This window comes from Pseudomonas fluorescens (genome assembly GCF_902497785.1).
GTDB lineage: Bacteria > Pseudomonadota > Gammaproteobacteria > Pseudomonadales > Pseudomonadaceae > Aquipseudomonas > Aquipseudomonas fluorescens_BO.
The window spans coordinates 1-115,343 of record NZ_CABVHK010000001.1 but is presented as its reverse complement, the minus strand read 5'-3'; the positions used below and the strand labels follow the sequence as shown (position 1 = coordinate 115,343).

Below are 115,343 nucleotides of genomic sequence, written 5' to 3'. Positions count from 1 at the left end.
ACACTTTTCGATCTCCTGTGCGAGTACGACGCCATCCTCCATCGCCATACACGCCCCTTGTGCAAGGTATTGCAACATGGGATGCGCTGCATCGCCCAGAAGTGTGGTACGTCCCTGACTCCAGTTTTTCACGGGTTCACGATCGCACAATACCCACATCCGCCAGCTTTCAATTTTGGACAGGAGCGTTTGTACGGTGTCACACGTGCCGGCAAACCGACGGCGTAATTCTTCAGGGTCGCCCTCGGTGTTCCAACCCTCTACATAGCGGTCGCTGTGGAAGACTGCCACCAGGTTGAATAGTTTTCCACCTCGAAGCGGGTACTGGACCAGGTGGGACTTTGGCCCCCCCCAAAGAATCATCGAGTTGCGTCGAAACTCAAGCGGCACGTCCTCAATGGGCAACACCGCCCGGTACGCAATGTGCCCGGAGACCACAGGCGCACCGTCACCGACAATTTTCTCTCTGACTTTCGACCACAATCCATCTGCGCCAATCAGTGCGCAACCCCGAATGGTTTCACCTTGGTCAGTGGTCACGCATACGGACAGGCCATCATCTTCGTAGCCCACCACTTTTGTGGCGATCCTGAATTCGACATCAGCGGACTCGCGACACGCGGCCAGAAGAACCGAATGCAGGTCCGCACGATGCACCAAGGCGTAGGGATACTTGAAACGTTCCCGAAACGCTGCGCCTGTCGGGATGGTGGTAACCATCTCAGCGCTGACACTGTCCATGAAGATCAAATCATCGGGTAACACGGTCAGTTCGCGTACTTGATCAGCAACGCCGAGCGTCTCCAACACGCGAAAACCGTTAGGGCCCACCTGGATCCCCGCACCGACTTCGCGAAACTCTTCGGCCTGTTCGATCAAGAGCGTTTTGAAGCCCTTATGTGAGAGTGCCAGCGCTGCTGCCAGACCACCAATGCCCCCCCCAATGATTACAATTGGATCTTGTAGGCTCATGACGACACGACCTCGACAACAATTTCACCAATCCCTTCAATTCGTGCTTTGATCTGATCACCGTGAACAATGGGACCCACACCTTCGGGCGTTCCGGTGTACAACAAATCACCCGGCTCAAGTGTGTAATAGGTCGAGGCGAATTCGATCAGCTCTGCCACGTTCATGATCAAATCCCGAGTATTGGCGTGCTGGCGTTTCTCACCATTAACCTCCAGCAGCAACTCCAAGCCCTGTGGGTCGCTGAGCTCATCAGCCGTGACAAGCCATGGCCCCAACACCGAGTAAGTGTCCAACGATTTGCGCAAGCTTCGCTCTTCAGGCCCGCGGATCGTGATGTCCAGGCCAATGCTGTATCCGGCAACATAGGCCAGTGCGTCTTTCGCCTTCACATCCTTGGCACGCTTGCCAATAACAGCGACTAGCTCGATTTCGTGATCGGTACGGCGCTCTGGAAGATTAATCACAATCGGTTTACTGACACCGATCAGCGAGCTGGTAGCTTTCAGGAAGAGGCCCGTCTCCTGGATTTTTCGGACATTGGCACGTGTAAACGTCTCCGTGTCTGCGATGGCTTCATCAAGGTGAGCTTGATAGTTGACAGGCGCAGCCACAATTTTGCCTGGGTTACCGACGGGGCTAAGCAGCTCGACATCGCTTAACTTGAAGACCGCTGCGCTTCCCTTGGCAAGCGAGATTTCGGGGCGTAGCTCGGCCAGGTTAGCGATCAGCAGGTCATGGCGCGGAAACGGATAACGGGCAGGTGACAAAATACGCAGTGCTTGGGAAACGTCATAGACAATGTCGCCCTCAATCAGGCCCAAACGGTTATCGTTAAACAGACAAATTTTCATGGTTTTTCTCCTGGTGTAGTAGTTGCGCTCGGATTGATTTCGCTGCGCCAAAAACCGAGGTGTTCTTGCAACGGTCGATCGGAAAAGCTGAACAGTACGCATTGCTCGTCCGCCTCAAAACAACGCCATGCCCAACCCGGAACAACAAATACGTCGTCCTTGCAGGCTGTCCACGTTTGGTCACCGACCTGAACGCGCAGGCTGCCTTCAACCACGCAGCAAACAGCTCCGTCGGTTTCACGAAAGCTCGTGCCCTTGAACCCTGCTGGGAACATCTGCATAAAGGCACCCATCGAGCGAATCGGGGACAGCCCATTCGTTGGGTTGGTAAACATCAGTTTGAAACCGTTGCACGCGTCCCACTCATCGACGAGCGACAACTGTTCAAGCGCTGCACGCGTGCGCGAATAGGGGTAGTGAAAAAGTGGGCTGACGGGGCCGCCGTGGGTGTCGCCTACAGGTCTCAGGCCAGCGGCGAATCGCGCATTGGAGTCGCCTGTCGGGCGTGTCAGGGCCTGACGTAGATTCGGGTCATCAGCAGAGAAACCGGCGTTGAGCATTTGCACAACAGGCACATCCAGGCCGTCCAGCCACATCACAGGTTCCGTGCCCTGCGCACCATGGTCATGAAAAACGTTCGTGGGCGTGATGACAAAGTCACCCGGGTTCATTAGTACCTTTTCGCCATGCACCGTAGTGAACCCACCCTGGCCACTTAAAATCAGTCTTAGCGCAGACGCCGTATGGCGATGACTGGGGGCGACCTCCCCGGGCAGGATCATTTGAATACCCGCATAGAGGGATGACGTTATCTGCGACTTGCCCCGAAACTTAGGGTTTTCTAGGACAAGCACACGGCGCTCCGCATCTTCGGCGGAGATGACCTCACAGGCCATTTTCATATTTTGGCGAATGGTTTCGGCGCGCCAGATTACGGGGTCCGCCGTCTGCTTGGGCTCGCGCGGGGTAAGCCCGCGCAATACCTCCCAGAGGGGCGTCATGTTGTCATGGGCAATGTGATCTCTAAAGGCATTGTTACTCACAAATATCTCCTTACCTATCTATCGAACTTCGTTCAGCCGTGCATCGCTACGGTCTTGGTTTGCGGTCCGTGCGATGTGGCGACGGACGAGGGTCAGCGCGACAAAAAGAATCAACATCATGGCTGCTATAAAACCGAAGAACCGAGTGCCTGTGCTGGCAAGAATCCAGGGGCCGATGAAAGCGCTCAGCACCGCGCCCAGCCGTCCGAAAGCTGCGGGCAAACCGACGCCACTTGCACGCATTGAGGTAGGGAATATCTGCGCCGCCAGCACGAATAGGATTGCTTGTGTGCCCGGTACGCAGAGGCCGAGCAGCAGCAGGCTAACGGTGATGATAGGGAGCGAATTCGCAGCAGGTTGCAACGGCGTTACCATCAGCGCAGCGCAGCAGGCCAACGCCCCCGCCGCCATGCAGAGCATGGTTTTGCGCGAACCGAAGCGACTGAACAGCCAGCCGCCGCCCACCCCTCCAATCAGGCCACCGAGGCTGAACAACGCCATACTTGCGCTGGACATACTGACGCTGTAACCGGCCTCGACGAACAGGGAGGGGGACCAGGTAAACATGAGGTAGCTAGACAGAATCACGGTAAAGAAAGCGACCGCCAGAACCCGTGTGTCGCCGGCATATTCGCTGGCCATTAACGTTCGCACCGAAGCCTTCTTGACTGCAGCCGCTTCGCCGCTGTCCTCCAACGTGGTGGTCAATGACACCGCATGCCCCAGGTGGCGAATGATGTTCAGGCACGCTGCCGGCTTGATGCCGCGCGCCACCAGAAATCTCAGCGACTCTGGGACGCCAATGATCAGCGTCAGCGCGACGATCAACGGCGCACACCCCGCAATCACGAAAAAACTGCGCCAGCCAAGGGCAGGAAGAATTTGCGCCCCTAACAGGCCAACGACAATACCGCCAAAAGGCAACGCGCTCATCCCGATGGCGAGGGCAAGGCTGCGCCGGCGCAAAGGTGTGTACTCAGCCAGCATTGCCGTGACGTTAGGCATGGCTGCTCCCATGCCCAACGATGCAATCACTCGGCAGACGCCCAGAAAGACGATGTCATCGGCGAGCGCGCCCAATAACGTCATCAGGCCAAACGTTACGCTGGACGCGATGAGGGTCCATTTTCTGCCGATGCGGTCGCCCAACAGGCCCCCGAGGGCCGTCCCCAGTGCCATGGCCACGAAACTGAATCCAAGCACCGGTGCAAAGGCTGCGCGGCTGATACCCCATTCGGCTGAAATGGAGGACAGCGACAGGCTAAGCACCTGCGCGTCCACGCCATCGAACACCATGACGAGGGCGACCAAGAAGAGAATTCGCTTTTGATAGGACGTCCACTCTCCGTGATCGAGAATAGGGGCGATGTCGAGGACGGGGGACGATGGCTGCGCTAGCTGGCTCATGATGGAACCCTCACACCTTAAGGTGTTTTGTATTATTTGTTGTAATACGATAATTATGTTTTTTCCAAAAAGTGTCAACGCTTTTATCTTATGGCGCTATTTTTGTTTTTACTCACCTCGTGGTCGAGCTTGGCGGTAACATGCGGGCTCCGTCAAGCACACCTTTCTAAGGGGGCAGGGTTGATAAAGCAGCAGGTAACCGGCGCGTCAGCCATGCAAGTCTCAGGCGCAGAAGATCCCAAAGGCAGCTCCCAGGATCGCTTGATGCGCCTGCTCGAATTGTTCAGTGGAGACAGCAAATCTGATTGGTCTGTGGACGAAGCGGCGATCGAGTTAGGACTATCGGCGAGCCATACGTACCGTTACTTTCGAACCCTGTCGGGTGCCGGATACATCAGCGCCTTTACCCCGGGGCGCTACGTGCTGGGCCCAGCAATCATCGCGTTGGATAGAAAAATGCGGTTGGGTGATCCGATGATCCAGGCTGCAAGGTTGGTCATGGGTGACATGCTGAATGCGGCCCCCGCTGACAGCATCGCGATTTTATGCCGGTACTTCCAAGAGCACGTCATGTGCGTGCATGAGGAGTTCACCACCCGTTTCAAGCAAGACATCAGCTATGAGCGCGGCCTCCCAAGGCCCCTTTACCAAGGCGCAGCCTCAAAGGTCATCCTGGCGCACCTGCCATTGCGCCAGGTCAAACCCTACTACGAAGGCGTAACGGGCGAATTCGAGCGCTTTGGCCTTGGGGCCAATTGGGCGCAAGTCAAGCAGACACTGAGATCGCTGAGAAACGAGTCCGTAGTCATCACTTCAGGCGAATTGGGCAATAGCGCTGCGGGTATTTCAGCCGCCGTTTTTGACGATAAACGGGTGATCGGCAGCATCAGCATCGTGATACCCGTCGTCGATGCCTCCCCGGAAGTCAGAACACTGCTCGCGCCTATTGTTGCGAAGGCCGGGGCCGAGATGACGCAGAAAATGACGGTGTTGGCGTCTTCTGGATCATGAAATACACAACGCCGTCAGCTCTCTGGAAACAGCCAAGGCTCGGTGGCGCGTCGCTTGCTTTCGTATAAGCGCACGTCGTCGGCTTGAGCGAGCGTCAGGCTGATTTCATCGAGCCCCAACATCACGCATTTTTTGCGGAATGCATCGATCTCGAAACGGTAGATCACGCCCTCAGGCTGGGAAACGGTTTGGTCCGCTAGATTGATCTCAAGTTGCAACGCAGCATCACGGGCCGCGAGTGAGAACAGGTGATCCATTTCATCCTTGGTCAACACGATGGGCAGCACGCCGTTCTTAAGGCAGTTGCCATAAAAAATATCTGCGAAACTGGTGCTGAGCAGCGCTTTGAACCCGAAATCACGCAAGGCCCACGGCGCGTGCTCGCGGCTCGAACCACAACCGAAATTATCTCGGCACAGCAGGATTTGCGCTGACTTGAACCGGGGCTGGTTGAGCATGAACTGCTCGTTGAGCGGTCGTACCGAGCAGTCGTCCCCAGGTTGGCCTTGGTCTAGATAACGCCAGTTATCGAACAGGTAATCGCCATAGCCATATTTGCTGATCAATTTCATGAATTGCTTCGGCAAAATGGCGTCCGTGTCCACATTGATTCGATCAAGCGGCGCCGCTACTGCACAAAACTGCTTGAATGGTTTCACGGCCTTTCAACTCCTTATCTGGGCAGCGGTTATATCAACGAAATGTCCTGCCAGGGCCGCCGCTGCTGCAGTGACCGGGCTCACGAGGTGAGTTCTGCCACCCTGCCCCTGACGCCCCTCGAAATTGCGATTGGACGTAGATGCACAACGCTCCCCAGGGAGCAGCCGGTCCTCGTTCATTCCCAAGCACATCGAACAACCGGGCTCGCGCCATTCAAACCCAGCGTCGATGAATATCCTGTCCAAGCCCTCGGCTTCAGCCATGGCTTTGACCTGTCCTGATCCCGGCACCACCAATGCTTGTTTGATACGCGTGGATACTTTTTGACCGACTACAACCTGGGCAGCTGCCCGCAGGTCCTCGATGCGTGCATTGGTGCAGGAGCCTATGAAAATCTTGTCGAGTTCGATTGAAACGATGGCTGTGCCCGCTGTAATCCCCATATAGTCGAGCGCGCTGACCAAGGCCTGACGTTTAGCGGGGTCTACTTCGTCCGCGGGGTCGGGCACCTTTTCTAGAACATCGCACACCATTTGCGGAGAAGTTCCCCATGAAACTTGAGGGGCAACTTTTGCTGCATCCAGGTTCACCACCTGTTGGAAAATTGCCCCAGGGTCGCTGTGAAGCGTGCGCCAAAACGTAGCGGCGGCCTCCCAGCCTGCGTCTCGCGGCGCATGAGGTCGGCCGTGCAGGTAGGCCAGTGTGGTCTCGTCTACACCGATCAGCCCGACGCGAGCTCCGGCTTCGATTGCCATATTGCAAAGGGTCATCCGCGCTTCCATGGACATGCTACTGACCGTGCTGCCCGTGAACTCGATTGCATGACCGGTGGCCCCCGCAGTACCGATTTTGCGAATCAAGCTCAGGGCCAAGTCTTTTGCGGTCACGAACGGCTGCAATTCGCCGTCGATCTGAACCTTCATCGCCGCCATGGGTGAAACACGCAGGCACTGGGTGGCGAGAACGTGCTCGATCTCGGAAGTGCCGATGCCAAATGCCAAGGCCGCGAAAGCACCATGGGTACTGGTATGAGAGTCGCCACAGACGATGGTCATTCCCGGAAGACTGGCGCCAGATTCAGGCGCGATGACATGCAAAATGCCCTGCCTTTGATCACCCATTTTAAAGTGGCGCAGGTTCAGGTCATCGCAGTTACGCTCAAGCGTCTGAACCTGAATTTTCGCTACCGGATCCTGAATGCCCAGAGCCAAGTCCCTAGTCGGCACATTGTGGTCCGAGGTGGCGATGATCGTGCCGCTTCGCCAAGGGTTCAGCCCCGCTGCCGATAAACCTTCAAAAGCCTGGGGGCTGGTGACTTCATTGATCAACTGCAGATCGATGTAAAGCATCGCCGAACCGTCCGGGTCATGACGTACGACGTGCGTTTCCCAGAGTTTTTGCAGCAGCGTTTTGGGCACTGGAGGCTCCTCTTGTCAGATCGATCATTACGGACCTGCCTGGCCGGATTGTAGGCAAGCTTGCTCAGACAATATAGAGCGCTTTTATCGTAATGCGCTATTTTTGATTTTTAAAGAGTGGCAAAGTACTATGTGTTGTCCAACTGTACTGTTCAGATTTGTAAAATCTGAACAGCGAAAGCGCCCGCTTAAACGATTCCTGATCTCGGCTTTTGATAGCGATGTCTGATAGGCAGTGCGCTATCCCCCCTCAATACTCATCCGTTCAAGAGCGATCCGCAGTGGGTAAATATGACAACTAAAAGCTTTGACGTGCTGATTGTAGGAAGTGGTGCAGCCGGATGCGTGGTGGCCAGTTATCTGGCCGAGAACAGTCGGGCCAGCATTGCCGTGATCGAAGCCGGCGGCAAGGATTCCGACCCGCTGATCCATATTCCAGCCGGCTTCGGCACCATCCTGGCCAAGGATAAACACGTGTGGACCCATTCCACCGTCGCCCAGCATGGTACTGAGCGACGCTTTCGCTCCGGCAAGGTGTTGGGGGGAGGCACGTCGGTAAATGCCATGGCGTATGTGCGTGGCCAAAAACGCGACTTCGATGCGTGGGACGAAGCCACCGCAGGCGACGGGGACTGGAATCACGCCAGCATGTGGCGTGCCTTCATCGAGCAAGAAAAAAACGACACGTTCCATGATGAACATCATGGCACCCAAGGCAATCTGGCCGTGCAGCTGCCCAAAGGGATCAACGAACTGAACCAGTATTGCCTGAAGGCATTTCAGGAATACGGCCTGCCCTACAATCCGGATTACAACGGCGCCAGCCAGATCGGTGTGTCACCGGTGCAATCGAACATCGAGAACAGTCGCCGTTGCAGTGCCGTAGTCGCGCACCTGCGCCGTCATCTGGAGAGTGGCCGCGTCACCTTGCTGGCGAACACAACGGTCACTCGGGTGCTGATCGATAGCCACCGCGCGGTAGGGGTCGAAATACTCCAGGGCGGGACTACGCAGCAAATCCAGGGCAAGCAGGTCATACTCAGCGCCGGGGCGGTACACAGCCCGAAGATTCTCATGCATTCCGGCATAGGCCCCAAGACCCAGTTGCAGGAATTCGGCATTGAGGTGATGGTCGATTCCCCCGGCGTGGGCGAAAACCTACATGACCACCCTATCGTACCGCTCAGCGCCTATGTGAAAGGGAACTTGGGCTATCAAAGCGTTGCCCAGGGCCTTGGGACGCTGAAGGCAGGGATCCGCTACATCCTGACCAAAGACGGCCCGGCCGCAGGCAGCGGTATCGAGACGGTCAGCTATTGGGATCCCCTGAACTTACAGGGCGACCCTACCGTTCAGTGCTATCACGTACCAATCATTTCCAAAGACGGCTTGAGCCCTACCGGTACGCGCCCCGGCGTGACCTTCGAGTTAGTGGTGCTTCAGCCTAAAAGCCGCGGCTGGGTACGTTTGGCTGACGCTGACCCTACCTCTATGCCGCTGATCAACCCAAATTTCATCGGCCACGAATACGATTTGAAAGTGGCCGTTGAGTCGGTGAAAGCCATGCGCCATGTCCTGACTCAGGAATCGCTAGCGCCGGTGATCGACGAAGAGGTCTCACCGGGTCCCAGCGTGCAATCCGATGAGCAGATTGGCGAATGGGTCAAACGCGTCGCCACCACCATGTGGCACCCGGTCGGCACCTGTCGCATGGGCAAGGACGAAGGTGCCGTCGTTGATGGTCGCCTGCGTGTGAAAGGCGTGGAGCATCTGCGTGTCATCGATGCCTCGATCATGCCCAACATTACTAGCGGCAACACCAACGCGCCCACTCAGGCGCTGGCCCTGCACGCTGCCAAAATGCTCTGTGAAGATTACTTTCGCTGATCTGCGTGACGCTCATAAACATCCACTGAATTCGATAAGGTGACAACCCATGAACTATCCAAGCTCCGAGTCCATCGATGCAGTATTCGAGTCGCAGCGTGCCTATTTCGCCTCCCGCCAAACCCACCCCATCGAGTTTCGCAAACACAGCCTGGAGCGCCTGAAACAGGCAGTGCTCAATCACAAAGAGGCGCTGTACGTCGCACTGGACGAAGATTTAGGAAAACCCAAGGCCGATGTGGACCTCGCGGAGATCGGCGCAGTCCTCCACGAAATCGATTTCGCCCTCGCCCACCTTGACGAGTGGGCGACACCAGAAACGGTACCCACCGCAGACCTGATTGCGCCGTCCCAGTGCTATGTCACGCAAGAGCCCTTTGGCGTTACTTACATCATCGGGCCGTTTAACTACCCCGTAAACCTGACGCTGACGCCGCTGATAGGCGCAATCATTGGCGGCAACACTTGCATCCTTAAGCCCTCCGAAACCACCCCCAACACTTCACTGGTCCTCGAGAAAATCATTCAGGAAGCGTTCTCTCCCAACTACATAGCTGTGGTTCAGGGTGGACGCGATGAGAATACTCACCTGCTGAGCTTGCCGTTCGATTTCATCTTTTTCACGGGCAGCCCTAACGTCGGCAAGATAGTGATGCAGGCAGCCGCCGCGCACCTCACACCAGTGATCCTGGAACTAGGCGGCAAGTGCCCTTTGATTGCCCTGGCCGATGCCGATGTCGATCTGGTGGTGTCGCAGCTGATGTTTGGCAAGTTCATCAACAGCGGCCAGACCTGCATCGCACCGGATTACTTGTACGTCCACAGCAGCATCAAGGATGAACTGCTAACTCGCCTGACGCAGCGCATTCAGCAGGACCTGCCCGACATAGGTTCCACGGGAAAAGTCGTCACGAGCCAACAAGTATCGCGTCTTCAAAACTTGTTGAGCAAGAGCGCGGGCAAGGTGCTGGTCGGCGGCGATGCAGACCCAGAACGGCGCGTATTCAGCGCCACCGTGGTCGACCAAGTGCAATGGGACGATGCGCTGATGGCCGAAGAGCTGTTTGGGCCCATTTTGCCGGTGCTGACTTTTGATTCGGTGGATAATGCAGTCGATCTCATCAATCAACATCACTCCAAACCACTGGCCGTGTATGTGTTCACAGGCCACACAGCCAATGCCAACCCCGTCATCGACCACATTCAAGCCGGCGATGCTCAGGTCAACGGCGTGCTGGTGCACGCGTTTTCGCCATACCTGCCGTTCGGTGGGGTGGGCGGTTCAGGGATGGGCGAATATCACGGCCGATACAGCTACCTGGCATTTACCCACAAAAAGTCTGTACGGATAGTTGAGTCTGGCAAGCCGGTATAAATAAAACACCAACTCCGCGAACCTGAGGCAGGTCAACGGCAGGTATTCTTTGCAATCCTGCCTTGATCGCGCGACCACATAAACCGTGACGAGCTCAACATAAACAACTGCATGCACCTCAGTACCAACACTCCATAAGAATTCGTACTCACAACCCGGAGACAGCAATAACACCAAAGGCTAGCATTCTATTAACCCTTAATAAGACACCCCTATTAGCCTTCGGGAGATACATCATGTGGAACAATAGCAGCCCCTTTTTACAAGGTATTCGCCAACCCCTCTCCAACGAAATCATCGCCAATGAACTTCGCATAGAAGGTACTGTGCCGCCTGAACTTGAGGGCGTGCTTTTTCGAACCGGATCCAACCAGCGTTGGGAGCCTGCTCGCCCTGACCGATACCACTGGTTCGACGGAGATGGCATGGTTCATGGGTTTTATATCAGCAACGGCGCTGTCAACTACCGCAATAAATGGGTGCGCACCGAGGGTTTCAAGGAAGAAGAAGCAGCCGGTAGATCGCTCTACAACGGTATTTACGGGTCTTACGAAGTAGCTCAACCACAGCTTGAAAAGGGGCCGGCTGCCGTCAAGCAAGTAGCCAACGTCAATGTCGTGGAAATCGACGGACGCGTATTGGCTCTGCAAGAGGCGGGTAGACACTATTATGAACTTGACCGAAACACCCTGGAAACCATTGGTACCTTTGATTTCCACGGCGCAATTGATGCACTGGTTACCGCGCATATCCATACCGACGCCGCAAAAAATGAACTACTATTGTATACGGTCGAACCCGAAACCCGCCGATTCGTCTGTGCACTGGCTGACAAACAAGGGAACATCCTGAAACAGCACGTCGTTACACTTGACGCCCCCGCCTATATTCACGACTTCATGTTCACTGAAAATCATTTTGTCTTCTTCTTTGGGCCCATCAACTGGCGTCCAGAATCACCCGACCGAGTTCCTGCAGGCAAATCTGCGTGGACGTTTGACCCAAAGCAGAGCAATCGAACCCTGGTGGTCCATCGGCAGACCGGTGCAACTCAATGGTTCACCGATGAAGCTTACCAAACCACACACTTCGTCAACGCCTACGAGGAAGATGGCAAAATAATCGTCGACGGCTGCGTCAGTGACCTCCAGTTTGTCGATGATATAAAAGTCGAGAATTTCTTTCCGTTTCCTTTTCCTGACGCTGGACGCTCGCCGTTCACACCTCCCGCGCTGTACCGCTGGACCCTGGATCTCGATGCCGGTCAGATGACACGAGCACGGGTCGGAAATTTCTCCGTCGAATTTCCTAGGATCAATGAAAAACTCCTGGGTGCAAAACACCAATACGGCTACTTTGCCGGTGTACACCAGCCCAAAAGTGACAGCCACGATTTCAATTGCCTGATAAAGCACGATTTTATTTCAGGCAAAACCGAGTACCAAACACTGGAAGGTGACAGGGACGTGTCCCCTGCCGAGCCGATATTCGTGGCCAAACCCGATGCGGTGAGTGAAGACGATGGTTGGTTGCTGGTCGTCTGGTGGGATCCCCAGACAAACAAAAGCGAACTGGTGATCCACGACGCGAGCGACTTCACGGGCGCACCATTGGCACGGGTAAAGCTGGATCATCATATACCGCTGGGTTTTCATGGGAACTGGATCCCATAACCCACCGGTAGAGGTCTAGCCGAGCGTTCTGGCAACAGCAACGCACAACTGACTGCCCTGCAAATAACGTATCGCTGCAGGGCAGTCTTTGTATGAAGGAACGCCCCTTTCAAGGGGCATTCATGCCATACGATCAGTCCACTAAAACCCTGACCTTAAAACGGATAAGCGCGACGTTTGTGTTGCACCGAGTTCCAGTGATCGCTGGTCAGCTCCGCGATGATCCAATCGCTGTTGAATCGCCCGATACCACTGTTTTTCTCGCCGCCAAACATGTTGTTCGGATCATCATTGACCGAGATGTCGTTGATGTGAGTCATGCCGGCTCCAGCGCATGTGCCTCGTCACGCGCAGTGATGATCGGCGCTACAGGACAAAATTGCTCAGCCTGGGCCAAGTCACTCATGTTATCGACATTGACGAACACATGAGGCGGCAGTACCTACCCGTGTGCAGCGCCACCGAGCAACAACTCGATGCTTTCGGCTTTCGCCGCCTCGATCCGGGCCACTGCGCCCTCCAACTGGCGACGGTTGATCAGCGGGCCAATGACTGTATCTGCAAGGTCAGGATCGCCGACTTTCAACTGGCGAACGCGCTCGACAAACGCTTCGACGAAATCCTTTTGCAACGAGGCGTCGACGATAATCCGGTTACTGCTCATGCAGATTTGACCTTGGTGCAGGAAGCGCCCCACAACGGCGGCGTGCACCGCCAGATCGAGGTCCGCGTCATCAAGCACCACACACGGAGCATTCCCACCCAACTCCAACCCGACTCGCTTGAGCGTCGGGCCTGTGACTGCCAACGCGCCCAATGTGCCGCCCGACCCGAGTCGATCCCGTGAAGAAGATGAATTTTGGAATCGGGTGCAGGGTAAAGGCATCACCCAAATCAGCCACGTCTCCCACGACCACGTTCAAAACTCCCGGCGGAAAACCGGCCTCTTCGTAAATTTTCGCCAACAACAAACCACCGGTCACCGGCGTATCGTCGGCAGGCTTCACGACGACGGCGTTACCGAGTGCCAGCGCCGGTGCGATAGACCGATTGGAAAGGTGCATCGGCCAGTTCCAGGGACTGATAACCCCGACCACACCCAATGGTTTACGGTAAACGCGGCTTTCTTTGTCGGGGGTGTCGATTGGCAGAATGCGGCCGACGACTCTCGAAGGCATGGCCGCGGCCGTGATCATGGTCGAACGTACCGCTGACCACTCGATTTCGGCTTTGGTACGCGTGCTGCCTGACTCACGAATCAATCAGTCGACAATTTCTTCGTGCCTGGCTTCCAGTACGCTAACGGCGCGCATGAACAAGGCTGAGCGCTCATTAGGTAACGTCTGCGCCCATGCTTTCTGCGCGGTTGCTGCCGCCTGGTAGGCGTCGTCGAGGTCGCTAACATCACCCAGCGAAAGCTCGGTCAGCAGGGCGTTGTCATAAGGGTTGCGGTTCTCCAGGACCTTGCGCGTACTTCCGGAACGCCAGGCCCCGGCGATGTATTGGCCAGTAAAGTTTTGCCACGGTGTTGGGCGGTCAGACATGGGTGTTCTCCGGTTGATTCAAAGTAGGTCAGCGCCAGTATTCTTCTTGCTTGCCAGCCTGGAAGTCGCGAGGTTTTCCAATTGCTGGTGCAGTGCAAGGGTGTGATGTTCATCAGTTCGGTGGTGAGCGAAAAGCTGAGCAATCGCTGCGCATTCGAACGCAGCAATGAGCAGTGGAGAGGCCTTTTTTTCGAGGCTGATCAGACTTGTCAGAAGACCCCTGACTTGATCATAAATTCGTGCCTGAGCAGGTGGGGCAGGTGTATCCGAGATCTTCAGTGCGAGCCGCGCAATGCGCTTGCACAGGCGCTTGCGCTGGGAGCCTGGCGATGAAGGAACCAACCATCGGTAGGTCAGCACGGCAGTGAACACCCCGCCCAGAATTGCCAACATCTGCAACAGGGTATGTTCAAGGGAGGTGTCTACCTGCAATCCAGGTTGAGCGATTAACAAAAAGGTCATGTTCAGGTCGATGGCCAGTTTTGCTGTACCGGGCCGAGCCATGAGCAACGCTCCGATCATCAAAAACGGTGCGATAACCAAGGCCAGCTCCCACACCGTTCCCACTTCAGGTAACAGCCAAAAACGGCAGGTCACGCCAAGAACGGCTCCAGCGGTCGAGCCAACAAGTACGTCTTTTAACGCCGCACTGGCGTGGCTATGGCTGGAGAACAGCGAGGCGAACAACACGGCCGTCATGACCATCATTGGACCGTCTGACCAACCCAGGCCCCACCACATTGCGGTGGCGATGGACATCGCAATCAAGGGTCTGGAGCCCGCGAGGCATGTTGCGTGCCAGTCGCGCTGTTGAGTTGATTGCAACGCTTCCCTGCCTGGCGTTTCACAAGCATTCAACGCTGCAAAGACGCGTTGTAATTTTTCAACGAACAGCGTGCCTGCGGCAAGGTTTTCAGTGTTTTTGTGGACCTCATTGATCACCGCGAGCACCATTGCAGCTGCCGATTCAGGATGAGTTGCTACCAACAGGTCAGAGGGAAATCGGAGTTTTTCGCCAACATCGAAATGGCTACTTACGAGCAAATCGACAAGCGCGCCCAGCGTGTCGCGAGTGCGAAAGACCCGTAAACGCATTGTTCGAGAACCTGTAGCAATTTCATCCAGGCACAGATCAAGCGCCGCTAGTTCCTGCAACAGCGCACTAAAACTTTTGGCATCGTGTGCAGTGCCTGCCTGCAACCTTTTGAGGCTGTAGTGAACGCTGGCCACAATCAGCGCATCGAGTCGGTTGTACACGGATTCCAGGGACGCGGACTTGCCTGTAAACGTCCATGAAAAACAAGCTGAAGCCAACACGCCGATGACGGTGCAATAGATTCTGCCAAGGGCTAGGTCCACATCGAGCACGGGGTCTTGAATACCAAACAGCGCGACGATCGCTGCGGTGTAGCCTGCCAGCACAAAACCGTAATTTCGAAAATGTCGAAACAGGTTTCCATACCCGGCGCACGCTGCGATCCAGGCTGCCAGTACGAGCATTAGCCAGTGCTGCTGATCAAAGAACACCGTCAGCAAAAGTCCGCCTGCCATGGCTCCCACCACCGTACCGATCAGCCGCGCGCCGATGCGTTCGATCAAGAGGCCTCGCGTAGGTTGCGCCACCAGCCAGACTGTCATCGCAGCCCACCAAGGATGGTGCAGGTCCAGCATTTGAGCGATGACCAGCGCCAAGAGAGCTGCCGTGGTTGTGTGCAGACTGAAAATCAGTGCTGACCGAGAAGGCCACTGAAGCTCGGGCTGCATGCCAAAACGGCCTATCAAGCGACCGAATGATTGAGTGATCCACTTATTCATTTGATGAACTGACATCCGCAGCCTGATAAGGGAAACGCAGCCGCACGCGGCTCTCATTGCCATGGTGCATGCCGACGAGAAACCAAAATATCATATTTCCTGCTATTTAGGATTTTGGTTTATTTTATCTTTACAGGATTTTTGCTTCGTAATAGATTTAGCCTCAGTCAAGGGCACCTGCCTGCCCAGACAATAAAAACAATAAGAGGCCAGTTCATGCATACGCCTACACCCAGCAATATCCTCTGCGACGTCGTTGACGCCCTCCCTGTCAGCCGGTTGCAATGGGAGGGGCTCGCCCTCTGCGTACTGGTCGCAGTGCTAGACGGATTCGACACCCAGATCGTCGGTTTTCTGGTGACTGCCATGGCATCAACCTTGAACGTAACGCCCCAAGCCTTGGCACCGGTGTTCGCGGCGGGTTTATTTGGTTTGATGCTCGGCGCACTGCTACTGGCCCCTATGGCGGATCGCTTGGGGCGCAAGAGAATTCTGGTGTTGTCGATCCTGCTGTTCGGCACATTCGCGTTACTGACCGCTTTTGTTAACAACGTCTCGCAGTTGCTCGTCGTGCGCTTTCTGACCGGCATAGGCCTCGGCGGGGCAATTCCCAACCTGGTGGCGCTGATCTCTGAATACAGCCCGCGACGTTACTCGCGCAGTGCCGTGACGCTGCTGTTCTGTGGCATGCCACTGGGCGCCATGCTGGCTGGCTTGACGGTCGACCAACTGCTCGCTACCTGGGGGTGGGAAAACCTTTTCCTGATCGGTGGCGCGCTGCCGTTGCTGGTCGCCGGCGTTGTGGTGTGGCGGCTTCCAGAGTCGGTTGAGTTCCTCAGTCGCCAACCCGGCAGTCGTGCTGCCCTCAGCGCTATCATTAAACGGCTCGCACCCAACCTCGCAGAACTGCCCGCCAGTCTTGGCCAACTACGCCAACAGGCAACCTCCTCTACCTCCCTGAGTCGTCTTTTCACAGCCGGCATGTGGCGCCGCACCCTGCTGCTTTGGCTGCCGTATGCCATGAACTTGCTGATTTTGTACTTCATTATGAGCTGGATCCCGACGCTGTTAGTGGCAGCCCATGCACCGCTGAGCATGGGCATTCGCGCCATCATTCTCTTCAGCCTGGGAGGTGTGATCGGCTCGGTCGTACAAGGCTGGCTGATGAACCGCTGGGGGTCGGTCAACGTATTGACCATCGAATTCATGGGCTACCTGACAATCGTGCTGGCGCTCAGCCAATTGCCTGTTTCTATTTATTCGCTTTTCCCCGCAATGTTGTTGCTGGGCATTTTGGTGCAAGGCGCGCAGGCAGGTCTTAACGCTTTGGCCGCCGAGTTGTACCCACAGGAAATACGCTCCACAGGCATCGGCTGGGCACTTGGCGTCGGGCGAGTGGGTTCCATTACAGGGCCCGTTTGCGGCGGCTTGATGTTGGCAGCCGGCTGGGTTTTGACAGAGATCCTCAGCGCAGCGTTGGTTCCGGGAATCATCGCGCTGACGGCGATTACCTTGCTACGACTTGACCCCGCGAGCAAACAACAACCCACACCCTCACAGTCTGTTACACATCATTGATGCAACCAGAGGCATACCCATGAAAATCGCAAGCTTCGTTTACCAAAACCGTTCCACGTACGGCATTGTTAAAGGTGACCACGTCATTGACCTGGAATCACTCAAGTCTCACCTGGGTGCGGACCTCAAAGAAGCCATCGCGCGCAATCGACTGAGCGAACTGGGGGCTGATGCGCTGAAAGACCTGCCTCGCCTGGCATTGAGTGAAATCACCTTTTTGCCGGTCATTGCCAACCCAGGCAAAGTGCTCTGCATCGGGATCAACTACGCCACGCATGTGCGCGAGACTGGTCGGGACATGCCGACCTACCCGATGATTTTCACCCGCTTTGCCGACAGCCAGACCGCACACCTGCAGCCCATCGTTCGCCCAACCGTGTCCCACAAGCTTGACTTCGAAGGTGAACTGGCCGTGGTGATCGGCAAGACCGCTCGCCACGTCAAACCGGAGGACGCCTTGGACTACGTCGCCGGCTATGCCTGCTACAACGACGGCAGCGTACGTGACTGGCAGAAGCACACGATCCAGTTTGTTCCAGGGAAGAACTTCCCGGCCACCGGTGGATTCGGCCCATGGATGGTCACCAGCGATGAAATCGTCGACCCGCAGGACCTGGAACTGACGACTCGTTTGAACGGCGAAGTGATGCAACACACGCGCACCAGCGACATGATTTTCGATGTGCGCAAGTTGATCGAGTACTGCACCGCGTTCACTGAACTGGCCCCTGGAGACGTAATCGTCAGCGGCACCACCGGCGGCGTTGGTGCATTCCGCGAGCCACCAGTCTGGATGAAGCCGGGCGATATCGTCGAAATCGAAATCGAGCGCATTGGTATCCTGCGCAACAGTATTGTAGACGAGAGCTGACATGCAAAAACCGTTTGATTCCGAAGACACCACCGAGCACCTGGCAGACAGCAAAGGCTCCAGCCTGGAGCGGATGCTGCGAATTCTCGACCTGTTCACCGAGCACCATCCCATCTGGACGGTCGACGGGATGGGAAATGCGCTGGGGTTCACACGCTCCACTGCCTACCGTTATGTACGCGAACTGGCCGAGGCCAATTTGCTGTTTCAGGTGGAGGCCGGTCGCTATGCGCTGGGCGCGAGAATCATCACCTGGGATCGCCAACTGCGCGTCAGTGATCCGTTGGTACGCGCGGCGCACTCCCTGGAGTCGACCTTTCCGCAATGGGGTGCCGAGCAAGCCTGGTTGGTGTGTCGGCTGTTCAAGGATCAAGTGGTCTGTATCCATCAAACCGGCAACCTTTCCAACCAAGTGAGCTACTCGCGAGGATCGCCAAGACCTTTGTTCATGGGAGCGACCTCTAAAGCGATCCTCGCCAACATGGGCTCACGGCATCAAAGCCAACTGTTTCTGGAAAACCCGAGTGACATCGAGTCCAGCAACCTTGGCAAGACTTGGGAGGTGTTCCGGCGCTCGCTCCAACGCTTGCGCCGCCAGGGATATGTGCTGAGCACCAGCGAAGTCGATGCTGACGTCTTTGGCCTCGCGGCCCCCATATTCGATGGCGACGGCAAAGTGGTGGGCAGCATCAGCTGCGTGCGCCCGACCTCGCAACGCGATAGCGAACAGGATGAAGTGCAAGGCCAGCAAATCCTCGCCCTTGCCGACAATCTTTCACAACTCATGACCGCGCTGGCGCACAGACCAGAAGTACTGGACTGACCAGCCCGGCGGTCACCGAGGGAATAAAAATGACAACCCTTACACCCGTGAATACTGACGTACTGATTATCGGTGCCGGCCCGACAGGACTCACGTTGGCCAACCTCCTCGGACAGGCCGGCGTGCGTACGACCATTCTTGATCGTAAAGCCGGCACCGTGACTGAACCGCGTGCCGTTTCGATCGACGATGAGTCGCTGCGAACCATGCAGGCAGCCGGGCTGGATGAAGCCGTGTTGGCTGACGTCGTCAAAGGCTACGGCGTTCACTACTTCGACAAGCCAGGGGGACGTTGCTTTGGCAAGGTCGAACCTGTCGGCAAGCAATACGGCTACCCCAAACGCAATGCGTTCAGGCAACCCCTGTTCGAACGCACGCTGATGCAAGGTATGGAGCGTTTCCCTAGCCTGACTCCGCTTTTCTGCCATGAACTGATCAACTTCACACAGAACGCCTCAGGCGTTCTCGCTCGAATACAAAATGCGGCCGGTGACACGGTTGAGGTGCACGCCCAGTACATGGTTGCCTGTGATGGCGGCAGAAGCCCGGTTCGAAAACAACTGGGTATCGATATGGTGGGTTCCAGCTTCAAGTCCCGATGGTTGGTCGTGGATCTGGATCAGGACGATGACCCGTTCTGGCAGACTCGTGTGTATTGCGACGCGCAGCGACCTGTCGTAGAAGTGCCCGGCCCTCATCAGACACGTCGCTTCGAGTTCATGCTCAAAGACGACGAGACTGATGAGCAAATGCTCAGCGACGCTAGCCTTGGCAACTTGCTGCGGCCGTTCCGGGGTGAAAAAGCTTATTCGCTGGTGCGCAAAGTGGTCTACACCTTCCACGCCAGGGTTGCCTCTCGCTGGCAGGAAGGTCGTGTTTTTCTCGCCGGTGACGCTGCGCACCTGACCCCACCCTATGCGGGCCAAGGCATGAACAGTGGTGTGCGTGATGCGCATAACATCGCCTGGAAACTTGTGGCGGTACTCCGGGGACAAATGGCGAAAAGCGCCCTCGAGACCTATGAAAGCGAACGCCGCGATCATGCCTGGGCGCTGATCAAGCTGGCGCTGAATCTCGGGGTGGTCATGGCGCCGGCTTCAGCCTTGCGCGCCAAACTCATTACCAGCACCTTCCGCGTGATCGGGCTGATCCCGCCTCTGCGCGATTACTTTCTGCAAATGAAGTTTAAACCAAAGCCTCGTTTTACCCAGGGCCTGGTGTTATCCCAAGGTAAGGCCGGCAACCTGCGCGCCGGGACCATGCTGCCGCAGCCGACTCTTTTCGACTCTCACGGCTGCGCGCAACTGTTGGATGAGCACATCGGCCCGGGCTTTGCCTTGATTCAATATGGCGATCTGCGCAGCCAACGCATGGATCAACTGCAGCACCCGCTCTGGACCCACCTGGATGCCAAGCGCATCGTGATCATTCCACAAGACGCTCCGCTTCCGCCCCCTTTGGCGGGACTCACGATCGTACATGATCGCAACGGTGAGTTAAGCGCACTGTTTGCCGAGGCCAGCACCTTCCTGCTGCTACGTCCCGACCGCTATGTCGCCGCCATATTTGACCAGGCTCAGGAGTCAGAAACAGCTCTGGCTCTTCAGTCCTTGTTGGGCATTGCACAGGCTACGACAGTCGCCGTCGCGGCTGCCAATACCGCCCATTCCCCAGTTACTCTTTGATCGCGGAGTTTTCCATGACGACCCTCCAGACTTCGACCCCTGCTCAACTGTGCTACCTGCACCTGGCAAGCAAAGAACCTCAACGCCAGGTAGATTTTTATACGCGAATGATGGACATGCGCGCATCGCCACAAGCAGATGGCAGCCAGGTGATGCGGGGGCCGAAACGAGCGGCAATCATTTCGCCAGCCGACCATAGCGGCCTGCTGGCCGCTGCCTTCAACCTCCACTCCAACGCCAAACTGGAAGCGCTGCGTCAGAACCTGATTGAGCGTGAATGCCAGATGGATCCGGTGACCTCGCCTTTACTTGAGCCAGGCGCGTTTGCCATTCGGGATCCACAGGGTCGCCAGACAATATTCGGCGTAGTACTTCCCGATACAAGTGCTGAACTGCAAGGCATGCCGTCGAGGTTGCAGCACGTTGTGTTCCAAACCACCGAGCTTGAGACGATTATCGACTTTTACGTCAACACCGTTGGCTTCACCATTTCCGACAACGTGGTCGACCAGGAAACCGGCCAGCTCATGGTGTGTTTCCTGCGCTCCGACGACGAGCATCACTCCCTCGCCTTTTTCCGTGGGTCGAAGAATGAATGGGACCACCATTGTTACGAAACCAATGAGTGGAATGACATTCGTGATTGGGGCGACCGGTTTGCCAAGGAGCGCATCAGCATTTTCTTCGGCCCTGGCCGTCATGGTCCGGGCAACAATCTGTTTTTCATGGTGGTCGATGCCGATCGGAACCGACTGGAATTCTCGGCCGAACTTGAACTGGCGCCAGCAGACCGTGAAGCCGGCGTATGGCCGCAGAGTGAGCACACTCTTAACTCCTGGGGCCGCGCCTGGATGCGCACCTGATTTTGCAGGGAAGTCAATCCATTAAATTGATCGAGTCGCCTAAATGAACAACCAGAACGCACCCGCTCCATTTGCCATTCAAGGTCATCAATACATTAACGGCCGCTGGCAGCCAGGTCGCTCAACCAAACGCCTGGACAACCGCAACCCCTTCAACAACGAGTTGCTGTTGGACATGCCGCTCGCCTCGGTCGCCGATCTGGATGAAGCCTATCTGGCCGCCGAAAAGGCACAGCTGGAGTGGGCTGCGCTACACGCCGGCCAACGGGTTATGTTGCTTGAAAAGCTTGCCGTTATCGTTGCGCAGCGCAGTGAAGAAATTATCGACTGGCTCATCAAAGAGTCGGGCAGCACTCGAATCAAGGCTGGCATCGAGTGGCAAAGCACGCTGAACCTGGTCCGAGAATGCGCGAGCATGCCGATGCAAGTAGAGGGTCGGATCTTGACCAGCTACAAGCCCGGCGAACAGAGCTTTGTGTTCCGTGATCCACTTGGCGTTGTGGGGGTGATCAGCCCATGGAATTTTCCGCTTTATCTAAGCATGCGCTCCGTTATTCCGGCCTTGGCATTAGGTAATACCGTAGTGCTGAAACCTGCGAGTGATACCGCTGTCAGCGGCGGATTGTTGATCGCCTACCTACTGGAGGCGGCGGGCTTCCCTGCGGGCACCATCAACGTTGTTGTGGGCGCCGGATCGGAAATCGGTGACGCCTTCGTGGAACATCGAGTACCCAGGCTGATCTCGTTCACCGGTTCTACGGACGTGGGGCGCAATGTCGGGCGCATCGCCACGGGTGGCAAGCACATCAAACGCGTTGCTCTTGAACTCGGTGGTAACGCGCCACTGGTGGTGCTGAATGATGCCGACGTTGAAGTGGCAGCTCACGCAGCCGTGGTCGGCCGTTTCCTGCATCAAGGGCAGATATGCATGAGCGTCAACCGAGTGATTGTTGATCGCACCTTATACCCGGCGTTTGCAGAACTTGTGGTGGAGAGGGTCAGCAAGCTGAAAGTGGGTAACCCTAATGATGCGGACACCGTGATTGGGCCTGTCGTCAATCAATCGCAATTGAATGGCCTGTTACGCAAGATTGATCAGGCACACAGCGCTGGCCTGACTAAACTGTTCGGCGCTTCAGCCAACGGTCTGTTGCTCCCACCGCATGTTTTCGGCAACGTAAAAGCCGATGACGCCCTGGCGGTAGATGAAACATTTGGCCCACTGTTACCAATGCTCATAGCCGACGATGAAGCGCACGCCCTGCGACTTGCGAATGCCAGCGAGTATGGGTTGTCCAGTGCGGTATTCACCCAAGACATGGCGCGCGGGTTGCAGTTCGCTCGTGGCATCGTCGCCGGCATGACGCACATCAACGACATCACCGTCGATGACCAGCCAAACGCGCCCTTCGGAGGTGAAAAGAACTCCGGGCTCGGGCGTTTCAACGGTCATTATGCCGTCGATGAATTCACTCGCGCACACTGGGTGACCTGGCAGCCAGGTGGTCACCACTACCCTTTTTAATGCACCACGCAGTCAGCCCCTGTCGGGGCTGATTGTCATGCAGGGCAACAAGGTGAGTTGGCGTTACTCGTCGCCGCCCAAAGCCGCTACCTGAGCCTCTATGGACTTGATGCTTTGTTTGTCGGCTGCATTTTGCGGTGTAACGCCATCGCCCAAAGCGGCATGAAAAGGGCAACCGACAAATTTAGGATCATTCTTGTACGTTTCGACGTAATGCTCGGGGAATTGCTTGTCCAGCGCCTGGATGCCCTTTCGCACTTCGGCTTTATCTTCACTGGACATGTTCATCCGCTCTTCGATATAGGCTTCAGTCGGATCGTCGGCATTCATTTCCATCATGCCCATCATGTAGCCGGCCAGTTGCGGCAAAAGCTGGGCCGCGGCGGGGTCAGGGCGGTCGACCTGCATGGTGTCGAGCGTGGTGGTCAATGACATGGCGCGCAGTAACTGATGGCCAAACCAATGCAACTCCTTGGGGAAGAAGCGGAAGACAAACTGCTCATGAATCGCCGTGATAATGAGATTGCCACGTTCAAGCTTGGGTTTTGGAGCATTTTCGAAGGCTTCGCAAAATTCCACGAGCGCGTCGAAACTATCCGGGTAACCAGTGATCGGCTGATCGTTTTCAGCACGGAAGAGTTTGCACATGTCACGCCAGAACAAGTGCGCGGCAATCTTCTCGTTCTCGGAGAGGCCCGGGGCGCCCATCTTCAACTTCAGACGGTGCATTGTGATGGCGGTGAATGCACAGACGTACACGTAATCGTCATTATAAGAAAAGGCACCGGGATACTGCTTGGCCCAATGCGCATGAAGATTATTAATACCTTCAACCGACTTGATGGTGCGGCTGTCTTCAGGACCGTAGAACCACCACAGCGCATTGGCGCTGCCGGTCTGCTCTACACGCGAGGTGGACCGTGAAACGACTTTGCCACCGTCTTCACGCCAGACCGCTCTGGAGCCCCAATCGGTGACGACAAAATTAGGGAAGGTCAACGCGTAGATGAAGTTCTGCATGAAGTCGTTCAGCCCGTAGCTGTTCGATAAACGCCAGATTTCAATGTAATCCTTGCTTGGGTCGAGGCTTTGGATTTTGGCTTGAATCCACTTTTTAGGGGCAGACATGTAGATCCTCTCTTCGCTTGAGTGCACATAGTGAATACGAAAATAGAGGCCTCTGATCAGCGGCCTTCAGTCGTCAGACAGAAGCGCTCATGGCGCAACGTCTGGGTGCTCTCGATTTAAAAACACCACCACTTACGATAGGGCCTCGCCCCGGGCCAGTCTCCGGTCTGTCCATCCAAGCTCGACGGCGTTTTTGGTATTGCAGTATCACCGCGACGCTATACTGCAATCACAGTGCGCTGGATCCCCACGGGCGGCTGCGTGATGCGTACATAAATAATCATTACGACTCACAGGGAGTACCGTTTGACTACTGATCTCTATTCTCACCTGCAGCCAAAAGGCTCGGTCGAGGACGCTTTTTCCAAGGCGGTGATTGGTCAGCATCATCTGACCAATGCTGTGTTGAAGATGGGTGAAGGTGCGGTGGCCTGGGCGCTTGAGGAGGCCGCCAGTTCCCTCAAGCGCTTGCAGGACGAATTTCAAACGGTGCCTGACTTGCCGACGCCAGAGATACGCCTCAACCTTGAAACGCTCATCCTCGATATATTCATGAGTTCGTTATCGAGAAACAGTGAGCACTTTACGCTGAAATTGATCCCTTCAATGGCGCGACAAGCTGCACGTCGCGAAGTACCGTTCAGCAGCATCGTCAAAAACATGCGAGCCAACCAGACTATCTGGGTCAATCATTTTTTCACCGCGTCGGCGTCCAGGACTTTTGCACCCTCAACGGTTCAACGGTTAGTCACCAACGGTGCATGCGTGGTGGATGAAATCATCGAGCACTTTGTGCTGTGCTACCTGGACGAGCGTCAGGTGCTGATGGAAAGTCAAATCGCGAGACGCCGCGCCCTTGTGGAAAAGTTGATCGGCAATGCGGGCGCGCTTCAACCATTCGAGCTAAAGCAAATCAAAAAAGATCATGGCCTGGATCTTGAGCATTTCCATGTCGGTATCATTATTTCTGATCTCAACACCAAGCTCAGCTCAGACTTGGGTGAGTTACAACGCAATTTACAAGATGCAATCATCGGCGATACACCGCTGGTAGTTTCCTTCACTCAGCATTTGACATGGGCTTGGGTCAGTACACCGCGCGCCCCTACTCCGACCCAACTGAAACGACTTGAAGAAACACTGGGGCAATTAAGTGGAACTCAATGTGCACTGGGTGAACCAGCGAAGGGCCCTGCTGGGTTCAGGCGTACTCATCTTCAAGCCAGAGATGTCAGTAGCGTTGCAATCCTTTCCCCAATCAAAGGCGTCATGCGCTGGGCTGACCATGTCCTGACGATCCTGGTCGGTCAGGATCTTGAAAAGGCCGCGTGGTATGTCGACTCCGTGCTCGGACCTCTGGCAAACAAATCAGAGAAAGCCGGCGGCTACCGCCAAACACTCAGCGCTTACTTGCAGTCAGGCAACAGCTTGCTCCACGGTGCTGAAGCGCTAGGTATTCACCGCAACACGCTAGTGTATCGACTGCAACAGATAGAACTACTGCTGGGTTGTCCTATCAAGCAACGAGAGCTCGAAATACGCTGCGCCTTGCACCTGATCACCCAGTACGAGGGCCGTGTCCTCAAGCATGAAAGGGAATAGAAACAGGTAAACAGTGAGATTGATGTATCCCAGTCGATAGACCATCAACGCACGTTTCAAGCGCTCGAGGGCCGCCGTACTGCAATACCAAAACCAATCATTATTTTGGTTTTCCGGCCTAATGACTGCGCTCGGTACTTCTTCTAACTTGTAAGCCATCCGCAGGAAGCGCAATGACCATGCGCCCAGTGAGATGACAACAAAAATAAGAGGAAAACCCGATGACCCGCAAATGGATCGCCGCGCGTATTGATCAGCTCGACCCTGCTACCGACTATGACGAGATCTGGAAACTCTCTGCGGCTTATCGGCCAACCGACTTCATCATGAATCTTGTGTACGCCGTCACTTTCCCTCACTTCTTCGTAAGGGAACTGGACGCGTTGCCTCTCATTGACAACGGTGACGGGAAAATTCTAAAAAACTCATTCAGACGCTCCGATGACACATCCTGGAAGATGCAGGTTTGGTGGCATTACGGTTCACACCACGACAAGACCCGCGAAAACGTTGAGTCGATAAACAAAATACACTCCCACTACGCTCAGCGATTTGGCGAGAGCTTCAGCCGCAACGACACCTACGTCTACACGCTTTGCTATGAAGCAGCCGGCATGCATCGCCTGATGCAACGCGTAGGTATGGCGGGCATGAGCGAAAAAGAGAAGCTCGCCGCTGTTAAATACTGGCACCAGATGTCAACCATTTTTCGCAACGCCGGGACGGGCGAAGCGATTACAGGCTTCCCTGATTCCTTTGATGGAATCATGGCCTTCATGGATCGCTGGGAAAGTGAGGATGTTCCCAAACACGACATGGGCCCACCGGCGGCGCGAGCAATAATCCAACAGTTCGCCGATCGTTATTTTCCAAAGTTCTCACACTCTCTGGTATTTGCCTGGGTGATCAGTCTTTATCCCGATCATCTGATCCGCGCCTACGAACTCAAACGACCCTCACCGTTGGCCAGGAAAGCATTGCGTTTGTTTACTGCCGGTTTTCTGTGGATGGGGGAAAAGGTGATCCCTGATCCGAAGGACACCTTCACGGAACGCCGGCAAGTGGCGCATGCCGCCAAGCGCGCTGCGGGTGCATCTAAAACACCAGATCAGCAGAGCGAGCAGGCGAAAGTCGCGGGTTGCCCTTTCCATCGATTCAGAGCAAAGCCCTCAGCGTCTGATGCCGCGAGCCCAGGTACCACGCAAGCAAAAAAATAATGTGCCAAAAGCACATTGGTACCAGATTGCTTGATGCAAAAGCACTCTGGGAATTACCAAATAGCGCCAAAAAAAATAACAATAGAGCCAACAACGATGAACACAATAAAAAAAATTTGTCCAGCCTTGCTAGTCCTCGCCACTCTCTCGTCCCTAGAAACTGTAGCCGCCAACGGCCCTCCACCGCCTAGCGTTGGGGAGCCGAACGGGATCAATCTGGGAGGCACCAGTTTTTACGATGGATTTGCCGGCCTGCCCGGCTTTTCGTTCCAGCAATACTTGAAGTACACCAGCGCCAGTTCGATTCGAAATAACTCGGGTAAGGAAATCAAAGACTTTGATAACCCGAAGATCAATGTCACCAGCCTGATCAACCAACTCAGCTATTACTCGCCCAACACTATTGGCGCGGGCGCACACCTGGGCTGGAACATCATTGTGCCGATCGTTTCACTCGACGGTGACTTTGGTAGCAACGGTCCACAACTCAAGGACAACGCCACTGGAGTTGGCGACGTCACCACCGGCCCGCTGGTGCAGTTCGATCCTATTGTCGATGAGCATGGACGACCTATTTTCGTCCAGCGCCTGGCACTGGATGTGTTGTTACCCGTCGGTAAATACGATGAACACAAGGACCTCAACCAAGGATCTAACTTCTACTCGATCAATCCTTACTGGGCGGCGACCTGGATGCCCGCACCCCGCTGGGAAGTGAGCTGGCGCTTGCACTATCTGCAAAACTTTAAAAACAAGGACCCAGCCAGCAGTTCAGTGCAACTGTTCGAAGGTCAGCCTGTGCGTGATACCCAGGCAGGCAAAGCGGCATGGATTAACTTTACTGCCTCCTATGAAGTGATACCCAACGTCTCAGTTGGCCTCAATGGGTATTACTTCAAACAAATAAGTGATGATGAGGTCAATGGTCACCGCCTCGCCGACTCTCGCGAAAAAGTGCTTGGGATTGGCCCTGGGGTGTTCTGGAAAGTAGGCGATGGTGATGGTGTCTGGTTCAACACTTATCGTGAGACCGAAGTAGAGAACCGCGCACGCAACGACTACGTCGTGCAGGTACGTTACGCGCACACCTTTTGAGGTCAAGAGCATTATCCTCGATGTAGCGATACGTCGAGGTGGCGCTCAACTCTTCCCCGCCACGGACGCGTTGGCTTCCAAGTTAACCGTTCGTCGAAATAAATATTGGATATGGAAGTGGGTCGACAAATGGAAGGTGGGCCTCAACGAGCTGAACGGCAATCTGCAGGTAACTCCTACCGAGCACAATAGCCGTTCGTGTGTCTTTTGCGTTTGTCCGGCTGCACTGAAGATTAGCGCTACCGAGAACATATCCGTCGTTCACACCGAGATCGCCTATGACTTGTGCTACCTCAGTAATGCTTAATTCTACACAAATTTCAGATCCGCGTTTCGCCGATTATCTCGCCTACTCCGCAATGCCGCGAGTCGCATCAGGATGAAATTAACCCTGCATCGTTTCTGCTGAAAGACCACGCCAATAAAACGAGATCCATGATGCAATATTCGCTCGCAGGCAAAATGATGATGACGCTCACACTGGTCATGCTTTGCGTTTCACTCGCTGTCGCGACGCTCAACTATCAATTCACGTCTCGGGAGTTGAGCAGACAGCAACTCAGGCAAGCCACTACGTTACTTGAGCTTGCGGCACAATCCCTAAGCGAACCGCTCGCGAGTGGTAATCAGGCTCAGATCGAAAACTTGCTGAATGAACTGTTGCGCGCCCCCGATGTTAATGGACTAACGGTGCGCGATTCCCGTACGCAACGTTCAACTTCTGTCAGTCAGAAAAACGCGGCTAATGTCTCCTTCCGGCTCAACACACAGGTAATGCATCATGGTCAGGCGCTGGCTATGCTGGATATTGAGTTCAACAACCAGGCGCTGAGAACGACCCTGAAAACTGTATTACTGCAAAACTTGGCAGTCACCGCAGTTTTGTTGCTCGCTACCTTGGGGACTGTGTGGCTATTGACCCGGCGTCACATTCTGCGACCAGTCAAAGAGGTCAGCCTTTGCCTGGCGCAGATAGCACGAGGTGAAGCTGACTTGAGTAAACGCCTAGATGCCAGTTGCCCTGATGAAATTGGTGAGTTGGCTGGCAACTTCAACCTAGTGCTTGAACGGCTATCGAACCTGATTGCGGATGTCGGGCTCGTCTCTAGCGCTCTCGATCAGCATGCCGGTGAAATGGACATAACAACTGGTCACACCTCGCACGCTACCGCCCAGCAGGTTCAGCAGGTCGAATCCGTAGCCGCTTCCGTGCAGCAACTCGCTCGATCCGCCATCCAGGTTGCCAGACACGCCTCGAGCACTAGCGCACAAACACGCGAGTCGGCAGCCCATGTCTGCGAAGGGAACGCCATGATGGACGCCAGCCAGCAAATGGTCGAACGCCTGGGGACACAGATAGCCCATACCGCTCTGAAACTGGGTGACTTGATGCGAGACAGCGAGGGGATCGGTGCGATGGTGGTCACTATTCGCGGGATCGCCGAGCAGACCAACCTTCTCGCCCTGAACGCCGCCATCGAAGCCGCACGAGCCGGTGAGCAAGGACGAGGATTTGCCGTGGTCGCTGACGAAGTCCGTGCCCTGGCGCTAAAAACCCGCCAGTCGACCGAAGTCATTGAAAATATTGTCACCCAGTTACAGGGCGCAGCGCATCAGGCACGAGAAGCCATGGAGGGTTGCCAGAATGCGCTGCAGGATGCGGTGGGCACCTCACGGCAAGTCGGTGAGTTCCTGACGCGAATCAGCGAAAACATTCAGGGCATCAATGAAATGAACCAACACATTGCTTTGGCTGCTCAGGAGCAGAGTACTGTCGCGGAAACGGTGAACGAAAATATCATCACCATTCACCGACTGAGTGATGGAGTCTCCCACTATGTCAATGACCTGGCTGATGGAGCACGACTCCTGAATAAGCAAAGTCAGTTGCTGCACCACAGAATAAGCTCTTTCAAAGTCTAGCGATGCATAGGTTATTGGGAGAAGCACCGTGGTGCTGTGCGTCTAAATCGTCAATTGAAACAAGCGTAAGAACTCGATAACCAGAGTGCATTAGGTGCTTAATGCTCGGATCTCTCACGAAAAAAAGGATATCGATTTACCAACAAATAAAACCGAATCAAGGGACAGTTGCCGCACGGAAGCCCAGCTAGTAAAGGCCATAAAAACGTAGTTAGCGGATCTGCTCCCTCGAATATGAGGCTGCTCCTATGTATGAACCCGACAGCTACAACGTTTTTGCAAAAATTTTTTATCGGCCCATTGACGCAGCTATACGCTGGTGCAATCTCATGGCTCATGAAACCCAAATACTAGAATCGGCTTGGGACAGTCCTGCGCTCCTGTCAAAATACTTCCCCCAATGGCCGTGCCTACAGGCAAATACCGAAAAAATTATAGATGCCATTCGCCATGGCGACCTGGCCTATGGCTGCTTCGGCGTGTCGGTCACGATTGGCACGCCCATCGATTGCAGTCAGATAACTATCCGCCATACTGACCTCAGAGTTTGGATGGCGCGCTACTACCCTGACCAAAGACCAAGCTTTCTTTTCGAACAGTCCTTCAACCAACAAGGAGCTATCAGCCCTGGCACCTATCTGGCCTTACAAGCCGACCGAGATGCAATGCAATTGCGGATAAAAAATATAGAAGCGTCTTATCAACAACTACTCGATGAGCTTGAGGCAATGGGGTTGGAAAGAGAAAATATCCATCAGTTACTAAAGTCCAACAGTAAACTCAGTGACCGCAGTGAAATCGGCTACCTGAAAGTCATAGGGGCGTTGCTTGAACTAATCTTAGGACACTCGCCATCAGGTAAACCGCACTCAGTATTTGATAGTCAATCCTCCATCGTCAATTCCATCTCAGCTCATCGCAAAGACGATCCTGGCCTGAGCAAACGCACGCTGGATGCAAAGTTCGCCGCAGCCAATCGCATACTCAAAAAAGGTATCTGAGTGGAGCAATTGCACTGCAATACCTCTGATTGCAGTGCAATGACTCTCCCCCACTTCTGCTATTCAATTCAGGTCACTTCCCACCACGCGCCAATCGGCGCCAGGAGTGACCAGCATGTCCAGCCAATCCTTACCCATCGTTGAAGCACCTCAACTGCAGGTAGAACGCCACATCATGCGACGTGACGAGGTGGAGCGAAAAACCGGCTTCAAACGCGCGCACATCTACAACCTGATGAAGGAAGGTAAATTCCCTCAGGCTAAACGCATTGGATTGCGGGCAGTCGGTTGGGACTCGCTAGAAATCGAGCAGTGGGTCGTTGAACGCTTAGGCAAACAGGCCTGATGCCATGCGTGTGGTATCGGTGGTTTCCACCAAAGGCGGGGTGGGCAAAACCACAGTAGCCGCCAATCTCGGCGGCCTACTGGCTGACGCAGGCCTACGCGTCCTGCTACTGGATCTGGATAGCCAACCCACCCTCTCCAGCTATTACGCCTTGAGCCAGAAGGCTGATGTCGGTGCGTACGAGTTCATCGCACTCAACCTAGCTATGCCTGCCCAGATTATTTCCAGGACAGTGATTGCAGGGCTCGATCTGATCGTCTCCAACGACGATCAAGGTCGACTGAGTACCTTGCTGCTGCACGCCCCTGACGGGCGATTACGCCTACGCAATCTGCTCGACAACTTCCGCGCCCGTTACGACCTGCTTTTGATCGACACCCAAGGTGCGCGTAGCGTGCTGCTGGAGATGGCCATCCTGGCCTCCGACCTTGCCCTCTCTCCCATCACCCCGGAAATGCTCGCCGCCCGCGAACTGCAGCGTGGCACCTTGAAGCTACTCAGCGAACTCGAACCTTTCCGCCACCTGGGCATTCCACCCCCACCCTTACGACTGCTCCTGAACCAGGTGAATGCCATTCGAGTGGACACCCGGATGATCATCCGTGGCCTGCGCGAGACCTTCGCAGGGGCTAACAACATCTCGGTTCTAGACACCGCAATTCCGGAGCGAGTGGCGTACCTCAACGCCGCCTCCCTTGGCCTACCGGTCCACCGAGTCGAGACACGCCAGTCACGGGAACGACGCTCGCCATCCGCGATGGAAACCATGCAAGCGCTGGCCATCGAGTTGTTTCCGGAATGGCGCGAAGCGATTTCTAGGGTGGGCAGGTGCACGGAGGTTAAATGACACCATTCACCATGCCGGCACTTCTCGCCCAATCATTGTGTTTGCTCGACCTTATAGCCAACAGCGTTTGGCAAGGAGTCTTCTGATGTTGGATCAACTTCCCATCATCGCTCCACCATTCACTCGACCACACCACCCATCTGGCGATGAATACTGCACTGTCGTCTTTCGCCTGCAGGGTGGACGCTCGGCCATGGGTTGGCTCCTCGCAGAGCTTTCCAGACATTTCGAAGGTTCGGGGACTGCCAAGATCGTCAAGTTCGAGGTCGGTGACCATTTGCGTAACCGGCGTTAACTGAGGTTGTTCCGATGAAGAAGCTCAGTCAGGCGCAGATCACCGACAAGCTGCACCAGGACCACTTCCCTCGAGGTCCAGAACTGGAGCGGCTATCCGATCCACTTACTGACACGCCTATGCTGGTCACTCTGGAGCAGTTGCGGCCCTACGAACACAACCCTCGATTCATTCGTAATCCGCTGTATGACGATATCAAGGCTTCGATCCGTGAACGCGGGCTGGATCAACCACCGCCGATTACCCGTCGCCCGGGAGAAACCTATTTCATCATCCGCAACGGCGGTAATACGCGCTTGGCGATTCTCGGCGAGCTGTGGCAGGAAACTCGCGACGAGCGTTTCTTTCGGATTCACTGCCTGTTCCGACCTTGGAGCAATGAAACCAACGCCCTACTCGGCCATTTGGCGGAAAGCGATCTGCACGGCCAACTCACGTTCATCGAACGGGCTCTGGCGGTAGCCAAACTCAAAACCATGCTTGAATCGGATGGCCCACAGCTCTCACAACGGGAGCTGGCTCGACGTCTTGCCGCTGGGGGCTATCCGATTTCACAGTCGCACATCAGCCGGATGCTGGACACCCTCGAACACTTATTACCCGCCATTCCACAAACTCTGTATGCCGGGTTGGGTAAGCCTCAGATAGAGCGTCTGATCGGTCTACGTAGTCAGGCTGAGCGAATCTGGAACCGTTATCCAACTGCCACAGTTGCATTTGCAGAGTTCTGGCTGGAATCCATGGGTTACTTCGATTGCGATCCTGAATCCTTTGATCTTGAGAAGATCCAGGATGAATTACTCGAACGCATGAGCCGCTTGCTCGGACAGTCCTACCGTATGCTGGCCCTGGAGCTGAGCGATACCCAACGGGTCGTATCCACGCCTGGGGCTGTCACTACCAGGCCCTCAGAGAACATCTATTCGCCAAGCGAACATGAAGCCGCGGCAGAACCGCCCTCCTCCGACACTGAATCACAATCAACCCAGGTCGAGAGCAGGATAGAGTCAGTTTCAGAAGAACTGCTCGCAGAACCCGAAACAAATGTTTCACCAGCGGTCAATCCTCGATCACGCGTTCAACAGATTCGTGAGCAAATCGATCGCGAGATAGCCACCAAAGCGACGTCTCCAGTCGAAACCTGCCCAATCGACGACCTCTGGACGATCACACCAACGCTGGATACACCCGAACAACTGCGTTTAGCCATTGCCGGACTGGCGCGAGAAATGGCGGCCTATGCCGGATACCCCGAGAGCATCATCGGTCAGCCGCTTGGCTTGGGCTTCGCCCTGAACATCGAGCGAGTTGATCTTGCAGCGCCTCACGCAACCGGCGTTCACCTACTGCTCATGGCCCTGCTGCGCGCTCAAGACGACGTCAACTGGGAAGATCGTAAGCAACTGCCGTCAGCGCTGTTCGGCCAATTGTTGCTGGGGATCTATCAACTCCCGCTCACAAATCGTCCCGCCGTGGACGTGGGACTGGAGCGGCTGCCCGACAGGCTGTTAATCAAACTGTATCGCCTGATCCGCCTGGCCCGGCGTCTGATCGACTTAACGATTCCCCCTGAAGATAGCTCACCGAAGGAGCTGCCATGAACCTGTCCTTCAATGTGCTCAACCAGGCCATGCTGACCCAGATACTGCATGAGCTGCGCCAGGGTAACCTGCAGCGCTGCAAGGCACTCGGACTGGGTGAGGACGACATCTACCTGTTGCAATCCTTACCGCCCACTACGTTGTCGCGCCTGGCCCATGCAACCATCCCCTGGGTTGAGATCAAGATTGACTCGCCGGTGCTGCATCGGTTGATCGAGCAAGCCGAACGTGACGAGCAGAACGAGCGCTTGATCAACCGCGCGCTCAAGCTCGGCGCCAGCAGCACCATCATGTACCAATGCTTTGGCTTGGCGCATTCGGAAACCGCCCTGCGTCGACGTCTGCTCAAGATAGAAACCCGAAAAGGTCGCCCTCAGAATTTGAGCGAGGCGCAGGAGCATGCGCTCTGGCAGCGTTGGTGCCAACTACGCGCTCAGGACAGTACCGAGGACCAGCTCGACGCCATGATGATGCTGGCGGAGGAGCAACAAGTCAGCTTGACCATCGTCTGGCAACAAATCGACCAGTACAGCAACGGCACATGAACACAGCCCCTTCCAGTCGTTGGCAGCGTGTCCTGCAGCAATGCACCCAGCATCTGAGTGAACGCTGGCCCGTACGCCCTACCACTGAACAACCCTCCAACCAGGCCCTGCAAGCTGGCTTTCTATTCAGTGGCCAATCTCACGAAGTCGTGCCACGTCGGCTGCTGTTGGATAGTCGGTTGACGCCGTTGGAACGCAATGCCTGGCAGGTGTTTCGACTCATGCTGCAAGGCCAGGGCGTGGTCACGCCGCGCTATGAGGATTTGCAGCCTTACCTGTCGAGCGTGCCCTACGGTGCGTCAGCCTCCCGTGAAACCATTGCTCGGGTGTTGACGATGCTCAGGTTGACGCGCTGGCTCAGTTTGGTGAGTCGCGGACGCGATCAGCTCAGCGGACGTCTTCAAGGTTTTCTGTATGTTCTGCACGATGAGCCGTTAACCCCCGCCGAAGCCATGGAACTGGATCAGGATTACCTGGCGCTGGTCGGGCATGCCCTCGGTCATGCGACGAAGGCGGTGCGTATTGTCGCTCAGCACGTTGTGGAGGAAGTCCGCCAGGACACGAATATCGATCGTGATCGGTTACCGACGCGGCTCGACAGCTGGGGCGAACACTGGACGCAGCAAGGATTGGATCAGCCAGCCGTTGATGCCTTCCACGATTCCGAACGGGAGGAAGATCACCGCGTTCGGAATCGTGCAGGCCCTCGTTCGGATTCCGAACCGGGCCTGAACGTCAATGTTTCAGACACCGTTCGGAATCCGAACGCCGCCTGTACTGTATTAAAAGAAAGTATTTGTACAGTACCGCGCGCGACCGCAGCGGTGGATAACCTGCACTGGCCCGCTGCGCTGCACCTGAGCCCAAGCGAGCGTCAGGCCGTCGCCGTGGCGCTGAACAAACTCAAACCAGCGGATCGGCAGGCGGTGCTCAACGAAGCGGGAGCACGTTGTGCGGCCGGTGGAATCCGCAAGCCAGCGGCGTATCTGATGGGCCTGATCCAGCGCGCACTGAAAGGTGACTTTCGTCCTTGGGCAGGTCAGGCCGAACCTTCACCCATTGCAGAATCACCTCCACCCGCTCCCTCGCGGCCATCTCGACAACAGGGCGAACCCGCGTCTGCCCTCGCACAAGCGTGCCTGAATGAGCTGCGCCAACTGCGTGGCAAACGCGGTGGACCTCAGTAGATTTGATGCCAGTGGCATCAAATCCATGGTGTTCCACTCTACGAACACATCGGACCAAACTATGAAACTCTTAGGGAAAAGCCGGGACATCTCTTTCGATGAACGTAGACGTCAGTAGATTTGATGCCGGTGGCATCAAATCTACTGACGTCTCCATAATTAGCCCTCTTAAACCAAACCGAACAGACCGCATTCAGTTTTTTGGCTGTCCTTGACCCTCATCTGCCGCAACGTTTCCGTCCAAGCGAATGCGAGGACAACGCCGTGGCCGATCATTACCAACTCAACCTGGGTTCATTGCGCAGCAGCATCACCCTGACCCTGCACACTCACCACGCCGCCCGTATCTGGCAAGGGCGGACCGCACGCGAAGGCGTTCACTCGATCATGGGCATGGCCGGCTACATCAGTGTCACCAACCTGATCAAACAAACCGCGGCTCAGGACGATCCCTATGCCGACTGGGCCATCGTACAACTCGAAGAAAAACTGATGCAGGCCAAGGCTGGGATGCTGGAACTGACCCAACAGCTGGATCGGATCAGACAGGACCTGCCGACACAGATCGACATGGGCGACAACCTCAACATCCACCCCGTCACCTTGCCGTTGTACATCGGCAGCCAGCTGGGTTTTCTGGCGGTCTACCTGCTGACCGACTACGACACCCTGGTGCGTCGTACCCTATTGGCCCATCACACAGCCTTGATCGGCCGCGTCGACATGGAAGCCTGGATCGATGACGGCGCCCATCTGCTGCGCAGCCTGTTCGGCCAGGCGCAGCGCTATCGGCATTCTGGCGTCACCCGTGATGACATGGCAGCGAACAATGCCCGTGCTCTGGCGGCCATCGAGAAGATGGGTTTGCCCCCCATGGACATTCTTGAGGGTCATCGCCGCTCCCAGTTCGCGCCACCGATCATTCGTCGTGGTGCTGTGGCAGTGGATGACGCGGACGCATTGGCAGAGGAAGCGAGAGAGCCATCTGCGACGGTGGATGAGCCGGAGGACGAAGCATGAATCTCATGATCCCGGCTCAACCAATGCCCTTCGAAGCGTTAACACCGGATGCCTATCGACAGCTCGAACACGCTGCCTCCCTAAAAGGCCTTTTAAAACCTTTTAAGGGTAAGGGGGAGTTGGACCACCTGGCGCAGGTGGCGAGGGAAATCGAGGCGCAGTTATGTCACCTGATGGAAGCTGTTGTGCAGCAAGCCGGACAGCCCCCGTACTCACTGCTGGATATTCGATTGGTGCTGCAGAACACCAGCGCGGGCAGCACCTTTTTGCGTTGGCGAACCCGTGACTTCGCCCGCATGGGGGTTGCGGTCTGGGAACGCCAGGTCCGCAACAAGACCCAACCGCAGGCCGTACGCGAGGGGTTGCACCGTTTCGAATGCAACCGTATTGCACTGAACCTGCAGATGAGCGTGGTGCATTCGCTTTACCGCCAGGCCTCGACCTGCGCGATCAAAATGGCCAGTGCCGAACGGCTGCTGCGCCAGTTCACAACCGCAGCGGAGATATCACGATGAGTACTTTTTTCGTCGGCGAAGGCAACATCGGCAGTGCGCCAGAGTTCCAGGAATTCGCCTCAGGCAATGACGAGCCACGGCGTTTGCTACGGCTGAATGTGTACTTCGACAACCCCGTGCCACGCGAGGGCGGCTACGAAGATCGAGGCGGCTATTGGGCGCCGGTTGAGCTCTGGCACCGCGAGGCTGAACACTGGAGCACGCTGTACCAGAAAGGTATGCGTGTGCTGGTCGAGGGCCGCACGATACGAGATGAGTGGGAGGACAGCGAAGACAACGCGCGGGTGACCTTCAAGATCGAGGCCCGTCGAGTCGGCATCCTGCCTCATCGAGTGCACAGCGTGGTCATGCGGGAGCGATCCAATGACCCGACTGCAGCTGCAATCGGTCACGACGGGCGAGATCATCCTCCTGGATATCGCGGCCACTCCCGGCGATCAACCGCTGGAGCCCGTACGTATTCTCAAGAATGCTCAGGGGCAAGCTACCGAGGCTGAATCTAGCACCGTCCCTGTTCCAGAACGCACACCGATCCCGGTCGCTTTGACGCGCTACGCCGCGCAAAGCCTGTACGCGCCGCTGCGCACCGTGGAGTCCCTGCCCGGTGTACGCCGCGTCCCGCTCAAGCTGCGTACCGAACTGCCGACCCTGCTGCCGACCGAAAACGTGTCCAGCACACCCATCGCCGTCTGGCGACTCGGTGATTACTGGGTGACGGCGGTGAAATTGCGCAATCGTGGTTCAGAGACGGTGCAACTCGATCCACGTCGACTTCAGGCCAAGCTGTTCGCCGCGGCCTTCCAGCATGCTTTCCTCGGGCCTGTCGGCAGCGCTGAAGACACCACGATCGCCTACCTTGTCACCCGCGGTGCCGGCCTCGAGCAAGCCGTGCTGCTACCGCCCGTTGCGCGAGGTGCTGACGATGAAAGCTAACGCCTTGCTCAAATGGCTGGTACCGGCTGCGCTGCTGGGCGTGGTACTGATCATCCTGAAAACCTGGGTCCCGGGTGGCAGCACACCTTCTCCAGAGCACCCAGTTGATCAGGGCAATATTCAATTATCCGCCGAGCAAGCCAAGTCGCTCGGCATTGCGGGCGATACCCCACGCGACACGGTCGCCACCCTGGTCGGCCAGGTGAAGGCCATGCGCAGCGACATGCTCGGTTTGAAGAAACACAATGACTCACTGCAGACGGAAAACAACCGCCTACGCGAGCGGGAAAACAGTGTCGATTCGCGTATCCAGACCGCGCTTGGCAGTGTGACCCAGCAGGTCGACGAAGGCCGCCGCCAAGCCAACGAGGCCCGACTCAAAGCGGAACAAGACAGTCGTCAGGCTCGCGGCCTGCTCACGCAATTGCAGGATCAGTTGTCGGGGCTGACCGGCAAAGGCAAGGATATGCCAATCGGATTGGGGCTCGAGCCTGGCGACGGTGCTCAGTTTGACGGACAGCATCCTGCCAATGATGCGCTGCAGTGGATTGAACCCTCGGATGCTTCGGGCACCGACACCCGAGGCAAAACCAAGACCTCCTCCCTCGCATTGAGTCTGCCTACCGCCTTCAACTCACTGGAAGGCTTGAAAGACAATCCTATTGATCGCAGCCAGAAACAGCTACGTGCAGTCACCAAGGGTGAGCGTGACCTGACGCGATCCGTTGACCGAACCGAAGGGGCGAAGCCGGTCTACACCATCCCCGAAAACGCGACATTGATGGGCTCAGTCGCCATGACCGCGCTGATCGGCCGCGTCCCGGTGGACGGCACTGTGAATGATCCCTATCCCTTCAAAGTGCTGGTCGGCCCTGAGAACCTGACCGCCAACGGCATCGACCTGCCAGACGTCGCGGGTGCCGTAATGAGCGGCACCGCGTCCGGTGACTGGACCCTGTCTTGCGTACGTGGACAGGTCGAGTCAATCACCTTTGTGTTTACCGATGGCACCATCCGCACGGTACCTCAGCCGAAAGCAGTAGCCAGCCGCACTGCCTCCACCACCCAGAGCTCAAACACCGACAAGATCCGCGGCGGACTCGGTTACCTGTCCGATCCGTATGGCATTCCTTGCATCGCTGGCGAGCGCCGCTCGAACGCTCAGCAATACCTCGGCAGCCAGAGCCTGATCACTGCCGCCGGCGCCGGTGTCGCCGCCCTGCTCGGGGATGAGCGGAACAACAGCAGCGTGATCAGTTCAGGCGGCAGTACCCTCGGGGTCACCAGTAGCAGTGGCAACAGCGCGCTGAATTCAATTCTCAGCGGCGGGGTCAGCGACATCCGCGAGTGGGTCAACAAGCTGTATGGCGAAGCCTTTGCTGCCGTGTACGTGCCACCGGCAGCACAAGTCGCGCTGCACCTCGACCATGAGATCACCATCGACTACGAGCCCAAGGGCCGGAGCGTTCGCCATGAAAAAGACCATGCCTCCCTGCCTGACCTGGATTAGCGTGTTCTGCTGGGTCCTGGCGGGGTGCTCCACCGACAAGGAGACGCTTCTGCCCCATGGAGAGCAAACCATGCTGGACATCTGGAACGGCGCCGGTTCGCAAGGCACTCAGCAGCAACTGCTGGATGCTCGGCAGCAGTTACGCCGCCCGTTGGCTCAAGCAGATTTCTCCTTTTCTCTCCAGGAACCGTACACTCGCACAGCGGCGAACGAGATCCGCAACCTGTTCCCTCGCTTGCCCAATCCCGATCTGGTGCTATACGTGTATCCGCATCTGAGTGGTACCGAGCAGGCACCGATCCCAGGTTACTCGACCGTCTTTCCGTTCTACCAACGTGTGCAGTACGCATTACCTGGTGAACGTCAGGAAGACCTGTAGTGCGTAGCGGCGATTCGGGCAATCGCACTCCCACGTGGAAAGGCTGGCGCAATCCATTGCGCCCTCGCGCGACCTTGGCCGATGAGGCCGCACTCTATGCGCACAACCCCAGCTTCACCGATTACCTGCCTTGGGTCGAATACCTCGACACTGAGCAGTGTTTTCTACTGGATGACAATCGCTCGGTGGGTGCGGTGTTCGAGTTGCTGCCCATCGGCACCGAAGGGCGCGAACCCGATTGGCTGATGGCGGTCCGCGACGCCCTCGAAGACGCCCTGCAAGATAGCTTTGACGAGCTGGATCAAGCGCCTTGGGTGGCGCAGTTTTTCTGTCAAGACGACAACGACTTCACACCCTACCTGACCCAGCTCACCGATTATATTCAGAACAGCGCGCGAGGTACGGTCTTCACCGAGGCGTATTTGCAGCTCAGCCGCCGTCATCTGAAGGCCATCGCCAAGCCCGGTGGTCTGTTTGAGGATCAGGTGGTGACGCGCCTGCCCTGGCGCGGCAATAACCGACGGGTGCGTCTGGTGGTCTATCGCTGGCTTGAATCTGACGCTGAGGAGACGGGACTCACCCCGGTGCAATCCCTGCAACAGGCTTGCGAACGTATCCGTGCTTCGTTGCAGGCGTGCGGGGTGCACTCAACGCGAGTCGATGGCCGAGGTCTGTATGCCTGGTTATTGCCCTGGTTCAATCCGGCCCCCAGGCTCACTGATGAAGCGCCCGAAAATTTCTACCGCCGCGTGGCCTATCCGGAGTCGGGTGACGGTGAGTCGCTGGATCTGCCCTTCGATCATGACTTTGCCGAGCGGCTGTTCTTCAACGAACCGCGTTCGGATGTGCAGCACGGACTCTGGTTTTTCGACGATCAACCCCACCGGGTGATAGTGGTGGACAAACTGCGGCGGGCACCATCGATTGGTCAACTCACCGGCGAAACCCGCAAGGGTGACGCGGTGAATGCGCTGTTCGACCAGTTACCCGAAGGTACGGTGACGAGTCTGACCTTAATGGTCAAACCACAGGATGTACTCGAGGATCAGTTGAACCGCCTAGCTCGCAAAGCCATCGGTGAAAACCTGGCCTCGACCCAGACTCGTCAGGATGTCGAAGAGGCTCGCGCGATCATCGGCCGCCAGCACAAGCTGTACCGAGGAACCCTGGCGTTCTACGTACGCGGTCACGATGAACAGCAATTGCACCAGCGCTCGGTCAGCCTGGCCAACGCGCTGTTGGGCGCGGGGCTGCAACCGGTAAGTGAAGGCGATGAGGTCGCCGCCTGCAACAGCTACCTGCGTTGGTTACCGATGGCTTACAACCCGGCCCGCGACACGCGTAACTGGTACACCCGCCTGATGTTCGCCCAGCACCTAGCGAACCTGGTTCCGGTCTGGGGCCGCAGCACCGGCACCGGCCACCCGGGCATCACCCTGTTCAACCGCGGCGGCTCGCCATTGAGCTTCGACCCATTGTCACGCCTGGATCGGGCCATGAACGGTCATCTGCTGTTGTTCGGCCCCACCGGTGCCGGGAAGTCGGCGACCTTGGTCACCCTACTGATGCAGGTCATGGCCGTGTACCGCCCTCGCCTGTTTATCGTAGAGGCCGGCAACTCATTCGGCTTGCAGGGAGACTACTTCGCGACACAGGGCCTGTCGGTCAACAAGATCCAATTGAAACCTGGCGCCTCGGTCTGTCTCGCCCCGTTCGCCGATGCTTGGCGCCTGGTCGAGCAGCCGGATCAGGTGGCGAGTCTGTCGATCGATGAGCTGGACGATGAGGTGGTAACCAGTCACGAAGACCAGCGCGATGTTCTCGGCGAACTGGAAATCACTGCCCGCCTGATGATCACCGGCGGCGAGGCCAAAGAAGAGGCGCGCATGAGTCGAGCCGATCGCAGCTTGATCCGCGAGTGCATTCTCGATGCGGCGCAGACCTGCGTCGCGGCGGGTCGCCAGGTACTGACCCGCGACGTACGCGACGCCTTGCTGGGCATCGCCGCCGACCCGCACTTGCCGGAGAAACGTCGCGAGCGTGCCCAGGAAATGGGCGAGTCCATCGACCTATTTTGCCAGGGTTTCGAGGGTGAACTGTTCGATCGCGAAGGCACGCCTTGGCCCGAGAGCGATGTGACCATTGTCGACCTTGCCACTTACGCGCGCGAAGGCTACGAGGCACAGATGTCCATCAGCTACATCAGCTTGATGAACACCGTGAACAACCTCGCCGAGCGCGACCAGTACCTGGGCCGACCGATCATCATGGTCACCGACGAGGGTCATATCATCACCAAGAACCCGTTGCTGGCGCCGTTCGTGGTCAAGGGGACGAAGATGTGGCGCAAGCTCGGCGCTTGGTTCTGGCTGGCGACGCAGAACCTTGCTGATTTTCCCACGGCTGCGCAGACCATGCTCAACATGATCGAATGGTGGATTTGTTTGAATATGCCGCCCGCGGAAATCGAAGAAATCGCACGGTTCAAGAAGCTTTCACCTGCGCAGAAAGCCCTGTTGCTCTCCGCCAGCAAAGAGCCGGGGAAATACACCGAGGGAGTGGTGCTGTCGAAAAAGCTCGAGACGCTGTTTCGAGCCGTGCCACCCAGTCTTTACCTCGCTTTGGCCATGACAGAGCCCGAGGAAAAAGCCGAACGCTGGACACTGATGCAGGAGAATGGCTGTTCGGAGTTGGAAGCGGCTTACCGGGTAGCTGAACGGATCGATAGCGCACGAGGAATAGAGCCCATATAAGGGAGGTGTGGCGCTCCCAGCTTGGCCAATCCGGCAGCTAGCCGTTGGACACCTTTTCAACGTAGGCATCCATGAACCAGTCAGGGACCTCATCAACCTTGAACTCAAGGTCCGTCCCATCCGTAACTTCGGCCAGCAGCACCAGATCGGCACCGGAGTTATCGAAGATGTAGGCCCGGTCCGAAGCAGCAATAGCCACAGGCAGCAGGCTCAGGCAACGGCCGTAGCGCTGTACAATTTTTTCTGTGGGAACTGGGTGCCCACCTGCCGCGACACGGTTCCTGACCCTGTTGATATTGATGTCAGGGTCTTCAGTTGCCACAAAGTACAGGTAGGTTCGGTATCCAGACTCTCTTGCCTTGAGCATAAAAGCGATTTTGTCGTCGCTAGACATCACCGTTTCGAAGGTGAAAGACAGCTGGTCTTCGAGGAGCTTGTTCCGGATGAAGTCAGAGAGCACGGAGGCAAAATAGGAGTTCATCGCGACCGTCTGGAAATTCAGGCCGTTGCTGCTAAAGCCTATGTTGGTCGCCTCCTCATCGAGCCGGGCAGACCTGACCAGCCGATGCTCCCTAATGAAACCGAGGACCTCATCACCCTCAACTTCCAGTTGAAAATCACTGAACTCCAGACGACCGCTGTCTTTGGCAGCCTTCTCGATTTCATCCGGGTTAATGTAGATACCGATCAGGTGGGAAGGGATGGCACTCTTCATCGTGCTCTTGCCGGAGCCGTTGGGTCCAGCAAAGACCCTCAACCGAGGGACAGTCATGAGCAACGGCGCACCTTAATGACGCCACCCAGAGTCACTTTGTGCTTGGGCTTGGCCACCCGAATGACTTTGTGCTTACCGTCAGCAGTCGTTTCAACAAGCATGCCGTTCATGACTTCCATCACACTGCGGCCGGCAGCCAGGGCGTTGATATAGGCGGTATTGATGGCGCCTTCAGCCATGACCGGGATCTTATCCTCCAGTCGGCTCACCAGATCGTCACTCAACACTCGTTTGGCTTTCATATCGCGCTCCACGTTCTCAGAGCGTGCAGAATCTGCACTTAATCAGAATCTTAGCTACGTAAACCTGTTTGTAACAGGGCGAAAGCTACTTCTGTCAGCCTTCATTCTAGAGGAATGGCGTCTGGAACCATACCTTTCAAGAGATTTTCACGTTCGATGCATGACCGGTGGCATTTGAAGCAAGTGCCGCCCTTGGTGCAGCGCCCAAATAAGGGAAGCACAATCCCCCACCGAGTTGTTCAGCCGGTGGAAAAAACGCGCCAGCGAAGCGGCAATCGTTCTTAAACTGCATGGTCTGTGTCGATGCAGCCAGGTTGAGTGCAAACGGGCGATCAAGACGATGCAATCGCCCATAAGCAACAGGGTTACTGTGACACGCTCCGAAGCCGTTGCTGAATTCTCAACAGAAAACCGGCTTCGAAGGCATCTTGGCAGTCACCGACAGGAAAGGTCTTGCGCGTTTGCGCCAGTTCCCACCACAAAGGAATATCGGTCGTTGCCTCAAGCCAAGCCTGGGCACATTGCACACCACGCTCGATCATCGGCGAAAATTCGCTGCCCCAAGGTGTCAGAAGACTTGGGCAACCATCCGCCGCAGGAATTGAAATGTAGTTTTGGTCCATACACACCCTAAATTTCTGATTTATTGTTAGATGCTGGGCGCAGCTTCGAAAAGCGTAACGACACCAAATGAACGCTCGATACCAGGCATGAACACCAAATGGCCTAGTTGAATGCCAATGTAGACTATATCCCGTGGATTGAGAGTCCCTCAAGGCGCAATTTGCGCGCATGACTCAAGACTACGAACAACTTCGTCTGCAACTGGCGGAGAACATCCGCTGGATGCGGCGCGTAAAGAACCTTACCCAGGAGCAGCTGGCGCTCATGGCCGAGGTGGATCGCACCTACGTCAGCCAAATCGAACGATGCGCGGGCAACCCCTCGCTGTTGGTCCTGTGCAAACTCGCCAATATTTTCGAAATCACCACAGATCAACTACTTGTAGACGCCGATACCCTGCGCAGCTCCCTTCACGTCAAATAATAGACCCACGCCTCACAAATCCGATAGATCCGCCTTCATAATTCCCACTGACAGTCTTCAGTCCCTAACCGAACCTGCCCAGGCCATACACCGAGAGCCTGGATAATGCCTGTTGCCTGCTCGTCACTTCCGCCCACAAAACTAAGGCCCTTGGCGCTAAGCATTCTGCTGGCGTGCGGCCCAAGCATGGCGCTGGACACCGTCAGCATCACCTCCTCCGTGCTTTCGCCAAACTGTCTCGAATACAGGGTCGTCGGCATTTGTTTCTGGCTACTCTGCACGCCCTTCGGCTGCACAGTCAAAACCTCGACCAAGGTTCGTCATTTCATTCCTGAACTGGTCGTCTCGAGCTACGCCACCACCGGCAATAACCCCTGGACCGAGATGACCACCCTCTCCGCTCCCATCAGCGGTGCAGAAGGTGGCGGCAACCTGATCACGCCGAACGCCCGCCGCGACAACCTGCCTCGATTCAAGAACGTTGATGGCATCGGCCACCCCGGTGGCTGGGTCGCAACGCAATTGGCTTCGCAATCCGGCTATGCCTGCGCCAGCGGTGCAACTGCATTAATGCCTTACTACCTGAGTACCCTGGACTCACTGGCCTGGCGCCATGGCATCCCAGAAAGTTTCTACCCCGAATCGCTCATGCCGGGGATCCGTGAAATTGGTCGTCAGGTCTCGGGAAACATGTGGGGCAACGTTTATCCCCGGCAGGGCTTTCTGGTACAGCCCGACGATTTCAAGGCGGCCGCAGTCATGGCGCAACGCGCCGGCGATGTGATTACCCACAACTGGCAGCCGCATGTGTACTTACCACTCACGCCCGCCAAACGCGACGGCTACTGGCCGCCTGGCCCGATCGTTGAAAACGACGCTTCGACCCACAAATGGCAATTGCTCTACCCCCAGGTGCAGCCCACGTGCGCCATCTTCCCCAGCGATCCGGTACAGAGCGCGGATGGCGGCTACGCCTGGTCGCTGTGGCGTCCCTATAGCTGCTGCAAACGTGAGGGACAGACCTTCCTGTTCAGCATCGACTTCGAAGGAGGTGCTTCATGAGTCGGCTTCTCGCGCGGCCCTGGTTGGGCACGATGAGTCTGTTGCTCTGTGGACTGCTCGCCATTGCCACACATGCCTACGCCGCCGAGGGCGATTACCGTCTGGGTACTCAAGGTGAAGTACTCGACGACCGAGTGATGTACACCATTGGTGGCGGCTCGGCAGTCGGCTCACCGAGCTCGCTCTACCGACCCAGTGGTCTCGGTGTCGGCGGGTCATGGCGGGCGAACATGATGTGCGGAAACATGAGCCTCACCAACACCCTGCAAAACCAGCTGAACGGCGTCACCGAAGGTTTCCAGCAGATCATGGGCAGCATCGTGCAGAACGCGACCCAAGCCGTGATGTCGCTGCCGGCGTTGATCATCCAACGCGCCAACCCCGGCCTCTATGAGTTGTTGAGCAACGGGGTGAACCGTCTACGGCTAGCAGGACCAAAGGGTTCGCATCCAGGTACTGCTCAAACGAGCTCTCTTCAGCGAAAATGATCTTCACCCCAGGGCAGGAGACTTTGTAGCTGTCGTTCAGTAACCGTATCGTGATGTCAGGAAGCTGACACTCCGTGCCATCTGCTGCTATGGCGATGACAGGCACTTCTAGTGTCAGATCGTCGGTCCGCTGAGGCTTGCCAAGCTCGACATCAAGCAGGTTGAAGATCTCACCATTGAGCGCCAGCGAAATTTTCTGCTCGTTTTCGATCGCAATGGGCTCAGGCCAATCAGCATAGAAGAGTCCAGTTGGCCAGGCTCCCTCAATCTTCTCCGAGCGAATCACATCCTTGAGCACTTCAGAAGGGTTGATCGTGGCATCGTTGAGTTTCTGCGAGGCACGTTTGCACCACTCAATCCAGTAAATGATGCTGGAAGAGTTCATCTCCCAGATTTTCCCCTTGTGAGAGCAGCCAACGGTGGTGCGCTGTCCATCTTCGTAGCCCGTCGCGAAGATGTTGGACTTCTTCGCCGTGCCGTTCTCGATTTCACTGATGACGGTATTGATGTCGCGCCCGACGTGCATCGTGAATCTCAGATCCTTGCGTGTCCTGGACAGCCCTACGTTCTGCAGCTTCATGAGCTTGATGTCGTGCAGAGTTCGGAATGTAGGCTCGCCGTTGATTCGCCTGGCATCTTTTGCAATCAAATTCAAAAACCGCGTCGCTTGCGACTCATCACCGGAGGAGTGAATGAATAGCGTCTTGTCGGGCGCGTGGTAGTACGCTAGGTAGAGAATCCAGTTGGTGTCAACGATCGCTGATGTCTGAGCCCATCCGACGGGAGATTCTCGTCGCGTCACCATGATGATGGTGTCTGAATCGTCGTTGATAGAAAGGAACTGCAGCGGTTCTTTCTTCTGCGAGAAGTGGTTGGCTTTCTCTGGCCGCCACTGGTCGCGCTCCACATGGTAGGCGATCGCACTGATTTTGGGGTTGGGGTTCAACCCGAAAATGTCCTCGGAGTCAGCATCATCTGGGAACTGCTCAGTGAATGTCTCCTTCTCGACCTCGCGGGCGATCTTGTCATGGCTCACGTCTCGAATCACGGCGCTCCAATCAGCACTTTCCTTGTAAAGCACCGACATCTGGTAATCGACTTTCTGGTTGGCGATGTTCGAGACGAATTTGGCATCACCTAGCGTGTCATCAACCCGGGTTAGACGACCGATGAACTGTAAGGTGACGGCCGGACTGCGATGCTGGTCGTGAATAGCCGCGATTTTCAACTCAGGCAGGTCAAAGCCTTCGCCCAGCATGTCCACGCAGACGATGATCTTGTATTTCTTCTCGACAATTTCACCCAGCAGTTTGACCCGATTCGGCACCTTGCTGTGGATGAGAATGGGTGAGAGGTCTTCATGCTTTTTGTAGAGTTCAAACAGGGATTCAGCCCGTTTTTGAGATCGTGCACGTACCATCAGTAGGTGGTTGAAGCCTTGTTCTCGATCGCCTCGTAACAACTCTACCGCCTTATCAGCAACCACTTGGTCAGCCAGTTCCAGGTTGTATTCGCGCACCGGGTGAAATTCGATCGCTTTGAAGTAGCCATCGATCTGCGCATCCTTCAACGGGTAGTTGTAGATAATTTTGCCTTCAAGAGGCTGGTTGTCCTCCCTGAAAGGCGTAGCAGTAAACTGCAGGCATGGCTTCTCTTTGAACGCGGTTTTCACCCTGCCCCACGTCATGGCGGCCACATGATGCGTTTCATCGATGATCAGGTGGCTGCAGAGCTCAGCTAAGGCTTGAAGGGACTCTGTGTCGAATCGCTGCAATGCTTGCGGGGTAGCGACAATTACATTCGCCTCGGCAAGCTGTTGCACATCTTCAGCCGACATTCCTGAGCCGATCGCCCTCACCACAGGGTTAAGTGCTGTGGCAGAAACAGCACCGATCTCCCGAAGTTTTTTCAGCCCGAGGCATTTTTCGACAAGCTGGGAGCGCAAGGCATCTGACGGGACGAGTACCAATGTCCTTGCCAACCGCCCTGCGATAAGCAAACCAAGCATGGTATCGGTCTTGCCGGTACCCGTTGGCATCACGATCGTTGCGGTCGTGGCCGGAGACATCACCAGGTGGCCCAGTGAAGCGTATAGGGCGGCAAGCTGAGGCTTACGCAAGCCTGGCGTATTGGTTTCCCGGACTGCCAGGTTGAAATTGAAGAGGTGTTGCTGCCAGCTTTGATAGACGTCTAAGTACTTCCCTGTAGCATCGGCCATTGCATTCACCACATTGAATGTGAAAATCAGCGCTGATTAGTCAGTGGCCACATGCTATCAGTGAACATCATCTTAGGTGTACCCTGAAAAGCAGCGCTCAAACCCGCCACCCGCTCTGCCTTCATCAACCGAAGATCGAGGCCAAAAAGTCTAATCTGCGATGGAGGTACACCGAAAGCCATCCGAATCCATCCTGGTCCCTGTCAGAAATCGCCATTCGCGATCGCTCGTACACCCGGTGCGAATGGGGGCATAGCGAATTTTTTCGACCTGTAACTCCCGCTCTAGAGCCTAGTCAAAATGTTCTTTGGAGAGAACGACCTTGACTGTATTTACAGACTTAGGGATTACCACGCTTTGCGGCGCGACTCTGCATCAACCGCAACCGCTCTCCAAATCGGCAACCCTTTAACAAGCGTCTTCGCGCCTTCAGGCTCTTGTACTGATACGACCTGCCCGGGGAAACGAGAGTCGAACGCCTCTCAAGTGGCATATCTACCGAGATCCAAGATATCCGTGGGAGTAAATGTGGGAGTATTTTTTAGACATGAAAAAGCCCAACCTTTTCAGATTGGGCTAAGTCATTGAAAAATATGGTCGGGACGGAGTGATTCGAACACTCGACCCCTAGCACCCCATGCTAGTGCGCTACCGGACTGCGCTACGCCCCGACTAGGCGTGAATCTCGTTCCTCTTCTCGAAGAACGCTCAAGAATATATCGCAAGCTTTTGAAAACTGGAAGTATTCAAAAGCATGTTTTTATTTCTTGAGCACCACCAGCACGTCTTCCAATTCGGCAATCATCTGGCGAATCATCTGCTTGTATTGAGTGGTATCGTCTTTGGCCTCATCGCCGGACAAGCGCAAGCGTGCGCCGCCGATGGTGAAACCTTGATCGTAAAGAAGCGCGCGGATCTGCCGGATCATCAGCACGTCCTGTCGCTGATAATACCGGCGGTTTCCGCGTCGTTTGACGGGGTTGAGTTGAGGAAACTCCTGCTCCCAATAGCGCAGCACGTGCGGTTTTACGGCACACAGCTCGCTGACTTCACCAATGGTGAAGTAGCGTTTGCCTGGGATGACGGGTAGCTCGTCGTTATGACTTGGTTCCAGCATAAGCCTCAACTCGGGCCTTCAACTTCTGCCCTGGACGAAAGGTGACCACACGGCGAGCCGTGATCGGGATTTCTTCACCCGTTTTCGGATTGCGGCCAGGCCGCTGGCGTTTGTCCCGAAGGTCGAAATTGCCGAAACCGGACAATTTGACTTGTTCGTTGTCTTCGAGAGCGTGCCTGATTTCTTCAAAAAACAGTTCGACCAATTCCTTGGCCTCCCGTTTATTCAGGCCCAGCTCTTCATACAGACGTTCCGCCATTTCAGCTTTCGTCAGAGCCCCCATACGTCACTTCCTTAACGTGGCGTTCAACCTTTGTTCGAGCGAGGTGAGGATGTTTTGCGTCGTGGTATTCACCTCATCGTCATTAAGAGTGCGCGATGGATGCTGCCAGGTCAAGCCAACTGCAAGGCTTTTTCTATGCGGATCAATACCTTTACCCTGATACACGTCAAATAGCCTGAGGTCTGTCAGCCATTCGCCTGCATTTTCACGGATTACGTCCAATACGGCACTGGCTGCAACACTGGTATCGGCGATCAGGGCCAGGTCACGCCGCACTTCAGGAAAGCGCGATAACTCCTGGAATTTCGGCATTTTACCCAACGCCACTTCGGCCAGAACCAGCTCGAAAACAAAGACCGGACGGTCGAGACCGAGAGTTTTCGACAATTCAGGGTGGATTGCGCCAACGAAGCCTACCAGTCGACCTTCACGCTCAATGCGCGCGGTTTGGCCTGGATGCAACGCAGGGTGTTTGCCCGGCACGAAAGTGAACGAGTCCAGTGCACCGGCAAAGCCCAGCACCGCTTCCACATCGGCTTTGACGTCGAAGAAATCCACGACATCGCGACCTTGCGCCCAGCCTTCCGGCAAGCGGCTGCCGCAAACAACACCGGCCAGCATCGGCTCTTGCTTCAGGCCTTCCAGTTGACCGACGAAACGCAGGCCACTTTCGAACAGACGAACACGATCCTGCTGACGGTTCAGGTTGTGCTGAAGCGACTTGACCAGACCTGGCCACAGCGACGAGCGCATGGCGGCCATGTCGTTCGAGATCGGGTTGGCCAGGAGCAGTGGCTCTACACCCGGATTAAACAACTCGAATTGTTTCGGATCGATGAAGCTGTAGGTAATCGCTTCCTGATAGCCACGAGCTACCAGCAGGCGACGCAACTCGGGCAGATCGCTGCGCGCTTCAGCCTTGGCTTGCGGCGCCAGGCGGGCTTGCGGATAACGAACCGGCAGACGGTTGTAGCCATACAGACGAGCCAGCTCTTCGATCAGGTCAACTTCGAGACTGATGTCGAAGCGATGGCTTGGCACTTCAACGCGCCACTGCCCTGCCCCATCGGCAGCAATCTTCAGACCCAGGCCGCTGAGCAGACGCTCGACTTCGGCCGAATCCATCTCCATGCCCAGCATCTGCGTGATGCGTTGCGCGCGCAGAGTAACCGGCGCAATCGAAGGCAGGTGCTGTTCGCTGACGGTTTCGATGATCGGGCCAGCTTCGCCGCCAGTGATTTCCAGCAGCAGGCCAGTGGCGCGCTCCATGGCTTCACGGGCCAGCTGCCAATCCACGCCACGCTCGTAGCGGTGCGAGGCGTCGGTGTGCAGGCCGTAGGAACGGGCCTTGCCAGCAACGGCAATCTGATCGAAGAACGCGCTTTCCAGAAAAATGTCGCGAGTGGTCGCGGTGTTGACGCCGCTGTGCTCGCCGCCCATGACGCCGGCAATTGCCAGAGCGCGGGTATGGTCGGCAATCACCAGCGTATCGCTACGCAGGCTGACTTCCTGGCCGTCGAGCAGTACCAGCTTCTCGCCTTCTTCGGCCATGCGCACACGGATGCCGCCATTGATTTCGGCGAGATCGAACGCATGCAGCGGCTGACCCAGTTCCAGCATCACGTAGTTGGTGATGTCGACGGCAGCGTCGATGCTGCGCACATCAGCACGACGCAGACGCTCGACCATCCACAACGGAGTCGCTTTGGACAGGTCAACGTTACGGATCACACGACCCAGATAACGCGGGCAAGCGGCAGGCGCCAGCACCTCAACCGAGCGCACTTCATCGTGCACGGCTTGTACCGCAGGCACCACCGGGCGGGTTACCTCAGCGGCATACAGCGCGCCGACTTCACGGGCCAGACCGGCCAGGGACAGGCAGTCGCCGCGGTTCGGGGTCAGGTCGACCTCAATGCTGGCATCGTCCAGGCCCAGGTATTCACGAATGTCCTGACCCACCGGCGCATCGGCCGGCAACTCCATGAGGCCGTCGTTGCCTTCGCCCACTTGCAGCTCGGCTTGCGAGCACAGCATGCCGTTGGACTCGACGCCACGCAGCTTGGCTTTCTTGATTTTGAAGTCGCCCGGCAATTCGGCACCGATCATGGCGAACGGGATCTTCAGGCCCGGGCGCACGTTTGGCGCACCGCACACGACCTGGAAAGTCTCCGAGCCATTGCTGACTTGGCACACGCGGAGTTTGTCGGCATCCGGATGCTGCTGGGTGCTCAGCACCTCGCCAACGATCACACCGGTGAATTCGCCGGCGGCCAGCGTAACGCTATCGACCTCAAGACCAGCCATCGACAGACGAGCAACCAGCTCGTCTCGACTTACCTGCGGGCTAACCCAGCCACGCAGCCATTGTTCACTGAATTTCATCCTGCTCTCCTAAGAATTCGTTACGACTAGCGAAATTGCGCGAGGAACCGCAAGTCGTTGTCGAAGAACAGACGCAAGTCGTTCACGCCGTAACGCAGCATGGCCAGACGCTCAACGCCCATGCCGAAGGCAAAGCCCGAAAACTCTTCCGGGTCGATACCGGACATGCGCAGCACGTTCGGGTGAACCATGCCGCAGCCCATGACTTCCAGCCAGCCAGTCTGTTTGCAGACACGGCAGCCTTTACCGCTGCACATCACGCATTCCATGTCGACTTCGGCGGATGGCTCGGTGAACGGGAAGTACGAAGGGCGGAAACGCACGGCCAGTTCTTTTTCGAAGAACACCCGCAGGAACTCTTCGATGGTGCCTTTCAGGTCGGCGAAATTGATGTCGCGATCAACCAGCAGGCCTTCGACCTGGTGGAACATCGGCGAGTGAGTAATATCCGAATCGCTCCGGTACACACGGCCAGGGCAGACGATGCGGATCGGCGGCTGTGTCGATTCCATGGTGCGGACCTGTACCGGCGAGGTATGGGTGCGCAACAGCATGTTGGCATTGAAATAGAAGGTGTCATGCATCGACCGGGCCGGGTGGTGGCCTGGGATGTTGAGTGCTTCAAAGTTGTGGTAATCGTCTTCAACCTCAGGGCCTTCGGCAATGCCGTAGCCGATGTGAGTGAAGAACTGTTCGATGCGTTCCAGAGTACGAGTAACCGGATGCAGGCCACCCGAGGTCTGGCCACGGCCAGGCAGGGTCACGTCAATGGACTCGGCAGACAGTTTGGCGGCCAGGTCGGCCTCTTCAAACAGTGCCTTGCGGGCATTGAGAACCTCTGTGACACGCTCCTTGGCAACGTTGATCAGCGCACCGACTTGCGGACGCTCTTCTGCCGGCAAATTCCCCAGGGTCTTCATCACCTGAGTCAATTCACCCTTTTTGCCAAGGTAGTGAACCCGGATTTGCTCCAGGGCATTGATATCTTCAGCGCTTTGCACAGCCTCTAGTGCTTGAGAGACGAGCGCATCCAGGTTTTCCATGTACAGACTCCAGATACAAAATAGGGGAAGAGCTTGAAGGCTCTTCCCCTATTTATGACGTTTAACACCTGGCCCCACAGAGGTGAGGCCGGGTGACTGTCGGGGGTACTTAAGCCAAGGTGGCTTTAGCTTTCTCGACAATCGCAGCAAACGCCGCTTTTTCGTTCACTGCCAGATCAGCCAGAACCTTACGGTCGATCTCGATGGACGCTTTTTTCAGGCCGGCAATGAAACGGCTGTAGGACAGACCGTTGATACGTGCACCAGCGTTGATACGAGCGATCCACAGAGCGCGGAACTGACGTTTTTTCTGACGACGGTCACGGTAGGCGTATTGGCCTGCCTTGATTACCGCTTGCTTGGCAACACGGAATACGCGCGAGCGAGCGCCGTAGTAGCCTTTAGCAAGTTTCAGAATTTTTTTGTGACGTTTACGGGCAATGACGCCACGCTTTACACGAGCCATGAGTTACTTCCTCTATTCTTGACTAAAATTAACGAAGGCGCAGCATGCGCTCGACTTTTGCCACGTCAGACGGATGCAGCAAGCTGCTACCGCGCAGTTGACGCTTACGCTTGGTCGACATTTTAGTCAGGATGTGGCTCTTGAAAGCGTGCTTGTGCTTGATACCGTTAGCAGTTTTCAGAAACCGCTTAGCAGCACCACTTTTCGTTTTCATTTTTGGCATGTTCGGATACTCCGCATTCAGTTGATAAACATAATCAGAAGGCCTGCCGTGCCCTGATGATTACTTCTTCTTTTTCGGGGCGATGACCATGATCAGCTGGCGTCCTTCCATCTTAGGATGCTGTTCGACCGAACCGTACTCGAGCAAGTCACCTTCAACTCGCTTGAGGAGTTCCATCCCCAGCTCCTGGTGGGCCATCTCACGGCCGCGGAATCGCAAGGATACCTTGGCCCTGTCCCCATCACTCAGGAAACGTACCAGGTTGCGCAGTTTTACCTGGTAATCCCCTTCCTCCGTCCCTGGACGAAACTTGATTTCTTTAACTTGAATCTGCTTCTGGTTTTTCTTGGCCGCGGCAACCTGCTTCTTCTTCTCGAAGATCGATTTGCCGTAGTCCATCAGTTTGCAAACAGGGGGTACTGCATCGGCGGAAATTTCCACCAGATCCAGTTTGGCCTCTTCAGCCTTAAGAAGCGCGTCTTCAATTGACACAATCCCAAGCTGTTCACCTTCAGCCCCAATTAACCGAACCTCGCGTGCCGAGATATTCTCGTTGATCGGGGCTTTCGGTGCAGCTCGTTTATCTTGTCTCATTTCACGCTTAATAGTAATTACTCCGAATCTGGGCGACCACGCCGGGAAACCGCTTGCGCGAGAAACTCAGCGAACTGGGCGACGGGCATCGAGCCCAGGTCAGCACCTTCACGAGTACGCACAGCGACAGTCTGCATCTCGACTTCCCGATCTCCGATAACCAAGAGATAAGGAACCTTGAGCAAAGTATGCTCGCGGATTTTAAAGCCGATCTTTTCATTTCTCAAGTCAGACTTGGCACGAAATCCGCTTTCGTTGAGAGTTTTTTCAACCTCGGCAGCGAAATCGGCCTGTTTGTCTGTGATGTTCATGATCACTGCCTGGGTCGGAGCCAGCCACGCAGGGAATGCCCCTTCGTAGTGCTCGATCAGGATTCCGACGAAACGTTCGAAGGATCCGAGGATCGCCCGGTGCAACATTACCGGGTGCTTGCGACTGTTATCTTCGGAGACGTATTCGGCTCCCAGACGGACAGGCAGGTTAAAATCGAGCTGCAGGGTACCACACTGCCAGACGCGACCAAGGCAATCTTTCAGCGAGAACTCGATCTTCGGACCGTAAAAGGCACCCTCGCCCGGCTGCAAATCATACGGCAGGCCAGCGCTGTCAAGGGCTGCAGCCAATGCTGCTTCGGCGCGATCCCACAGCTCGTCGGAACCGACGCGTTTTTCCGGACGAGTGGACAGCTTCATCTCGACGTCTTTGAAGCCGAAGTCGGCGTAGACGTCCATGGTCAGCTTGATGAACGCAGCGGATTCCGCCTGCATCTGCTCTTCGGTGCAGAAGATGTGGGCGTCGTCCTGAGTGAAAGCACGCACACGCATGATGCCGTGCAACGCACCCGATGGCTCGTTGCGGTGGCAGGCACCGAATTCGGCCAGGCGCATCGGCAACTCGCGGTAGCTCTTCAGGCCTTGGTTGAACACTTGCACGTGGCAAGGGCAGTTCATCGGCTTGATGGCGTAATCGCGGTTTTCCGACTGGGTGGTGAACATGTTGTCGGCGTAGTTGGCCCAGTGCCCGGATTTCTCCCACAGGCTGCGGTCAACGACTTGTGGAGTTTTGATCTCCAGGTAACCGTTGTCGCGCTGAACCTTGCGCATGTACTGCTCGAGCACCTGGTACAGCGTCCAGCCGTTCGGGTGCCAGAACACCATGCCTGGCGATTCTTCCTGGGTGTGGAACAGGCCCAGACGCTTGCCGATCTTGCGGTGATCGCGCTTTTCAGCTTCTTCGATGCGCTGGATGTAAGCCGCCAGCTGCTTCTTGTCGGCCCATGCGGTGCCATAAACGCGCTGCAATTGCTCGTTCTTGGCATCGCCACGCCAGTAGGCGCCGGACAACTTGGTCAGCTTGAAGGATTTCAGGAAACGGGTGTTCGGCACGTGCGGGCCGCGGCACATGTCGACGTATTCTTCGTGATAGTACAGGCCCATGGCCTGCTCGTTCGGCATGTCCTCGACCAGGCGCAGCTTGTAGTCTTCACCGCGGGCCTTGAACACTTCGATCACTTCGGCGCGCGGAGTGACTTTCTTGATCACGTCGTAATCTTTTTCGATCAGCTGCTGCATGCGCTGTTCGATGGCGGCCAGGTCGTCCGGAGTAAAAGGACGCTCGAAGGCGATGTCGTAATAGAAGCCTTCGTCGATGACCGGCCCGATGACCATTTTAGCGGTCGGGTACAACTGTTTGACTGCGTGGCCGACCAGGTGGGCGCAAGAGTGGCGAATGATCTCCAGCCCCTCTTCATCCTTTGGCGTAATGATTTGCAGCGTGGAATCGCTGTCGATGACGTCGCTGGCGTCAACCAGCTTGCCATTGACCTTGCCGGCCACGGTGGCCTTGGCCAGACCGGCACCAATGGATGCGGCGACCTCGGCTACGGAAACCGGGTGATCGAATGTACGTTGACTGCCGTCGGGAAGAGTAATAGTTGGCATGGCGCCTCCTCTCCTAGTGGTGACCCCTACCAAAGGTCACGTGGGTTGGGATGAGCCAGTACAAGATCCGGTCCAGGCCATTCAATAACGAACGCCTGCCTTACAGCGGCAGGAGCCTTGCGGCCAACCGGAAAACCGAACCAGAGTGACTGGGATTCAAATCAGGGTTATTCGAGCATCTGCCGCGCCCGGACTGAAGGACCGTGGAGCTTGCAAATACCCGAGCGGGGCATGCTAGCACAGATGAACGGTCGACGCGGGCCAAGGTTTTCCGCTGGGGCAGAACGGCGATTTTTATGACAGAGTGCTGAACTAGAACACCGTTTCACCCCTCAGATAAAAAGACATTGACCCACAAGGAGCATCTCAGCATGCGTCTGAATCGTTTATTCGCAATCGTCGCCCCCATCGTCCTGCTGCTGCCATTGGCGGCCCATGCCGACTGGCCGAAAGGTGAACGCGAAAAGTACATGGCTCAGTGCACCCAGGCAGCTACTCCGCAAATTGGCGCTGCGGCGGCAAAAGCTCACTGCGCTTGCGGCGCCGATGCGATCAAGTCATACCCGGCCGCCGACATTCAGTCATTGATGGACAACACCGCCAGCGATGCGATGAAGCAAAAAGCACTGACCCAGATTTCAGCGTGCAAGGCCGATAACAAGGCGAAAAAATAAGCCCGAAAGGAGACTTTGAAGGCCCCTAAAGCCGGTGAAAAGCCCTCGAAAAGCGCTTTTTCGTACAAATTATGCAGGTTTTACAGGTTTTTTTATCGTCTTTACTTTCAGCTGAAAGCCTTGTAAACCGGGGCTTTCAGCTACATCAAGCAACAAAGAAAGCGCGTCTGTAGGGCAAACAGCACGTCCGGGGGGCTCCCAAAGCGAACATTTCGACTATGATACCCCGGTGTGCCCAGTTGGCCTGAGCAGCACAGTACTGAAAAAATATATGTTTCTTGGAGATACACCATGTCTAATCGCCAAACCGGCACCGTTAAGTGGTTCAACGATGAAAAAGGCTTCGGCTTCATCACTCCTCAAGGTGGCGGTGACGACCTGTTCGTACACTTCAAAGCTATCGAAAGCGACGGTTTCAAAAGCCTGAAAGAAGGCCAGACCGTTTCCTTCGTGGCTGAGAAAGGCCAAAAGGGTATGCAAGCTGCACAAGTCCGCGCTGAGTAATTTTCAGCCGCACTAAAAAAACCCCGTCCATGTGACGGGGTTTTTTATGGGTGAAGCAAAAGCCCGACGCGATCAGCCGCAGTTGATGCGCGTGATCACCAGGTTGTTGTCGGTATTCAGGTTCAGCCGATCGGAGCGGTACTCCAGGGTCACCATATCGTTTGGCTTGAGGATACGGGCATTCTGCGCGCCTGCGCGAATGCGCGCCTGTTCCAGCAGTTCAGGTGAAGCCTTTTTGCCAATGGTGAATTCGGCTGCCTTTGCTTCGCAACGGCTGTGACCCGTATCAGTCGTCGTGACAGGGTCTGTTGCCGACTCGGTAGATGGCGTGCTGCAACCCGCCAGCAGGCCAGCGGCCAACAAAGTACCCAATGACGCGAGCTTCCAAGGCATGAAGCCTCCTTCTTTCAATAGATGAGCTGAGATCGTGCGACCGCCAATCTGGCGTTTGGTTTCACTGACAGTGCCAGCATCCTGCCCCCGATCCGGACAAGTGGCGAGTTTGCCTGAGCGTCCCTTGTCGTCCATCCCTCAATCGTGACTGAATATGAACAGCCTTCAATAGACGTCGATGTAGTCGAACGGCGGATTCGGCCAGTTCTGCTTCAACGCATTGAAAATCTGCGTAACCCAGACCTCATCGCTGGCCTTGATTCGCCCGACATAACCAGACCCTTTGGCCCACGTCTCCAGTCGAAACAACAGTCCGCCAATATCAGTGCCGCCCACGACGCCCGATGAAATATAGGCGATGCCGGCTTTCGTCACCCGCAATTGAGTATGTTCATCATCGCTGGCGGACGCGAGCAGCAGGCGCACCGACTCCAGGGTCAAGCCGTCAGGAGTGTTCAAATCGATCTGCACAGCGCGGTCCTTGAAGATTCATCAAAGGCCAAGTGTCGCATAGCCCTCCTCTCATGCCTAAGTCGGAGTGCCAAACGCAGCGCAAAATGGTTAACTCAACAACCAGACTTTCCCGAATTCACGAGCGCCATCATGACCACCGTAAGCATCGACGCCGACATCAAAGCCAAATGGCCGCAAGGTCATAGCTCCTATAGCCCGGGCAGCCCGGAAGAGTTGGCGATCATTGGTATCGATCTTTTGGTCAAGGAACTGGGGACTGAAGCGGCACAATCCTTTATCGCCCAGGTGTTCGAGAAGTACCCGACCGACTACAAAGGTGCGCACTACAACGAAAGGGAGTGAAACCCGCAGGCTCGCACCTGCGGGTTTGAAGTTTATTTCAGACGAGCCAGGCGCTCGGTCAGCAGGTCGAAGAAACCTTGGGCGTCGCCGCTTTCCACCCAGAAAGCATTTTTCGGCGCTTTTAGTCCGTCATACCAGTCGACGATGGTTTGACCGAAGGTCGGGCCTTCGCGACTGTCAACGACCACGTTGACCGACCGACCGGTGAAAAGCTCCGGTTTGAGCAGGTAGGCAATTACCGTAGCGTCATGCACCGGGCCACCCGCAAGACCATAGTGCTCCATGTCACCCTTGACGTATTCGTTAAGAATATCGCCCACCAGTTTGCTGGCGTTGTTGTTCAACGCCGCGATCTGCTTCAGGCGTGCTTCGCTGGTCAAGACCTTGTGCGTGACGTCCAGCGGCAGATACGTCAGCTTGACCCCACTTTTAAGCACCACTTCAGCAGCCTGCGGGTCGGCAAACAGGTTGAATTCAGCCACCGGAGTGATGTTGCCTCCGTTGAAGTGCGCGCCGCCCATGATCACCACTTCCTTGATGCCCTGAACGATTTCAGGCTCCTGGATCAACGCCAGCGCCAGGTTGGTTTGTGGACCGAGCATGGCGATGGTGATGCTGTGGGGTTTGGCAGTTTTCAACGTGTCGATCAGGTAGTTGACCGCGCCACCTTCCGCCAGACCTTTCTTCGGCTCATGCACGGTGACGCCCGACAGGCCTTCCTTGCCGTGAATGTTCTCGGCATAAATCGGTGTGCGCATCAGCGGTTTCGGCGCACCGGCGTAAACCGGCACCTCTTCGCGCCCTGCCCACTCGCGCGCCAGTCGCGCATTTCGCGACGTCTTGTCCAGGCGCACATTGCCGGCGACGGTGGTCAATGCGCGAATGTTCAGTTCCTCCGGTGAGGCCAGGGCAAACAGCAAGGCCACCACGTCGTCGGCACCCGGGTCGGTGTCGATGATCAAGTCGATCTTTTCCGCCGCCTGGGCGCTTGTTGCGGTAATCAGGGACAAAAGCAGCAGACTCCGGAGCAGATGGTGCAGTTTCTGAGCATAGCGGTGCATAGCGCACTCCTTGTGCGTGGGAAATCAGAAAAACAATGGCAAGTTAGAACGTTACTCCCGCCACCAGCACGATGTTGCAGTACGGCTGACATTCGCCTGTACGAACAATCGCCCGCGCTTGACGGCTCAGGACTTTAAACTGGTCATGACTGAGCAGCTCACGCAGACCCAGCGCGCCTGCGGTATTCAGCTCATCCAGAGTAGCCAGCGCCGACGGTTGCTTGTCCAGGATCTCCTGGGCCAACACGTGGCTTTCGACCTGCATTTCGCTGAGCACAACCTTCAGGGTGCTGATGAAATCCGGAATGCCGTGAGTCAGGGCCAGATCGATCAATTCGACCCCCGGCGGTACCGGTAGACCGGCATCGCCAATTACGACCCTGTCGCCATGCCCGAGAGAAGCGATCAGTCGCGATAATGCGACGTTGAGCAAAGGTGTTTTCTTCATGGTGTTTTAAAAGCCTGTACATCGGACAAATCGGGAATCGAGGGTTGCGCCCCTGCTCGGGTCACTGACAGAGCGGCGGCGACCTGACCGAAACGGATCGCTTCACTCTCGCTTTTACCAACAGCCAGTGCGGCAGCGAAACCGCCTACAAAAGTGTCGCCAGCGGCCGTGGTATCCACCGCCTTTACCTTCGGCGCCGGGAAATGCTCGAAGCTTTTGCCATTGGCAAAGAGTGAGCCCTGGGCACCGAGGGTGATGATCACCTTGCCGGCACCCATGGCGATCAACCGGGCCGCTGCGGTTTCCGCAGTCGCCAGCGAGTCCACCGGCAAACCGCTCAGGGCCGCCGCTTCGCTCTCGTTGGGGATCAGGTAATCGATGGCGGCGTACCAGTCAGCAGGCAGTGGCCGACTGGCTGGCGCAGGGTTGAGAATCACGGTTTTGCCCAGCTCCCGGCCGCGCTTGAGCGCGTGCCCGACTGTGGCATCCGGCACTTCCAGCTGACAGATGATGACATCCGCCGCCTGCAACACTGCATCAAAACGATCAATCACTTCTGGCGTCAGCGCGCCGTTGGCCCCGGCAACGATCACAATCGCGTTCTGGCTATTGTCATCGACGACGATCAACGCCACACCGCTGGCACCGTCGACCGTACTGACTGCCTGACAATCGATCCGGTCAGCTAACAGTGCCCCGCGCAATTCTTCGCCATAGGCATCGCTGCCCACGCAACCGACCATCGCCACCTGCGCACCCAAACGGGCCGCGGCAACCGCCTGGTTGGCGCCCTTGCCACCGGACACCGTGGCAAACGACTCGCCGATCAGCGTTTCACCGCCACGGGGCAACCGTGAAGCCCGAGTAACCAGGTCCATGTTCAAGCTGCCAATTACCACTACTTTTGCTGACATACATGACTACTCATCAATTCTGTTTCAGTGGTGCTTTGAATTAGCGGTTTCAACGAAATTGGGCGAACACACCGGCCAGCGGCGCAGTCGATTCGCGCAGGACAATGCTCGGCGTCACGATCCGTTGATCGGTGGCCATGTCCGGGGTGGCGATCCTGCGCAACAGCACTCCGGCCGCCATTTCACCCAGCTGCAGGATCGACTGGCCCACGGTAGTGAGCGCCGGGTAGACATAACGGCTCATCTGGATATCGTCGAAGCCGATCACCGACAGCTCGCTTGGCACACGAATATGGCGCTCGGCGGCGGCGCGCAGCACACCGATGCCGATCATGTCGTTGCCGGCGAAAATGGCGCTGGGCGGATTTTTTTCCAGCAGGATCGCAGCGGCGCTGTAACCGCCGGTGCTGGTGAAATCGCTTTCCAGCATACGTTCGCCAGGCACTTCGACCCCCGCCTCTTTGAGCGCGCGGCAAAACCCCGCCAGACGCATCTGCGCCACGCTAGTGCTGGCCGGGCCGCCAATAGTGGCGATGTCCCGGTGCCCCAATTCCAGCAGGTGCCGCGTTGCCAGATAAGCACCGTACTCGTGATCGATGCGCACCAGGTCGGCATTCACGCCATCCAGCCCACGGTCGACGATGACCATTGGCGTGCGCACACCCGCCAGGCCTTCTGCCAGCCCCGCATCACCACCGGCGGACGCCACAATCAGCCCGTCGACGCGCTTTTCCAGCAACACGCGCAAATAGCTGCGTTGCTTGTCCGGGTTGTCGTCGGAATTGCAGAGAATCACGCAATAGCCATTACGCTCGCAGTAATCCTCGATGCCGCGCGCCAGTTCGGCGAAGTACGGGTTGAGGCTGTTAGGCACCAGCAGGCCGATGGTCGCGGTGGTTTTGGCTTTCAACGAACGGGCCACCGCGCTGGGTACATAGTCGAGGCTTTTGATCGCGGCCTCGACCTTGACCCGCACCTCCTCGCTGACCGGCCGGGTCTTGTTCACCACATGGGAAACCGTGGTGTAGGAAATGCCCGCGAGCGCCGCTACATCCTTGATTGTCGCCATGACTCAGGTCCGCCGGCTTGCGCGCTGACTGCGATAGGTATCGAGCACCACCGCCACCACGATGACCGCGCCGGTGATGATGCGCTTGGTCGGCTCGGTCGCACCGATCTGCGCCAGACCGGCGGCCAACACCGAAATGATCAGGACGCCGAAAAAGGTGCTGATGACCGAACCACGCCCGCCCATCAGGCTCGTTCCGCCGATCACTACCGCTGCGATCACTTGCAGCTCCAGGCCAGAACCGGCATTCGGGTCCGCCGCTTCCAGACGCGAAATCTGAAACAGCGCGGCGATCCCCGCGAGCAATCCCATCAGACTGAAGACCAGGATCTTGTAGGGTTTTGGATTGATCCCCGCCAGGCGTACGGCTTCTTCGTTGGTGCCAATGCCGATCAGGTAGCGGCCAAACACCGTGCGGGTCAACACAGCCTGGGCAATGATAATGATCAGCAAGGCAATGATGAACGACGGCGAGATACCGAAGGCAATCGGGTTGGACAGCCAGGCGAAGGCATCACCGATGTACGCCGTGCGCGAACCGGTCATTTGGTACGCCACGCCGCGGGCCATTTCCAATACGCCAAGGGACACGATGAACGACGGAATCCGCCAGGCCACGGTGATCGAACCGGTGAGGGTTCCGGCCAGTGCCGCTGCCGCCATGCCGAGCAATGCGGCCGGCAGAACGCTCCAGCCCCAGCCGAGAATCGCCACACTGACCGTAGACGCGGCGAGTGCCAGCACCGAACCCACCGACAGGTCTATGCCGCCGATGATCAACACGAACGTCATGCCGACCGCCAGCACCATCAAGTCCGGTATCTGGTTGGCCAGGGTGCTGAACGTGTCATAAGACAGAAAATGGCTGCTCAACACCGAGAACAGCGCGACCATCGCCAGCAAGGCACCGGCCAGGCCCAGATAGGTGCCGAGGCCGTAAAAATTGCCGCTGCGTTTTCCGGCCGACGTTGCAGTATTCATGGAAGATCCCTAGGCGCTGCTTCGTTGAGCAACGCATCACGTTTTTGGTAGCCGGCAAAAGCGGCGGCAAGCAAGTCATCCTGGGTCCAGCTGTCGCGCTCGAATGTCTCGATCAGACGCCCCGCCGACAGCACGCCGATCCGGTCGCAGATCAGCATCAATTCACGCAGGTCGCTGGACACTACCACCAGCGCCTTGCCCTGACGGGTCAGTTGACCGAGCAGTGCATAGATGTCGAATTTTGCCCCGACGTCGATGCCGCGAGTCGGCTCGTCGAACAGCAACACCGAGCAATCGCGCTCAAGCCAGCGGCCAATCACGACTTTCTGCTGGTTGCCTCCGGACAACTCCGAGACCAATTGCGTCGGGCTGGAACTGCGGATGCGCATCGCGTCGATCTGACGCTGGGCCAGTGACATCTCGTCAGTGTTGTTAACGAAGCCAGCGCTGGAAATCACCGGCATGTTGCCCAAGGCAATGTTGGCACTGATCGACTGGGTCAGCAGCAAGCCTTCGCCCTTGCGGTCTTCGGTGATCAGGGCAATGCCATGACCCACCGCATCCGCCGGTGAACGAATACTCACAACCTGTGCCGGCGAACCCAGCGCAACCGTGCCGCTGTCCGCCATGTCGGCACCGAAGATCAAGCGCAGCAACTCGGTGCGCCCTGCCCCGATCAGACCGGAAATACCGTAGATTTCACCGGCACGCACTTCGAAGGACACGTCGCGCACCTTGTCCGAGCGGGTCAGCCCCTGGACCGTCAATGCTGGAGCGCCGATTTTGCGCGGCCCCATGTCGATGTGTTCGCCGAGTTCACGGCCGACCATCAGGGTGACCAGTTGCTCACTGTTGTAATTGGCCATCGGCTCGACGCAAACCAGATTGCCGTCGCGCAACACCGCAATGCGCTGAGCGACCCGCGCCAGCTCTTCAAGGCGGTGCGAGATATAGATGATCGATACGCCGCGCGCTTGCAAACGCGTGATCTGCTCAAACAGCATTTCGACTTCACGCGCGGTCAGCATCGCGGTCGGCTCATCGAGGATCAAAACATGACAATCGCCGATCAGGTTGCGGGCGATCTCGACCATTTGCTGGTGACCGATACCCAGTTCACCGACCAGCGTGTCCGGATCGATCGCGTCGAGCCCGACCTGCGCCATGGCGTCTATGGCCGCCTTGCGCAGTTGCTTGCGGCTGATCCAGCCGCCATTGCTGGGCAAATTGTCGAGAAACAGGTTCTCCGCCACCGACAAGGTCGGCAACAGATTGAGTTCTTGCATGACCATGCGAATGCCCAGGTCTTCAGCCTGGGTGCGGCTGCCTGGGCGGTAATCCTGCCCCTGAAATTGCATCTGGCCGGTGCTCGGCGTGACCAGCCCGCCGATGATTTTCGACAGCGTACTTTTGCCGGCGCCATTCTCGCCGGTCAGCGCCAACACCTCACCGCGCACCAGCGTCAGGTCGATGCTGGTGAGGACAGGTTGCGCGTAGGTCTTGCCGATGCCGCTGACCGAGAGGACAGCGTTCGGAGCGGAAACTGACATAAAAATCTCCATGCGCTCCCCCGGACGGGCGAGCGCCGTTTTGTCGCCAGAAGGACTACTTGGTCACCAGCTCTACCGGAGTTTCGATGACGCCGTTGGTGCCACCGTCGACTTTCTCACCTTTGATGATCTTCAGCGCGGTCTCGATGCCGAATACGGCCTGCCGGGCAGCGAACTGATCAGCGGTAGCGAGGACGCGACCATCCTTGAGCATTGGCTTGATCGCATTGATATTGTCGTAGCCGACCACTTGCACCTTGCCGGCCTTGCCCGCAGCGCGCACGGCGGAAACCGCGCCGACCGCCATGCTGTCGTTGCCGGCCAGCAACGCTTTGACTTGCGGATATTCGCTCAGGATCGACGCTGCAACCTTGTTGCCTTTATCGATTTCCCAGTCACCGGACTGCAACGAAACGACCTTGATCTGCGCCGCTTCCATCGCGTCCTTGAAACCGGCGGTGCGAGCCTGGGCGTTGGTGGTGGTGGACACGCCTTCGATGATGCCGACTTCGTCACCGGCCTTCAGTTGTTTCGCCAGGTATTCGCCCACCAGACGCGCGCCTTTGCGGTTGTCGGGGCCTACGAACGGAACAGTGATATTTTTGCTTTTGACGACCGCTGGATCCAGCTGGTTATCGATGTTGATCACAGTGATGCCGGCATCGATGGCTTTCTTGATCACCGGGACCATGGCCTTCGAATCAGCGGGAGCGATGACCAGCGCATTGACTTTGGCCAGAATCATTTGCTCGACAATGCGCGTCTGCCCCGCAGTGTCCGTTTCGTCTTTGATGCCGTTGGAGATCAGGTCAAAATCGGCGGAGTGATCTTTCTGGTAGGCCTTGGCGCCATCTTCCATGGTCAGGAAGAATTCGTTGGCCAGGGATTTCATGACCAAGGCGACTTTAGGCTTTTCAACAGATTCGGCGAAGGCCGAGGAGACAGGCAGCGCGGCGGATGCGGCAGCCAGCATAGCGACAGCGAGAAGACGTCCAGCGAATGGCAGCTTCATGGGTTCACTCCGATCTTATGATTATTCTGAGCAACGCTTGCGCTGGCGTAAGCTTCACCGCGATTAGCGATGGAACACTCCATCGGCAGCACCGCGCAAACGTTTGCGAAGACCGAACTATGCGAACCCTGCTTGCATTTGTCAACGACCGAAAAGCACGCTGAGTGCTTCGGTCGACATCATCGGTCAGGCCGTGGTGCTGATCACACCGCCCGAGCTGGACCCCTTGGCCAATTCCTTGACCAGATTGCCCGACACTTCCAGCAACGCACCATTGGTGTCGGCGAGCTGCCCCTGAATCGACATGACCACCGCGGCTTTGGCTTCGGGTGTCGAGTATGACGCAGCCTGCGCAGCTGCCAGTTGCTGCTGTTGCTCGCGCAGTTGCTGCTGCAGTTCCTGCATGCGCTTGAGCAACATTTTCACCGCGATGCTTTGATCGCTGCCACTTTCTTCTTTAGCTTCGGTCGGGGCGCCTCCGCCGGTTCGAACCTGGGTTTTACCCCCCTCTTCCTCGCTGCCCAATGCCTGGGTCGAAGCCTGCGAAGTCGCTTCGCTCAAGGCGTTGATCGTCGCAGTGGACTTTCCACCAATAGTGATTGCGCCTGCATTGGGAAAACCGATCGAAAACGACATGGGAACACTCCTGAGAAAAAATCCTTTGAAGGGCATCGACCCGCACGTGGATTTCTTTAGTGATGGATCGCCGTCTGCCAAGACGAGTTGCTTCCCGACCGCCGCACGCCCTTTCGGTGGGCCGAACACAAATGCCGGAGATCGTCGGAAACCCGGACAAAATCTGGTATAGGTTTTTTTGGCGAACTTAAATTAATTGATACAAATCATTAAGTTAAGGCTGTTTTTTCAATTCAGGATATGACTGGTACAGATCCTGCTCCCTCATATCCACTCCAGACATGTTTACCTGTCCGGGGGCGCATCTAGATGAACCTGCATCCGCACCGTCTCACGACTAGAGAGAAAAATAATGACAATTGCTTTCAAGACTTTCGTTCCGGGCGCCTTGGCCCTGCTGCTACTGCTTCCTGCTGCCCTTCAGGCCAAAGAAGCCGAAACCCAACAGAAACTGGCAAACGTGGTAATCCTGGCCACCGGCGGCACCATTGCCGGAGCAGGTGCGAGCGCCGCGAATAGCGCGACCTATCAAGCGGCAAAAGTCGGCATTGAACAGCTGATCGCCGGGGTTCCGGAGCTGAGTCAGCTGGCTAATGTTCGTGGCGAACAGGTCATGCAGATTGCGTCGGAAAGCATCACTAACGACAACCTCCTGCAACTGGGCCGTCGCGTCGCCGAACTGGCCGACAGCAACGACGTCGATGGCATCGTTATCACCCACGGCACCGACACCCTGGAAGAAACCGCCTACTTCCTGAACCTGGTGGAAAAAACCGACAAGCCGATCATCGTTGTAGGCTCCATGCGCCCGGGCACCGCGATGTCTGCCGACGGCATGCTGAACCTGTATAACGCCGTGGCCGTGGCCAGCAGCAAAGACGCGCGCGGCAAAGGTGTGCTGGTGACCATGAACGATGAAATTCAGTCGGGTCGCGACGTCAGCAAAATGATCAACATCAAAACCGAGGCGTTTAAAAGTGCCTGGGGTCCGCTGGGCATGGTGGTCGAGGGCAAATCCTACTGGTTCCGCCTGCCGGCCAAGCGTCACACCATGGACTCGGAATTCGATATCAAGAACATCAAGAGCCTTCCTGATGTCGAGATCGCCTATTCCTACGGCAACGTGAGCGATACTGCCTACAAAGCGCTGGCCCAGTCCGGCGCCAAAGCCATCATCCACGCCGGCACCGGCAATGGCTCGGTGTCTTCGCGGGTCGTTCCAGCCTTGCAGGCCCTGCGCAAGGACGGTGTGCAAATCATTCGTTCTTCCCACGTCAACGCCGGTGGTTTCGTACTGCGTAATGCGGAACAGCCTGACGACAAGAACGACTGGGTCGTGGCACATGACCTGAACCCGCAGAAAGCTCGCATCCTGGCCATGGTCGCGCTGACCAAGACCAATGACAGCAAAGAGCTGCAACGGATGTTCTGGGAATACTGATACACCCTCGCCCGACCCGTTCCGGTCGGGCACTGCTTCTCTCACTCGCCAGCCCCGGCGAGTGATCCCTCAGCTGATAAAAAAACTCTCTCTTCCTACACCAAACGGTAAAAACCGCTGTCAGAGGATTTTCTTGAATTTTAAGCGGTTGCGAAATTGCTTACAGTTAAATACTGTATGCACGTACAGCTTAATAAGGATAAATCCGTGGCCACGACTTCCGTCTCTCCCGACGCCTATCAACGCATGGGCATTCGCGTTCAGAAAATCATCAACTCCCCCACCGCCCAAAAAGCCAAAGCGGCGCTGATCTTCCGTCTTCCCGACGAGCCAGTGGATGAGTGGGAACAGTTGCTCGAAGAAATCGACGAAAACGACAACGTCACCCTCGCCTATCGCGACGATGGCGGTGTGCAGATTTTCTGGGTTGTGCCGAAGGAAGATTGAGTCAATGAGTGTTCGTTGTTTAGCTTTATTGTTTTTGCTGTTGGCGATGGGTGCCCAGGCAGACGCCCCGCGCACGTTCAACGAAGCCAAGAAAGTCGCCTGGAAGCTTTATGCCCCGCAATCCACCGAGTTCTACTGCGGGTGCAAATACACCGGCAACAAGGTGAACCTTTCGGCCTGCGGCTATGTTCCGCGCAAAAATGCCAAACGCGCTGCCCGCATCGAGTGGGAGCACATCGTCCCCGCCTGGCAGATCGGCCATCAGCGCCAATGCTGGCAGGAAGGCGGACGCAAGAACTGCACGCGTTACGACCCGACCTACCAGAAAGCCGAAGCCGATTTGCACAATCTGGTGCCGAGCATCGGTGAGGTGAATGGGGATCGCAGCAATTTCAGCTTTGGCTGGCTGCCGGAGCAATCCGGTCAATACGGCTCATGCCTGACCCAGGTCGACTTCAAGGCGAAGAAGGTCATGCCGCGCCCGTCCATCCGCGGCATGATCGCCCGAACCTACTTTTACATGAGCAAACAGTACGGCTTGCGCTTGTCGAAACAGGATCGGCAGCTGTACGAAGCCTGGAACAAAACCTATCCGGTCCAGGCGTGGGAACGCCAACGCAACCAAAGCGTGGCGTGTGTGATGGGACGCGGCAACGAATTCGTCGGGCCGGTGAACCTTAAAGCGTGTGGTTAAACGATCAGACCGTCACTGAGTCACAGGACGCTCTGTGACCAGTAACTCGATATTCTGTTTTTTCGCACGAGTCAGTGCCGCGCGCACCTCTGCTTCTTTGGCCTCAGCCTCGGCCTTCGAATTGAAAGGCCCCATCAGAATGCGGGTCTTGCCATTTTCCTTGACCACGCTGGAAACGAAACTGTGCTCAATCAGCCAGCCGCTCAGGTCACTGACCGCTTGAGTGATTTCACCGCGCACCTCCAGATCCCACTGGGGCGCGGAGGCGGCTGCGGGCGTTGCGATTGTCGCCGGTTGCGGTTTTTGCGCGTCAACGCTCTTGCCTTCACCACATCCCGCCATTGCCAGTACTGCGATTACCACGGCCATTTTGCGCACAACGCTTCCCTCTGAATGCTGAAAGCGGGGATTTTAACATTCATGAATACTTCCCGAGTGCCGCAAAATGGGCGCAAAACAACGAGAATCATGGATGCGGCCTCTGTATAGTTACGCCTTGGGAATTAATGCAGCATCTGCGCGTCAGAAAGAGGCACCCAAACCGTGAGACTTCGCACTAATCTATACATACCACCGACCTCTGCACTGTCCGAATCAGGTGCCCTACAAAGCAATCAAGGAGAAGACCATGCTGATACTCACCCGCAAAGTCGGTGAAAGCATAAACATTGGTGATGACATTACGATCACCATTCTGGGCGTAAGCGGCCAGCAAGTCAGAATTGGCATCAACGCCCCGAAAGACGTTGCGGTGCACCGCGAAGAGATTTATCAGCGCATCCAGGCTGGCCTGACCGCCCCGGACAAGCCGCAATCCTGAATCCGGCTGCAGTCCGTAGCCAGCCCGTTCGCCCCGGAACCACGGCTGGCTAAAATTCGAGTGTCGCCGGCAGCCCTGCACCTACCCACATCGTGAGCCGATACTAACGGCATGCCTCTGAGTCTGGCTGTCGGACATTTCCGATAAAACCGGGGGAAGTCGGTAATCGTACTGCGCTAACCAAACGTCACACCCCGCGCCATACCCGTGGCCGCCACCACCATCAACAACACCAGCAACGCTTCGATATGACTGATCCGCGCGAACAGCTTTGCACGGCCGGAATCGATAGCGGCACCGCGCGCCAGCGCAATGCGCCACTTGATCAGCGTTATCATCGGTGCAACTTCGAGCAACAGAATAAGAACGAAAAGCGTCATCTTCAGATGGAACAGCGGTTGGTGCAGGTAGTAGTCAGTGCCTTTTTCGTACCCGCCGAAGGCTCGCATCCCCCCGGTGACCAGCAAGATAAGTGCAGAAATCCCCCACAGATTGTCTGCAATCAATACGCCCCGCGCATCACCAGCCCCGGCAGCCAAGCGCCGGAACGCCGCGCTGCGAGTGAGGACTGCCCAAAATCCCAAGGCGAACGCCAGGAGGTGGATTGCGGCAAGAAACCAGTGCACAAGCATTTGAATACTCCCGTCAGGCCGACATTCAGATCGGCCTGAAAGTAGTAGTCGAAAAAACTGGAATGTGCCTGCAACCGGCGACCGAAGAGGGCTCGCAGAAAATTGCCAGCGCCCGCCCCGGCAACCCCGGTAAAGTCGAGAGGATTACTGACGCCTCTGCATCCACCCTATCAACATGAATGCGAGCCCGGGTATTAATAGTCCGGGGGCGACATACGCGAATGTCCCTTCGCTGATCAGCCCCGTCAAACCGAAGCAAAAGCCGCAAACCGTGAGTGGGATCCCGCAGAGAAACATCGGGTTTCGCAACGCCTTTTCCATGGCACATCTTTCCTTTCAATCAGGTCCGTGAAGAATTGAAAACAATTTTTTTAGAAATTACGTAATTCAAGACAAACGCGACGCCTTCGGTAAAAATCTTTGCAACGTACGGCCAGCCCGTTTCTGCACTCAATACTCCGACCAGGAGACTCGTAAAACACAGATTGATCGCCCACAGTATTAGGTATCGTTTTGCGCGCGTCGCATGCGCCCCCTGCTGATCCCCAAATGTGAAATGAGTGTGAACGTAGAAAGCAGTGACGCCAGAAAAAACCTTGGAAATCGCATTACTACCTGCAGATGGCAGTCCCAAGTGCAGGAGAACGGCAAAGATCAGGAAATCAAGGCCAAAGCATCCTATCTGAATGGAAAAATATTTGAGAAACCTTATCATTTTACAAGCTTGCGAAGAGATTTCTGACGCGGGCGCGTGGGTATGCTGCTCACGTCATAGGCAATAAAGGATAGAAGTAATTGAAGGCCTAGTATCACCGGTAGAGCAGACAGCATGACGGTGCCCGCGGTGGCAGGTACACCTGCGAAGAACGAAAGCGCCCAGGCGTAGCCCCCGAAGCCCAAACCGAAAAGAAACAGTGGCACCCCAAACAACAACTCGAACGTCGCGGCCGACATATCACGCAGAAAGTAGTTATAGCCCACGCGCTTCACAAAATTACGCAAATGACCAAAGCTGAAATCAACTAATGCGCGGCCATATCGTAAATTGCTGACCTCATCTCCATACACCGCATCCATGGGTATCTCGACAACAACGGCCTTAATTGTGCCGAGCCGGAATAGCATGTCGGTTTCAAAAAAATACCGGTTACTAATCTTTTCCAAGGGAAGATGCTGGACGATTTCAGCGTGAATAGCAGTATAGCCATTCGCCGGATCAAATATATTCCAGTAACCCGAAGACAATTTGTTCAACATCGAAAGTGCTGCATTCATTACCAGACGCAGACGTGGCATACGATGCAATTCGGTTGTATCAAAGAAACGATTGCCCTTTGTGTAATCTGCCTCTTTGTCGAGAATCGGCGCTACGAACATTGGAATCAGGCGCGGATCCATTTGACCGTCGCCATCCAGCTTAACAATCACATCAGCCCCGGCGGCGACCGCAGCACGGTAACCCGTCATAACTGCCCCGCCGACCCCCTGGTTCATTTCATGGTGAATAACCACTACTCGCGGATCCACCACGGTATCAATGACGTAATGCCCTGAACCGTCTGGACATTTGTCATCGATGACAAATATTGAGGTCACCTCGGGCCCGATTCGAGCGATCAAATCCGAAATATGCCTGACTACTTTGTACGATGGAATAACAACTGCAATGTGGTGATTCATAGATTAGCTCTTATTCACTCTTCAAGCGTTTAAGTCGCAGCGTGCCGCCATCTCTGGCAACGGCAAACGATGCCGGCGAAATCCCCTGATCCGCGGGAGCAAACCAACTGCCATAACGCACCCAAAACTCTGCATCCACTTTCCCCAGGGCCAGGAAATCGTAACCATCCAAAGCCGCATCAAGGGGAAGATCACACGCATAGATATCGTCCTTGGAGACAGGAACGCGGAGCACCCAGCATTTGGTATTGATCACCATTGGAGCCATCTCATACCGGAACATGAAGAACGTATAACCGGTCGAGTACGGATCGATGAAGTAGGTCTTTTGATTCGGTTTCGCAACAGATCGAATATCAATGGACAACTGACGAGAGATATCCCGCAAGCCAGATAGCTCTTGGTGCCTGGCCTTGCCTTCGTCTGTAAAGAAGGCAGCATGCACCTTCGGTATCAACACGAAAACCATCAGGAGGAGTGGCAGCATCACAAAAGACACAAGCCGTGATCGTTGCATTACTGCAATCTGTTGGCCGGCAGCACCTGCCAACGCAAAGCCCCATGCGAGCAGATAAGAACCAAAATATCGCTCAAAGGAAGCCAGCCGTACACTTTCGTAGTCTGAAAAATAAAAACCATAGCTCAGCAGCAGAAGACAGCTGAATGCGACGAGACCCGCCGCAACAATACTGAAGATAAATAGCTGGCGAACCCTGATAGCCGTGGGCAATAGCCACACGTGAATGCCTGTAAGCACAACAAGGATGAGCGCTTCTAATGCGGGGCTAATCAGAGACACCCCACTCGAAGCATCAGCGGGCAGTATTCGTTGCCAAAACTCGGCCCATACCGCTACATGCTTATCGGAAGTAGGGTTTATGAAAAACTCGAGCACGTTACTGATCGTCATCACTCTGGCATAAGGATCAGTCACACCAAGGCTAAGATAATAGGAATGCCAGCTCAATTGAGTGAACGCTACACCTGCGATTGCTGCGAAAACACAGGCAGCGATACGAATTCTCTGTTGCCGGCTCGGCAGGGTACGGCAATCAAAAACGGCCGCTACCACCATCGCGCCGAGCCCCACCAACGCAAACGCAAATCCGACGTGCTTCACTAACGGCAGAAACATCAACATCGGGATAACGATCAAATACCCTCTGATGTCAGATTTTTTTGCAAGCAAAATTGCTACTGCAGCACCTAACAAAGCACCCAGTATAAGATCGACGTAAATTTCGTATATATCGTAGCCAAGCCCATATATAACAACAAAACACACCATCAATATGGAGATAGCAACCAGTGGTTTTCGGGCAGAGTTACTGACCAAAGCCAAAACAGCTGCAGCAAGTAATGACATGTGCGCAAACAGGATCGTACCGTCTGCCGCTCCCATGACTTGCGCGAAATAATACTGAAACAGCGCTGTACCTGGCGGATAGGCCAAGAACATGATCTGCGAATCGGCGGTGAATAATCTATTTTCAGCGATCAGGTACTTGGCAACCAGTGCCCAGTGAGAAAACTCGTCCCAACCGAGAAACTGATAGCGCTTGTTCCATATAAAGCCGAAGACCACAAATGCGAGAATGGCGCCACAAACAAACACATTCTCTGTCAACTTCAATTGCCGGAATTTTAATCTCATTGCCGCCAAAACAGAGACTGCTGCACCGCACCACAACAAAACCATTGCTGTTTCATGTAAATACCCGAGCAACGACCCACAATAGAGCACAATGCTTATCGAGCAGAAAACCGCAAGTAAAGCTTCGCCGATAGAACTACGCGTTGCCTTGGCAAAAAAAACAACATACCCAAACATAGATATTGCGAAAAATAAAACCTTTAACAAGTGCATCTCCTAATTGAAAAACTTCGTGATGACGGCGATGAGACAAGGTCCTTGAAGCTCATTGACACCTATAAGAGAACCGTCATAACGTCCCTACTTGATAAAACTTATATTTCGCTTTCAATTTACGTTTTTGTTCAAGACGTGTTTTAGATCTTTTAGCCCTGCAGATCTCTCCCAAAAATGGGCGGCCTTGTCTGTAGGACGAATCTTACACGGCGCTGCCGAGTGTTGCTATTCTTTGCAGGATCCTCCGACTGGACTGCTTGAAGGGATTGCCAAGGTCTCTCACCGACGGCCCACCCCCTTCAAGCGAGCGATATCACGCAAACTGTCGGGCTACTACAACGGCAGGCCGCGCGGTTTGGTGAGTTGGTTTACTTGATCGTGGGCTGATCGAAGACGTGAAGCGACTGTAGCGGCCCATGAACGGCAAGGAAGGAGTTCATCTGACCCTAAGCAGGGTGCTTAGGCAGTAAGCGGTACCAAGACCGGGTGAACGCACTTACGTAGTTACGCACAACGCAACCGACAATCAGAAAACGCTCAAAAACTCTGCCTCGCGATTTTGATAATTCATCTACCAACCTGGCAGTACCAGCGGGCAAGGCGCATGAATGTGCGCGCAGCCGCATAAATACATCCGGGCGCTGATGGGGCATGCGAACGAGAAGATGACGAACCATTATCGGGCAGCACTACGAGAAGACGATTCGAGTACCGGGAGGTGTGCGCTGAGTTGGCGTTTTATGGAGATTGCAAAATTGCGACAACAAAAAAGGGCCCACCTTTCGGTGAGCCCTTCTAGACCGCCCAGCAGAGCGGATTTTGTTTGGTAGGCGCGATTGGACTCGAACCAACGACCCCCACCATGTCAAGGTGGTGCTCTAACCAACTGAGCTACGTGCCTGCTGTGAGGCGGCATTCTACGGAATTCCGGAGGGGTGTCAACACCTTTTTTCGAGCTAACCCTATGAATATGCAAAATATTTAATTTGGTTGCGACGACGTCGAATTTGCGGTGGCTGGCGGTCGATTTTTAACTCGGGTAGGATCGGAGCACTCGTAAAATATATTAAACAGAGGCTGCAGGATGGCGAACATTCCCTACCCAGAGTCCTATTACGCGGCGTCGGCCAATGCGGTTCCGCCCCGCCCCGCCTTGCAGGGTGAAGTAGAGACGGATGTCTGTGTGATTGGCGCGGGTTACACCGGTCTGTCCTCTGCCCTGTTTCTGCTGGAGAACGGTTTCAAGGTCACGGTGCTGGAGGCTGCCAGGGTCGGCTTCGGGGCGTCGGGTCGCAATGGTGGCCAGATTGTTAACAGCTACAGCCGCGACATCGATGTGATCGAGCGCACGGTCGGCCCCAAGCAGGCACAGTTGCTGGGTCAGATGGCGTTTGAGGGTGGGCGGATTATTCGTGAGCGGGTGGCCAAGTACAACATTCAGTGCGATTTGAAGGACGGCGGTGTGTTTGCCGCGATCACTGCCAGGCAGATGGCCCATCTGGAATCGCAGAAGCGTTTGTGGGAGCGTTTTGGTCACACGCAGCTGGAGCTGATGGATCAACGGCGCATTCGCGAAGTGGTCAGCTGCGAGCAATACGTCGGCGGCATGCTCGACATGAGTGGCGGGCACATTCATCCGCTGAACCTGGCGTTGGGCGAAGCGGCCGCCATCGAATCATTAGGCGGCACTGTCTATGAGCAGTCGCCGGCGGTGCGCATCGAGCGCGGTGCCAATCCGGTGGTGCATACGCCTCAGGGTAGAGTCCGGGCCAAGTTCATCATCGTCGCCGGCAACGCCTACCTCGGGAATCTGGTGCCGGAATTGGCGGCCAAATCGATGCCTTGCGGAACTCAGGTGATTACGACCGAGCCGCTGGGCGAGGCCCTGGCCAAGCGTTTGTTGCCGCAGGATTACTGCGTCGAAGATTGCAATTATCTGCTCGACTATTACCGTCTGACCGGCGACAAGCGTCTGGTGTTCGGCGGTGGTGTGGTGTACGGCGCGCGGGATCCGGCGAACATCGAGGCGATCATTCGGCCGAAGATGCTCAAGGCGTTCCCGCAGCTCAAGGATGTGAAGATCGATTACGCCTGGACTGGCAATTTCCTGCTGACCCTGTCGCGTCTTCCGCAGGTCGGGCGCCTGGGCGATAACATTTACTATTCCCAGGGTTGCAGCGGCCACGGCGTGACGTATACGCACCTGGCGGGCAAGGTGCTGGCCGAAGCATTGCGCGGCCAGGCTGAGCGTTTCGACGCGTTTGCAGATTTGCCGCACTACCCTTTCCCCGGCGGACAGCTACTGGGGACGCCGTTTGCGGCATTGGGGGCCTGGTATTACGGGTTGCGGGATAAGCTCGGGTTCTGACAGACACCCTAAACCCTGTGGGAGCGAGCCTGCTCGCGAAGACGGATAAACATTCAATATTGATTTTGAATGTGAAAACCGCTTCGCGAGCAGGCTCGCTCCCACAATGGCCGGGGTGTCAGAGCCGATGCCGGGGGATGCCGCTGCGGATCCGCAGGATGTCGGCGAGGACGGCCAGGGCGATTTCCGCGGGGGTTTTGCTGCCCAGGTTCAGGCCGATCGGTGCATGGATTCTCGCTATTTCGCCGTCGCCCAAACCACCAATCCTGCGTAGCCGCTCGAAGCGTTTTTGCGAGGTCTGCATCGACCCCATCACACCGATGTAGAACGCCTCGGTGCGCACCGCTTCCATCATTGCCAAATCATCAATGCGTGGATCGTGAGTCAGTGCCACCACTGCCGTGTCGCTGTGACAGCCGCCATCGGCGATGAACACCGACGGCAATTGTCGTCGAATCTCGACGTTGTCCAGCACCACGCCTTCGAGCACGTCATCGCGCGGGTCGCAGAGAATCACCTCGAAACCCAGGCCCACCGCAAACTCCGCACACGCCTGAGCAACGCTGGAGTACCCGGCGAGCAATAACCGCTGAGCCGCACCGATGCGCACGCGAACCCGGTCGACTTCTCGCTCGATGCGCACACCCTGCTCACGATCATCAAACAAAGTGCGCGCACCACTGGCCAGATCAACCTCACGAATCAACCGACGCTGGCCCAGCAACGCCGACTCCAGCTCGCGCAGATGCGCCTGAACCTCGCACTCAGGTTCAAGCTTTTCCACCAGTACATCGAGCACACCGCCACAGGGCAGGCTCACCCGGGAACGCGGATCATCGCCCTCGCCATACCGCACGACAGTCACGGATTCGAGAAACGCACCTTCGGCGACGCGCTCGAGAAAATCCTCCTCGACACAGCCGCCGGACAACGAACCGATCCAGTGTCCGTCTGCATTTACCGCCAACAGCGAGCCCGGCGCACGTGGCGCCGAGCCGTAGGTGGCAAGTACCGTGCACAGCCAGATGCGCTGCCCGGCCATTGACCATTGCAGCGCCCGGCGCACCACTTGCAGATCGAGATGCTGCATGTCAGTGCACCTTGTGCTCAAGCGGCGGGGCATCGGCCCGTAGCGTCTGCACGTCGCTCACTGCCAGATCACCCGGTTGACCACCCCAACCCTGACGCAGGTAGTTCAGCAGATCAGTCAGTTGTTCGTGGCTGAGTTTTTCAGCGAAGCCCGGCATTGGTTGCATGTGTTCGAAGCCGGAAAATTTCTGCTCCCCGATACCGTCGTCGATCACCCGCACCAGGTTGCGCGGATCTTCCAGACGCAGCGTTGTGTTGCCACGCATCGCCACCGCAATGTGCGGTTTGCCTTCGCCTCCCGCTGCGTGGCAACCGGCGCAGACGTTCAGGTAATCCTGACGACCTCGCTGGGCGCTGGCACTCAGTTGCTCCAGCGGCACGTCCGTCAGCACCTTCGCCGCTGGCGGTTGATCGCCGAGCAGGTAAGTCGCCATGGCCGCCAGATCCGGGTCATTGAGGCCTTGGGTGCTGTTGTGGAACACCGGGAACATCTCGTTGAACATCGTGCCTTGCGCGCTCATGCCGTGCTTGAGGAACGAGCTCAGGTCCTGATGATTCCAGCCGCGAGCGGCCAGGTCATTGGCCAGCAGGCTCGGCGCCAGATAGCCGTTGAGCAGGCCGCCGGTCATGCGCTTGTCCTGCTGCATCGCGCCGGGCAAACCACGCGGGGTGTGGCATTCGCCGCAATGGCCGAGCACGTCGACCATGTACTGACCGCGCTTGAAAGCCTCGCTCTTGCCTTCGGTGGACGACAGTTTCACGTCCTTGCCGTAGAGCATGTTCCAGCCCATCAGACCGAGGCGCACGTTGAACGGAAAGCCCAGACGGGTGACCGGCGCTGCACGCTCGATCGGCTCGACGGTTTTCAGGTACGCGTGAATCGCGTCCGAATCTGCACGCGGCATCAAATGATACGAGGTGTACGGCATCGCCGGGTACAGGTTGGCGCCATCGCGACGCTTGCCCGCGGTGAGCGCGGCGAAGAATTCGTCATCGCTGTACAGGCCGATGCCATGCTCTTTGCTCGGGGTGATGTTGGTGCCGTAGATCGTACCGAACGGCGAGACGATTGGCAGACCGCCCGCATACGGCGCGCCACCCGGTGCGGTGTGGCAGGCCATGCAGTCAGCGGCGCGGGCGAGATAGGCCCCGCGAACCACCTGATCATCCGCCTGCGCCAACAACACCGGCGCAGCCAGACCAACCGCCAACGCCAGGCGGGAAAGTAAATGCTTCATGCTTAACCCTCCTTGACCAGGCCGAGATCGGTCAACACATTGCGCGTCGCGCTGTAGTAGCGCACGTAGCCGGTGCAGCGGCAGATGTGGTGACCGAGGCTGTCTTCGATGACTTGTTCCAGCTGGCTTTTGACGATCGGCTGACGCTGCAATTTTTCCACCAGTACCGTCGCTGCATTGACGAAACCCGGCGCGCAATAGCTGCACTGGAAAGCGAATTCATCGACGAAGCGCTGCTGGATCGGGTTCAGCTCGGTGACCTTGCCCTGCTCGTCGCGGGTTGCGTGACCTTCAATGGTCCGGACTTTTTTGCCTTCGAAATAATGCGCACCGGTGATGCAGGTGCGCACTTCTTCGCTGGTGCCATCGGGGTTGTCGACGATGACCACGCAAGCGTGGCAGATGCCTTGACCGCAACCGAGGCGCGAGCCGGTGAGGTTTTTGTATTCGTGCAAATAGTCGATCATCGGCAGGTCATCAGGGATGTCCACCGGGCCGACGGCTTGACCGTTGAGGGTCAGTTGAAGCGGACGGTTAGGCATTGAGGGCCTCCTTGATGCGGGCAGCAGTGATAGGCAGGTCGCGGACCCGTTTACCGATGGCATGCGCCACGGCGTTACCGATGGCGCCGACCACCGGGATCATCACCACTTCGGCAATGCCCTTCGACGGATCGCTCGGCGACAGCGGCGGCAGGATCTCGGCCGTCTGTTTCCACACCGCGACATGGCGCGCCATCGGCAAGCGGTAGCGGTTGAAGTTCCAGTCCCCCTCCCCCGGTCCGCCTTCGTACAGTGGCATCTCTTCCATCAGCGCATGACCAATGCCCATGGCGATACCGCCTTCGAGCTGACCCTTGACCAACTCTTCCACCAGTACCCGACCGCACTCGACCCACGAGTGATGGTTGAGCACCTGCACTTCGGCCGTCCCTTTGTTGACTTTGAGTTCCACCAGCGTCGCGACCGGGCTGTAGTAAGTCACCGCCGCGTTGTTCAACTGCGTGTCCGGGTAGTGCACGTTCTGGCGGTCGAGCAGATGGAAACCGGCACTGTTCATCTGCGCCTTTTTCACGCTGGGCGCACCGTCGCCGTACTTCACCGCCAAGCTGTCGAGCGGCAGACGCTCGCGCACGCCATCAATGCTGAATTCGGCTTCGGCCCAGCTCCAGCGGTTGAAACCGTGCACGGTCGCGCCGGTCACCAGCCCTTTTTCGTGAGCATGCCTGGCCAATTGTTCGAAGCTCAGCGGTTGCATGCCGTTGGCGGTGAGTTTGCCGTCGACCCAATGCGCATCCTCGCGACGCACCACATACGGGTTGGCCTGGCCGCCGTAAGGGCCCTGCCCCCAGATCTGCAACGCTGCCGGCCACAAGCCATGGTTGAAAAGCACGCGCGCCGCTTCTCGGGTGGCGTGGCTGAAGTAGTACGCGGAGTTGGTCGCCGAGGACGCCGAAGCCAGTTTGCCGACCCAGCGCGGGTTACGCAGGAAGTTGTCCTGCTCGGCCTGACTCATGATGTACGGGTTGCCGCCGGTGATCAGCTGCAATTCCTTCCATTCGGTCTCGCCGGTCTTCACTTCAGTAGCCGGGCTGCCGAGGAAATCGGCCACCACCAGCGCTTGCGAAGTGGACATGCCGGTGCCGATTTCGATACCGATGTGGCGCAGGGTGATGTGCCCTTCAGCGGTGAATTCGATGCTCGCCATCGGCGCTTCGGAACCGGTGCCAAAATCTTTCTGGCAGATCGCGAAACCCACGCCGTACCAGTTATCCGGATCCTGGGCTTCGCGCTGTTGCTTGAGCACGTCGCGATTTTTCCAGACTTCGTTGACGGCCGCCTTGTCGAGAATCTCGTGCAGGCGCAAGGCACCCGCCGGCACCGCGCCCTGGGTATTTTTCATGCCTGAGAGCATGGCGTTTTTCTTGCGCAGGTCGATGGCGTCGATACCGAGACGACCGGCAATTTCATCGATCATCATCTCGGTGGCGGCCATGCTTTGCAGCGTGCCGTAGCCGCGCATCGACCCGGCCTCGACCGCACGCGAATGATAGGCGGTGACCTGCAGATCGTTCTGCGGCATGTAGTAAATCGACTGCGCGGCCGTGGCGCCCACCGCCGCCACCGACGGGCTGTAGTTGACGCGTCCGCCGCCGTCGACGCTCATCTCGGCGCGGAAAATCTTGAAGCTGTGATCGGTCTTGTCCACGGCCAGCTGGTAGCGGATGTCGAACGGGTGACGCTTGATGCCGCTCTGGAATTGCTCGTAGCGATCGTTGGCCAGGCGCACCGGCACACCGGCACCGTACAACGCCGCCAGCGCTGCGTAGTAGACGAAAATGTTGTGGTCTTTAGAGCCGTAGCCGACGGTGTAACCCGGGTGCATATTGAGGTTGGCCAGACCGAAACGCGACGGCGCGATCATCTTCGCGGTCTCGGTCGCGGTTTCCAGCGGGCACTGAGTGGCGACGACAAAATGCAGGGTCTTGGTCGCCGGGTCGTACCAGCCGTTGCCGTTGTCCGGCTCCATGGCTGCGGGTTCGATCGACGGGGTTTTGTAGCGCTCGTCGAACACCAGCCAGTTGTCTGGCGGGGCGTCGATCTGTTGTTTCATGCGCTCGGCGTAGAACAGGCCGCGCTCGGTCAGGTTGCCGTGCAGGTTCGGTTGCGAGTTCCACACCGGGCGACGGTTGCGCAGCATCGGGAACAGGATCGAGTCCTTGAGGCTGGCGAATTCGTCTTCATCCGCCGAGGTTGCACCGCCGACGCGCACGTAGCGAAAACTGCCGTAGGGGTCGCCTTCGTAGAACGGCGCCGTGTCGCCATAGCGAATGGCTTTGTCATTGAATTTGAGTTGGGCCTTGGCCTGGCGGAAGCGTTCGAAGTTGTTCCAGATCAGGATCGCCACCGGATGCCCGATGAACATCGGCACCTTGCCTTCGGGCAGCAGCGGATCAGGCGCGTGCTCTTCCGGGAACGCAATGCCGTCCTTCTCCAGGTCGGCGGCGGTAACGATGCGGTCGGGCTGCAAATCGGCTCCGAGCCACGACAGGTCGTAACCGGCGTAAATGCGGTCGGCCTTGATGGTTTTCAGCAGCATCGCGTGGCCCTGTTGCTGGGGCCAGCCCGGCATGTCCTTGGCGCGAATGTCGCGGGCAAACACTTTGCTGCCGCAGACTTTCGACAAGGCATCGTTACGCGAGCGCGCCTTGCCGTTGTTGCCAAGCCATTGCTCGGACGGCACGGTCACGCTGTTTTCCATCAAGGCGGCCAGGGCCTGACTGCTAAGCGGCGTGAGCGTCACGCTCACACCCGCCACCAGCCCGCCCTGAAGGAACGAGCGCCGGGATATATCACGGTTGGACATGGATCATCCTCTGGGCGGTTATAGGTCCGCCCTTCTGGTTATGTTCTGGAAATCTCGAGTCTTGCAGGAGCCCTTCTGGACGAATCAAAGGGCTGTGTTGACAGTGCAAAGCTGACCGAAAGGTTAACTTTATAGACTTCTGCACTTTTAGAAAACAACTGGTTACAAGTATCTGACTAAAGAATCAGAAAATCTTGGTTTGCGCCGTGGCGGATTGGCAGTCTGAGCCTTGGGGCGGTGATGCTGATGTCGCCTTCGCGAGCAAGCTCGCTCCCACAGTTGATTTGCATGCAACTCCGGTCAAGTGTGGGAGCGAGCTTGCTCGCGAAGGCGTCAGTTCATTTCAAGGAGAGGCTTCAGAAATCAACGGTCGCCGACAGCAGGTAGGTGCGTGGCGTCGAGAGCGTCAAGCCTGGCTCACTGTCATCCGAGGCACCGGCGGAACTCCAGTAGCGTTTGTCCGCCACGTTCTCGATATTGGCGCGCAGGGTGATGTTCTTGTCCTCGACCTTGAACGCATAACGCGCGCCCACGTCGAAACGCTCCCAGGAATCGATTTCCTTATTGTTGGACTGGTCCAGGTACTGCGAACTCGAATAGAGGCCGCGACTGGTCAGGGTCAGGCCCTGCACGGTCGGCACGTCCCACTCGGCGCCGAGGTTGACGTTGTATTTGGGCGTGGCCGGCGCGCGGTTGCCGTCGAAGGTGCCGTTGGTGGTGTGGGTCAACTCGCTGTCGATGTACATCACGCCGCCAAGCAGGCGGAAACCGGCGAGCGGTTCACCGAACACGGTCACTTCCACACCGTCGTTCTGCCGCTTGCCGTTCGGGCCGAAGACCCGCGTCGTGGCGTTGGTTTCGTACGCTGGCTGCTTGATCCGGAACACCGCCGCCGTCACGGCGAACGCCCCCGCGTCATACTTGGCGCCGACCTCAACCTGGCGGCTGACGAATGTCGGGAAGATTTCGTCCTCGTTGATCGAGGTCGACGGTGCGATCTTGCCCTGGCTCAGGCCTTCCATGTAGTTGGCATACACCGACAGCTTATCGGTGGCCTTGAACAGAATGCCTCCCGACGGCGAGACTTTTTCCTCATCGTAGGCCGTGTCGCCTTTGACGTTGTCCGTCCAGTCATCGACCTTGACCCGCTGCCAGCGCGCACCCAGCGTCAGCAGCAGCCGATCGTCGAAGAAGCCCAGCGTGTCGGACAGCGCCACGCCGCTGAAGCGGTTCTCGGTGTAGACCTTCGAATCGAGTCGAGTCGGCCGGACCGGCGTCGGTGTTTCCACCGGGTTGTAGAGGTTGCTGGGGGCCGCGGCATAACGGGCGCCGCCATTTTCGAAGTCCATGTAGAAATAGCTGGCCGCCAGGTTGACCTCATGGCTCACCGGGCCGGTATGAAACCAGTTACGCACCCCCGCCGTCGCCGTCCGGACATTTTCGTCGCGGGTGAAGTCACGCGGCTGCACGCTGAAATCACCGGCATTGTTGGTGACTGCAACGGCATGCCGCAGGAAGTCATGATTGCTTTTGCGCGCGCCGACACCGCCGTACAGCATCACCGAATCGCTGACATCGAATTCGCCGTTGACCGTGCCGAAGGTGTCGTTGGTGCTGGCCTTGCTCCAGGGCTGCGCATAGTTGTCGCGCACGTCGTTGGCATTTGGCACTTTCGCATTGGCACCGACCTGCACGCGCTCCTGCGGCGCATCGGTATCGCGCTCGGTGCGCCCGAAGTCAGTCGACAGGCGCAAACGCTCACCGCGAAAGTCCAGGCCCAGCACAGCCATCTCGCGATCGACATTCTGGTGATCCCATTCAGTGTCACCGGACTGCTTCACCCCGTTGAATCGAAGTCCGAACTTATTGTCCTCGCCGAAGCGTCTACCGATATCCACGGCGCCGCCGACCTGGCTGTCGGACGCGTAATTGCCGGTGAACGAAGTGATGGGCTTGTCAGTCGCGTGCTTGGGCACCACGTTGATCCCGCCACCGACGCTGCCCCGGGGCGAGATGCCGTTGATCAGCTGGCTCGGGCCCTTGATGATGTCGACGCGGTCGGCCATCTCCATGTCGATGGTGTAAGTCGGCAGCACGCCGTAAAGACCGTTGAAGGCGACATCACTGTTGAACAGGCTGAAGCCGCGAATGGTGAACTGCTCGTAACGGCCGCCCGCCGGGTTGGTGGCGCGCACCGACGGATCGCTGGCGATCAGGTCGCCCAGAGTCCGCGCCTGCAAGTTCTGCACTGCCTCACTGGTGTAGGTGGTCATGCTGAACGGCGTTTCCATGAAATCCTTCGAGCCCAGCAAACCTTGCGAACCACGGCGCGCCACCTGGCCACCGGCATACGCTTCGCCATCCGCCGAGCCGGTCGCGCCGAGAATCGACGTGGGGGCCAGTTGCAGGCTGCTTCCTTCCGGGGCCGGGGTCAGAATGTACGCTTGCTCGCCCACCGGTTGCAGTTGCAGGCCGGAACCCTTCAACAGTCGCGCAAAGCCCTCCTCGACCGCGAACTCACCGGAGAGACCGGAACTGCTGCGACCGCTGACCAGTGCCGGATCCACCGAAAGATTGACGCCCGACAGGCCGGCGAACCGGGTCAGCGCATCACTCAGGCTGCCGGCGGGCACCTGATACTGCCGGCGGCCAGTGTCCTCGGCCCAACTGGTGGTGACAAACATCGGACTGGCGCTCAAACCCAACAACAGGCTCAGGTGCAACAACGGACGCAGACGGAAGGAAGCCGGGCGTGGAAAGGCGGTGGGCATTGAATTTACTCTCTTGATTCGTTCACATGCCTTGAATGACAAGCGAGTCGAAAAAAGGGGACAGGCTTCACACACTATTTTTGCGCGGCAGCAACGTGACCCAGTAACGGGTTCGGGAATGCACCTCCAGCGGCAGGCTGGCCGCGAGCAATGCGAGGACGCGATCAGTGTCGTCCACACGGAAACTGCCGGTGACGCTCAGCGTTTCCAGCTCCGGCTCCCAACGCAGAACGCCGGGGCGGTACGCACTCAGCTCCCGGAGGAAATCGCCCAGCGGTTGATTGTTCGCCATCAGCACACCTTCGCGCCAACCGGGAGCAAGCGCATCGAATGGCGTGATCGATCCGGCGCCTGAAACTTGCAGGCTGACCTGCTGACCTCCGCGCAACAGCAGGGCAGGCCCGTGCAGGGGTTGTACCGATACGGATCCGTTGAACACCGACACCCGGCAGCCGTGGGCATCCTGACGAACGCAGACTTCGCTTTGGCTGACGACGACACTTGCGAACTTCGTGTGGATCGTCAGCGGCGACGTACCCGCCACCTTCAGCGACATTTCACCCTCTATCAACTTCAGCCGGCGGTTGTGCATATCCACATCAACGGCGCTGGCGGTGTTGAGTTGCAAGGCACTGCCATCGCCGAGCTGCACCTTTTTGCGCTCGCCGGTGGCGGTGTGCAGGTCGGCACGCCAGACATCCAGCGGCAGTTGTCGGCTGATCAGCCAGGCCGTCGGCACCAGCGCCACCGCTCCCAACGCGCGCTTGAGCAACACGCGTCGCCCCTGATCCGGTCGATCCAGACTGCTCAGTGCCAGCGCCGAAGGCAGATCGGCGAAACGCTGGCGCAAGGCTTGAGCCTTCTGCCAGGCCTGCTCGTGACTGGCGCACGCATCGCGCCAACGCTGCAAATTAGCCCGATCCTGCTCATTGGCGCCGCCTGACTCCAGCAGCGCAAGCCACTGCGCGGCGGCACGGACTGCCTGCCGGGCATCGCTGGCCTGACTGTTCACAGGTCCACCAGCAGGCAATGCTCATAGGCTTGGGCCATGTAGCGTTTAATCGTGCGCTCGGACACCCGCAGACGCTCGGCGATTTGCTGGTAATTCAAGCCTTCGAGCTGACTCCACAGAAACGCCCGCCGCACTGCCCTAGGCAATCCATCAAGCAGTTCATCCAGGGCTTGCAGGGTTTCCAGCCATAGCCAGCGCTGTTCAGGGGATGGCGCGCACGCTTCGGGCATCGACGCCAACGCGGCCAGATAGGCCTGTTCCAGGCTGCGGCGCTGGTAGAAATTACTCAGCAGGCGCTTGCCCACGGTCAGCAGATAGGCACGGGGCTCTTGCAGGTCGGCGATCCGCTGGGAGCTGGCGAGCAGACGCACGAACGTATCCTGGCTCAGGTCTGCGGCATCACAGCCGTTGCCAAGGCGTCTTCGCAACCAGTCTTCCAGCCAGCCACGGTGATCGCGGTACAGGTCGTGAAGGGTTTGCTCCTTCGGCATCGCTGCATCACTCATCTGGAAGCCCTGTGCCAAGGAGTTATCGTAAATGAGAGTGATTCTAATTAATGTTGATGCCGCGAAGGAAGCGCTTTCTGCGCCGACCGGGCAGAAAGGTGTGAATCGTGAAACCACCCCCCTGTAGGAGCGAGCTTGCTCGCGAAAAACGCCAACGATGACGCAGCACTTCTGTAAGCCCGCGCCGTCTGAACGTTTTTCGCGAGCAAGCTCGCTCCTACAGGGGGGCGGGGTTTCAGTTAGGGGAACGCTGAATCGCAGACACAAAAAACCCCGGTCTTTCGACCAGGGTCTTTGCTATCGACTCGAATAAGCCAGTGGCTTTCTTCGTAGCTTCAAGGCGTTCAGTGGGCCTTGAGGCAGATATGGCGCAGCGGACGGGACTCGAACCCGCGACCCCCGGCGTGACAGGCCGGTATTCTAACCGACTGAACTACCGCTGCGTATCGCTTTGGACTTGCGTCCAGGTAACTCGTCTGACTGGAAAGCTTCGAGGCTTTTCAATCTCGAACCAGTTAAAAACTGACTCGGTAAATATGGCGCAGCGGACGGGACTCGAACCCGCGACCCCCGGCGTGACAGGCCGGTATTCTAACCGACTGAACTACCGCTGCGCGTCGGTGGAGGCTTTTCAGCTTCCCTCTTGCTTTCGCAAGACTCTCAAGAAGTGGTGGGTGATGACGGGATCGAACCGCCGACATTCTGCTTGTAAGGCAGACGCTCTCCCAGCTGAGCTAATCACCCTTTGCTTCTCTGAGGCCGCGAAATTTACGCAGGTAACGAACCTAAGTCAATAGCAGGATTGAAGTTTTTCCGAGAAAGACAAAAATACTTCATTCCTGACAATGTCGGCTTTTGACAGACCGCATTCGCGAGCAGGCTCGCTCCCACATTGAAACGCGGCGCCCCTGTCGGAGCGAGCCTGCTCGCGAAGACGGCAGCACATTCAATACCAGTGCTGGATCCTGCTACTCGCTGTAAATCATCTTCTTGGTCATGCCACCATCGACCACAAACTCCTGCCCGGTAACAAACCCGGCATTCTTCGACAACAACCACGCCACCATCGCCGCAACGTCTTCGACCGTCCCCACCCTGCCCGCCGGATGCTGCGCGTGGTCGGCATCGGTGAGCGGCTCGGCACGTCTCACGACGGGATCCCGCGCATCGATCCAACCCGGGCTCACAGCATTGACGCGAATCTCCGGCCCGAGGCTGATCGCCAGCGCGTGAGTCAACGCCAACAGGCCGCCCTTGCTCGCCGCGTAGGCCTCCGTGTCGGGTTCTGACTGACCGGCGCGGGTCGAGGCCAGATTGACGATCGCACCACTGTGAGCGCGCAGGTATGGCGCACAATGCTTGGCTAATAACATCGGCCCGCTGAGGTTCACCGCCAGCACCCGATTCCAGTACGCCAGATCGAGACTTTCCAGGGTGATGTTGTGCGGATCAGCCACGGCAGCGTTGCACACCAGCGCATCCAGACGCCCGAACTGTCCCAGCACTTCGGCAACACCCAGCGCCACCTGCCCTTCGTTCGACACGTCCATGGCGATGAACCAGGCATTGTCGCCCAGCACTTTCGCCACTTTTGAACCGCGCACCCTATCCAGGTCCGTCAGTACCACCTGCCAGCCTTCGCTGATCAGCCAAGCGGCGATCCCCAGCCCTATGCCCCGTGCTGCACCGGTCACCACTGCAACGCGGCCATTGGCACCGGAGGTCGGCGTGGACAACTCGATCACAAGGCCGCCAACCCACGCGACAGATCGGCCTGCAGGTCGGCCACGTCTTCCAGGCCTACCGCCACCCGGATCAGGCTGTCGCGAATGCCCGCCGCTTCACGCTCTTGCGGCGCCAGACGACCGTGAGAGGTGGTGCTCGGGTGAGTGATGGTGGTTTTGCTGTCGCCAAGGTTGGCGGTGATCGAAATCAAACGGGTCGCATCGATAAAGCGCCACGCGCCCTCTTTGCCGCCCTTGACCTCGAAACTCACCACGGCGCCGAAGCCTTTCTGCTGACGCAAGGCCAGTTCGTGCTGCGGATGGCTCTTGAGGCCGGCGTAATGGACTTTCTCGATACCGTCCTGCTGCTCCAGCCACTCGGCCAGTTGCTGCGCGTTGGCGCAATGCGCCTTCATCCGCAGGCTCAGGGTTTCCAGGCCTTTGAGGAAGATCCAGGCGTTGAACGGGCTCAGGGTTGGCCCGGCGGTACGCAGGAAACCGACGATTTCTTTCATCTGCTCGCTGCGACCGGCGACGACACCGCCCATGCAACGACCCTGGCCGTCAATGAACTTGGTCGCCGAGTGCACGACGATGTCCGCACCCATCTTCAGCGGCTGCTGCAATGCCGGCGTGCAGAAGCAGTTGTCGACTACCAGCATCGCGCCTTTGGCGTGGGCGATTTTCGCCAGTTCGGCGATGTCCACCAGCTCGGCCAGCGGATTGGACGGAGACTCGACGAACAGTAATTTGGTGTTGGCCTTGATCGCCGCCTCCCAACCGGACAAATCCGCCAGAGGCACGTAATCGACTTCGATGCCGAAGCGTTTGAAGTATTTCTCGAACAGGCTGATGGTTGAACCGAAGACGCTGCGCGAGACCAGCACATGGTCGCCCGCGCTACACAGGCTCATCACCACTGCCATGATCGCAGCCATGCCGGTGGCGGTGGCGACCGCTTGCTCGGCGCTTTCCAGCGCGGCGATGCGTTCTTCGAACGCGCGCACGGTCGGGTTGGTGTAACGCGAGTAGACGTTGCCCGGTACTTCCCCGGCAAAACGCGCCGCTGCGTCGGCGGCGGTGCGGAACACGTAGCTGGACGTGAAGAACATCGGCTCACCGTGTTCGCCTTCCGGCGTGCGGTGCTGACCGGCGCGAACGGCCAGGGTATCGAACGCTACGCCTTCGAGGTCGCTGTCCAGCCGACCGGCATCCCAATCCTGACTCATGCTGTCACTCCTTGCCTTGCTCTTTTAGTAGATACAAAACCGGCCCCTCAGGGCCGGTAGTTACTCAGTTGTTATACAGATCAATGATCGCGCTGACCGCCTGCGTCTTGACCTTGGAGGCATCGTTGCGTGCCTGCTCGATCTTGTTCAGGTACGCCTCGTCGACGTCGCCGGTGACGTACTGGCCGTCGAACACCGCGCAATCGAACTTGTCGATCTTGATCTTGCCGCCACCGACCGCTTCGATCAAGTCAGGCAAGTCCTGATAGATCAGCCAGTCAGCGCCGATCAGGTCAGCAACGTCCTGGGTCGAACGATTGTGGGCGATCAGCTCGTGAGCGCTCGGCATGTCGATCCCGTAGACGTTCGGGTAGCGAACGGCCGGTGCCGCCGAGCAGAAATACACGTTTTTCGCGCCGGCTTCGCGAGCCATCTGGATGATCTGCTTGCAGGTGGTGCCGCGCACGATCGAGTCGTCCACCAGCATCACGTTCTTGCCGCGAAATTCCAGCTCGATGGCGTTGAGCTTCTGGCGTACGGATTTTTTCCGTGCGGCCTGGCCCGGCATGATGAAGGTCCGGCCGATGTAGCGGTTCTTCACGAAGCCTTCGCGGAACTTGACGCCCAGGTGGTTCGCCAGCTCCAGGGCTGCGGTGCGGCTGGTGTCCGGAATCGGGATGACCACGTCGATGTCGTGATCCGGACGCTCGCGCAGGATCTTCTCGGCCAGCTTCTCACCCATGCGCAGACGGGCTTTGTACACCGAGACGCCATCGATGATCGAATCCGGACGCGCCAGGTAGACGTGTTCGAAGATGCACGGGGTCAGGGACGGGTTGGTCGCGCACTGGCGGGTGTGCAGCTTGCCGTCTTCAGTGATGTAGACCGCTTCGCCCGGGGCGAGGTCGCGGATCAGGGTGAAACCGAGCACGTCCAGGGACACGCTTTCGGAAGCGATCATGTACTCGACGCCTTCGTCGGTGTGACGCTGGCCGAAAACGATCGGGCGGATGCCGTGCGGGTCGCGGAAACCGACGATGCCGTAACCGGTGACCATCGCCACGACGGCGTAGCCACCGACGCAACGGTTGTGCACGTCAGTGACGGCAGCGAACACGTCTTCTTCGGTCGGCTGCAACTTGCCGCGCTGGGCCAGCTCGTGCGCAAACACGTTGAGCAGCACTTCCGAGTCGGAATTGGTGTTGACGTGGCGCAGGTCAGATTCGTAAATCTCCTTGGCCAGCTGTTCAACGTTGGTCAGGTTACCGTTGTGCGCCAAGGTGATGCCGTAAGGCGAGTTGACGTAAAACGGTTGAGCTTCGGCCGAAGTCGAGCTGCCTGCGGTCGGGTAACGCACATGGCCAATGCCCATGTGGCCGACCAGGCGCTGCATGTGACGCTGATGGAACACGTCACGCACCAGGCCATTGTCCTTGCGCAGGAATAACCGGCCGTCATGGCTGGTCACGATACCGGCAGCGTCCTGGCCGCGGTGCTGGAGGACGGTTAGCGCGTCATACAGCGCCTGATTGACGTTCGACTTACCGACGATACCGACGATGCCACACATGCGACGCAACCCCTACTTAATGGATCTGAACTGAACACAACTCACTGAGGCGTTTTGGCCATCGGCAAGAGGTGTTCCTTGAACGGTATCTCAGCGGGTACGCTGATACCGCTGGCCAGCCACTGACTGCTCCACCCGAGGATCAGGTTTTTGGACCAGTCTGCAACCAATAGAAATTTTGGCACGAGTTGCGACTGTTGCCACCACCCGTCCTGCTGTACCGGCCCCAGGCTCAACAGCCCGACCGCCACGACCACCAGCAACACGCCACGCGCGGCGCCGAAGGCCATGCCGAGGAATCGATCGGTCCCGGACAAGCCGGTGACGCGAACCAATTCGCCGATAAGATAATTGATCATTGCGCCTACGATCAGCGTGGCGACAAACATAATTGCGCAGCCCGCGATCACGCGGGCCGAAGGTGTTTCGATGTATCCGGCGAGGTATTCGGACAATGCACCACCGAACATCCAGGCGACGACTCCTGCGATGATCCAGGTCACCAGCGATAACGCTTCTTTGACGAAGCCGCGGCTCAGACTGATCAATGCGGAGATGGCGATGATTGCAACGATCGCCCAGTCAACCCAGGTAAATGGCACAGTGCAGCCTACAGACGGATAAGGCGGCGCATTTTAGCAGAGCCCATGCTTATCGGTAAGCTGCGATTGTCAGTGCATTTCAAATCGGGGCGATAGTTTTTAACCGCGCTCAGGCTGGAAGCGCACGACAAAACCCTTGAGGTTCTGCTGCCGGTTCAACAAGTCACGCAGACGATCGGCTTCTGCCCGCTCGATCAGCGGCCCGACGAACACCCGATTCTTGCCGTCCGCGGTGCGAATGTAGGCGTTGTAGCCTTGGCTGCGCAGGGTTTTTTGCAGGTTTTCCGCACTGGCGCGATTCGACAGGCTGGCCAGTTGCACCGACCAGCTGACCGACAGGCCATTGGCATCGACGCGGCTTTGCGTGGTGTCAGGTTTGCCGGGGGTGGCAGTGATTGGCTGGCTCGGCGCGGTCGTGGGTTTGCTCACCGGAGCCGGTGCCGGCGGTGGCGTTACCGGTTTCGTGGCGGGCGCAGGCGCTGGAACGACTGGCGCAGCCGGGACAGTCGGTGCGATCGGCATCGCCGGCTCTTCTTGCTGCGCGATGTCGTCATCGCTCGGCACCGGTTCCTGGGGCAAGGCTTGCGGCTCAGGCACGACCACCGGCTCAACCTGCACTTGCGGCACCGAGGGCGCCTGCGGTGCTGCCGGCGCTTCGACCGTGACCTGGCGCTGTTCGTCCTGACGGGAAAACAGCATCGGCAGGAAAATCACTGCCAGCGCCACCAGTACCAGGGCGCCGACCATGCGTTGTTTGTAGGCCTTATCCAGCAATGCCATTTGCCGCTTCCTCCGTGGAGCGCCGGGCCAGCCATTCAAGGGCCTCGGCGACACAATAAAATGATCCGAACAACAGAATCTCGTCGTCGCTCGTCGCTTGCGCGCACTGCCCTTCCAGGGCGGCGGCCACGCTGTCATAGGACGTTACCGACGCACCAAGGTTCTGCAACACCCGGTGCAAATCGGCAACCGGTCGCGCCCGCGGTGAATCCAGCGGTGCGACAGCCCAGTGCTGGACACTAGCATTCAATTCGCCGACAACACCATCCAGATCCTTGTCCGCCAGCAATCCAAACACCGCCAGGCGCTTGCCAATGGGTGGGCGACTGGCCAGACGACGAGCCAGATACTCGGCGGCGTGGGGGTTATGCCCGACATCCAGCAACAGATTCAGGCGCTTGCCCTGCCAGTCGAACTCACGGCGATCGAGGCGACCGACCACCCGCGTGGCTTTCAACGCATCAATGATCTGCGCGTCCACCCACGGCAGACCGAGCAGCAGATAGGCCTGCAGCGCGAGCGCGGCGTTTTCCATCGGCAAATCGAGCAACGGCAGACCGTGCAGCTCAACGACCTGCCCTTGAGCGTCGACACCGCGCCATTGCCAGTCGTGATCGGTCACACCGAGGTCAAAATCGCGCCCACGCAGGAAAAACGGGCAAGCCAGCTCGCGCACTTTATCCAGCAGAGGTTGTGGAGGATTCAGATCGCCACAGAGCGCAGGCGCGCCCTGGCGGAAGATGCCGGCTTTCTCGTAAGCCACGGATTCACGGGTGTCGCCCAGGTAATCCGCGTGATCAACGCCGATGCTGGTGACCAGCGCCATGTCAGCGTCCACCACGTTGACCGTGTCCAGACGCCCGCCCAGACCGACTTCCAGGACCACGGCATCCAACGCTGACCGTTGAAACAGCCAGAACGCCGCCAGCGTGCCCATCTCGAAATACGTCAGGGACGTGTCGCCACGACCGGCCTCTACCGCAGCAAAGGCCTCGCACAGCTCGGCATCAGTCGCTTCGACGCCATTGACCTGCACCCGCTCGTTGTAACGCAGCAAGTGTGGAGAGTTGTAGACACCCACCTTCAGACCCTGCGCCCGCAGCAACGAAGCCACGAAGGCGCAGGTAGAACCCTTGCCGTTGGTGCCAGTGACCGTGATCACCCGAGGGGCCGGCTTGCCCAGTCCCATGCGGGACGCTACCTGTTGCGAGCGCTCAAGGCCCATGTCGATGGCCGAAGGGTGCAACTGCTCAAGGTAGGCGAGCCACTCGCCAAGGGTGCGTTGGGTCATATGTTTGCAGGCACCGGCGGAACCACGATTGGCTCGATAGGCGCGGCGACGAATTTTGGCGTCGGCTTGCCGGTCAGTTGCGCCAGCAGGTTACCCAGACGCGGACGCAGCTCCTGACGGTGAATGATCATGTCGATCGCGCCATGCTCCAGCAGGAACTCGCTGCGCTGGAAGCCTTCCGGCAGTTTTTCGCGAACAGTCTGCTCGATTACGCGCGGACCGGCGAAGCCGATCAGGGCTTTCGGCTCGCCGACGATCACGTCGCCAAGCATCGCCAGGCTGGCGGAAACGCCGCCGTAGACCGGGTCGGTCAACACCGAGATGAACGGAATGCCTTCTTCACGCAGACGCGCCAGCACCGCCGAGGTCTTGGCCATTTGCATCAGGGAAATCAGGGCTTCCTGCATCCGCGCACCACCGGAAGCGGCGAAGCAGATCATCGGGCATTTGTTTTCCAGCGCGTAGTTGGCGGCGCGAACAAAACGCTCACCGACGATGGCGCCCATGGAACCGCCCATGAAGGAGAACTCAAAGGCCGAGACCACCACTGGCATGCCCAGCAAGGTGCCGCTCATCGAGATCAATGCATCTTTTTCGCCCGTCTGCTTTTGCGCGGCAACCAGGCGATCCTTGTATTTCTTGCCGTCACGGAATTTCAGACGGTCAACCGGCTCCAGGTCCGCGCCCAGCTCGTTGCGGCCTTCGGCGTCGAGGAAAATGTCAATGCGGGCGCGGGCGCCGATACGCATGTGGTGGTTGCACTTGGGGCAAACGTCCAGGGTCTTTTCCAGCTCCGGACGATACAGCACAGCCTCGCAAGACGGGCATTTGTGCCACAGACCTTCAGGCACCGAGCTCTTCTTGACCTCGGAACGCATGATCGAAGGGATCAGTTTGTCTACTAACCAGTTGCTCATGCTTTCTTTCTCCAGTACCGGCGGCCCGAACGCTCTGGTTCGCAGCCCCGCGTATGCCCTTGAGCTAAATTCATGTGTGTGGCGATGATTGAAGGGAGGCCGGATCAGCTAAACGTGACCTGCGTACACCCCAAAAACCCTCAGCCATGCCTGTGGACGGCGGCAGTGTGCCAGCCGTCACATCAAGTAACGCGTACCGCTTTAATGAACGCCTGAATCTTTGCGTGATCCTTGATGCCCTTGCTCGCCTCTACCCCGCCGCTGACGTCTACGGCATAAGGCCGAACCCGTGCAATCGCTTCAGCGACGTTATCCGGCGTCAAGCCACCCGCCAGAATGATCGGTTTGCTCAAGCCTTGCGGTATCAAAGACCAGTCGAACGCTTCGCCGGTTCCGCCCGGTATGCCTTCAACGTAGGCGTCGAGCAGGATACCGCTGGCGCTCGGAAATGCATCGCATGCCGCGGCGATATCGTCACCGGCCTTGACCCGCAGCGCCTTGATGTACGGCCGATGCCAGCCCTCGCAATCGGCGGCGGTTTCGTCGCCATGGAACTGCAACAGGTCCAGCGGCACGGCGTCGAGCAATTCGCCCAACTCGCAGCGGCTGGCGTTGACGAACAAACCCACGGTAGTAACAAACGGCGGCAGCGCCTTGATGATGTCGCGCGCCTGCTGAAACGTTACGGCCCGCGGGCTCTTGGCGTAAAACACAAACCCAATGGCGTCCGCCCCGGCCTCGACTGCCGCCAACGCATCTTCTATGCAGGTAATCCCGCAAATCTTGCTGCGAACGGCTGACATGTCGATAAAACCCCAAGGCAAATCCGAGAAAGTCCCGGATGGTAACAAATGCGTTCGAGGGCGTCAGCCGTCAAGTTCGGCGAAACCGGTGAGGAAGTGTGGGCCGATGTAACGCTCAGGCAATTCGAACTCGTCGCGGTACTCGACCTGCACCAGATACAGGCCATAGGGATGCGCCGTCACCCCGCCGGAACGCCGGATGCGGCTCTCCAGCACTTCTTTCATCCACGCCACCGGACGCTCGCCGGCGCCGATGGTCATCAGCACGCCGGCGATGTTACGCACCATGTGGTGCAGGAAGGCGCTGGCGCGAATGTCCAGCACGATCATCTTGCCGTGGCGGGTGACGCGCAGATGATGCAGTTCCTTGATCGGCGATTTGGCTTGGCACTGACCCGCGCGAAAAGCACTGAAATCGTGGGTGCCGACCAGGTACTGCGCGGCCTCGGCCATGCGCTCGACGTCGAGGGGGCGGTGGTTCCAGGTAATTTCTTCGTTCAGGTGCGCCGGTCGGATCTGATCGTTGTAGATCACGTAGCGATAGCGCCGGGCGATGGCCTTGAACCGTGCGTGAAAATGCGCCGGCATGACCTTGGCCCAACTGACACTGACATCGTGGGGCAAATTGATGTTGGCACCCATGACCCAGGCTTTCATCGAACGCTCGACCTGCGTGTCGAAGTGCACCACCTGACCGCAGGCGTGCACGCCGGCATCTGTGCGCCCGGCGCAGAGCAGCGACACCGGCGAGTCGGCGACTTTGGACAAGGCCTTTTCCAGGGTTTCCTGCACGGTGAGCACGCCGGACGCCTGACGCTGCCAGCCGCGATAACGCGAGCCTTTGTATTCAACGCCCAGGGCGATCCGGAAAAAGCCGTCGGCTGCCAGTTCGGCGGCCGGGTTATCTATATTTGCCAAGGAGTGACAGCCTGCTGAGGTACGCAAAGGCGGGCATTATAAGGCTGTGAGTCGGGGATGCCAGTGCAACCGTCAGAACTGTGTTGAAGGTGATGACCCCTTCGCGAGCAGGCTCGCTCCCACAGGGTTTTTGCGCTGCCCACAAAACCCGTGGGAGCGAGCCTGCTCGCGAAAGCGGCGGGACAGACACCCTCACAGCCGGCGCAAACAAAAACGGCAGCCTCACCGGGCTGCCGTTTTGTTTACGCCTTATCGATCACTCAAGCCAGTCGCGAAAGCATTTCCTCGGCTTCGCTCTTCTGACCCGCATCACCTTCGGTCACCACCTCATTGAGGATGTCCCGAGCGCCGTCGGCGTCGCCCATGTCGATGTAGGCCTGGGCCAGATCGAGCTTGGTGGCGACTTCATCGGTGCCTGAGAGGAAATCGAATTCCGGCTCATCCGCCGCAGAGGCCAATGCATCTTCTGCGGTGAAAGTCGGCTCGCCCATGCTCTGGGACAGACGATCCAGCTCGGCGTTGACGTCATCCAGTTCGGCCGCAAAAGCATCCGGCGCGTCAGGCGCGTCCATTTCATCGGCCAGCGACAAGTCGAAATCGGCGGGCAACTCGAGATCGTCCAGCGCCACTTCAGGGACAGGCGGTACTTCAGCCGCAGGTAGGTCCTTGACGTCGTCGTCCAGGCTCAAGAGGAAATCGTCTTCAGCGAGGGTCGCCGGCGAAGGATTGCCACCGAGATCCATGTCCAGATCGAAGTCTGAGAGGTCGTCGAGGTTTTCCTTGATTTCAGTCTGCTGTTGCAGCACCGACTCAAAGCTCAGGTCGTCGTCCAGCGGAAACTCGTCGAGCTCGGCCAAGGATTCTGGCTCGGGCGCGGGCTCTGGAACTACGACTGCAGGCGAGGCCGTTTCCAAGTCGTCCAGACTCAGATCGAACGCGCTGTCGAAGTCATCATCGGCCAGTGTCGGTGCCGGTTCTTCCGGCTCGTCCATCAACAGGTCCTTGACGTACTGGGCGTCGAGTTCGGCAGCGATGGCCGCCGCCGCCAAACCACCGGCGATAACCGCCATGGCCGGAAAACGGCTTTTCAGCTCTTCCACACGGGCGAAGTTTTCACCGTTGGCTACCAGTTGACGCTCTTGGGCCACAAATGCATCGCGATCACCCTGCTGACCGTAGACTTCCATCAATTTCAGCCGCAGGTCACTGCGCTGAGGCTCCTGCTTGATGCCATCTTCGAGCAAGGCTGCGGCCTGATTCAGACGACCGGCAGCGAGGTGCGACTGCGCCTTGGTCAGCACGTCGTCATCGGGATGGCCCGCGGGCGAGACCAGCGGTGCGGCGATTGGCGGTGTCACCACCACGGGCGCAATAATCGGGGCGGGAGCCGGGGTTGGCTCCGGCTCGGGGGTCGGAGGGGTCGGAGGGGTCGCGAGTTTCACGCTCGGCGGCGGCACTTCCAGGCCTTCGAAACTGCTTTCCGGCAAGTCCTGATGAACAGAGAATTCCTGCTCTTCGGACAAGGCACGGGCCATGCGCAGGTGTTTCTCTGCTTCCTGCTGGGCCTTGCGGCGACGGGCCAGCAACAACAGCAACAGCAGCAGAACCACCGCACCGCCGCCGACCAGACCCAATAGCACCGGATTCGTCAGCAGGTCATTGAATTTTTGCTCGTCGGACGCTGCAGGTGTCGGCTCGACCGGAGCCGGCGCGGCCTCAGGAGTGGCCGCCGTCGGAGCCGGCGTTACCGGCGCTGTTTCGGCAGGCGCAGCTTCGGGTGCTGGCGCAGGACTCGGCGTCAGTTCGGCCGAAACGACTGGAGTTGTCCCCGCATCGGCAGCCGGTGCCTCAGGTATAGCCGCAGCACCCGCTGCGCCTTCAGCCTGCAACTTGGCCAGTTGATTGTTCTTCAGTTCGATCAGCCGCTGCAGCTTGTCCATCTGACTCTGCAGGTCGGTCATGCGGCTTTTCAGCTCAGCGTTGTCACGACGGGTGGTATCGAGGCTTTCCTTGGTCACGGCCAGCCTGTTCTTCGCGTCGCCTGCGGCGCCTTTGCCCGTCTTGCCGGACTCGCCAGAGATCAGGCTCAGATTGTCCTTGGCGGGTTGCGCAGGAGCGCCATCAGCGCGAGGGCGCTTGGTGGCGTCGAGTTGCTGCTGCCCTGCCCCCGGCTTCGCCACATAGCGACGACCTTGACGCCACGCGGTGTTCTGCGCGGCGACTTCAGCAATGGCCTTGGGTTGCGGCAACGCGGCGCTTTGTGCCTGATCCGGCAAGCGCAGGACCTGACCGGTTTTCAGCAAGTTGATGTTGCCGTTGATGAACGCATCCGGGTTCAGCGCCTGGATCGCCAGCATGGTTTGCTGAATCGAGCCGCCGTTACGCGCCTTCGCGGCGATTTCCCACAAAGTATCGCGCGGCGTAGTGGTGTATTCGGTGGGTTTGGTCGCGCCGGTGACCGGGGCGGTGACCGCCTGAGTCGGTGCCGGTTGCGCCGCCGCGTCAGCGGTTTGCGGCGAGAATTTCGATGGATCGAGCAGCACGCTGTAATCGCGCAACAGGCGACCATTGGGCCACGTCACCTGAACCAGAAATTTGAACATCGGTTCGGACAGCGGCTTGCTGGACGTCACGCGCAGAATGCTTTTGCCACTGGGGTTGAGCACCGGGGTGAAGCTCAAGTCATTTAGAAATGCCTGACGGTCGACACCGGCCCGGATGAAATCTTCCGGATACGCAAGGCTCGGCACCACTTCGGCCGCGGTGAGATCCTTGACGTCGAGCAGCTCGATTTCTGCATCCAGCGGCTGGTTCACCGACGACTTCAGGGTCAGTTCCCCGAGTCCGAGGGCATGCGCCATACCGGAGGACAGCGCCGAGGCGGCCGCTATTGCTAACACCAGTTTGCGAACTTGAACCATAGCCTCATCCTTTGTTTGAACATTCCTCGGCCAGCGAGAAGGTGTTGATAGTCGCTGCCGTAAGGCATTGCGCGCGGCGGCGAAGGGTCGCCGCGCGCGATCATTTCTTTCATGCCCGGAAAGCCCCGCAGGGCGGCTCGCCATCAGCAATCTGGCCAAGCATAGCGCCCGGCGAGAATCATTCTGCAAATTGTGTCCAAGTATCTTTTACAGCAGGTCTTTTATCAACAATTCGGCGACCTGCACAGCATTGAGCGCCGCGCCTTTGCGTACGTTATCTGACGTCAGCCACATATTTAGTTCCGACGGGTCGTCGATTCCCGCGCGAACCCGACCGACGTAGACCACGTCCTGCCCTACCGCATCGCCGACAGCCGTAGGGTAATCGCCGGCTTCCACCAGCTCGATACCCGGAGCGTCTTCCAGCGCTTCGTTGATTTTCGCCAAGTCCACATCGCTACCGGACTGCAAGGTCACGTTAAAGCTATCGCCAAAAAACACCGGGGCTTGAATGCAAGTGACGGAAATCTTTAATAAAGGCAACGCCATGACCTGACGCAGCTCGCGCACCAGGCGTTTTTCCAGCAGCGTATGACCCTGGTCATCCGGCTTGCCGACTTGCGCCAGCAGGTTGAACGCCATCTGCCGATCGAAGAAGGTTGGTTCCAGCGGGCGCACGTTCAGCAGCTCGGCGGTTTGCCGGGCCAGCTCGGTCACGGCTTCGCGCCCCTGGGCAGAGACGGCCAGGCTGGCGGTCAGGTTGATGCGTTGCAGATCAAGCAAACCGAGGAGCGGCGCCAGCACCACGGCCAACGTGGTCGCCGACGGGCTGGGACTGCTGACCTGGAACGGTTTTTTCAGGTTGGCCAGCACCTGGGCATTGGCTTCGGGCACCACTTGCGGCGCCTGATCGGCGGGCAAGGCGCCGGACAGATCGATCAGCGAGCAACCGGCGGCGGTGGCTCGCGAAGCAAAACTCAGGGTCACCGCCGGGCCTGCAGCGAAAAACACCAATTGCACTTTGCTGAAATCGAATTCATCGACCTCACGCACCCGCACGTTCTTGCCGCGAAACGGCACCGAATGCCCGGCGGATTCGCTGCTGGCCAACAGGTGCAGATTGCCCACCGGAAAATCGCGCTCCTCGAGAATCTGCACCAGCGTTTCGCCGACAGTACCGGTGGCGCCGATCACGGCAATATCAAAGGACTGGCTCATGGTTCTACCTCTGGCGAAACGGGGGGAGCGGCACTTTACCGGGTGGGTGGCGGTTCGGCAATTTAGAGCCAAAGATCGCAGCCTTCGGCAGCGCCTACAGTGACCGCGTGCAAACCCGATCCTGTAGGAGCTGCCGAAGGCTGCGATCTTTCCTGAGGCTCAAAAAAAACCCGCGTCTTTTTCAAGACGCGGGTTGTTTTATTGCTTCAATCAATTAACGCTCAAGCAGAATCCGCAGCATGCGACGCAGCGGTTCGGCCGCGCCCCACAGCAGCTGGTCGCCGACGGTGAACGCGCCGACGTATTGCGTGCCCATGTTCAGCTTGCGCAGACGACCCACCGGAACATTCAGGGTGCCGGTGACCTTGGTCGGGCTCAACTCCTGCATGCTGATTTCACGGTTGTTCGGCACCAGTTTGACCCAAGGGTTGTGCTGGCTGATCAGCCCTTCGATGTCGGCGATCGGTACGTCTTTGTTCAGCTTGATGGTCAGCGCCTGGCTGTGGCAGCGCATGGCGCCGACGCGCACGCAGATGCCGTCGACCGGGATCGGGCTCTTGAAGCGGCCGAGGATCTTGTTGGTCTCGGCCTGGGCCTTCCACTCTTCGCGGCTCTGACCGTTCGGCAGTTCCTTGTCGATCCACGGGATCAGGCTGCCGGCCAGCGGTACGCCGAAGTGTTCAGTCGGGTACGCGTCGCTGCGCATGGCTTCGGCAACACGGCGGTCGATGTCGAGGATCGCGCTGGCCGGGTCGGCCAATTGATCGGCGACTGCGCCGTGGGTTACACCCATTTGCTTGATCAGTTCACGCATGTGCTGCGCGCCGCCACCCGAAGCGGCCTGATAGGTCATGGCGCTCATCCACTCCACCAGACCGGCTTCGAACAGACCGCCCAGGCCCATCAGCATCAGGCTGACCGTGCAGTTGCCGCCGATGTAGTTCTTGGTGCCCGCGTCGAGCTGCTGATCGATGACCTTGCGGTTCACCGGGTCCAGCACGATCACCGCGTCGTCCTGCATGCGCAGGCTGGAAGCGGCATCGATCCAGTAACCCTGCCAGCCGGCTTCGCGCAGTTTCGGGAAGACTTCGCTGGTGTAGTCGCCACCCTGACAGGTCAGAATCACGTCGAGGGTTTTCAGCTCTTCAATGCTGTAAGCGTCCTTGAGCGGAGCAATGTCCTTGCCCACGGACGGGCCTTGGCCACCGACATTGGAAGTGGTGAAAAACACCGGCTCGATAAGATCGAAATCCTGCTCTTCCAGCATCCGCTGCATGAGCACGGAACCGACCATACCGCGCCAACCGATCAGACCTACACGTTTCATCGCAACTACACCTTCTTGAAAAGTGGGCCGCTGCTTTCGAAGTGGAAAGTGGCAGCGGGCCCGAGAGATTACAGATTCCGCAACGCGGCGACTACTGCGTCACCCATTTGCTGCGTACCGACTTTAGTGCAACCGGCCGACCAGATGTCGCCCGTGCGCAGCCCTTGATCCAATACCAGGCTCACGGCCTTCTCGATCGCATCCGCTGCGGACTGCTGATTGAAGCTGTAACGCAACATCATCGACACCGACAAAATGGTCGCCAGCGGGTTGGCAATGCCTTGGCCCGCGATGTCCGGCGCCGAACCGTGGCACGGCTCGTACATGCCTTTGTTGTGCGTATCGAGCGACGCCGACGGCAGCATGCCGATGGAACCGGTGAGCATCGACGCCTGGTCGGACAGGATGTCGCCAAACAGGTTGTCGGTGACGATCACGTCGAACTGCTTCGGCGCGCGCACCAGCTGCATGGCGGCGTTGTCGACGTACATGTGGCTCAGTTCGACTTCCGGGTAATCCTTGGCCACTTGCTCGACGATTTCACGCCACAACTGGCTGGACGCCAATACGTTGGCCTTGTCCACCGAGCACAGCTTCTTGCCACGCACCATGGCCATGTCGAAACCGACACGGGCGATGCGGCGGATTTCGCTCTCGCTGTAGGGCAGCGTGTCGTACGCCTGACGCTCGCCATTTTCCAGGGTGCGAGTGCCACGCGGCGCGCCGAAGTAGATACCACCGGTCAGTTCGCGAACGATCAGGATATCCAGGCCCGAAACGATTTCCGGTTTCAGGCTCGAAGCCTCGGCCAGTTGCGGGTACAGGATGGCCGGGCGCAGGTTGCCGAACAGGCCCAGTTGCGCACGGATTTTCAGCAGGCCGCGCTCAGGGCGGATGTCACGCTCGATGGTGTCCCATTTCGGGCCGCCCACAGCGCCCAGCAGAACCGCGTCGGCTGCGCGGGCACGCTCCAGGGTTTCGTCGGCCAGCGGCACGCCGTGCTTGTCGATGGCCGCGCCGCCGATCACGTCGTGGCTCAGCTCGAAGCCGAGGCTGTACTTGTCGTTGGCCAGTTCCAGCACCTTGACCGCTTCGGCCATGATTTCCGGGCCGATACCGTCACCCGGGAGAATCAGAATCTGCTTGCTCATGCTTTCCTCATGTCATCAGTCGGTGCGCCCGTGGGCGCACCCGGAAAAAGTCTATCGTTCGGCGCTTATCGTTCTGCCCATAGCACCAGCACATCAGTACTGAACGAACCATCGGCCTCAATTTCAAAATATTCGCGTACTTCGTTGCCCATCGACTGCTGCAACTCGCGGATCGCTGCGCGCATCACCGGCGGTGTGCGCATGCGTTCGACCCAACTGTTGTACTCCAGACGCAGGCGTTGACGGGTGGTGCTGCGAGTGTGCAGCCCCGCCTCGCTGACCTGACGCAACCACTCACCGGCAGAATAATCGCGCACATGGCTGGTGTCGCGCAGCACTTCGACGCTTTGCAGGTAAGTGTCGAACAGCGGGCTGCCCGGTGACAACACGTCAATGAACGCCGCCACACCACCCGGCTTGAGCACCCGACGCACTTCACGCAAGGCCTGGCCGAGATCGCTCCAATGGTGCGCCGAATAGCGGCTGAAGACGAAATCGAACTCGCCATCGGCGAACGGCAAGTGTTCGGCGGCACCGAGGACCGTGGACACGTTGCTCAAGCCACGATCGACGGCGGCAGCGGTCACCACGTCGAGCATTTGTGGTGACAGGTCGTACGCCACCACTTCCCTGACCAGCGAGGCGACGTGAAAACTCACATGTCCGGCGCCGCACCCCAAGTCCAGCACGCGTGCATCGCCCTGCCCGGCCAGCTCAGCCTGTAGCAGAGCAAATTCAGTGCCTTGAGCGTGGACAGCGCTGCTCAGGTAGGCCGCGGCCTGTTCACCGAATTGCTTCTGGACGACTTGGGTGTGTTGGGCGGTGCGGGTCATGGGAATTCCTTTTTGGGGTTGCCGTTTTCTCAAGATCAAAAGATCGCAGCCTTCGGCAGCTCCTACATGGAATGGCATGCACCTGTAGGAGCTGTTTTCTCAGGCAAAAGATCGCAGCCTTCGGCAGCTCCTACATGGAATGGCATGCACCTGTAGGAGCTGCCGAAGGCTGCGATCTTTTGAGGGTCACCTCAAATCATCAGGCATCACGAAACAACCAAGGCTGGCTAGCACGATGCTTGGCCTCAAACGTCGCAATCGCCTCATGGTCCTGCAAGGTCAGGCCGATGTCGTCCAGCCCGTTGAGCAGGCAATGCTTGCGAAACGCGTCAATCTCAAAGCTCAACACCTTGCCATCCGGACGGGTCACGGTCTGGGCTTGCAGATCGACCTGCAACTGATAGCCAGGATTCGCTTCGACCTGCTTGAACAACTCATCCACGTCAGCGTCACTGAGGATGATCGGCAGCAGGCCGTTCTTGAAGCTGTTGTTGAAGAAAATGTCGGCATAGCTCGGCGCAATGATGCTGCGGAAACCGTACTCTTCCAGCGCCCACGGCGCGTGTTCGCGGCTGGAACCGCAACCGAAGTTTTCCCGGGCGAGCAATACGCTGGCGCCTTGATAACGCTCGGCGTTGAGCACAAAGTCCTTGTTCAGCGGGCGCTTGGAGTTGTCCTGATACGGCTGCCCGACGTCCAGGTAACGCCATTCATCGAACAGGTTCGGGCCGAAACCCGTGCGCTTGATCGACTTCAGGAATTGCTTCGGAATGATCTGGTCGGTGTCGACGTTGGCACGATCCAGAGGCGCGACAAGGCCGGTGTGCTGGGTAAAAGCTCTCATGTTTACTGCGCTCCCTGAGTCAATTCACGGACGTCGATGAAACGCCCGTTCACCGCGGCGGCGGCGGCCATGGCCGGGCTCACCAGGTGAGTACGACCACCGGCGCCCTGCCGGCCTTCGAAGTTGCGGTTGGAGGTCGACGCGCAATGCTCGCCCGATTCCAAACGGTCCGGGTTCATCGCCAGGCACATCGAGCAACCCGGCTCACGCCATTCGAAACCGGCCTCGAGGAAAATCTTGTCCAGACCTTCGGATTCCGCCTGCGCCTTTACCAGGCCCGAGCCCGGCACCACGATGGCCTGCTTGATGGTCGACGCCACTTTGCGACCCTTGGCGATGACGGCGGCAGCGCGCAAATCTTCGATCCGCGAGTTGGTGCAGGAGCCGATGAACACACGGTCCAGTTGAATGTCGGTGATCGCCTGATTGGCAGTCAAACCCATGTACTTCAAGGCGCGCTCAATGGAACCGCGCTTGACCAGATCCATCTCCTGCGCAGGGTCCGGAACGTTCTGATCGACGGCCAGGACCATCTCAGGCGACGTGCCCCAGCTGACTTGCGGTTTGATCTGGGTGGCGTCGAGTTCGACGATGGTGTCGAATTTGGCATCTTCATCCGTTACCAGGTCTTTCCACGCTTCGACGGCCAGGTCCCATTCCGCGCCTTTCGGGGCGAATGGACGGCCCTTCACGTAGGCCACGGTTTTTTCATCCGCCGCCACCAGCCCCACGCGTGCGCCAGCCTCGATGGACATGTTGCAGATGGTCATGCGGCCTTCGACCGACAGATCGCGAATCGCGCTGCCGGCGAATTCGATGGCATGGCCGTTACCGCCGGCGGTGCCGATCTTGCCGATCACGGCGAGAACGATGTCCTTGGCGGTCACGCCGAACGGCAACTGGCCTTCGACCGACACCCGCATGTTCTTCATTTTCTTGGCGACCAGGCACTGAGTGGCAAGCACGTGCTCGACCTCGGAAGTGCCGATGCCGTGAGCCAGCGCGCCGAAAGCGCCGTGGGTCGAGGTGTGAGAATCACCACAGACCACGGTCATGCCCGGCAAGGTCGCGCCCTGCTCCGGGCCGATCACGTGAACGATGCCTTGACGCACGTCATTCATCTTGAATTCGACGATGCCATATTCGTCGCAGTTATCGTCGAGGGTCTGAACCTGCAAACGCGAGACCTGGTCGGCAATGGCTTCGATCCCGCCCTTGCGCTCCGGCGTGGTCGGTACGTTGTGGTCCGGGGTCGCGATGTTGGCATCGATGCGCCATGGCTTGCGCCCGGCAAGACGCAGGCCTTCGAAGGCTTGCGGCGAAGTCACTTCGTGAATGATGTGACGATCGATGTAAATCAGCGCAGAGCCATCGTCGCGCTGTTTAACCAAGTGCGAATCCCAGAGTTTGTCGTAGAGCGTTTTGCCGGCCATCAGACGGTTTCCTCATCAGCGTGTTTCTATGCCCTGGATCGTGAGAGACCCTTCGGCTTGTGAGGTCGATCCTAGGGGGTTACATTAAATAACTCAAATTCATATTTTTTATGCTTTGGATAACCAACTGGAATACATCAATGGACCTCGCCAACCTCAATGCCTTTATCGCTATTGCCGAGACGGGAAGCTTCTCCGGTGCCGGGGAACGGTTGCACCTGACGCAGCCGGCGATCAGCAAGCGCATTGCCGGGCTGGAACAACAGTTGAAGGTGCGCCTGTTTGATCGCCTCGGGCGCGAAGTCGGCCTGACCGAGGCCGGTCGCGCCCTGCTGCCGCGGGCCTACCAGATTCTCAATGTGCTGGACGACACCCGCCGCGCGCTGACCAACCTCACCGGCGAAGTGACCGGGCGGCTGACCCTGGCCACCAGTCACCACATCGGCCTGCACCGCTTGCCCCCTCTATTAAGGGAGTTCACTCGACGTTACCCACAAGTGGCGCTGGATATTCAGTTCCTCGATTCGGAAGTGGCCTACGAAGAAATCCTCCATGGCCGGGCGGAACTGGCGGTCATCACCCTGGCGCCCGAGCCCCACACCCTGGTCAAAGCCACACCGGTCTGGGACGACCCACTGGATTTCGTGGTTGCCCCGGAGCATTCACTGATCAGCAATGGACCGGTCACCCTCGCGGACATCGCCCTCCATCCAGCGGTATTTCCCGGCGGCAACACCTTTACTCACCACATCGTCCATCGGCTGTTCGAAGCACAAAACCTGGTGCCGAATATCGCCATGAGCACCAATTATCTGGAAACCATCAAGATGATGGTGTCGATCGGCCTGGCCTGGAGTGTGTTGCCGCGAACCATGCTCGATGATCAAGTGGCGCGCATACCTTTGCCGGGCATACAGCTCACTCGCCAGCTAGGCTATATCTTGCACACCGAACGGACGCTATCGAACGCAGCACGGGCCTTCATGGCTTTACTGGATGCGCAAATCGAACGGCCAGGGACTCAAGGCTAACGAGTGCTACTGCGATAGAGCCGCGAATGTCTGTGCCTAACACCCACATCAGCCCAAGGCTTGCCAATGCCGAAATCTGTTGACCGTATTCCGCCGATGCCACGTATTCAGGCGCTTGACCCGAAACGGTCCGAGCAGAGCTGGGAAAGCGCACCACAATTACTCGCCGCCCTTAACGGCGCGCGTTTGGGCGCCTGGTATTGGGACATCGAACGCGGGCAGATCAGCTGGTCGCGGGGTACGCAGGCACTGTTCGGTTTCGATCCCCACCAGCCGTTGCCGGCCGATCTGGAATACCTCGACCTGTTGCCGCCCGAAGACCGGGCCAAAACCATTCGCGCGTTCCACGCCGTGATTGCCGGCGCTCCCCTGGAACAGGCCATGCACCACCGCATTCGGTGGCCCGACGGCAGCCTGCACTGGCTGGAGATAAACGGCAGCCTGCTGCCGGACAAAGACGGGCGCCCGCGGATGATCGGGGTTATCCGCGAGATCACCCATCAACGCCAGCGCGAACAGGCACTGAGCAGCTCGGAAAAACGCTTCGCGACGTTGTTTCATCTATGCCCGAACATGGTCTTGCTGACCCGTCAGGAAGACGGCCTGATCACCGAAGCCAACCAGTATTTCGAAAGCCTGTTCGGCTGGCCGGTGCAAAATGCGATTGGCCGCACCACCCTCGAACTGGGTTTGTGGGTGCACCCGGAGCAACGGGAAAAACTGGTCAAGGCGACCAAGGCCAAAGGCGATCTGGTCAGCATGGAAGTGCAGTTTCGCGCGAGCAATGGCCAGGTCCATGACGGCATTCTCAGCGCGCAAAAAGTCGAGCTCGAGGGGCAGCCCTATCTGCTCAGCACCTTCCTCGACACCACGGAAAGCAAGGCCGCCGAACTCGCCCTGAAAGACAGCCAGGAGCGCCTCGACCTGGCCCTGGATTCGGCACAACTGGGCACTTGGGACTGGCACATTCCCAGCGGTATGCTCTATGGCTCGGCACGCGCCGCGCAGTTGCACGGGATGGAAGCGAAGCCCTTCCATGAATCGTTCGAAGAGTTTTTCGAAGGCGTGCCCGGCGAAGAACGCGACAGCATGCGCGACGCTTACCGCAGCCTGCGCGAAGGCCCGGCCGGCAACTATCAACTGACCTACCGCGTGCAGCTGGAGGACGGCACTTCCCGTTATCTGGAAAGCCGCGCCCGGCTCTATCGCGATGAAAACGGTGTGCCGCTGCGCATGGCGGGCACCTTGCTGGACATCACCGACCAGGTGGAACGCGAACAAAAACTGGTCGCCTCCGAAGAGAAATTTGCGACGCTGTTTCAAGTCAGTCCGGACCCGATTTGCGTCACCCGCCAGGACACCGGCCAGTTCATCGAAATCAATTCCAGTTTTACCCAGACCTTCGGCTGGAGTACCGCCGAAGTCATCGGCCGCACGGCTGACGAAATCGGCCTGTGGGACGCGACTGCAAAAAGCCTGCGCCGGATCGAACAGGTCATCCGCGAACAGGGCCTGAACAACGTCGCCATCCTCGTGCAGCACAAGGACGGCCAACCGCTGACCTGCGTGATTTCCAGTCGCCAGATCAACGTCGGCAATCAGCCGTGCATCGTCACCACCTTGCGCGACATCACCCAGCAGCAACGTTCCGAAGCGGCGCTCAAGGCCAGCGAAGAGAAGTTCGCCAAAGCCTTTCACTCCAGTCCCGACGCCATCACCATCACCGAGCGCGACACCGGGCGCTATCTGGAGGTTAACGATGGTTTCTGCCGCCTGACGGGTTATCGCGCCGACGAGGTGATCGGCCGCACGGTGTATCAAGTCGGCATCTGGGCGGAAGAGAAACAACGTTCAGCGTTGCTGGCCGAGCTACAGATCAAGGGTCGGGTGCATCACCAGGAAATGCTCGGTCGCAACAAGCGCGGCGAGTTGCTGACCGTCGAAGTCTCGGTGGAGCCCATCACCCTCAACGAAACCGCTTGCCTGCTGCTGACCGCGCGTGACGTCAGCCTGCTGAAAAACGCCGAAGCGCAGATCCGTCACCTGGCCTATCACGACCCGCTGACCAATCTGCCCAATCGCGCGCTGCTGATGGACCGCCTGAGCCAGCAGATCGCCCTGCTCAAACGCCACAACCTGCGCGGCGCCCTGATGTTTCTCGACCTCGACCACTTCAAGCACATCAATGATTCACTCGGCCACCCGGTGGGCGACACGGTGCTGAAAATCATCACTGCGCGCCTTGAAGCCAGTGTGCGCATGGAAGACACCGTGGCGCGGCTGGGCGGTGACGAATTTGTGGTGCTGCTCAGCGGCCTCGAGGGCTCGCGCAATGAAGTCAGTGACCAGGTCCGCGAACTGGCGGACACCTTGCGCGAACTGCTGTCCGAGCCGATGTTTCTCGACGGCCAGCGGTTGCAAGTGACCCCGAGTATCGGCATCGCGCTGATTCCCGATCACGGTTCGACCCCGACCGACCTGCTCAAGCGCGCCGATATCGCGCTGTATCGCGCCAAGGATTCGGGGCGCAACACCACGCAGATGTATCACAACACCATGCAGAAGGCCGCGAGCGAACGCCTGCGCATGGAAACCGATTTGCGCCTGGCGCTTTCCCGGGGCGAATTCGACGTGCATTACCAGCCTCAGGTGGACGCCCGCGACAATCGCATTGTCGGCGCCGAGGCGTTGGTGCGCTGGAACCACCCGGAGCTCGGTGCGCAATCACCCACTGAGTTCATCAAGGTTCTGGAAGATAGCGGCCTGATTCTTGAGGTCGGCACCTGGATTGTCGACGAAGCCTGCAATGCCTTCAAAACGTTGATTGCCGAGGGTCTGATCGATCCACTGAATTTCAGCCTGTGCGTGAACATCAGCCCACGGCAGTTTCGCCAGAACGACTTCGTCGAGCGCATCGAGCAGTGCCTCAGCAGTCACGGTCTGCCTTCCTCGCTGCTGAAACTGGAAATCACCGAAGGCATTGTCATCCAGAACCTGGAAGACACCATCAACAAGATGCACCGCCTGAAAAAACTCGGCGTGAGTTTCGCCATGGACGACTTCGGCACCGGTTACTCCTCGCTGACCTACTTAAAGCGCCTGCCGGTCGACACCCTGAAAATCGACCAGTCGTTCATCCGCGACGCCACCACCGACCCGAACGACGCCGAGATCATCCGCGCCATCGTCGCCATGGCCCGCAGCCTCGATTTGAAAGTCATCGCCGAAGGGGTGGAGACGCCGGAGCAGTTGGAGTTTTTGCAGGGGCTGGGTTGCCATTTTTATCAGGGGTATTTGCATAGCCAGCCATTGCCGGTGGAGTCCTTCCAGAAACTCTTGAAATAAGGGGGACGGCGTAAGAGCTGCCGAAGGCTGCGATCTTTTGATTTTGATTTTGATTTTGATTTTCAGTGACACAACTCGCTTAAAGATCAAAAGATCGCAGCCTTCGGCAGCTCCTACGGGTGACAGACGCAAAAAAGGGCGCCATTGGCGCCCTTTTTGTTGGTTTGCGTTAGTGCTGCAGTGCCGGTTTTTCCGCGCCGTTGATCGGAATGCGTTTGGCTTTCGCCTCTTCCGGAATCACCCGCAGCAGGTCGATGCTCAACAGACCGTTGCGCAGGTCGGCCGCCTTGATCTCGATGTGATCGGCCAGGCGGAACGACAGTTTGAACGCTCGCTGGGCGATGCCCTGGTGCAGGAAGGTCACGCCTTCAGTCCCATCGCGCTTGCCGCCACTGATGGTCAGCACACCCTTCTCGACTTGCAGGTCCAGGTCTTCTTCCTGAAAACCGGCCGCCGCCACGACGATGCGGTATTGATCATCACCGTGTTTTTCGACGTTGTAAGGTGGGTAAGTGCTGCCCGGCTCATTGCGCAGTGCGGTTTCAAACAGGTCGTTGAAACGGTCGAAGCCCACCGAGGAACGGAACAAGGGAGCCAGGGAAAATGCAGTGTTCATGGTTCAAATCTCCTGAAAAAAATCAGCAAGGTTTTTATCTCCGCGACCCGAATTCGGCATCGCGTAAACCCTAGATAAGGACCGCCAATTACTTTTCAAGAGCGTATTTGAAGATTTTTTTCAGGCCGCTTCAGCCACTGTCAGGCCCAGCAAACGCGAGACCTGATCCAGTTCGGTTTCGCGGCGCAGGACGGTAAACAGCTCGACCGCCTCCGGATAATTGCGGGTCAGCATCGCCAGCCACTGCTTCAGGCGACCCGGCGATTGGCGTGGGGTCATCTGCGCTTTGGCTTGCAGCCAGAAGTCCTGAATCAGCGGCAGCAGCTCGGCCCAGGTCATCTCGACCACCTCTTCACCCGCCCGCGCCGCGGCGATTTGCCGGGCCAGGTCCGGACGCGACACCAGTCCGCGACCGAGCATGATGTCTTCAACGCCGCTGATTTCGCGGCAACGACGCCAGTCTTCGACGCTCCAGATATCACCATTGGCGAACACCGGCACCTTGACCACGTCCTGCACCCGCGGAATCCATTCCCAATGCGCCGGCGGTTTGTAGCCGTCGGTTTTGGTCCGCGCATGCACCACAATGTGCGCCGCGCCGCCCTCGGCCAACGCCGTGGCGCAAACCAGCGAACCGTCGGGACTGTCGAAACCCAGGCGCATTTTGGCGGTGACCGGAATGTGCGCGGGAACCGCGCGACGGACATGTTCGACGATCTGGTTGAGCAGCTCGGGTTCCTTGAGCAGCACCGCACCGCCACGGGATTTGTTGACGGTCTTGGCCGGGCAACCGAAATTCAGGTCGATCACTTCGCTGCCGAGTTCGCAGGCCAGCGCTGCGTTTTCCGCCAGGCACACCGGGTCAGAACCCAAGAGCTGCACGCGCAACGGCACGCCGGACGCAGTGCGCGCGCCTGTCAGCAACTCAGGTCCGAACTTGTGGAAATAGGCAGGGGTGAGCAGCTGGTCGTTGATCCGGATGAACTCGGTCACGCACCAATCGATACCGCCCACACGGGTCAGCACGTCCCGCAGGATGTTGTCGACCAACCCCTCCATGGGCGCCAAAGCAATTTGCATGAAAAACACACTCGACGAAAAACGTGCGGCAGTTTACTGGATTGCGCCGTAAGAAAGGTAACCCCGTAGGAGCTGCCGAAGGCTGCGATCTTTTGATCTTGATCCTGCAATGACATACAGGCTTAAAGATCAAAAGATCGCAGCCTTCGGCAGCTCCTACGGGAAGAGAGATGTCAAATCGCTATTTGCAACGCCGGGCCATAGCCTTCGATAAACTCTGCCGGCATGCGCTTGGGCTTGCCCGTGGACAATTCGATGCAAACAAAGGTGGTTTGCGCCCGCAGCAACGTGGTGTTGTCGCTCGGGCGCTTGAGCTGGAAGTGCCGGGTCATTTTGAGCCGCTGGTCCCAGTCGACGATCCAGGTCGCCAATTGCAACTCATCGCCTTCATAGGCCGCGGCCAGGTAATCGATCTCGTGCCGCACCACCGCCATCGCCCGATCCAGCCGCCGGTACTCGACCAGATCCAGGCCCAGGCGCTGGGAGTGGCGCCACGCGCAGCGTTCGAGCCAGGTGACGTAGACCGCGTTGTTCGCGTGGCCCAGCCCGTCGATGTCTTCGGCGCCCACTTCCAGATCAATGATAAACGGCGTTGCCCGATCCCAGCCCATGCCCACTCCCGGTCAGATTGTTTCGACCGGGGCAGTGTAACGGATGCTCAGGCCGATTGGCGCGATTGCAGGCTGCGGCCGGCCAGCAGTGATAACACGCTATCAATTACCCGAGGGTCCGCCAGCACGCGCTGGTGACCGCCCTCCTCCAGACGCAGCAACCGGCTGTCGAACCAGGCTTCGTGGATCAGTGAAGATTCCTTGACCGAGACAAACCGATCATCCTCGGCATGAACGATCAGGCCCGGCATGTCGAGTTGATAGTGCGCGACATCAAGTGTCGCCGCGCGCATGCCAACGTCTTGTTCAACCTGACGAATAAACGCCGAGCGGGCTTTTGGCGGCAGTCGAACGTAGCGGGCGAAACCGCGCAAAACCCCGAGAATCCGCGCCGGCGCGGCGATCGTCACCAGGGTTTCAGTGCGCAGGCCCAGTTGTACGGCAAGCATGGCACTGGCGCCGCCCATGGAGTGACCGATGACGGCTTGCAGCGGCGGCAACTCCGCCGCGGCCTCCAGCATGGCTCGGGCGAACAGCACGACGTTCGCTTCGCTACCGGGCGAGCGACCATGCGCCGGGCCGTCCAGGGCGACCACGGTGTAACCGGCATCCACCAGCGCCGTGATCAGGCTGGCAAATTGCGTCGGCCGGCCTTCCCAGCCGTGCATCAGTAACACTGCCGGGCCTTGTCCCCAGCGCAGCGCCGAGAGGCCAAAGCGCAAAGTGATGCGTTCGGATTTCGCCAATAACGGCAATTCCCAATCACGCGGCGGCAGATCCCGCGGCGTCATGAACGCCAGTCGCATTTTGCTTGCGACCAGTTTCGGTGCAAACCAGCCCAAGGTGCCATTAACGCCACGAACCCACTTCAACGTGCTCATCGCTCTCACTCCTCAGGCCACTGCCTTCAGGTCATAGCACCGCCGATTTGGCGGCGCGCAGCAATCGATCGGACAACTCTCCCGGCCCCAGCGCCCGTGCCAGAGCCAGACCACCGACCATCAAGGCCATATCGGCCAAGGCTTTGTCGGTGTCTTCCGGGCTGGCCGCCAACTGCGCGACCATCATTTCCACATGCTCATTCAACGCCACACGAAACGCGTCCGGCAGACGCCCCAACTCGCCGACCGAGGCCGGAATCGGGCAGGCCGACTCAGAAGAATCCCGGTGTTTGCGTGACAGGTAGAACGCGGCGACCAACGCGCGACGCTCCTCGCCGGTCAATTCGGCGTCCATGTCGGCGATCAAGCCACGGCGGTGACCGAGCAGTTGCTTGAACGCTTCCAGCATCATTGCGTCCTTGCTTTCGAAGTGTGCGTAGAAGCCGCCGACCGTCAGGCCAGCCGCGCCCATCACTTCGCCCACACTCGGCTCGGCCGGGCCGCGCTGAATCAGCGCTGCGCTCGCGGCCTTGAGGATGCGTTCGCGGGTTTGAGCTTTTTTATCGTTCATCGTTGCCTCCGAATATTACGACTAGAATATTATTCTCATAATAATTTTCCGCAAGTCGTGAATGTGACCGCTGGTCTGAAGTGCAGTGTGAGAGAAAATGAGGGATTTGGCCAAATGCCAGACAAACAAAAGGGCCATTCAATAATTGAATGACCCTTATAAAATCCCGCAGAGCGGGTAATCGTGGCGTCCCCTAGGGGACTCGAACCCCTGTTACCGCCGTGAAAGGGCGGTGTCCTAGGCCACTAGACGAAGGGGACGCAAAACCTTCTATACAACTGATCAGCGCTGAGAGCTGATCGATTCAAGGCCGGTGTGGCCAGACCTTGAACTGTAAAATTGGTGGAGCTAAACGGGATCGAACCGTTGACCTCCTGCATGCCATGCAGGCGCTCTCCCAGCTGAGCTATAGCCCCGATTTATCGCCTGGCGGCGGAGCAGCATCTTGCAACACTGCTTCTGTAAAACTGGCGTCCCCTAGGGGACTCGAACCCCTGTTACCGCCGTGAAAGGGCGGTGTCCTAGGCCACTAGACGAAGGGGACGCAAACCCTTCTATACAACAGATCAGCACTGAGTGTTGATCGCTTCAAGGCCGGTGTGGCCAGACCTTGAAGTGTAAATTGGTGGAGCTAGACGGGATCGAACCGTCGACCTCTTGCATGCCATGCAAGCGCTCTCCCAGCTGAGCTATAGCCCCTCATCGCTGAGGACGGGGCGAATCTTAATGGCGCATCGGAAACGTGTCAAATTTATTTTTAACTATTTCCAAAGTTTTTTGCCGACATAACAATCACTTACCGCCCTCCCCCGTAAATTCGGGCCATTAGGCGAAGAACGCAGGCCCCGTAGGAGCTGGCGAAGCCTGCGAT

103 protein-coding genes, 9 tRNA genes and 3 pseudogenes (1 of these 115 running past the window's edge) are annotated in these 115,343 nt (G+C 57.7%); 42 read left to right on the top strand and 73 right to left on the bottom strand.

Annotated elements, in window-relative coordinates:
• The 4 genes in view from F8N62_RS00570 to F8N62_RS00555 are tightly spaced (at most 18 nt apart) and all read right to left on the bottom strand, a layout consistent with a single transcriptional unit that may run on beyond the window.
• On the bottom strand, positions 1-972 hold the 5' portion of the coding sequence (locus F8N62_RS00570) for a 3-hydroxybenzoate 6-monooxygenase (protein WP_077748053.1). Its footprint begins 204 nt before the window's first position; only the first 972 of its 1,176 coding nucleotides appear in the window; it begins with the start codon at positions 970-972; the stop codon falls past the left edge of the window.
• Positions 969-1,826, bottom strand: a complete 858-nt coding sequence (locus tag F8N62_RS00565) for a fumarylacetoacetate hydrolase family protein (protein ID WP_020300858.1) — start codon at positions 1,824-1,826, stop codon at positions 969-971. The genes F8N62_RS00570 and F8N62_RS00565 overlap by 4 nt, the downstream gene beginning before the upstream one ends.
• Positions 1,823-2,869 (bottom strand): cupin domain-containing protein, encoded by a 1,047-nt coding sequence (locus F8N62_RS00560; RefSeq protein ID WP_020300859.1) that lies wholly within the window; start codon positions 2,867-2,869, stop codon positions 1,823-1,825. The genes F8N62_RS00565 and F8N62_RS00560 overlap by 4 nt, the downstream gene beginning before the upstream one ends.
• Positions 2,870-2,887: 18 nt before the next feature.
• Complete coding sequence (locus tag F8N62_RS00555; RefSeq protein ID WP_020300860.1) at positions 2,888-4,276, bottom strand: MFS transporter; 1,389 nt, start codon at positions 4,274-4,276, stop codon at positions 2,888-2,890.
• Between the two features lie 264 nt (positions 4,277-4,540).
• Between F8N62_RS00555 and F8N62_RS00550 the strand changes: the two genes are divergently transcribed.
• Positions 4,541-5,287 carry an IclR family transcriptional regulator gene (locus F8N62_RS00550; RefSeq protein WP_032904489.1) on the top strand — a complete coding sequence of 249 codons (747 nt, stop codon included), beginning with the start codon at positions 4,541-4,543 and terminating at the stop codon, positions 5,285-5,287.
• Positions 5,288-5,301: 14 nt separating this feature from the next.
• Here F8N62_RS00550 and leuD (F8N62_RS00545) read toward each other — a convergent pair whose 3' ends face one another.
• Positions 5,302-5,946 (bottom strand): 3-isopropylmalate dehydratase small subunit, encoded by a 645-nt coding sequence (leuD, locus tag F8N62_RS00545; RefSeq protein WP_020300862.1) that lies wholly within the window; start codon positions 5,944-5,946, stop codon positions 5,302-5,304.
• Between the two features lie 6 nt (positions 5,947-5,952).
• Entirely contained in the window at positions 5,953-7,365 is a 1,413-nt protein-coding gene (gene leuC / locus F8N62_RS00540) for a 3-isopropylmalate dehydratase large subunit (protein ID WP_020300863.1), read from the bottom strand.
• Positions 7,366-7,656: 291 nt separating this feature from the next.
• Between leuC (F8N62_RS00540) and F8N62_RS00535 the strand changes: the two genes are divergently transcribed.
• From F8N62_RS00535 to F8N62_RS00525, 3 genes are all read left to right on the top strand, one after another.
• Positions 7,657-9,252, top strand: a complete 1,596-nt coding sequence (locus F8N62_RS00535; protein WP_032904492.1) for a GMC family oxidoreductase — start codon at positions 7,657-7,659, stop codon at positions 9,250-9,252.
• A gap of 49 nt (positions 9,253-9,301) precedes the next feature.
• Positions 9,302-10,627, top strand: a complete 1,326-nt coding sequence (gene mdlD / locus F8N62_RS00530) for an NAD(P)-dependent benzaldehyde dehydrogenase MdlD (protein ID WP_020300865.1) — start codon at positions 9,302-9,304, stop codon at positions 10,625-10,627.
• A gap of 236 nt (positions 10,628-10,863) precedes the next feature.
• Entirely contained in the window at positions 10,864-12,300 is a 1,437-nt protein-coding gene (locus F8N62_RS00525; protein WP_106118106.1) for a carotenoid oxygenase family protein, read from the top strand.
• 155 nt (positions 12,301-12,455) lie between these two features.
• On the opposite strand, the pseudogene F8N62_RS00520 reads toward F8N62_RS00525, so the two are convergent.
• Positions 12,456-13,844: pseudogene (locus F8N62_RS00520) on the bottom strand (aldehyde dehydrogenase family protein).
• A gap of 18 nt (positions 13,845-13,862) precedes the next feature.
• Positions 13,863-15,659 carry an FUSC family protein gene (locus F8N62_RS00515; protein ID WP_020300869.1) on the bottom strand — a complete coding sequence of 599 codons (1,797 nt, stop codon included), beginning with the start codon at positions 15,657-15,659 and terminating at the stop codon, positions 13,863-13,865.
• A 114-nt stretch (positions 15,660-15,773) separates the two neighbouring features.
• Between F8N62_RS00515 and F8N62_RS00510 the strand changes: the two genes are divergently transcribed.
• From F8N62_RS00510 to F8N62_RS00485, 6 genes are read left to right on the top strand one after another with little or no spacing between them, the layout of a single operon-like run.
• Entirely contained in the window at positions 15,774-17,237 is a 1,464-nt protein-coding gene (locus tag F8N62_RS00510) for an MFS transporter (RefSeq protein ID WP_224787691.1), read from the top strand.
• A gap of 19 nt (positions 17,238-17,256) precedes the next feature.
• Positions 17,257-18,108: a fumarylacetoacetate hydrolase family protein gene (locus tag F8N62_RS00505; protein WP_020300871.1), complete on the top strand. Its 852-nt coding sequence runs from the start codon at positions 17,257-17,259 to the stop codon at positions 18,106-18,108.
• 1 nt (position 18,109) lies between these two features.
• On the top strand, positions 18,110-18,931 hold the full coding sequence (locus tag F8N62_RS00500; protein WP_020300872.1) for an IclR family transcriptional regulator: 822 nt from the start codon (positions 18,110-18,112) through the stop codon (positions 18,929-18,931).
• A gap of 29 nt (positions 18,932-18,960) precedes the next feature.
• Entirely contained in the window at positions 18,961-20,616 is a 1,656-nt protein-coding gene (locus tag F8N62_RS00495) for a bifunctional 3-(3-hydroxy-phenyl)propionate/3-hydroxycinnamic acid hydroxylase (RefSeq protein WP_191632330.1), read from the top strand.
• Positions 20,617-20,630: 14 nt separating this feature from the next.
• Complete coding sequence (locus F8N62_RS00490) at positions 20,631-21,479, top strand: VOC family protein (RefSeq protein WP_020300874.1); 849 nt, start codon at positions 20,631-20,633, stop codon at positions 21,477-21,479.
• A gap of 43 nt (positions 21,480-21,522) precedes the next feature.
• The gene (locus F8N62_RS00485; RefSeq protein WP_047531102.1) at positions 21,523-23,004 is read left to right on the top strand and encodes an aldehyde dehydrogenase family protein; all 1,482 of its coding nucleotides are present in this window, start codon (positions 21,523-21,525) and stop codon (positions 23,002-23,004) included.
• 63 nt (positions 23,005-23,067) lie between these two features.
• Here the strand turns inward: F8N62_RS00485 and F8N62_RS00480 are convergent, their stop codons facing one another.
• A complete protein-coding gene (locus F8N62_RS00480; protein WP_020300876.1) occupies positions 23,068-24,132 on the bottom strand; it encodes a hypothetical protein in 1,065 nt (354 codons plus the stop codon).
• Between the two features lie 306 nt (positions 24,133-24,438).
• Between F8N62_RS00480 and F8N62_RS00475 the strand changes: the two genes are divergently transcribed.
• The 19 genes and pseudogenes from F8N62_RS00475 to F8N62_RS00390 all read left to right on the top strand — a co-directional run bounded on the left by F8N62_RS00475 (position 24,439) and on the right by F8N62_RS00390 (position 42,901).
• On the top strand, positions 24,439-25,734 hold the full coding sequence (locus F8N62_RS00475; RefSeq protein WP_020300877.1) for a PucR family transcriptional regulator: 1,296 nt from the start codon (positions 24,439-24,441) through the stop codon (positions 25,732-25,734).
• Between the two features lie 221 nt (positions 25,735-25,955).
• Complete coding sequence (locus tag F8N62_RS00470) at positions 25,956-26,951, top strand: hypothetical protein (protein ID WP_090406428.1); 996 nt, start codon at positions 25,956-25,958, stop codon at positions 26,949-26,951.
• A gap of 96 nt (positions 26,952-27,047) precedes the next feature.
• Positions 27,048-28,046: a transporter gene (locus tag F8N62_RS00465; protein WP_032904495.1), complete on the top strand. Its 999-nt coding sequence runs from the start codon at positions 27,048-27,050 to the stop codon at positions 28,044-28,046.
• 435 nt (positions 28,047-28,481) lie between these two features.
• Positions 28,482-29,111 (top strand): annotated as a pseudogene (locus F8N62_RS32220) (HAMP domain-containing protein); the annotation flags it as partial.
• Positions 29,112-29,180: 69 nt separating this feature from the next.
• Positions 29,181-29,969 (top strand): methyl-accepting chemotaxis protein, encoded by a 789-nt coding sequence (locus tag F8N62_RS32215; protein WP_371101270.1) that lies wholly within the window; start codon positions 29,181-29,183, stop codon positions 29,967-29,969.
• A 248-nt stretch (positions 29,970-30,217) separates the two neighbouring features.
• Positions 30,218-30,970, top strand: coding sequence for a hypothetical protein (locus F8N62_RS00455; RefSeq protein ID WP_150709205.1), 753 nt, complete (start codon positions 30,218-30,220; stop codon positions 30,968-30,970).
• A 115-nt stretch (positions 30,971-31,085) separates the two neighbouring features.
• The gene (locus F8N62_RS00450) at positions 31,086-31,316 is read left to right on the top strand and encodes an AlpA family transcriptional regulator (protein ID WP_020300882.1); all 231 of its coding nucleotides are present in this window, start codon (positions 31,086-31,088) and stop codon (positions 31,314-31,316) included.
• A 4-nt stretch (positions 31,317-31,320) separates the two neighbouring features.
• Positions 31,321-32,163 carry a ParA family protein gene (locus F8N62_RS00445; protein WP_020300883.1) on the top strand — a complete coding sequence of 281 codons (843 nt, stop codon included), beginning with the start codon at positions 31,321-31,323 and terminating at the stop codon, positions 32,161-32,163.
• A gap of 85 nt (positions 32,164-32,248) precedes the next feature.
• A complete protein-coding gene (locus F8N62_RS00440; RefSeq protein ID WP_076964377.1) occupies positions 32,249-32,458 on the top strand; it encodes a hypothetical protein in 210 nt (69 codons plus the stop codon).
• A 14-nt stretch (positions 32,459-32,472) separates the two neighbouring features.
• On the top strand, positions 32,473-34,059 hold the full coding sequence (locus F8N62_RS00435) for a ParB family protein (protein WP_020300884.1): 1,587 nt from the start codon (positions 32,473-32,475) through the stop codon (positions 34,057-34,059).
• Positions 34,056-34,604: a DUF2857 domain-containing protein gene (locus tag F8N62_RS00430; RefSeq protein ID WP_032903632.1), complete on the top strand. Its 549-nt coding sequence runs from the start codon at positions 34,056-34,058 to the stop codon at positions 34,602-34,604. The genes F8N62_RS00435 and F8N62_RS00430 overlap by 4 nt, the downstream gene beginning before the upstream one ends.
• The gene (locus F8N62_RS00425; RefSeq protein ID WP_020300886.1) at positions 34,601-35,791 is read left to right on the top strand and encodes an STY4528 family pathogenicity island replication protein; all 1,191 of its coding nucleotides are present in this window, start codon (positions 34,601-34,603) and stop codon (positions 35,789-35,791) included. The genes F8N62_RS00430 and F8N62_RS00425 overlap by 4 nt, the downstream gene beginning before the upstream one ends.
• A 264-nt stretch (positions 35,792-36,055) precedes the next feature.
• Positions 36,056-36,811 carry a PFL_4669 family integrating conjugative element protein gene (locus F8N62_RS00420; protein WP_020300887.1) on the top strand — a complete coding sequence of 252 codons (756 nt, stop codon included), beginning with the start codon at positions 36,056-36,058 and terminating at the stop codon, positions 36,809-36,811.
• Positions 36,808-37,326 (top strand): DUF3158 family protein, encoded by a 519-nt coding sequence (locus tag F8N62_RS00415; RefSeq protein ID WP_032903630.1) that lies wholly within the window; start codon positions 36,808-36,810, stop codon positions 37,324-37,326. Before F8N62_RS00420 ends, F8N62_RS00415 begins: the two co-directional genes overlap by 4 nt.
• Positions 37,323-37,823 carry a single-stranded DNA-binding protein gene (locus F8N62_RS00410; RefSeq protein ID WP_224791321.1) on the top strand — a complete coding sequence of 167 codons (501 nt, stop codon included), beginning with the start codon at positions 37,323-37,325 and terminating at the stop codon, positions 37,821-37,823. Before F8N62_RS00415 ends, F8N62_RS00410 begins: the two co-directional genes overlap by 4 nt.
• Positions 37,705-38,259: a TIGR03749 family integrating conjugative element protein gene (locus F8N62_RS00405; RefSeq protein WP_224791328.1), complete on the top strand. Its 555-nt coding sequence runs from the start codon at positions 37,705-37,707 to the stop codon at positions 38,257-38,259. The genes F8N62_RS00410 and F8N62_RS00405 overlap by 119 nt, the downstream gene beginning before the upstream one ends.
• Complete coding sequence (locus F8N62_RS00400; protein WP_020300908.1) at positions 38,249-39,769, top strand: TIGR03752 family integrating conjugative element protein; 1,521 nt, start codon at positions 38,249-38,251, stop codon at positions 39,767-39,769. The genes F8N62_RS00405 and F8N62_RS00400 overlap by 11 nt, the downstream gene beginning before the upstream one ends.
• On the top strand, positions 39,732-40,148 hold the full coding sequence (locus F8N62_RS00395; RefSeq protein WP_032903625.1) for a TIGR03751 family conjugal transfer lipoprotein: 417 nt from the start codon (positions 39,732-39,734) through the stop codon (positions 40,146-40,148). Before F8N62_RS00400 ends, F8N62_RS00395 begins: the two co-directional genes overlap by 38 nt.
• Positions 40,148-42,901, top strand: coding sequence for a conjugative transfer ATPase (locus tag F8N62_RS00390; RefSeq protein ID WP_150709204.1), 2,754 nt, complete (start codon positions 40,148-40,150; stop codon positions 42,899-42,901). The genes F8N62_RS00395 and F8N62_RS00390 overlap by 1 nt, the downstream gene beginning before the upstream one ends.
• 37 nt (positions 42,902-42,938) lie before the next feature.
• Here the strand turns inward: F8N62_RS00390 and F8N62_RS00385 are convergent, their stop codons facing one another.
• The 3 genes from F8N62_RS00385 to F8N62_RS00375 form a co-directional block, all read right to left on the bottom strand.
• Positions 42,939-43,673 (bottom strand): zeta toxin family protein, encoded by a 735-nt coding sequence (locus F8N62_RS00385; RefSeq protein ID WP_020300911.1) that lies wholly within the window; start codon positions 43,671-43,673, stop codon positions 42,939-42,941.
• On the bottom strand, positions 43,670-43,918 hold the full coding sequence (locus F8N62_RS00380; protein WP_020300912.1) for a hypothetical protein: 249 nt from the start codon (positions 43,916-43,918) through the stop codon (positions 43,670-43,672). The genes F8N62_RS00385 and F8N62_RS00380 overlap by 4 nt, the downstream gene beginning before the upstream one ends.
• A 365-nt stretch (positions 43,919-44,283) precedes the next feature.
• Positions 44,284-44,541, bottom strand: a complete 258-nt coding sequence (locus F8N62_RS00375) for a LasR-specific antiactivator QslA (RefSeq protein ID WP_076964374.1) — start codon at positions 44,539-44,541, stop codon at positions 44,284-44,286.
• A 169-nt stretch (positions 44,542-44,710) separates the two neighbouring features.
• Between F8N62_RS00375 and F8N62_RS00370 the strand changes: the two genes are divergently transcribed.
• The 3 genes and pseudogenes from F8N62_RS00370 to F8N62_RS00360 form a co-directional block, all read left to right on the top strand.
• Positions 44,711-44,965 (top strand): helix-turn-helix domain-containing protein, encoded by a 255-nt coding sequence (locus tag F8N62_RS00370; RefSeq protein ID WP_020300913.1) that lies wholly within the window; start codon positions 44,711-44,713, stop codon positions 44,963-44,965.
• A 105-nt stretch (positions 44,966-45,070) separates the two neighbouring features.
• Positions 45,071-46,027, top strand: coding sequence for a TIGR03756 family integrating conjugative element protein (locus F8N62_RS00365; RefSeq protein ID WP_032903622.1), 957 nt, complete (start codon positions 45,071-45,073; stop codon positions 46,025-46,027).
• Positions 46,024-46,455: pseudogene (locus tag F8N62_RS00360) on the top strand (integrating conjugative element protein); the annotation flags it as partial. The gene F8N62_RS00365 and the pseudogene F8N62_RS00360, both read left to right, overlap by 4 nt.
• Here the strand turns inward: F8N62_RS00360 and F8N62_RS00355 are convergent.
• From F8N62_RS00355 to thrS, 10 genes are all read right to left on the bottom strand, one after another.
• Positions 46,391-48,733: a DEAD/DEAH box helicase gene (locus tag F8N62_RS00355; protein ID WP_224791320.1), complete on the bottom strand. Its 2,343-nt coding sequence runs from the start codon at positions 48,731-48,733 to the stop codon at positions 46,391-46,393. The pseudogene F8N62_RS00360 and the gene F8N62_RS00355 overlap by 65 nt on opposite strands.
• Before the next feature lie 594 nt (positions 48,734-49,327).
• A tRNA-Pro gene (locus F8N62_RS00350) sits at positions 49,328-49,404 on the bottom strand.
• Between the two features lie 89 nt (positions 49,405-49,493).
• Positions 49,494-49,850, bottom strand: coding sequence for a MerR family transcriptional regulator (locus F8N62_RS00345; RefSeq protein WP_003179985.1), 357 nt, complete (start codon positions 49,848-49,850; stop codon positions 49,494-49,496).
• Positions 49,831-50,133: an integration host factor subunit alpha gene (gene ihfA / locus F8N62_RS00340; protein ID WP_002553164.1), complete on the bottom strand. Its 303-nt coding sequence runs from the start codon at positions 50,131-50,133 to the stop codon at positions 49,831-49,833. The genes F8N62_RS00345 and ihfA overlap by 20 nt, the downstream gene beginning before the upstream one ends.
• A gap of 3 nt (positions 50,134-50,136) precedes the next feature.
• Positions 50,137-52,518, bottom strand: coding sequence for a phenylalanine--tRNA ligase subunit beta (pheT, locus tag F8N62_RS00335; protein WP_150709203.1), 2,382 nt, complete (start codon positions 52,516-52,518; stop codon positions 50,137-50,139).
• Positions 52,519-52,544: 26 nt separating this feature from the next.
• Entirely contained in the window at positions 52,545-53,561 is a 1,017-nt protein-coding gene (pheS, locus tag F8N62_RS00330) for a phenylalanine--tRNA ligase subunit alpha (protein WP_150709202.1), read from the bottom strand.
• A gap of 109 nt (positions 53,562-53,670) precedes the next feature.
• Positions 53,671-54,027, bottom strand: coding sequence for a 50S ribosomal protein L20 (gene rplT, locus F8N62_RS00325; protein WP_007905879.1), 357 nt, complete (start codon positions 54,025-54,027; stop codon positions 53,671-53,673).
• Positions 54,028-54,055: 28 nt separating this feature from the next.
• On the bottom strand, positions 54,056-54,250 hold the full coding sequence (gene rpmI / locus F8N62_RS00320) for a 50S ribosomal protein L35 (protein ID WP_002553160.1): 195 nt from the start codon (positions 54,248-54,250) through the stop codon (positions 54,056-54,058).
• Positions 54,251-54,310: 60 nt separating this feature from the next.
• A complete protein-coding gene (gene infC / locus F8N62_RS00315) occupies positions 54,311-54,862 on the bottom strand; it encodes a translation initiation factor IF-3 (protein WP_176469887.1) in 552 nt (183 codons plus the stop codon).
• Positions 54,862-56,784, bottom strand: a complete 1,923-nt coding sequence (gene thrS / locus F8N62_RS00310) for a threonine--tRNA ligase (RefSeq protein WP_150709201.1) — start codon at positions 56,782-56,784, stop codon at positions 54,862-54,864. Before thrS ends, infC begins: the two co-directional genes overlap by 1 nt.
• 371 nt (positions 56,785-57,155) lie before the next feature.
• On the opposite strand from thrS, the gene F8N62_RS00305 reads away from it, so the two are divergent.
• A complete protein-coding gene (locus F8N62_RS00305; protein ID WP_150709200.1) occupies positions 57,156-57,458 on the top strand; it encodes a hypothetical protein in 303 nt (100 codons plus the stop codon).
• A gap of 291 nt (positions 57,459-57,749) precedes the next feature.
• Positions 57,750-57,962: a cold-shock protein gene (locus F8N62_RS00300; RefSeq protein WP_007905882.1), complete on the top strand. Its 213-nt coding sequence runs from the start codon at positions 57,750-57,752 to the stop codon at positions 57,960-57,962.
• Between the two features lie 72 nt (positions 57,963-58,034).
• Here F8N62_RS00300 and F8N62_RS00295 read toward each other — a convergent pair whose 3' ends face one another.
• Together F8N62_RS00295 and F8N62_RS00290 are read right to left on the bottom strand one after the other, a co-directional pair.
• Complete coding sequence (locus F8N62_RS00295; RefSeq protein WP_150709199.1) at positions 58,035-58,355, bottom strand: I78 family peptidase inhibitor; 321 nt, start codon at positions 58,353-58,355, stop codon at positions 58,035-58,037.
• Between the two features lie 165 nt (positions 58,356-58,520).
• Positions 58,521-58,826 (bottom strand): hypothetical protein, encoded by a 306-nt coding sequence (locus F8N62_RS00290; RefSeq protein WP_150709198.1) that lies wholly within the window; start codon positions 58,824-58,826, stop codon positions 58,521-58,523.
• Between the two features lie 132 nt (positions 58,827-58,958).
• Here F8N62_RS00290 and F8N62_RS00285 point away from each other — a divergent pair, with 132 nt between their 5' ends.
• On the top strand, positions 58,959-59,171 hold the full coding sequence (locus F8N62_RS00285) for a hypothetical protein (RefSeq protein ID WP_150709197.1): 213 nt from the start codon (positions 58,959-58,961) through the stop codon (positions 59,169-59,171).
• A gap of 32 nt (positions 59,172-59,203) precedes the next feature.
• Here the strand turns inward: F8N62_RS00285 and F8N62_RS00280 are convergent, their stop codons facing one another.
• The 8 genes from F8N62_RS00280 to F8N62_RS00245 form a co-directional block, all read right to left on the bottom strand.
• Entirely contained in the window at positions 59,204-60,232 is a 1,029-nt protein-coding gene (locus F8N62_RS00280) for a nucleoside hydrolase (RefSeq protein WP_150709196.1), read from the bottom strand.
• A gap of 43 nt (positions 60,233-60,275) precedes the next feature.
• Positions 60,276-60,680, bottom strand: coding sequence for a D-ribose pyranase (gene rbsD, locus F8N62_RS00275; protein WP_150709195.1), 405 nt, complete (start codon positions 60,678-60,680; stop codon positions 60,276-60,278).
• Entirely contained in the window at positions 60,677-61,594 is a 918-nt protein-coding gene (gene rbsK / locus F8N62_RS00270; protein ID WP_150709194.1) for a ribokinase, read from the bottom strand. The genes rbsD and rbsK overlap by 4 nt, the downstream gene beginning before the upstream one ends.
• A gap of 49 nt (positions 61,595-61,643) precedes the next feature.
• Positions 61,644-62,663 (bottom strand): LacI family DNA-binding transcriptional regulator, encoded by a 1,020-nt coding sequence (locus tag F8N62_RS00265; RefSeq protein WP_150709193.1) that lies wholly within the window; start codon positions 62,661-62,663, stop codon positions 61,644-61,646.
• A 3-nt stretch (positions 62,664-62,666) separates the two neighbouring features.
• On the bottom strand, positions 62,667-63,644 hold the full coding sequence (locus F8N62_RS00260; RefSeq protein ID WP_150709192.1) for an ABC transporter permease: 978 nt from the start codon (positions 63,642-63,644) through the stop codon (positions 62,667-62,669).
• Positions 63,641-65,194, bottom strand: coding sequence for a sugar ABC transporter ATP-binding protein (locus F8N62_RS00255; protein WP_150709191.1), 1,554 nt, complete (start codon positions 65,192-65,194; stop codon positions 63,641-63,643). The genes F8N62_RS00260 and F8N62_RS00255 overlap by 4 nt, the downstream gene beginning before the upstream one ends.
• A 55-nt stretch (positions 65,195-65,249) precedes the next feature.
• Entirely contained in the window at positions 65,250-66,206 is a 957-nt protein-coding gene (locus F8N62_RS00250) for a sugar ABC transporter substrate-binding protein (RefSeq protein ID WP_150709190.1), read from the bottom strand.
• Between the two features lie 186 nt (positions 66,207-66,392).
• Positions 66,393-66,842 carry a hypothetical protein gene (locus F8N62_RS00245; protein ID WP_150709189.1) on the bottom strand — a complete coding sequence of 150 codons (450 nt, stop codon included), beginning with the start codon at positions 66,840-66,842 and terminating at the stop codon, positions 66,393-66,395.
• Positions 66,843-67,194: 352 nt separating this feature from the next.
• Here F8N62_RS00245 and F8N62_RS00240 point away from each other — a divergent pair, with 352 nt between their 5' ends.
• From F8N62_RS00240 to F8N62_RS00230, 3 genes are all read left to right on the top strand, one after another.
• A complete protein-coding gene (locus F8N62_RS00240) occupies positions 67,195-68,283 on the top strand; it encodes an asparaginase (protein WP_150709188.1) in 1,089 nt (362 codons plus the stop codon).
• A 177-nt stretch (positions 68,284-68,460) separates the two neighbouring features.
• Positions 68,461-68,730: a DUF1654 domain-containing protein gene (locus F8N62_RS00235; RefSeq protein ID WP_191632329.1), complete on the top strand. Its 270-nt coding sequence runs from the start codon at positions 68,461-68,463 to the stop codon at positions 68,728-68,730.
• A gap of 4 nt (positions 68,731-68,734) precedes the next feature.
• Entirely contained in the window at positions 68,735-69,424 is a 690-nt protein-coding gene (locus F8N62_RS00230; protein WP_150709186.1) for an endonuclease, read from the top strand.
• Positions 69,425-69,436: 12 nt separating this feature from the next.
• Here the strand turns inward: F8N62_RS00230 and F8N62_RS00225 are convergent, their stop codons facing one another.
• Entirely contained in the window at positions 69,437-69,802 is a 366-nt protein-coding gene (locus tag F8N62_RS00225; RefSeq protein ID WP_150709185.1) for an SPOR domain-containing protein, read from the bottom strand.
• A 250-nt stretch (positions 69,803-70,052) separates the two neighbouring features.
• On the opposite strand from F8N62_RS00225, the gene csrA reads away from it, so the two are divergent.
• Positions 70,053-70,244: a carbon storage regulator CsrA gene (csrA, locus tag F8N62_RS00220; RefSeq protein ID WP_008028241.1), complete on the top strand. Its 192-nt coding sequence runs from the start codon at positions 70,053-70,055 to the stop codon at positions 70,242-70,244.
• 176 nt (positions 70,245-70,420) lie between these two features.
• Here the strand turns inward: csrA and F8N62_RS00215 are convergent, their stop codons facing one another.
• The 5 genes from F8N62_RS00215 to F8N62_RS00195 all read right to left on the bottom strand — a co-directional run bounded on the left by F8N62_RS00215 (position 70,421) and on the right by F8N62_RS00195 (position 75,327).
• Positions 70,421-70,876 (bottom strand): DUF2214 family protein, encoded by a 456-nt coding sequence (locus tag F8N62_RS00215; RefSeq protein ID WP_150709184.1) that lies wholly within the window; start codon positions 70,874-70,876, stop codon positions 70,421-70,423.
• 340 nt (positions 70,877-71,216) lie between these two features.
• Complete coding sequence (locus F8N62_RS32210) at positions 71,217-71,591, bottom strand: GtrA family protein (protein WP_150709183.1); 375 nt, start codon at positions 71,589-71,591, stop codon at positions 71,217-71,219.
• On the bottom strand, positions 71,588-72,556 hold the full coding sequence (locus F8N62_RS00205) for a glycosyltransferase family 2 protein (RefSeq protein ID WP_150709182.1): 969 nt from the start codon (positions 72,554-72,556) through the stop codon (positions 71,588-71,590). The genes F8N62_RS32210 and F8N62_RS00205 overlap by 4 nt, the downstream gene beginning before the upstream one ends.
• Positions 72,557-72,566: 10 nt before the next feature.
• A complete protein-coding gene (locus tag F8N62_RS00200; protein WP_150709181.1) occupies positions 72,567-74,417 on the bottom strand; it encodes a hypothetical protein in 1,851 nt (616 codons plus the stop codon).
• A gap of 833 nt (positions 74,418-75,250) precedes the next feature.
• Positions 75,251-75,327: transfer RNA gene (locus F8N62_RS00195), tRNA-Val, on the bottom strand.
• Positions 75,328-75,510: 183 nt separating this feature from the next.
• Between F8N62_RS00195 and F8N62_RS00190 the strand changes: the two genes are divergently transcribed.
• Complete coding sequence (locus F8N62_RS00190) at positions 75,511-76,794, top strand: NAD(P)/FAD-dependent oxidoreductase (RefSeq protein WP_150709180.1); 1,284 nt, start codon at positions 75,511-75,513, stop codon at positions 76,792-76,794.
• A gap of 118 nt (positions 76,795-76,912) precedes the next feature.
• Here the strand turns inward: F8N62_RS00190 and F8N62_RS00185 are convergent, their stop codons facing one another.
• The 26 genes from F8N62_RS00185 to leuC (F8N62_RS00060) form a co-directional block, all read right to left on the bottom strand.
• The gene (locus F8N62_RS00185) at positions 76,913-77,884 is read right to left on the bottom strand and encodes an XdhC family protein (RefSeq protein WP_150709179.1); all 972 of its coding nucleotides are present in this window, start codon (positions 77,882-77,884) and stop codon (positions 76,913-76,915) included.
• 1 nt (position 77,885) lies between these two features.
• Entirely contained in the window at positions 77,886-79,121 is a 1,236-nt protein-coding gene (locus F8N62_RS00180) for a c-type cytochrome (RefSeq protein WP_150709178.1), read from the bottom strand.
• Between the two features lie 2 nt (positions 79,122-79,123).
• On the bottom strand, positions 79,124-79,663 hold the full coding sequence (locus F8N62_RS00175; protein WP_150709177.1) for a (2Fe-2S)-binding protein: 540 nt from the start codon (positions 79,661-79,663) through the stop codon (positions 79,124-79,126).
• Positions 79,656-82,487: a xanthine dehydrogenase family protein molybdopterin-binding subunit gene (locus F8N62_RS00170; RefSeq protein ID WP_150709176.1), complete on the bottom strand. Its 2,832-nt coding sequence runs from the start codon at positions 82,485-82,487 to the stop codon at positions 79,656-79,658. The genes F8N62_RS00175 and F8N62_RS00170 overlap by 8 nt, the downstream gene beginning before the upstream one ends.
• A 356-nt stretch (positions 82,488-82,843) precedes the next feature.
• The gene (locus F8N62_RS00165) at positions 82,844-85,258 is read right to left on the bottom strand and encodes a TonB-dependent receptor (protein ID WP_150709175.1); all 2,415 of its coding nucleotides are present in this window, start codon (positions 85,256-85,258) and stop codon (positions 82,844-82,846) included.
• A gap of 67 nt (positions 85,259-85,325) precedes the next feature.
• Positions 85,326-86,270: a FecR domain-containing protein gene (locus F8N62_RS00160; RefSeq protein WP_150709174.1), complete on the bottom strand. Its 945-nt coding sequence runs from the start codon at positions 86,268-86,270 to the stop codon at positions 85,326-85,328.
• The gene (locus tag F8N62_RS00155) at positions 86,267-86,776 is read right to left on the bottom strand and encodes a sigma-70 family RNA polymerase sigma factor (RefSeq protein ID WP_150709173.1); all 510 of its coding nucleotides are present in this window, start codon (positions 86,774-86,776) and stop codon (positions 86,267-86,269) included. The genes F8N62_RS00160 and F8N62_RS00155 overlap by 4 nt, the downstream gene beginning before the upstream one ends.
• A gap of 366 nt (positions 86,777-87,142) precedes the next feature.
• A tRNA-Asp gene (locus F8N62_RS00150) sits at positions 87,143-87,219 on the bottom strand.
• A 94-nt stretch (positions 87,220-87,313) separates the two neighbouring features.
• Positions 87,314-87,390 (bottom strand) — tRNA-Asp (locus F8N62_RS00145).
• A 54-nt stretch (positions 87,391-87,444) separates the two neighbouring features.
• Positions 87,445-87,520: transfer RNA gene (locus tag F8N62_RS00140), tRNA-Val, on the bottom strand.
• A 224-nt stretch (positions 87,521-87,744) separates the two neighbouring features.
• Positions 87,745-88,521: an SDR family oxidoreductase gene (locus tag F8N62_RS00135; protein ID WP_150709172.1), complete on the bottom strand. Its 777-nt coding sequence runs from the start codon at positions 88,519-88,521 to the stop codon at positions 87,745-87,747.
• Positions 88,518-89,729 (bottom strand): O-succinylhomoserine sulfhydrylase, encoded by a 1,212-nt coding sequence (locus F8N62_RS00130; RefSeq protein WP_150709171.1) that lies wholly within the window; start codon positions 89,727-89,729, stop codon positions 88,518-88,520. Before F8N62_RS00130 ends, F8N62_RS00135 begins: the two co-directional genes overlap by 4 nt.
• 64 nt (positions 89,730-89,793) lie before the next feature.
• Complete coding sequence (gene purF / locus F8N62_RS00125) at positions 89,794-91,299, bottom strand: amidophosphoribosyltransferase (RefSeq protein ID WP_007935163.1); 1,506 nt, start codon at positions 91,297-91,299, stop codon at positions 89,794-89,796.
• 41 nt (positions 91,300-91,340) lie between these two features.
• Positions 91,341-91,901: a CvpA family protein gene (locus tag F8N62_RS00120; protein WP_150709170.1), complete on the bottom strand. Its 561-nt coding sequence runs from the start codon at positions 91,899-91,901 to the stop codon at positions 91,341-91,343.
• 99 nt (positions 91,902-92,000) lie between these two features.
• Positions 92,001-92,681 carry an SPOR domain-containing protein gene (locus tag F8N62_RS00115; RefSeq protein WP_150709169.1) on the bottom strand — a complete coding sequence of 227 codons (681 nt, stop codon included), beginning with the start codon at positions 92,679-92,681 and terminating at the stop codon, positions 92,001-92,003.
• Positions 92,665-93,972: a bifunctional tetrahydrofolate synthase/dihydrofolate synthase gene (gene folC, locus F8N62_RS00110; protein ID WP_150709168.1), complete on the bottom strand. Its 1,308-nt coding sequence runs from the start codon at positions 93,970-93,972 to the stop codon at positions 92,665-92,667. Before folC ends, F8N62_RS00115 begins: the two co-directional genes overlap by 17 nt.
• Positions 93,969-94,889, bottom strand: a complete 921-nt coding sequence (gene accD / locus F8N62_RS00105) for an acetyl-CoA carboxylase, carboxyltransferase subunit beta (protein ID WP_150709167.1) — start codon at positions 94,887-94,889, stop codon at positions 93,969-93,971. Before accD ends, folC begins: the two co-directional genes overlap by 4 nt.
• Positions 94,890-95,071: 182 nt before the next feature.
• Positions 95,072-95,692, bottom strand: a complete 621-nt coding sequence (locus tag F8N62_RS00100) for a phosphoribosylanthranilate isomerase (protein ID WP_150709166.1) — start codon at positions 95,690-95,692, stop codon at positions 95,072-95,074.
• Positions 95,693-95,755: 63 nt separating this feature from the next.
• Complete coding sequence (gene truA, locus F8N62_RS00095) at positions 95,756-96,610, bottom strand: tRNA pseudouridine(38-40) synthase TruA (protein ID WP_412071960.1); 855 nt, start codon at positions 96,608-96,610, stop codon at positions 95,756-95,758.
• A gap of 260 nt (positions 96,611-96,870) precedes the next feature.
• Positions 96,871-99,531, bottom strand: coding sequence for a FimV/HubP family polar landmark protein (locus F8N62_RS00090; RefSeq protein WP_150709165.1), 2,661 nt, complete (start codon positions 99,529-99,531; stop codon positions 96,871-96,873).
• Between the two features lie 207 nt (positions 99,532-99,738).
• Positions 99,739-100,749, bottom strand: coding sequence for an aspartate-semialdehyde dehydrogenase (locus F8N62_RS00085; protein WP_150709164.1), 1,011 nt, complete (start codon positions 100,747-100,749; stop codon positions 99,739-99,741).
• Positions 100,750-100,963: 214 nt separating this feature from the next.
• A complete protein-coding gene (asd, locus tag F8N62_RS00080; protein WP_150709163.1) occupies positions 100,964-102,076 on the bottom strand; it encodes an aspartate-semialdehyde dehydrogenase in 1,113 nt (370 codons plus the stop codon).
• A 68-nt stretch (positions 102,077-102,144) separates the two neighbouring features.
• Positions 102,145-103,227 carry a 3-isopropylmalate dehydrogenase gene (gene leuB / locus F8N62_RS00075; protein WP_150709162.1) on the bottom strand — a complete coding sequence of 361 codons (1,083 nt, stop codon included), beginning with the start codon at positions 103,225-103,227 and terminating at the stop codon, positions 102,145-102,147.
• A 65-nt stretch (positions 103,228-103,292) separates the two neighbouring features.
• Positions 103,293-104,060 (bottom strand): class I SAM-dependent methyltransferase, encoded by a 768-nt coding sequence (locus tag F8N62_RS00070; RefSeq protein ID WP_150709161.1) that lies wholly within the window; start codon positions 104,058-104,060, stop codon positions 103,293-103,295.
• A 199-nt stretch (positions 104,061-104,259) separates the two neighbouring features.
• Entirely contained in the window at positions 104,260-104,904 is a 645-nt protein-coding gene (gene leuD / locus F8N62_RS00065) for a 3-isopropylmalate dehydratase small subunit (RefSeq protein ID WP_150709160.1), read from the bottom strand.
• A 2-nt stretch (positions 104,905-104,906) separates the two neighbouring features.
• Entirely contained in the window at positions 104,907-106,337 is a 1,431-nt protein-coding gene (leuC, locus tag F8N62_RS00060) for a 3-isopropylmalate dehydratase large subunit (RefSeq protein WP_150709159.1), read from the bottom strand.
• 140 nt (positions 106,338-106,477) lie between these two features.
• Here leuC (F8N62_RS00060) and F8N62_RS00055 point away from each other — a divergent pair, with 140 nt between their 5' ends.
• Together F8N62_RS00055 and F8N62_RS00050 are read left to right on the top strand one after the other, a co-directional pair.
• Positions 106,478-107,368, top strand: coding sequence for a LysR family transcriptional regulator (locus F8N62_RS00055; protein ID WP_150709158.1), 891 nt, complete (start codon positions 106,478-106,480; stop codon positions 107,366-107,368).
• A gap of 66 nt (positions 107,369-107,434) precedes the next feature.
• Positions 107,435-110,713 carry a PAS domain S-box protein gene (locus F8N62_RS00050; protein WP_150709157.1) on the top strand — a complete coding sequence of 1,093 codons (3,279 nt, stop codon included), beginning with the start codon at positions 107,435-107,437 and terminating at the stop codon, positions 110,711-110,713.
• Positions 110,714-110,882: 169 nt separating this feature from the next.
• On the opposite strand, the gene F8N62_RS00045 is transcribed toward F8N62_RS00050, so the two are convergent.
• From F8N62_RS00045 to F8N62_RS00005, 9 genes are all read right to left on the bottom strand, one after another.
• Complete coding sequence (locus F8N62_RS00045; protein WP_150709156.1) at positions 110,883-111,329, bottom strand: Hsp20 family protein; 447 nt, start codon at positions 111,327-111,329, stop codon at positions 110,883-110,885.
• Between the two features lie 120 nt (positions 111,330-111,449).
• Entirely contained in the window at positions 111,450-112,409 is a 960-nt protein-coding gene (locus F8N62_RS00040; RefSeq protein WP_150709155.1) for a tRNA dihydrouridine synthase, read from the bottom strand.
• A gap of 173 nt (positions 112,410-112,582) precedes the next feature.
• Complete coding sequence (locus tag F8N62_RS00035; protein ID WP_150709154.1) at positions 112,583-113,020, bottom strand: acyl-CoA thioesterase; 438 nt, start codon at positions 113,018-113,020, stop codon at positions 112,583-112,585.
• A 47-nt stretch (positions 113,021-113,067) separates the two neighbouring features.
• Positions 113,068-113,901 (bottom strand): alpha/beta fold hydrolase, encoded by an 834-nt coding sequence (locus F8N62_RS00030; protein ID WP_150709153.1) that lies wholly within the window; start codon positions 113,899-113,901, stop codon positions 113,068-113,070.
• Between the two features lie 31 nt (positions 113,902-113,932).
• Positions 113,933-114,472, bottom strand: coding sequence for a TetR/AcrR family transcriptional regulator (locus F8N62_RS00025; RefSeq protein WP_008028313.1), 540 nt, complete (start codon positions 114,470-114,472; stop codon positions 113,933-113,935).
• 184 nt (positions 114,473-114,656) lie between these two features.
• Positions 114,657-114,732 (bottom strand) — tRNA-Glu (locus F8N62_RS00020).
• An 80-nt stretch (positions 114,733-114,812) separates the two neighbouring features.
• Positions 114,813-114,888, bottom strand: a tRNA-Ala gene (locus F8N62_RS00015).
• Between the two features lie 52 nt (positions 114,889-114,940).
• Positions 114,941-115,016 (bottom strand) — tRNA-Glu (locus F8N62_RS00010).
• Positions 115,017-115,095: 79 nt separating this feature from the next.
• Positions 115,096-115,171 (bottom strand) — tRNA-Ala (locus F8N62_RS00005).
• Between the last annotated feature and the right edge of the window lie 172 nt (positions 115,172-115,343).

What these genes read in the sequence shown, in the direction of transcription:
- F8N62_RS00555 (WP_020300860.1), bottom strand. Translation starts at nt 4,276, where the DNA reads ATGAGCCAGCTAGCGCAGCCATCGTCCCCCGTCCTCGACATCGCCCCT.
- F8N62_RS00050 (WP_150709157.1), top strand. Translation starts at nt 107,435, where the DNA reads ATGCCGAAATCTGTTGACCGTATTCCGCCGATGCCACGTATTCAGGCG.
- F8N62_RS00445 (WP_020300883.1), top strand. Translation starts at nt 31,321, where the DNA reads ATGCGTGTGGTATCGGTGGTTTCCACCAAAGGCGGGGTGGGCAAAACC.
- F8N62_RS00235 (WP_191632329.1), top strand. Translation starts at nt 68,461, where the DNA reads ATGCACGTACAGCTTAATAAGGATAAATCCGTGGCCACGACTTCCGTC.
- F8N62_RS00055 (WP_150709158.1), top strand. Translation starts at nt 106,478, where the DNA reads ATGGACCTCGCCAACCTCAATGCCTTTATCGCTATTGCCGAGACGGGA.
- F8N62_RS00165 (WP_150709175.1), bottom strand. Translation starts at nt 85,258, where the DNA reads ATGCCCACCGCCTTTCCACGCCCGGCTTCCTTCCGTCTGCGTCCGTTG.
- F8N62_RS00500 (WP_020300872.1), top strand. Translation starts at nt 18,110, where the DNA reads ATGCAAAAACCGTTTGATTCCGAAGACACCACCGAGCACCTGGCAGAC.
- F8N62_RS00265 (WP_150709193.1), bottom strand. Translation starts at nt 62,663, where the DNA reads ATGGCGACAATCAAGGATGTAGCGGCGCTCGCGGGCATTTCCTACACC.
- accD (WP_150709167.1), bottom strand. Translation starts at nt 94,889, where the DNA reads ATGAGCAACTGGTTAGTAGACAAACTGATCCCTTCGATCATGCGTTCC.
- F8N62_RS00035 (WP_150709154.1), bottom strand. Translation starts at nt 113,020, where the DNA reads ATGGGCTGGGATCGGGCAACGCCGTTTATCATTGATCTGGAAGTGGGC.
- F8N62_RS00515 (WP_020300869.1), bottom strand. Translation starts at nt 15,659, where the DNA reads ATGAATAAGTGGATCACTCAATCATTCGGTCGCTTGATAGGCCGTTTT.
- F8N62_RS00505 (WP_020300871.1), top strand. Translation starts at nt 17,257, where the DNA reads ATGAAAATCGCAAGCTTCGTTTACCAAAACCGTTCCACGTACGGCATT.
- F8N62_RS00415 (WP_032903630.1), top strand. Translation starts at nt 36,808, where the DNA reads ATGAATCTCATGATCCCGGCTCAACCAATGCCCTTCGAAGCGTTAACA.
- rbsD (WP_150709195.1), bottom strand. Translation starts at nt 60,680, where the DNA reads ATGAAGAAAACACCTTTGCTCAACGTCGCATTATCGCGACTGATCGCT.
- F8N62_RS00345 (WP_003179985.1), bottom strand. Translation starts at nt 49,850, where the DNA reads ATGCTGGAACCAAGTCATAACGACGAGCTACCCGTCATCCCAGGCAAA.
- F8N62_RS00180 (WP_150709178.1), bottom strand. Translation starts at nt 79,121, where the DNA reads ATGAAGCATTTACTTTCCCGCCTGGCGTTGGCGGTTGGTCTGGCTGCG.
- F8N62_RS00245 (WP_150709189.1), bottom strand. Translation starts at nt 66,842, where the DNA reads ATGTCGTTTTCGATCGGTTTTCCCAATGCAGGCGCAATCACTATTGGT.
- F8N62_RS00535 (WP_032904492.1), top strand. Translation starts at nt 7,657, where the DNA reads ATGACAACTAAAAGCTTTGACGTGCTGATTGTAGGAAGTGGTGCAGCC.
- F8N62_RS00170 (WP_150709176.1), bottom strand. Translation starts at nt 82,487, where the DNA reads ATGTCCAACCGTGATATATCCCGGCGCTCGTTCCTTCAGGGCGGGCTG.
- folC (WP_150709168.1), bottom strand. Translation starts at nt 93,972, where the DNA reads ATGACCCAACGCACCCTTGGCGAGTGGCTCGCCTACCTTGAGCAGTTG.
- csrA (WP_008028241.1), top strand. Translation starts at nt 70,053, where the DNA reads ATGCTGATACTCACCCGCAAAGTCGGTGAAAGCATAAACATTGGTGAT.
- F8N62_RS00400 (WP_020300908.1), top strand. Translation starts at nt 38,249, where the DNA reads ATGAAAGCTAACGCCTTGCTCAAATGGCTGGTACCGGCTGCGCTGCTG.
- F8N62_RS00260 (WP_150709192.1), bottom strand. Translation starts at nt 63,644, where the DNA reads ATGAATACTGCAACGTCGGCCGGAAAACGCAGCGGCAATTTTTACGGC.
- pheT (WP_150709203.1), bottom strand. Translation starts at nt 52,518, where the DNA reads ATGAAATTCAGTGAACAATGGCTGCGTGGCTGGGTTAGCCCGCAGGTA.
- mdlD (WP_020300865.1), top strand. Translation starts at nt 9,302, where the DNA reads ATGAACTATCCAAGCTCCGAGTCCATCGATGCAGTATTCGAGTCGCAG.
- F8N62_RS00455 (WP_150709205.1), top strand. Translation starts at nt 30,218, where the DNA reads ATGTATGAACCCGACAGCTACAACGTTTTTGCAAAAATTTTTTATCGG.
- F8N62_RS00130 (WP_150709171.1), bottom strand. Translation starts at nt 89,729, where the DNA reads ATGAGTCAGGATTGGGATGCCGGTCGGCTGGACAGCGACCTCGAAGGC.
- F8N62_RS00425 (WP_020300886.1), top strand. Translation starts at nt 34,601, where the DNA reads ATGAACACAGCCCCTTCCAGTCGTTGGCAGCGTGTCCTGCAGCAATGC.
- F8N62_RS00410 (WP_224791321.1), top strand. Translation starts at nt 37,323, where the DNA reads ATGAGTACTTTTTTCGTCGGCGAAGGCAACATCGGCAGTGCGCCAGAG.
- F8N62_RS00030 (WP_150709153.1), bottom strand. Translation starts at nt 113,901, where the DNA reads ATGAGCACGTTGAAGTGGGTTCGTGGCGTTAATGGCACCTTGGGCTGG.
- F8N62_RS00295 (WP_150709199.1), bottom strand. Translation starts at nt 58,355, where the DNA reads ATGCCTTGGAAGCTCGCGTCATTGGGTACTTTGTTGGCCGCTGGCCTG.
- F8N62_RS00155 (WP_150709173.1), bottom strand. Translation starts at nt 86,776, where the DNA reads ATGAGTGATGCAGCGATGCCGAAGGAGCAAACCCTTCACGACCTGTAC.
- F8N62_RS00085 (WP_150709164.1), bottom strand. Translation starts at nt 100,749, where the DNA reads ATGAGCCAGTCCTTTGATATTGCCGTGATCGGCGCCACCGGTACTGTC.
- F8N62_RS00375 (WP_076964374.1), bottom strand. Translation starts at nt 44,541, where the DNA reads ATGGACCAAAACTACATTTCAATTCCTGCGGCGGATGGTTGCCCAAGT.
- rplT (WP_007905879.1), bottom strand. Translation starts at nt 54,027, where the DNA reads ATGGCTCGTGTAAAGCGTGGCGTCATTGCCCGTAAACGTCACAAAAAA.
- F8N62_RS00365 (WP_032903622.1), top strand. Translation starts at nt 45,071, where the DNA reads ATGCCTGTTGCCTGCTCGTCACTTCCGCCCACAAAACTAAGGCCCTTG.
- F8N62_RS00040 (WP_150709155.1), bottom strand. Translation starts at nt 112,409, where the DNA reads ATGCAAATTGCTTTGGCGCCCATGGAGGGGTTGGTCGACAACATCCTG.
- asd (WP_150709163.1), bottom strand. Translation starts at nt 102,076, where the DNA reads ATGAAACGTGTAGGTCTGATCGGTTGGCGCGGTATGGTCGGTTCCGTG.
- rbsK (WP_150709194.1), bottom strand. Translation starts at nt 61,594, where the DNA reads ATGTCAGCAAAAGTAGTGGTAATTGGCAGCTTGAACATGGACCTGGTT.
- leuD (WP_150709160.1), bottom strand. Translation starts at nt 104,904, where the DNA reads ATGAGAGCTTTTACCCAGCACACCGGCCTTGTCGCGCCTCTGGATCGT.
- F8N62_RS00435 (WP_020300884.1), top strand. Translation starts at nt 32,473, where the DNA reads ATGAAGAAGCTCAGTCAGGCGCAGATCACCGACAAGCTGCACCAGGAC.
- F8N62_RS00045 (WP_150709156.1), bottom strand. Translation starts at nt 111,329, where the DNA reads ATGAACACTGCATTTTCCCTGGCTCCCTTGTTCCGTTCCTCGGTGGGC.
- F8N62_RS00305 (WP_150709200.1), top strand. Translation starts at nt 57,156, where the DNA reads ATGCGTCTGAATCGTTTATTCGCAATCGTCGCCCCCATCGTCCTGCTG.
- leuC (WP_150709159.1), bottom strand. Translation starts at nt 106,337, where the DNA reads ATGGCCGGCAAAACGCTCTACGACAAACTCTGGGATTCGCACTTGGTT.
- F8N62_RS00185 (WP_150709179.1), bottom strand. Translation starts at nt 77,884, where the DNA reads ATGCAGCATCTCGATCTGCAAGTGGTGCGCCGGGCGCTGCAATGGTCA.
- F8N62_RS00300 (WP_007905882.1), top strand. Translation starts at nt 57,750, where the DNA reads ATGTCTAATCGCCAAACCGGCACCGTTAAGTGGTTCAACGATGAAAAA.
- F8N62_RS00240 (WP_150709188.1), top strand. Translation starts at nt 67,195, where the DNA reads ATGACAATTGCTTTCAAGACTTTCGTTCCGGGCGCCTTGGCCCTGCTG.
- F8N62_RS00465 (WP_032904495.1), top strand. Translation starts at nt 27,048, where the DNA reads ATGAACACAATAAAAAAAATTTGTCCAGCCTTGCTAGTCCTCGCCACT.
- F8N62_RS00355 (WP_224791320.1), bottom strand. Translation starts at nt 48,733, where the DNA reads ATGGCCGATGCTACAGGGAAGTACTTAGACGTCTATCAAAGCTGGCAG.
- F8N62_RS00525 (WP_106118106.1), top strand. Translation starts at nt 10,864, where the DNA reads ATGTGGAACAATAGCAGCCCCTTTTTACAAGGTATTCGCCAACCCCTC.
- F8N62_RS00565 (WP_020300858.1), bottom strand. Translation starts at nt 1,826, where the DNA reads ATGAAAATTTGTCTGTTTAACGATAACCGTTTGGGCCTGATTGAGGGC.
- pheS (WP_150709202.1), bottom strand. Translation starts at nt 53,561, where the DNA reads ATGGAAAACCTGGATGCGCTCGTCTCTCAAGCACTAGAGGCTGTGCAA.
- F8N62_RS00485 (WP_047531102.1), top strand. Translation starts at nt 21,523, where the DNA reads ATGAACAACCAGAACGCACCCGCTCCATTTGCCATTCAAGGTCATCAA.
- F8N62_RS00230 (WP_150709186.1), top strand. Translation starts at nt 68,735, where the DNA reads ATGAGTGTTCGTTGTTTAGCTTTATTGTTTTTGCTGTTGGCGATGGGT.
- ihfA (WP_002553164.1), bottom strand. Translation starts at nt 50,133, where the DNA reads ATGGGGGCTCTGACGAAAGCTGAAATGGCGGAACGTCTGTATGAAGAG.
- F8N62_RS00450 (WP_020300882.1), top strand. Translation starts at nt 31,086, where the DNA reads ATGTCCAGCCAATCCTTACCCATCGTTGAAGCACCTCAACTGCAGGTA.
- F8N62_RS00440 (WP_076964377.1), top strand. Translation starts at nt 32,249, where the DNA reads ATGTTGGATCAACTTCCCATCATCGCTCCACCATTCACTCGACCACAC.
- thrS (WP_150709201.1), bottom strand. Translation starts at nt 56,784, where the DNA reads ATGCCAACTATTACTCTTCCCGACGGCAGTCAACGTACATTCGATCAC.
- F8N62_RS00285 (WP_150709197.1), top strand. Translation starts at nt 58,959, where the DNA reads ATGACCACCGTAAGCATCGACGCCGACATCAAAGCCAAATGGCCGCAA.
- purF (WP_007935163.1), bottom strand. Translation starts at nt 91,299, where the DNA reads ATGTGTGGCATCGTCGGTATCGTCGGTAAGTCGAACGTCAATCAGGCG.
- F8N62_RS00495 (WP_191632330.1), top strand. Translation starts at nt 18,961, where the DNA reads ATGACAACCCTTACACCCGTGAATACTGACGTACTGATTATCGGTGCC.
- F8N62_RS00480 (WP_020300876.1), bottom strand. Translation starts at nt 24,132, where the DNA reads ATGTCTGCCCCTAAAAAGTGGATTCAAGCCAAAATCCAAAGCCTCGAC.
- F8N62_RS00380 (WP_020300912.1), bottom strand. Translation starts at nt 43,918, where the DNA reads ATGAAAGCCAAACGAGTGTTGAGTGACGATCTGGTGAGCCGACTGGAG.
- F8N62_RS00205 (WP_150709182.1), bottom strand. Translation starts at nt 72,556, where the DNA reads ATGAATCACCACATTGCAGTTGTTATTCCATCGTACAAAGTAGTCAGG.
- F8N62_RS00115 (WP_150709169.1), bottom strand. Translation starts at nt 92,681, where the DNA reads ATGGCATTGCTGGATAAGGCCTACAAACAACGCATGGTCGGCGCCCTG.
- F8N62_RS00385 (WP_020300911.1), bottom strand. Translation starts at nt 43,673, where the DNA reads ATGACTGTCCCTCGGTTGAGGGTCTTTGCTGGACCCAACGGCTCCGGC.
- leuB (WP_150709162.1), bottom strand. Translation starts at nt 103,227, where the DNA reads ATGAGCAAGCAGATTCTGATTCTCCCGGGTGACGGTATCGGCCCGGAA.
- F8N62_RS00280 (WP_150709196.1), bottom strand. Translation starts at nt 60,232, where the DNA reads ATGCACCGCTATGCTCAGAAACTGCACCATCTGCTCCGGAGTCTGCTG.
- F8N62_RS00470 (WP_090406428.1), top strand. Translation starts at nt 25,956, where the DNA reads ATGACCCGCAAATGGATCGCCGCGCGTATTGATCAGCTCGACCCTGCT.
- F8N62_RS00370 (WP_020300913.1), top strand. Translation starts at nt 44,711, where the DNA reads ATGACTCAAGACTACGAACAACTTCGTCTGCAACTGGCGGAGAACATC.
- F8N62_RS00175 (WP_150709177.1), bottom strand. Translation starts at nt 79,663, where the DNA reads ATGCCTAACCGTCCGCTTCAACTGACCCTCAACGGTCAAGCCGTCGGC.
- F8N62_RS32210 (WP_150709183.1), bottom strand. Translation starts at nt 71,591, where the DNA reads ATGATAAGGTTTCTCAAATATTTTTCCATTCAGATAGGATGCTTTGGC.
- F8N62_RS00025 (WP_008028313.1), bottom strand. Translation starts at nt 114,472, where the DNA reads ATGAACGATAAAAAAGCTCAAACCCGCGAACGCATCCTCAAGGCCGCG.
- F8N62_RS00550 (WP_032904489.1), top strand. Translation starts at nt 4,541, where the DNA reads ATGCGCCTGCTCGAATTGTTCAGTGGAGACAGCAAATCTGATTGGTCT.
- F8N62_RS00100 (WP_150709166.1), bottom strand. Translation starts at nt 95,692, where the DNA reads ATGTCAGCCGTTCGCAGCAAGATTTGCGGGATTACCTGCATAGAAGAT.
- F8N62_RS00255 (WP_150709191.1), bottom strand. Translation starts at nt 65,194, where the DNA reads ATGTCAGTTTCCGCTCCGAACGCTGTCCTCTCGGTCAGCGGCATCGGC.
- F8N62_RS00190 (WP_150709180.1), top strand. Translation starts at nt 75,511, where the DNA reads ATGGCGAACATTCCCTACCCAGAGTCCTATTACGCGGCGTCGGCCAAT.
- F8N62_RS00090 (WP_150709165.1), bottom strand. Translation starts at nt 99,531, where the DNA reads ATGGTTCAAGTTCGCAAACTGGTGTTAGCAATAGCGGCCGCCTCGGCG.
- F8N62_RS32215 (WP_371101270.1), top strand. Translation starts at nt 29,181, where the DNA reads ATGGACATAACAACTGGTCACACCTCGCACGCTACCGCCCAGCAGGTT.
- F8N62_RS00395 (WP_032903625.1), top strand. Translation starts at nt 39,732, where the DNA reads ATGAAAAAGACCATGCCTCCCTGCCTGACCTGGATTAGCGTGTTCTGC.
- rpmI (WP_002553160.1), bottom strand. Translation starts at nt 54,250, where the DNA reads ATGCCAAAAATGAAAACGAAAAGTGGTGCTGCTAAGCGGTTTCTGAAA.
- F8N62_RS00430 (WP_032903632.1), top strand. Translation starts at nt 34,056, where the DNA reads ATGAACCTGTCCTTCAATGTGCTCAACCAGGCCATGCTGACCCAGATA.
- F8N62_RS00250 (WP_150709190.1), bottom strand. Translation starts at nt 66,206, where the DNA reads ATGAAGCTGCCATTCGCTGGACGTCTTCTCGCTGTCGCTATGCTGGCT.
- F8N62_RS00215 (WP_150709184.1), bottom strand. Translation starts at nt 70,876, where the DNA reads ATGCTTGTGCACTGGTTTCTTGCCGCAATCCACCTCCTGGCGTTCGCC.
- F8N62_RS00070 (WP_150709161.1), bottom strand. Translation starts at nt 104,060, where the DNA reads ATGACCCGCACCGCCCAACACACCCAAGTCGTCCAGAAGCAATTCGGT.
- F8N62_RS00490 (WP_020300874.1), top strand. Translation starts at nt 20,631, where the DNA reads ATGACGACCCTCCAGACTTCGACCCCTGCTCAACTGTGCTACCTGCAC.